This is a genomic window from Bacillus sp. EA-CB0995, assembly GCF_055814245.1.
In genome coordinates, this window is record NZ_CP169269.1 from 3,593,138 (window position 1) to 3,708,480 (window position 115,343).

At 37.2% G+C, this 115,343-nt stretch carries 99 protein-coding genes, 18 pseudogenes and 3 other annotated features (2 of these 120 running past the window's edge); of the genes and pseudogenes, 53 read left to right on the plus strand and 64 right to left on the minus strand.

What is annotated here, in order from left to right:
• Positions 1-1,261, minus strand: the 5' portion of a protein-coding gene (gene trpE / locus ACEWFJ_RS18520; protein WP_473689474.1) for an anthranilate synthase component I. It extends 158 nt beyond the left edge of the window; only the first 1,261 of its 1,419 coding nucleotides appear in the window; its start codon is at positions 1,259-1,261; its stop codon lies off the left edge, out of view.
• A 51-nt stretch (positions 1,262-1,312) separates the two neighbouring features.
• Positions 1,313-1,547: a binding site (T-box leader), on the minus strand.
• Between the two features lie 42 nt (positions 1,548-1,589).
• Positions 1,590-1,828, minus strand: a binding site (T-box leader).
• A gap of 302 nt (positions 1,829-2,130) precedes the next feature.
• Here trpE and putP point away from each other — a divergent pair.
• Entirely contained in the window at positions 2,131-3,594 is a 1,464-nt protein-coding gene (gene putP, locus ACEWFJ_RS18525) for a sodium/proline symporter PutP (RefSeq protein ID WP_473689475.1), read from the plus strand.
• Between the two features lie 172 nt (positions 3,595-3,766).
• Positions 3,767-4,144 carry an Ig-like domain-containing protein gene (locus ACEWFJ_RS18530; protein WP_473689476.1) on the plus strand — a complete coding sequence of 126 codons (378 nt, stop codon included), beginning with the start codon at positions 3,767-3,769 and terminating at the stop codon, positions 4,142-4,144.
• Between the two features lie 52 nt (positions 4,145-4,196).
• Here ACEWFJ_RS18530 and ACEWFJ_RS18535 read toward each other — a convergent pair whose 3' ends face one another.
• Positions 4,197-5,108: a DMT family transporter gene (locus tag ACEWFJ_RS18535; protein ID WP_098310750.1), complete on the minus strand. Its 912-nt coding sequence runs from the start codon at positions 5,106-5,108 to the stop codon at positions 4,197-4,199.
• Positions 5,109-5,247: 139 nt separating this feature from the next.
• Between ACEWFJ_RS18535 and ACEWFJ_RS18540 the strand changes: the two genes are divergently transcribed.
• From ACEWFJ_RS18540 to ACEWFJ_RS18555, 4 genes and pseudogenes are all read left to right on the plus strand, one after another.
• Positions 5,248-5,979 carry an alpha/beta hydrolase gene (locus ACEWFJ_RS18540; RefSeq protein ID WP_440603321.1) on the plus strand — a complete coding sequence of 244 codons (732 nt, stop codon included), beginning with the start codon at positions 5,248-5,250 and terminating at the stop codon, positions 5,977-5,979.
• A gap of 90 nt (positions 5,980-6,069) precedes the next feature.
• The gene (locus ACEWFJ_RS18545) at positions 6,070-6,585 is read left to right on the plus strand and encodes a YjcG family protein (protein ID WP_473689477.1); all 516 of its coding nucleotides are present in this window, start codon (positions 6,070-6,072) and stop codon (positions 6,583-6,585) included.
• A 4-nt stretch (positions 6,586-6,589) separates the two neighbouring features.
• Complete coding sequence (locus tag ACEWFJ_RS18550; RefSeq protein WP_473689478.1) at positions 6,590-7,012, plus strand: GNAT family N-acetyltransferase; 423 nt, start codon at positions 6,590-6,592, stop codon at positions 7,010-7,012.
• 505 nt (positions 7,013-7,517) lie between these two features.
• A pseudogene (locus tag ACEWFJ_RS18555) lies at positions 7,518-9,574 on the plus strand (ATP-dependent helicase).
• A 163-nt stretch (positions 9,575-9,737) separates the two neighbouring features.
• On the opposite strand, the gene ACEWFJ_RS18560 reads toward ACEWFJ_RS18555, so the two are convergent.
• Positions 9,738-9,935, minus strand: a complete 198-nt coding sequence (locus tag ACEWFJ_RS18560; RefSeq protein WP_473689479.1) for a cytochrome C oxidase subunit III — start codon at positions 9,933-9,935, stop codon at positions 9,738-9,740.
• A 73-nt stretch (positions 9,936-10,008) separates the two neighbouring features.
• Entirely contained in the window at positions 10,009-10,368 is a 360-nt protein-coding gene (locus ACEWFJ_RS18565) for a DUF1360 domain-containing protein (RefSeq protein ID WP_473689480.1), read from the minus strand.
• Positions 10,369-10,504: 136 nt separating this feature from the next.
• Here ACEWFJ_RS18565 and ACEWFJ_RS18570 point away from each other — a divergent pair, with 136 nt between their 5' ends.
• Positions 10,505-10,960 (plus strand): CotY/CotZ family spore coat protein, encoded by a 456-nt coding sequence (locus ACEWFJ_RS18570; protein WP_473689481.1) that lies wholly within the window; start codon positions 10,505-10,507, stop codon positions 10,958-10,960.
• Positions 10,961-11,013: 53 nt separating this feature from the next.
• On the opposite strand, the gene ACEWFJ_RS18575 is transcribed toward ACEWFJ_RS18570, so the two are convergent.
• The 5 genes from ACEWFJ_RS18575 to ACEWFJ_RS18595 all read right to left on the minus strand — a co-directional run bounded on the left by ACEWFJ_RS18575 (position 11,014) and on the right by ACEWFJ_RS18595 (position 17,378).
• On the minus strand, positions 11,014-12,123 hold the full coding sequence (locus tag ACEWFJ_RS18575) for a CotO family spore coat protein (protein ID WP_473689482.1): 1,110 nt from the start codon (positions 12,121-12,123) through the stop codon (positions 11,014-11,016).
• Between the two features lie 427 nt (positions 12,124-12,550).
• On the minus strand, positions 12,551-13,465 hold the full coding sequence (locus ACEWFJ_RS18580; protein WP_473689483.1) for an NAD-dependent epimerase/dehydratase family protein: 915 nt from the start codon (positions 13,463-13,465) through the stop codon (positions 12,551-12,553).
• Positions 13,466-14,099: 634 nt separating this feature from the next.
• Positions 14,100-14,657 carry a hypothetical protein gene (locus ACEWFJ_RS18585; RefSeq protein WP_473689484.1) on the minus strand — a complete coding sequence of 186 codons (558 nt, stop codon included), beginning with the start codon at positions 14,655-14,657 and terminating at the stop codon, positions 14,100-14,102.
• A gap of 335 nt (positions 14,658-14,992) precedes the next feature.
• Positions 14,993-15,754, minus strand: a complete 762-nt coding sequence (locus ACEWFJ_RS18590) for a hypothetical protein (protein ID WP_473689485.1) — start codon at positions 15,752-15,754, stop codon at positions 14,993-14,995.
• 862 nt (positions 15,755-16,616) lie between these two features.
• Entirely contained in the window at positions 16,617-17,378 is a 762-nt protein-coding gene (locus tag ACEWFJ_RS18595) for a sulfite exporter TauE/SafE family protein (RefSeq protein WP_473689486.1), read from the minus strand.
• An 85-nt stretch (positions 17,379-17,463) separates the two neighbouring features.
• On the opposite strand from ACEWFJ_RS18595, the gene sat reads away from it, so the two are divergent.
• From sat to ACEWFJ_RS18630, 7 genes and pseudogenes are all read left to right on the plus strand, one after another.
• Positions 17,464-18,609 carry a sulfate adenylyltransferase gene (sat, locus tag ACEWFJ_RS18600; RefSeq protein ID WP_473689487.1) on the plus strand — a complete coding sequence of 382 codons (1,146 nt, stop codon included), beginning with the start codon at positions 17,464-17,466 and terminating at the stop codon, positions 18,607-18,609.
• 26 nt (positions 18,610-18,635) lie between these two features.
• Positions 18,636-19,216 (plus strand): annotated as a pseudogene (gene cysC, locus ACEWFJ_RS18605) (adenylyl-sulfate kinase).
• Between the two features lie 106 nt (positions 19,217-19,322).
• On the plus strand, positions 19,323-20,003 hold the full coding sequence (locus tag ACEWFJ_RS18610; RefSeq protein ID WP_473689488.1) for a sulfotransferase: 681 nt from the start codon (positions 19,323-19,325) through the stop codon (positions 20,001-20,003).
• A gap of 436 nt (positions 20,004-20,439) precedes the next feature.
• A complete protein-coding gene (locus tag ACEWFJ_RS18615; protein ID WP_473689489.1) occupies positions 20,440-21,111 on the plus strand; it encodes a glycosyltransferase family 2 protein in 672 nt (223 codons plus the stop codon).
• Between the two features lie 47 nt (positions 21,112-21,158).
• Complete coding sequence (locus ACEWFJ_RS18620) at positions 21,159-21,437, plus strand: hypothetical protein (RefSeq protein WP_473689490.1); 279 nt, start codon at positions 21,159-21,161, stop codon at positions 21,435-21,437.
• A gap of 23 nt (positions 21,438-21,460) precedes the next feature.
• Positions 21,461-21,763, plus strand: coding sequence for a hypothetical protein (locus ACEWFJ_RS18625; protein ID WP_473689491.1), 303 nt, complete (start codon positions 21,461-21,463; stop codon positions 21,761-21,763).
• A 569-nt stretch (positions 21,764-22,332) separates the two neighbouring features.
• Positions 22,333-23,622, plus strand: coding sequence for a glycosyltransferase (locus ACEWFJ_RS18630; protein ID WP_473689492.1), 1,290 nt, complete (start codon positions 22,333-22,335; stop codon positions 23,620-23,622).
• Positions 23,623-23,747: 125 nt separating this feature from the next.
• Here ACEWFJ_RS18630 and ACEWFJ_RS18635 read toward each other — a convergent pair whose 3' ends face one another.
• The 5 genes and pseudogenes from ACEWFJ_RS18635 to ACEWFJ_RS18655 form a co-directional block, all read right to left on the minus strand.
• Positions 23,748-24,401 (minus strand): hypothetical protein, encoded by a 654-nt coding sequence (locus ACEWFJ_RS18635; RefSeq protein ID WP_473689493.1) that lies wholly within the window; start codon positions 24,399-24,401, stop codon positions 23,748-23,750.
• 554 nt (positions 24,402-24,955) lie between these two features.
• Entirely contained in the window at positions 24,956-25,231 is a 276-nt protein-coding gene (locus ACEWFJ_RS18640) for a hypothetical protein (RefSeq protein WP_473692588.1), read from the minus strand.
• Between the two features lie 124 nt (positions 25,232-25,355).
• A complete protein-coding gene (gene fabI / locus ACEWFJ_RS18645; protein WP_429708407.1) occupies positions 25,356-26,132 on the minus strand; it encodes an enoyl-ACP reductase FabI in 777 nt (258 codons plus the stop codon).
• A gap of 110 nt (positions 26,133-26,242) precedes the next feature.
• Positions 26,243-26,335, minus strand: a pseudogene (locus ACEWFJ_RS18650) (dTDP-4-dehydrorhamnose reductase); the annotation flags it as partial.
• Between the two features lies 1 nt (position 26,336).
• A pseudogene (locus tag ACEWFJ_RS18655) lies at positions 26,337-26,750 on the minus strand (GDP-mannose 4,6-dehydratase); the annotation flags it as partial.
• Between the two features lie 416 nt (positions 26,751-27,166).
• On the opposite strand from ACEWFJ_RS18655, the gene ACEWFJ_RS18660 reads away from it, so the two are divergent.
• Entirely contained in the window at positions 27,167-28,327 is a 1,161-nt protein-coding gene (locus tag ACEWFJ_RS18660) for an FtsW/RodA/SpoVE family cell cycle protein (protein WP_473689494.1), read from the plus strand.
• Between the two features lie 76 nt (positions 28,328-28,403).
• Positions 28,404-29,144, plus strand: a complete 741-nt coding sequence (prpE, locus tag ACEWFJ_RS18665; RefSeq protein ID WP_473689495.1) for a bis(5'-nucleosyl)-tetraphosphatase PrpE — start codon at positions 28,404-28,406, stop codon at positions 29,142-29,144.
• A 15-nt stretch (positions 29,145-29,159) separates the two neighbouring features.
• Here the strand turns inward: prpE and ACEWFJ_RS18670 are convergent, their stop codons facing one another.
• From ACEWFJ_RS18670 to ACEWFJ_RS18685, 4 genes and pseudogenes are all read right to left on the minus strand, one after another.
• Positions 29,160-30,050 (minus strand): RluA family pseudouridine synthase, encoded by an 891-nt coding sequence (locus ACEWFJ_RS18670; RefSeq protein ID WP_473689496.1) that lies wholly within the window; start codon positions 30,048-30,050, stop codon positions 29,160-29,162.
• A gap of 121 nt (positions 30,051-30,171) precedes the next feature.
• Positions 30,172-30,969, minus strand: a complete 798-nt coding sequence (locus ACEWFJ_RS18675; protein WP_473689497.1) for an NAD kinase — start codon at positions 30,967-30,969, stop codon at positions 30,172-30,174.
• A gap of 21 nt (positions 30,970-30,990) precedes the next feature.
• The gene (gene yjbM / locus ACEWFJ_RS18680; RefSeq protein WP_429708393.1) at positions 30,991-31,626 is read right to left on the minus strand and encodes a GTP diphosphokinase; all 636 of its coding nucleotides are present in this window, start codon (positions 31,624-31,626) and stop codon (positions 30,991-30,993) included.
• Between the two features lie 172 nt (positions 31,627-31,798).
• Positions 31,799-32,169, minus strand: a pseudogene (locus ACEWFJ_RS18685) (UPF0738 family protein).
• A gap of 143 nt (positions 32,170-32,312) precedes the next feature.
• Here ACEWFJ_RS18685 and ACEWFJ_RS18690 point away from each other — a divergent pair.
• The 3 genes from ACEWFJ_RS18690 to ACEWFJ_RS18700 all read left to right on the plus strand — a co-directional run bounded on the left by ACEWFJ_RS18690 (position 32,313) and on the right by ACEWFJ_RS18700 (position 34,420).
• Positions 32,313-32,891: a CYTH domain-containing protein gene (locus tag ACEWFJ_RS18690; protein WP_429708392.1), complete on the plus strand. Its 579-nt coding sequence runs from the start codon at positions 32,313-32,315 to the stop codon at positions 32,889-32,891.
• Positions 32,892-33,131: 240 nt separating this feature from the next.
• A complete protein-coding gene (locus ACEWFJ_RS18695; protein WP_429708390.1) occupies positions 33,132-33,527 on the plus strand; it encodes a globin domain-containing protein in 396 nt (131 codons plus the stop codon).
• On the plus strand, positions 33,527-34,420 hold the full coding sequence (locus tag ACEWFJ_RS18700; protein WP_429708388.1) for a ClpXP adapter SpxH family protein: 894 nt from the start codon (positions 33,527-33,529) through the stop codon (positions 34,418-34,420). The genes ACEWFJ_RS18695 and ACEWFJ_RS18700 overlap by 1 nt, the downstream gene beginning before the upstream one ends.
• A 585-nt stretch (positions 34,421-35,005) precedes the next feature.
• On the opposite strand, the gene pepF is transcribed toward ACEWFJ_RS18700, so the two are convergent.
• From pepF to mecA, 4 genes and pseudogenes are all read right to left on the minus strand, one after another.
• Complete coding sequence (pepF, locus tag ACEWFJ_RS18705) at positions 35,006-36,805, minus strand: oligoendopeptidase F (protein WP_473689498.1); 1,800 nt, start codon at positions 36,803-36,805, stop codon at positions 35,006-35,008.
• A 72-nt stretch (positions 36,806-36,877) separates the two neighbouring features.
• Positions 36,878-38,118 (minus strand): annotated as a pseudogene (locus ACEWFJ_RS18710) (competence protein CoiA).
• A gap of 88 nt (positions 38,119-38,206) precedes the next feature.
• Positions 38,207-39,750 (minus strand): annotated as a pseudogene (gene cls / locus ACEWFJ_RS18715) (cardiolipin synthase).
• A gap of 75 nt (positions 39,751-39,825) precedes the next feature.
• The gene (gene mecA / locus ACEWFJ_RS18720) at positions 39,826-40,497 is read right to left on the minus strand and encodes an adaptor protein MecA (protein WP_473689499.1); all 672 of its coding nucleotides are present in this window, start codon (positions 40,495-40,497) and stop codon (positions 39,826-39,828) included.
• A gap of 444 nt (positions 40,498-40,941) precedes the next feature.
• On the opposite strand from mecA, the gene ACEWFJ_RS18725 reads away from it, so the two are divergent.
• Positions 40,942-41,610 carry a TerC family protein gene (locus tag ACEWFJ_RS18725; protein WP_473689500.1) on the plus strand — a complete coding sequence of 223 codons (669 nt, stop codon included), beginning with the start codon at positions 40,942-40,944 and terminating at the stop codon, positions 41,608-41,610.
• A 293-nt stretch (positions 41,611-41,903) separates the two neighbouring features.
• The gene (locus tag ACEWFJ_RS18730) at positions 41,904-42,326 is read left to right on the plus strand and encodes a GNAT family N-acetyltransferase (protein WP_473689501.1); all 423 of its coding nucleotides are present in this window, start codon (positions 41,904-41,906) and stop codon (positions 42,324-42,326) included.
• Between the two features lie 135 nt (positions 42,327-42,461).
• On the opposite strand, the gene spx is transcribed toward ACEWFJ_RS18730, so the two are convergent.
• From spx to ACEWFJ_RS18755, 5 genes and pseudogenes are all read right to left on the minus strand, one after another.
• The gene (gene spx, locus ACEWFJ_RS18735; protein WP_473689502.1) at positions 42,462-42,857 is read right to left on the minus strand and encodes a transcriptional regulator Spx; all 396 of its coding nucleotides are present in this window, start codon (positions 42,855-42,857) and stop codon (positions 42,462-42,464) included.
• A gap of 486 nt (positions 42,858-43,343) precedes the next feature.
• On the minus strand, positions 43,344-44,819 hold the full coding sequence (locus ACEWFJ_RS18740; protein ID WP_473692590.1) for an aminotransferase class I/II-fold pyridoxal phosphate-dependent enzyme: 1,476 nt from the start codon (positions 44,817-44,819) through the stop codon (positions 43,344-43,346).
• A gap of 414 nt (positions 44,820-45,233) precedes the next feature.
• Positions 45,234-46,666, minus strand: a pseudogene (gene pdxR, locus ACEWFJ_RS18745) (MocR-like pyridoxine biosynthesis transcription factor PdxR).
• A gap of 239 nt (positions 46,667-46,905) precedes the next feature.
• Entirely contained in the window at positions 46,906-47,349 is a 444-nt protein-coding gene (locus ACEWFJ_RS18750; protein WP_473689503.1) for a YfmQ family protein, read from the minus strand.
• A 341-nt stretch (positions 47,350-47,690) separates the two neighbouring features.
• On the minus strand, positions 47,691-47,885 hold the full coding sequence (locus ACEWFJ_RS18755) for a hypothetical protein (protein ID WP_098306192.1): 195 nt from the start codon (positions 47,883-47,885) through the stop codon (positions 47,691-47,693).
• A gap of 441 nt (positions 47,886-48,326) precedes the next feature.
• On the opposite strand from ACEWFJ_RS18755, the gene ACEWFJ_RS18760 reads away from it, so the two are divergent.
• A complete protein-coding gene (locus ACEWFJ_RS18760) occupies positions 48,327-48,530 on the plus strand; it encodes a hypothetical protein (RefSeq protein WP_098306190.1) in 204 nt (67 codons plus the stop codon).
• Between the two features lie 138 nt (positions 48,531-48,668).
• Here the strand turns inward: ACEWFJ_RS18760 and ACEWFJ_RS18765 are convergent.
• The 7 genes and pseudogenes from ACEWFJ_RS18765 to ACEWFJ_RS18795 form a co-directional block, all read right to left on the minus strand.
• Positions 48,669-50,308 (minus strand): annotated as a pseudogene (locus ACEWFJ_RS18765) (peptide ABC transporter substrate-binding protein).
• Between the two features lie 342 nt (positions 50,309-50,650).
• Positions 50,651-51,586: an ABC transporter ATP-binding protein gene (locus ACEWFJ_RS18770; protein WP_473689504.1), complete on the minus strand. Its 936-nt coding sequence runs from the start codon at positions 51,584-51,586 to the stop codon at positions 50,651-50,653.
• The gene (locus ACEWFJ_RS18775; protein WP_473689505.1) at positions 51,579-52,622 is read right to left on the minus strand and encodes an ABC transporter ATP-binding protein; all 1,044 of its coding nucleotides are present in this window, start codon (positions 52,620-52,622) and stop codon (positions 51,579-51,581) included. Before ACEWFJ_RS18775 ends, ACEWFJ_RS18770 begins: the two co-directional genes overlap by 8 nt.
• Positions 52,623-52,642: 20 nt before the next feature.
• Entirely contained in the window at positions 52,643-53,659 is a 1,017-nt protein-coding gene (opp3C, locus tag ACEWFJ_RS18780; RefSeq protein ID WP_098306182.1) for an oligopeptide ABC transporter permease, read from the minus strand.
• Positions 53,656-54,585 (minus strand): oligopeptide ABC transporter permease, encoded by a 930-nt coding sequence (gene opp3b / locus ACEWFJ_RS18785; RefSeq protein ID WP_473689506.1) that lies wholly within the window; start codon positions 54,583-54,585, stop codon positions 53,656-53,658. Before opp3b ends, opp3C begins: the two co-directional genes overlap by 4 nt.
• A gap of 315 nt (positions 54,586-54,900) precedes the next feature.
• Positions 54,901-55,044 carry a hypothetical protein gene (locus ACEWFJ_RS18790; RefSeq protein WP_473689507.1) on the minus strand — a complete coding sequence of 48 codons (144 nt, stop codon included), beginning with the start codon at positions 55,042-55,044 and terminating at the stop codon, positions 54,901-54,903.
• A gap of 55 nt (positions 55,045-55,099) precedes the next feature.
• Positions 55,100-55,301, minus strand: a pseudogene (locus tag ACEWFJ_RS18795) (hypothetical protein).
• 122 nt (positions 55,302-55,423) lie between these two features.
• Here ACEWFJ_RS18795 and ACEWFJ_RS18800 point away from each other — a divergent pair.
• Positions 55,424-55,801, plus strand: coding sequence for a DUF3899 domain-containing protein (locus ACEWFJ_RS18800; protein ID WP_473689508.1), 378 nt, complete (start codon positions 55,424-55,426; stop codon positions 55,799-55,801).
• A gap of 58 nt (positions 55,802-55,859) precedes the next feature.
• Positions 55,860-56,074 (plus strand) — a binding site (T-box leader).
• Between the two features lie 128 nt (positions 56,075-56,202).
• Complete coding sequence (trpS, locus tag ACEWFJ_RS18805) at positions 56,203-57,192, plus strand: tryptophan--tRNA ligase (RefSeq protein ID WP_473689509.1); 990 nt, start codon at positions 56,203-56,205, stop codon at positions 57,190-57,192.
• Positions 57,193-57,602: 410 nt separating this feature from the next.
• Here trpS and ACEWFJ_RS18810 read toward each other — a convergent pair whose 3' ends face one another.
• The 5 genes from ACEWFJ_RS18810 to ACEWFJ_RS18830 form a co-directional block, all read right to left on the minus strand.
• The gene (locus ACEWFJ_RS18810) at positions 57,603-58,349 is read right to left on the minus strand and encodes a YjbA family protein (protein WP_098306176.1); all 747 of its coding nucleotides are present in this window, start codon (positions 58,347-58,349) and stop codon (positions 57,603-57,605) included.
• Positions 58,350-58,754: 405 nt separating this feature from the next.
• Positions 58,755-59,543, minus strand: a complete 789-nt coding sequence (locus tag ACEWFJ_RS18815) for a DUF2268 domain-containing putative Zn-dependent protease (protein ID WP_473689510.1) — start codon at positions 59,541-59,543, stop codon at positions 58,755-58,757.
• A gap of 85 nt (positions 59,544-59,628) precedes the next feature.
• Entirely contained in the window at positions 59,629-60,870 is a 1,242-nt protein-coding gene (fabF, locus tag ACEWFJ_RS18820) for a beta-ketoacyl-ACP synthase II (RefSeq protein ID WP_473689511.1), read from the minus strand.
• 24 nt (positions 60,871-60,894) lie between these two features.
• On the minus strand, positions 60,895-61,827 hold the full coding sequence (locus ACEWFJ_RS18825) for a beta-ketoacyl-ACP synthase III (protein ID WP_473689512.1): 933 nt from the start codon (positions 61,825-61,827) through the stop codon (positions 60,895-60,897).
• 80 nt (positions 61,828-61,907) lie between these two features.
• Positions 61,908-62,780: a TetR/AcrR family transcriptional regulator gene (locus ACEWFJ_RS18830; RefSeq protein WP_473689513.1), complete on the minus strand. Its 873-nt coding sequence runs from the start codon at positions 62,778-62,780 to the stop codon at positions 61,908-61,910.
• A gap of 275 nt (positions 62,781-63,055) precedes the next feature.
• On the opposite strand from ACEWFJ_RS18830, the gene ACEWFJ_RS18835 reads away from it, so the two are divergent.
• Positions 63,056-66,184 (plus strand): efflux RND transporter permease subunit, encoded by a 3,129-nt coding sequence (locus ACEWFJ_RS18835; RefSeq protein WP_473689514.1) that lies wholly within the window; start codon positions 63,056-63,058, stop codon positions 66,182-66,184.
• Between the two features lie 239 nt (positions 66,185-66,423).
• Here ACEWFJ_RS18835 and ACEWFJ_RS18840 read toward each other — a convergent pair whose 3' ends face one another.
• The 3 genes and pseudogenes from ACEWFJ_RS18840 to ACEWFJ_RS18850 form a co-directional block, all read right to left on the minus strand.
• Positions 66,424-66,603: a ComZ family protein gene (locus ACEWFJ_RS18840; protein WP_098306163.1), complete on the minus strand. Its 180-nt coding sequence runs from the start codon at positions 66,601-66,603 to the stop codon at positions 66,424-66,426.
• A gap of 40 nt (positions 66,604-66,643) precedes the next feature.
• Positions 66,644-67,504, minus strand: coding sequence for an NAD-dependent epimerase/dehydratase family protein (locus ACEWFJ_RS18845; protein ID WP_473689515.1), 861 nt, complete (start codon positions 67,502-67,504; stop codon positions 66,644-66,646).
• A gap of 48 nt (positions 67,505-67,552) precedes the next feature.
• Positions 67,553-68,283: pseudogene (locus ACEWFJ_RS18850) on the minus strand (alpha/beta hydrolase).
• A 155-nt stretch (positions 68,284-68,438) separates the two neighbouring features.
• Here ACEWFJ_RS18850 and ACEWFJ_RS18855 point away from each other — a divergent pair.
• Entirely contained in the window at positions 68,439-68,624 is a 186-nt protein-coding gene (locus ACEWFJ_RS18855) for a YjzD family protein (RefSeq protein WP_098306157.1), read from the plus strand.
• A 34-nt stretch (positions 68,625-68,658) separates the two neighbouring features.
• Here the strand turns inward: ACEWFJ_RS18855 and clpB are convergent, their stop codons facing one another.
• Complete coding sequence (gene clpB / locus ACEWFJ_RS18860) at positions 68,659-71,265, minus strand: ATP-dependent chaperone ClpB (protein WP_473689516.1); 2,607 nt, start codon at positions 71,263-71,265, stop codon at positions 68,659-68,661.
• A gap of 158 nt (positions 71,266-71,423) precedes the next feature.
• Entirely contained in the window at positions 71,424-71,603 is a 180-nt protein-coding gene (locus ACEWFJ_RS18865; RefSeq protein WP_035437288.1) for a YjzC family protein, read from the minus strand.
• 398 nt (positions 71,604-72,001) lie between these two features.
• On the opposite strand from ACEWFJ_RS18865, the gene ACEWFJ_RS18870 reads away from it, so the two are divergent.
• The 3 genes from ACEWFJ_RS18870 to ACEWFJ_RS18880 all read left to right on the plus strand — a co-directional run bounded on the left by ACEWFJ_RS18870 (position 72,002) and on the right by ACEWFJ_RS18880 (position 73,247).
• Complete coding sequence (locus ACEWFJ_RS18870; RefSeq protein WP_473689517.1) at positions 72,002-72,811, plus strand: Cof-type HAD-IIB family hydrolase; 810 nt, start codon at positions 72,002-72,004, stop codon at positions 72,809-72,811.
• Between the two features lie 98 nt (positions 72,812-72,909).
• On the plus strand, positions 72,910-73,050 hold the full coding sequence (locus tag ACEWFJ_RS18875) for a hypothetical protein (RefSeq protein WP_020059838.1): 141 nt from the start codon (positions 72,910-72,912) through the stop codon (positions 73,048-73,050).
• Positions 73,050-73,247: a DUF3813 domain-containing protein gene (locus tag ACEWFJ_RS18880; protein ID WP_473689518.1), complete on the plus strand. Its 198-nt coding sequence runs from the start codon at positions 73,050-73,052 to the stop codon at positions 73,245-73,247. Before ACEWFJ_RS18875 ends, ACEWFJ_RS18880 begins: the two co-directional genes overlap by 1 nt.
• Before the next feature lie 214 nt (positions 73,248-73,461).
• On the opposite strand, the pseudogene ACEWFJ_RS18885 reads toward ACEWFJ_RS18880, so the two are convergent.
• A pseudogene (locus tag ACEWFJ_RS18885) lies at positions 73,462-74,318 on the minus strand (YitT family protein).
• A gap of 98 nt (positions 74,319-74,416) precedes the next feature.
• Here ACEWFJ_RS18885 and ACEWFJ_RS18890 point away from each other — a divergent pair.
• Together ACEWFJ_RS18890 and prsA are read left to right on the plus strand one after the other, a co-directional pair.
• Positions 74,417-74,548, plus strand: a complete 132-nt coding sequence (locus ACEWFJ_RS18890; protein WP_098306147.1) for a DUF3941 domain-containing protein — start codon at positions 74,417-74,419, stop codon at positions 74,546-74,548.
• Positions 74,549-74,771: 223 nt separating this feature from the next.
• A pseudogene (gene prsA, locus ACEWFJ_RS18895) lies at positions 74,772-75,622 on the plus strand (peptidylprolyl isomerase PrsA).
• Positions 75,623-75,662: 40 nt separating this feature from the next.
• Here prsA and ACEWFJ_RS18900 read toward each other — a convergent pair.
• On the minus strand, positions 75,663-76,517 hold the full coding sequence (locus tag ACEWFJ_RS18900) for a CvfB family protein (protein ID WP_473689519.1): 855 nt from the start codon (positions 76,515-76,517) through the stop codon (positions 75,663-75,665).
• Between the two features lie 258 nt (positions 76,518-76,775).
• Here ACEWFJ_RS18900 and ACEWFJ_RS18905 point away from each other — a divergent pair, with 258 nt between their 5' ends.
• On the plus strand, positions 76,776-77,267 hold the full coding sequence (locus tag ACEWFJ_RS18905) for a YajQ family cyclic di-GMP-binding protein (RefSeq protein WP_473689520.1): 492 nt from the start codon (positions 76,776-76,778) through the stop codon (positions 77,265-77,267).
• A 19-nt stretch (positions 77,268-77,286) separates the two neighbouring features.
• Here the strand turns inward: ACEWFJ_RS18905 and ACEWFJ_RS18910 are convergent, their stop codons facing one another.
• A complete protein-coding gene (locus ACEWFJ_RS18910) occupies positions 77,287-78,582 on the minus strand; it encodes an alpha-amylase family glycosyl hydrolase (protein ID WP_473692593.1) in 1,296 nt (431 codons plus the stop codon).
• A 332-nt stretch (positions 78,583-78,914) separates the two neighbouring features.
• On the opposite strand from ACEWFJ_RS18910, the gene ACEWFJ_RS18915 reads away from it, so the two are divergent.
• The 6 genes and pseudogenes from ACEWFJ_RS18915 (at position 78,915) to ACEWFJ_RS18940 (ending at position 84,386) form a co-directional block, all read left to right on the plus strand.
• Entirely contained in the window at positions 78,915-80,201 is a 1,287-nt protein-coding gene (locus ACEWFJ_RS18915) for an ammonium transporter (RefSeq protein WP_473689521.1), read from the plus strand.
• A 431-nt stretch (positions 80,202-80,632) separates the two neighbouring features.
• On the plus strand, positions 80,633-80,872 hold the full coding sequence (locus ACEWFJ_RS18920; protein WP_473689522.1) for a DUF3947 family protein: 240 nt from the start codon (positions 80,633-80,635) through the stop codon (positions 80,870-80,872).
• Between the two features lie 196 nt (positions 80,873-81,068).
• Complete coding sequence (locus ACEWFJ_RS18925) at positions 81,069-81,326, plus strand: DUF3947 family protein (protein WP_473689523.1); 258 nt, start codon at positions 81,069-81,071, stop codon at positions 81,324-81,326.
• A 555-nt stretch (positions 81,327-81,881) separates the two neighbouring features.
• Complete coding sequence (locus ACEWFJ_RS18930; RefSeq protein WP_473689524.1) at positions 81,882-82,832, plus strand: metal ABC transporter substrate-binding protein; 951 nt, start codon at positions 81,882-81,884, stop codon at positions 82,830-82,832.
• Between the two features lie 77 nt (positions 82,833-82,909).
• Positions 82,910-83,616 (plus strand): annotated as a pseudogene (locus ACEWFJ_RS18935) (metal ABC transporter ATP-binding protein).
• The gene (locus ACEWFJ_RS18940; protein ID WP_473689525.1) at positions 83,562-84,386 is read left to right on the plus strand and encodes a metal ABC transporter permease; all 825 of its coding nucleotides are present in this window, start codon (positions 83,562-83,564) and stop codon (positions 84,384-84,386) included. Before ACEWFJ_RS18935 ends, ACEWFJ_RS18940 begins: the two are co-directional and overlap by 55 nt.
• Before the next feature lie 116 nt (positions 84,387-84,502).
• Here ACEWFJ_RS18940 and asnB read toward each other — a convergent pair.
• Positions 84,503-86,349, minus strand: a pseudogene (gene asnB / locus ACEWFJ_RS18945) (asparagine synthase (glutamine-hydrolyzing)).
• Between the two features lie 141 nt (positions 86,350-86,490).
• Between asnB and ACEWFJ_RS18950 the strand changes: the two are divergent.
• Entirely contained in the window at positions 86,491-87,042 is a 552-nt protein-coding gene (locus tag ACEWFJ_RS18950; protein WP_098306124.1) for a DUF2777 domain-containing protein, read from the plus strand.
• A 208-nt stretch (positions 87,043-87,250) separates the two neighbouring features.
• On the opposite strand, the gene ACEWFJ_RS18955 is transcribed toward ACEWFJ_RS18950, so the two are convergent.
• Positions 87,251-87,604 (minus strand): YisL family protein, encoded by a 354-nt coding sequence (locus tag ACEWFJ_RS18955; RefSeq protein WP_253628915.1) that lies wholly within the window; start codon positions 87,602-87,604, stop codon positions 87,251-87,253.
• A 151-nt stretch (positions 87,605-87,755) separates the two neighbouring features.
• Between ACEWFJ_RS18955 and ACEWFJ_RS18960 the strand changes: the two genes are divergently transcribed.
• Positions 87,756-88,946, plus strand: coding sequence for an ornithine--oxo-acid transaminase (locus ACEWFJ_RS18960; RefSeq protein ID WP_429717242.1), 1,191 nt, complete (start codon positions 87,756-87,758; stop codon positions 88,944-88,946).
• A gap of 40 nt (positions 88,947-88,986) precedes the next feature.
• On the opposite strand, the gene ACEWFJ_RS18965 is transcribed toward ACEWFJ_RS18960, so the two are convergent.
• Positions 88,987-89,478 (minus strand): HXXEE domain-containing protein, encoded by a 492-nt coding sequence (locus ACEWFJ_RS18965; protein WP_473689526.1) that lies wholly within the window; start codon positions 89,476-89,478, stop codon positions 88,987-88,989.
• Complete coding sequence (locus tag ACEWFJ_RS18970; RefSeq protein WP_253628912.1) at positions 89,468-90,367, minus strand: fumarylacetoacetate hydrolase family protein; 900 nt, start codon at positions 90,365-90,367, stop codon at positions 89,468-89,470. Before ACEWFJ_RS18970 ends, ACEWFJ_RS18965 begins: the two co-directional genes overlap by 11 nt.
• 241 nt (positions 90,368-90,608) lie before the next feature.
• On the opposite strand from ACEWFJ_RS18970, the pseudogene ACEWFJ_RS18975 reads away from it, so the two are divergent.
• The 12 genes and pseudogenes from ACEWFJ_RS18975 to ACEWFJ_RS19030 all read left to right on the plus strand — a co-directional run bounded on the left by ACEWFJ_RS18975 (position 90,609) and on the right by ACEWFJ_RS19030 (position 96,283).
• A pseudogene (locus ACEWFJ_RS18975) lies at positions 90,609-90,787 on the plus strand (aspartyl-phosphate phosphatase Spo0E family protein).
• 138 nt (positions 90,788-90,925) lie between these two features.
• The gene (locus tag ACEWFJ_RS18980) at positions 90,926-91,147 is read left to right on the plus strand and encodes a spore germination protein (RefSeq protein WP_429720569.1); all 222 of its coding nucleotides are present in this window, start codon (positions 90,926-90,928) and stop codon (positions 91,145-91,147) included.
• Between the two features lie 14 nt (positions 91,148-91,161).
• A complete protein-coding gene (locus ACEWFJ_RS18985; protein WP_473689527.1) occupies positions 91,162-91,368 on the plus strand; it encodes a spore germination protein GerPB in 207 nt (68 codons plus the stop codon).
• Positions 91,369-91,429: 61 nt separating this feature from the next.
• On the plus strand, positions 91,430-92,044 hold the full coding sequence (gene gerPC / locus ACEWFJ_RS18990) for a spore germination protein GerPC (protein ID WP_473689528.1): 615 nt from the start codon (positions 91,430-91,432) through the stop codon (positions 92,042-92,044).
• Positions 92,045-92,050: 6 nt separating this feature from the next.
• A complete protein-coding gene (locus tag ACEWFJ_RS18995; RefSeq protein WP_429708296.1) occupies positions 92,051-92,245 on the plus strand; it encodes a spore gernimation protein GerPD in 195 nt (64 codons plus the stop codon).
• Between the two features lie 12 nt (positions 92,246-92,257).
• Positions 92,258-92,641 (plus strand): spore germination protein GerPE, encoded by a 384-nt coding sequence (locus tag ACEWFJ_RS19000; protein WP_473689529.1) that lies wholly within the window; start codon positions 92,258-92,260, stop codon positions 92,639-92,641.
• Between the two features lie 41 nt (positions 92,642-92,682).
• Positions 92,683-92,898, plus strand: coding sequence for a spore germination protein GerPF (gene gerPF, locus ACEWFJ_RS19005; RefSeq protein WP_090915729.1), 216 nt, complete (start codon positions 92,683-92,685; stop codon positions 92,896-92,898).
• Positions 92,899-93,310: 412 nt separating this feature from the next.
• On the plus strand, positions 93,311-93,853 hold the full coding sequence (locus ACEWFJ_RS19010) for a helix-turn-helix domain-containing protein (protein ID WP_473689530.1): 543 nt from the start codon (positions 93,311-93,313) through the stop codon (positions 93,851-93,853).
• A 13-nt stretch (positions 93,854-93,866) separates the two neighbouring features.
• On the plus strand, positions 93,867-94,088 hold the full coding sequence (locus ACEWFJ_RS19015; RefSeq protein WP_440603363.1) for a PLD nuclease N-terminal domain-containing protein: 222 nt from the start codon (positions 93,867-93,869) through the stop codon (positions 94,086-94,088).
• Position 94,089: 1 nt separating this feature from the next.
• Complete coding sequence (locus tag ACEWFJ_RS19020; protein ID WP_473689531.1) at positions 94,090-94,989, plus strand: ABC transporter ATP-binding protein; 900 nt, start codon at positions 94,090-94,092, stop codon at positions 94,987-94,989.
• A 2-nt stretch (positions 94,990-94,991) separates the two neighbouring features.
• Positions 94,992-95,777 (plus strand): ABC transporter permease, encoded by a 786-nt coding sequence (locus tag ACEWFJ_RS19025; RefSeq protein WP_473689532.1) that lies wholly within the window; start codon positions 94,992-94,994, stop codon positions 95,775-95,777.
• Between the two features lie 149 nt (positions 95,778-95,926).
• Positions 95,927-96,283, plus strand: coding sequence for a hypothetical protein (locus tag ACEWFJ_RS19030; RefSeq protein WP_473689533.1), 357 nt, complete (start codon positions 95,927-95,929; stop codon positions 96,281-96,283).
• 240 nt (positions 96,284-96,523) lie between these two features.
• Here ACEWFJ_RS19030 and addA read toward each other — a convergent pair whose 3' ends face one another.
• The 12 genes and pseudogenes from addA to ACEWFJ_RS19090 form a co-directional block, all read right to left on the minus strand.
• On the minus strand, positions 96,524-100,243 hold the full coding sequence (gene addA / locus ACEWFJ_RS19035) for a helicase-exonuclease AddAB subunit AddA (RefSeq protein WP_473689534.1): 3,720 nt from the start codon (positions 100,241-100,243) through the stop codon (positions 96,524-96,526).
• The gene (gene addB / locus ACEWFJ_RS19040; protein WP_473689535.1) at positions 100,240-103,749 is read right to left on the minus strand and encodes a helicase-exonuclease AddAB subunit AddB; all 3,510 of its coding nucleotides are present in this window, start codon (positions 103,747-103,749) and stop codon (positions 100,240-100,242) included. Before addB ends, addA begins: the two co-directional genes overlap by 4 nt.
• A gap of 76 nt (positions 103,750-103,825) precedes the next feature.
• A complete protein-coding gene (gene lepB, locus ACEWFJ_RS19045; RefSeq protein WP_473689536.1) occupies positions 103,826-104,398 on the minus strand; it encodes a signal peptidase I in 573 nt (190 codons plus the stop codon).
• A 43-nt stretch (positions 104,399-104,441) separates the two neighbouring features.
• The gene (locus tag ACEWFJ_RS19050; RefSeq protein WP_473689537.1) at positions 104,442-105,041 is read right to left on the minus strand and encodes a TVP38/TMEM64 family protein; all 600 of its coding nucleotides are present in this window, start codon (positions 105,039-105,041) and stop codon (positions 104,442-104,444) included.
• A gap of 306 nt (positions 105,042-105,347) precedes the next feature.
• Positions 105,348-105,548, minus strand: coding sequence for a cold-shock protein (locus ACEWFJ_RS19055; RefSeq protein WP_020059863.1), 201 nt, complete (start codon positions 105,546-105,548; stop codon positions 105,348-105,350).
• A 258-nt stretch (positions 105,549-105,806) separates the two neighbouring features.
• Entirely contained in the window at positions 105,807-106,385 is a 579-nt protein-coding gene (locus ACEWFJ_RS19060; RefSeq protein ID WP_429708277.1) for a competence protein ComK, read from the minus strand.
• 470 nt (positions 106,386-106,855) lie between these two features.
• A complete protein-coding gene (gene aceA / locus ACEWFJ_RS19065; RefSeq protein WP_440603371.1) occupies positions 106,856-108,133 on the minus strand; it encodes an isocitrate lyase in 1,278 nt (425 codons plus the stop codon).
• Between the two features lie 72 nt (positions 108,134-108,205).
• Positions 108,206-109,794: pseudogene (gene aceB, locus ACEWFJ_RS19070) on the minus strand (malate synthase A).
• A 595-nt stretch (positions 109,795-110,389) separates the two neighbouring features.
• A pseudogene (locus ACEWFJ_RS19075) lies at positions 110,390-111,241 on the minus strand (anti-sigma factor domain-containing protein); the annotation flags it as partial.
• Complete coding sequence (sigI, locus tag ACEWFJ_RS19080; protein WP_473689538.1) at positions 111,234-111,956, minus strand: RNA polymerase sigma factor SigI; 723 nt, start codon at positions 111,954-111,956, stop codon at positions 111,234-111,236. The pseudogene ACEWFJ_RS19075 and the gene sigI, both read right to left, overlap by 8 nt.
• Before the next feature lie 77 nt (positions 111,957-112,033).
• A complete protein-coding gene (locus ACEWFJ_RS19085) occupies positions 112,034-113,215 on the minus strand; it encodes a DUF5667 domain-containing protein (protein WP_473689539.1) in 1,182 nt (393 codons plus the stop codon).
• Between the two features lie 148 nt (positions 113,216-113,363).
• Positions 113,364-113,849 carry a DUF1648 domain-containing protein gene (locus ACEWFJ_RS19090; RefSeq protein WP_473689540.1) on the minus strand — a complete coding sequence of 162 codons (486 nt, stop codon included), beginning with the start codon at positions 113,847-113,849 and terminating at the stop codon, positions 113,364-113,366.
• A 208-nt stretch (positions 113,850-114,057) separates the two neighbouring features.
• On the opposite strand from ACEWFJ_RS19090, the gene ACEWFJ_RS19095 reads away from it, so the two are divergent.
• Positions 114,058-114,273, plus strand: a complete 216-nt coding sequence (locus ACEWFJ_RS19095) for a spore germination protein (RefSeq protein WP_098306072.1) — start codon at positions 114,058-114,060, stop codon at positions 114,271-114,273.
• A 162-nt stretch (positions 114,274-114,435) separates the two neighbouring features.
• Here the strand turns inward: ACEWFJ_RS19095 and ACEWFJ_RS19100 are convergent, their stop codons facing one another.
• Positions 114,436-115,343, minus strand: partial view of a M48 family metallopeptidase gene (locus ACEWFJ_RS19100; RefSeq protein ID WP_473689541.1) — the 3' portion only. Its footprint extends 349 nt past the window's final position; 908 of the gene's 1,257 nt are visible here — the last part of the coding sequence; the start codon falls outside the window, past its right edge; its stop codon occupies positions 114,436-114,438.

Consider the following 115,343-nt stretch of genomic DNA (forward strand, 5'->3'; position numbering starts at 1 on the left):
CCGAGAAAGAAATATAGCCAACTGCTCCGGCATACACATTTCGTTTTTCTGTTTCTAATTCATTAATAATTTCCATTGCCCTAATTTTTGGAGCTCCCGATACAGTTCCTGCCGGCAAACAATACGCTAACGCATCAAAGCAGTTCATATTTTTTCGCAATGTTCCGGAAACTTCAGATACAATATGCATCACATGTGAATATTTCTCGATTTTCATATATTTATCTAATTGAACTGAACCAACCTCACTCACCCGTCCAATATCATTACGTCCTAAATCGACCAGCATCATATGCTCCGCTCGCTCCTTCTCGTTTGCAAGCAACTCTTTCGCTATCTTTTCATCCTCTTCTTTCGTTTTTCCGCGTGGCCTTGTTCCTGCAATTGGATTCGTCATAACCTTTTCATCTCGTACAGAAAGTAAGCTTTCCGGTGAAGAACCGAGTACAACATAATCTTGAAAATCAATATAAAACATATAGGGAGATGGATTCGCGGTGCGAAGCCGACGATATAACGCAAATGGATTTCCTACAAAATCACTTTGCAAACGCTGCGATAACACAACTTGAAAAATATCCCCTGCCCGAATATGTTCCTTTGCCTGTTCAACCATTTCGTAAAACCTTTCTTCTGTTACAGAAGATGTAAATGTTAAAGAAGCATACAGCTCTTTCACATGTTCCTCTGATTCATGTAACAATTCCTGTTTATATACTTGCAGCTGCTCGTAAACTTCTTCATACGAGTCCATATCATCGCCTTGATACACATATACAAACGATAGCTTTTGTCGTAGATGATCATACACAACAAACATACGATAAAGTAGCACATGCACTTCTGGAATATTTAATGGGTCAGACAACATTTCTCCAATATCTTCATATTGCCGAATGACATCATAACCAATATAACCAACTGCTCCTCCGCAAAACGGAAATGGGCTTTCAACTTTATTTGGTGCAAGTATTCTTTCCAGTTCCTTTAATACGTTTCCGTTTCCCTTTTCAGTCACACCATTTATCGTAATCTCTACTTCCTTGCCAATACTTTTAATTTCTCCGTAAGGATTACACCCTAAATAAGAATAACGTCCTTTATCTTGATGAAGCTGCGAGCTTTCGAGTAAAAATTTTTTCTCACCTTTCATACGGCGATATAAAGCAATCGGTGTCAAACTATCGCCTTCTTCCTCTTGAATAACAAGAAAGGTTTTCCCTTGTTGTTTTCGCATCATAAATTGTTCTTTCGTTATCATGACTGTCACCTCTCTATTCAAAATAAAAAAGTCCCCTGCATATGGAAATATGCAGAGGACGATAAATTTACCGCGGTACCACCTCTTGTTGGATGCAAAGCATCCCGCTTTTTCAGGTACAATATTATACCCAATCCTTGTAACGGCGGAACCCGGGTTGCCTACTTATAGTTCAGCATACCTCTCGTAAGCCCATTCCGTACTTGGCACCGCACCGGGCTCTCACCTACCCCCGGCTCTCTGGAACGTCTCCAATGTACGTACTCTTCTTACTCATCGATTTATCATATTCATTTTTTTCTATACAAAAAGGGAGTACTCATCCTATAAAAAGGACGGGTACTCCCGTGGTGCCACCTTAATTCGTTACAAAAGTAACGCACTTTTCCGTATCGAAATACAATACGTGTCTCTTGTAACGATGAGATCTTTTCGCCAAAGCCTACTTCTTTCGTTTCGGTTTGGAAGCTCCGAAGCCCATTCCATATTACTTTCATACTGATTCGCACCAACCATCAGCTCTCTGCCATGTCCGTAATATGTACTCTTCTTCATCAACGCTTACGTTTTTAAATTTGAACTCATTATATGCTTTTCTTTTTTTAGAAGTCAACACTTTCTGAAAAAAATTTTTATCTATACTTTAAATATTATATTGACAAAACATATCATCTTTATGTAAAAATAATAAATACTCTATAAAAACAGCTGTTTATAGTCAGAATATTTTATATTAAAATAATAAAATCCCACCAGAAAACACTTACATTTCTGAAAATTCTTATTTGCGTGTGGATTTTTACACATAATCATGTTAGATTATAATTATGCAATACATCAAAAGATACTACTTAGGGAAGGGGACTAACATGAATACACAGATTTTAATTTCAATTTCGATCTATATGATCGGGATGTTAGTAATTGGCTACATTGCCTACAAACGAACATCAAACTTAACAGATTATATGCTTGGCGGGCGTACATTAGGTCCCGCAGTAACAGCACTAAGCGCTGGCGCTGCTGATATGAGCGGCTGGCTATTAATGGGGTTACCCGGTGCTATGTTTGCAACAGGTCTAAGCAGCAGTTGGATTGCGGTCGGCTTAACACTCGGTGCATATGCAAACTGGCTATACGTCGCTCCTCGCTTACGTACCTACTCTGAACTGGCAAACAACTCAATTACAATTCCAGAATTTTTAGAACATCGCTTCCATGATAAATCTCATATGCTACGCCTTGTTTCCGGACTTGTTATTATGATTTTCTTTACATTTTATGTAGCTTCGGGATTAGTATCAGGTGCTGTTCTATTTCGTAATACATTTGGAATGGACTATCATATGGGACTTTTCATTGTTGCCGCTGTTGTTGTAGCTTATACGTTATTTGGCGGGTTCTTAGCTGTAAGTTGGACAGACTTCGTGCAAGGGATTATTATGGTTGTCGCACTCGTTTTAGTTCCAATTGTAACAATTATGCATGTAAATGGTCTTGGACCAGCATTTCAAACAATTCAATCTATTGATCCAAACTTATTAAATATTTTTAAAGGTACTTCTGTACTCGGCATTATTTCCTTATTCGCTTGGGGTCTTGGTTATGTTGGACAACCTCATATTATCGTTCGCTTTATGGCGATTTCATCTGTAAACGAATTAAAAACTGCTCGCCGCATCGGCATGAGCTGGATGATTTTCTCTATCGTCGGCGCTATGTTTACTGGACTAATCGGGATTGCTTATTATTCTGACATGGGCTTAAAATTAGCAGATCCAGAAACGATTTTCATTGAACTTGGAAATATTTTATTCCACCCACTTATTACTGGTTTCTTACTAGCTGCTATTTTAGCAGCAATCATGAGTACAATTTCTTCACAGCTTCTTGTTACATCAAGTGCTGTAACAGAAGATATATACCGTACATTTTTCCGCCGCTCTGCAACGGACCGCGAACTTGTTTTTGTAGGACGTATGGCTGTTCTAGCAATTGCTTTAATTGCAAGTGGATTTGCATTTAAACAAAATGACACAATTTTAGCACTTGTTGGTTACGCTTGGGCAGGTTTTGGTTCTTCATTTGGACCAGTTATTTTATTAAGCCTATACTGGAAGCGAATGACAAAATGGGGCGCTCTTGCTGGCATGATTGCCGGGGCAACAACTGTTATTACGTGGACACAATTTCAATTTTTAAAAGATATGTTATATGAAATGATTCCTGGTTTCGCTGCTAGCTTACTTGCTATTATCGTTGTAAGCTTGTTAACAAAGCCAGCAGAACACGTTCAAAAAGACTTTGAAGAATTTGAAAAAATAGCTTCTTAATCTCAGAAAAAACAATCCCCGCCTCTATTATATAGAAGCAGGGATTATTTTTTCTCGCTTACATACTGAATTTTCTGTAAATTAACAAATTCTTTATATTATCTTAAATTAATCCTAACATTTTTTATGTATAGTATAACCAAAGACATTATACAGAAGGGAGACCGCTCACATGCTATCATCATTTCGCCTACAAAAACACTTTACAACTTCTTCATATGCTAAAACACAACCAGATACACCTCATATTAAAATTGTTCCTTCTGTTGTGCCGGTCATCGGCGTACAACTACACAAAGCTAAATTAAAGCTAAAAGCTGGACAACGTGCAGAACTTACAGCAGCTGTCCTTCCTTCTCTAGCAAGTAACCAAGAGCTAATTTGGACGAGCAATAGTCCTGATATTGTAGAAATTAACGCTACAAGGCATAAAGCAATCGTAACAGGAAAACAAGCTGGACGAGCTGTTATTATTGTCACAACTGCAGAAGGAAAATTCCGTGACCTATGTATCGTCCACGTCCAACCGTATATAACAAAACCAAAATAAAGTGAAACTTCCAATAACGGGAGTTTCACTTCTGTTCAATGCACGATAATAACTACGTCTTTTGCGTATATACTGCACCTTCTACTTGCTCTTTATATACGCTTTTTTGCTGTTGCAGTAAAAATATAGATACACCGCATAATACAAGCAGACTTCCTGCCACTTGCATTACATTTAATTTTTCACCTAGTAAAAAGAAAGCAAGAATTGTTGCACCAACAGGCTCCCCTAAAATACTCATAGATATTGTCGTCGCATTCACATAATTTAATAGCCAGTTATGAATCATTTGAGATACAGTTGGTACAGTTGCAAGTAAGAAAAATACAGTCCAGTCCCATGATGAATAACCTGTAAATGGAATTTGTAGCATCATGTTATAGGCACTTAAAAATAAAGCTGCAAATGTAAAGACAGTAAAACTATATATCCAGTGGGACACTTTTTTCACTGTTGTTTGCCCAATAAATAAATATCCAACTACTGCAATCACACTTAAAAATGATAGTATATCACCTAAGATTGCTTCCCTACTCAGTCCTAAGTCTCCCCATCCAATACACCCTACACCAATAATTGCAATTCCCATTGTCGCAAGTGCAGCGAGTGTTGTTCTTTCTTTAAATAAGAAAAAACCTCCCACAAGAGATACGAGCGGCTGCAGTGCTAAAATGATCGTAGAACTTGCAACTGTTGTAAATTTTAACGATGCAAACCATAGAAGAAAATGTAATGCTAAAAAGAAACCAGATCCAATTAAAAATCCCCAGTCCTTTTTCTGAATTCTCGTAAATTCCTCTCTTCTCTTCCAAACAATAGGAAACATAATAAGCACAACAATCCATAAACGATACATACTTAAAACAGAAGATGGTGCTGTAGACATTTTTACAAAAATAGCCGCAAATGAAATCGTAATAATCGAAATCGCTAACGGCAGTGCAATTGATTTTGGTTGCTTCATATGTCATCTCCTTATCTATCCAAAATTCTCACTTCATTATAGCCCTTTCTTCTATTACTGAATACTAATTTTTTAGATTCTTCTCATTCTTATGCTAAAATAAAATTGTATTAACTTTTGACTTAGGGGAGATTACACAATGACACAAACAATAGGGAAAATTGAAGAACTTACATTTTACAGTAAATCATTGCAAGAAGAAATTTCGCTTCTCGTTTATTTACCAGCAAACTTCACGCCGCTTCATAAGCACACCATTGTAATTGCACAAGATGGAAGAGATTATTTTCAGCTAGGTAAAGCACATCGCGTGATAGAATCACTTCGTGAAACAGAGGAAATTGATCGAACTATTATTGTCGGTATCCCATATAAAGATGTACACGACCGAAAAGAAAAATATCATCCAAACGGATCACAAAATGACATGTACATTCGCTTTTTAGCTCACGAACTTGTTCCATATTTAGATGAGAAGTATCCAACGTATCAAATGGGGAAAGGCCGCGTTTTAATTGGAGATTCTTTAGGCGGTACAGTTTCATTTATGACAGCTCTTATGTATCCGCATACATTCGGTAAAGTGATTATGCAATCACCATTCGTTAATGAATCTGTGTTAGAACGTGCCAAAACATTTACTCAGCCACAAACGTTAGATTTATACCATATTATCGGTACAGAAGAAACAAATGTAAAAACAACAGATGGCAATATTTCTGATTTTGTAGCACCAAACCGAGAATTGCATAATCTTCTCATAGAAAAGGGATTTACAACCTATTACGAAGAGTTCAATGGTAATCATACGTGGAAATATTGGCAAAAAAACTTGCCACATGCATTTTCTCATATGCTATCAATGAAATAATACACAGTATTTTTCAGAATCATCTGATATAATAAGGGAGAGTTTTTTCACAAAAACATTTTACGTTCAGACAAGGGGAGGAATTTAGAGATGAAACTAGGTATTGTAATTTTTCCATCAAAAATGATTCAAGATAAAGCAAATGGTCTGCGTAAGCGTTACGATCCACATTATGCATTAGTTCCACCACACATTACATTAAAGGCACCTTTTGAAGTAGCCGATGAACAGCTAGGCGCTATTGTAAAGGAGCTGCATACAATTGCAAGCAAAGCCAACACGTTTACACTACATGTTGGAAAAGTGAGCTCGTTTGCACCTGTAAATAATGTCATTTACTTTAAAGTGGAAAAAACACCAGAATTAACATTTCTAAATGAAGAAATGCATAGCAGTATATTCACACAAGATCGCGAATATGCTTTTGTGCCACACCTTACAATTGGACAACAATTATCAGATGCTGAACATGCTGATGTTTTAGGTCGCCTAAAAATGAAAGATTTCTATTATGAACAACCAATTGACCGTTTCCATTTAGTATATCAATTAGAAAATGAGACATGGACAGTATATGAAACGTTCCATTTAGGGAAGGAGCAGTAATAAGTTGCAAGCAAAATTCGTACAAAATGAAGAAGAGCTAAAAGATGCCTTCTCTGTTCGCAAACAAGTATTTGTGGACGAGCAAAATGTTTCGTCTGAAGAAGAATACGATGAATATGAAGATGTCGCAAAACATGTTGTTTTATACGATGAAGGTGTTCCAGTTGGTGCTGGGCGTTTTCGTATCGTTGACGGCATAGGAAAAGTGGAACGTATTTGTGTCCTATCCTCTCATCGCCAAAAAGGGGCCGGGAAAATCATTATGAATGCGTTAGAAACTCTTGCGAAAGAAGAAGCTCTTCCAAAACTAAAACTTCATGCTCAAACACATGCTGAGCCGTTTTATAATAAGCTTGGATATGAAACAATTTCTGATGTGTTTATGGAAGCTGACATTCCGCATGTTGTAATGATAAAAAAACTATAAAAGAAGCGCTAATTAGCGCTTCTTTTTATAATTTCTACAATCATCTTGCGTTTTACGCACGCTCTCATCACATATGACTTTTCAACATATAAGTCGCTGCTATGCAGAAAACAAATGACCTACACTTGTTTTACCGTTGCACGGGGCAGGAAAAGAGGCTGACCACTTCTATGCCTGGTCAGATTCTCTCGCTCCCCTAACAAAAAAAGGTCTTTTATTTCGGTTTTTCAACATGTAAGTCACGGCTACGCCAAACAAAAAGTAACCTGCACTCGTTTTCTCTCTTTGTTTTACCACCGCACGGGGCAGGAAAAGGCCCTGACCGCTTCTATGCACGGCCAGATCCTCTCACCCATCTAAAAAGAAAGGGGTTTTTATGTCGTTTTTTCAATTTGTATTTATATAATCCAAATTCAACCACATAACTGTCTCACTTTTTTACATTGCCATTTCCTCTATCTTCCGATAAAGTTATAAGTTGATGCTACTTATTGAAGGTGAAATTATGACTAAGGAAAATTTTTCGCAAAAATCATTAACACATTCGAATATACCTCGCGCAACTTATCATATTCCGAAAACATCTACCGACTTAATTCATCAAAAAGATGCGGATGTTACCTATTTTCGCGCTCTTGAAAAACAAGGAATACATTTAAATGAAAAACAATTAGAAGCTGTACGCCAGACGGAAGGACCCGTTCTTACATTAGCTGGTGCCGGCAGCGGAAAAACGTCTGTCTTGACAACACGCGTTGGCTATTTAGTCAACGTAAAAGGCATTCACCCGCGTAACATTTTATTGCTTACGTTTACCCAAAAAGCTGCAGAAGAAATCCGAAGCCGCGTAGCAACATTACCTGGTATGACACCCGCAGCGAGCCAATATCTTGTTGCCGGAACATTCCACTCTGTTTTCTTAAAATTACTTCGCAGCCAAGGATACAACCAACAAATTTTAGCAAACGAAAAGCATAAACAAATTATCGTAAAGAAAATTTTAAAAGAACTTCGTTTAAAAGATGACTATGATGCAGAAAGTATGCTAGCAATGATTTCACTTGAAAAAAATAAATTAAATAGACCGAAAGATGTACAAGCAAAAACACCTGTTGAACGTGAATTTCAAGAAGTATATCAACGCTATGAAGACGTAAAGCAAAGTCATCGCTATCTAGATTTTGATGATATTTTACTTGAAACGTTTTATTTGCTAGAAAACAATGCCGCATTATTAACACAACTGCAAGGTCGCTTTCAATATATTGAAGTGGATGAATTTCAAGATACATCGTACGCCCAGTATGAAATTGTGAAACTATTAGCAGCACCGCAAAACAACTTATTTATCGCAGGGGACGATGATCAAGCGATCTACGGTTGGCGCGGAGCTAGTCATCAAATTATCCTTTCTTTCCCAAAGGAATTTGATGATACAACCATTATTACTTTAAATACAAACTATCGCTCCAATCCATACATAGTTGGACTTGGTAATGAAGTCATTAAGCTGAATCAAGAACGATTTAACAAAGAATTGTACACCGTTCACGAAGAAGGAATACAGCCATTTTATTCAAGGCCAGCAACAACATTAGATGAAGCGAATCAAATTTTACAACTTATTCAAGATAAAGTGGCAAGTGGTGAGCGAAACTATTCAGACTTTTGCTTACTGTACCGAACGCATTCTGTAAGCCGTTCCTTACTCGATCAGCTTACGATTCATAAAATTCCGTTTGTCAAATACGGGGCAAGCCAATCGTTTTATGAACACTCGCTCATTAAACCTGTATTAGATCAGTTACGGTTAGCCTTTGAACCGTTTCGCTTAGAATCACTCGCAAGCATTTTGCCAACGATGTATATTGGACGTGATGAATGTATATCATTTATTGAACGAGAACAATGGAAATACGGTGAAGGTCGCTTTCCTTCCCTTTTACATTTTCTTTTACTTAATCCAAATTTAAAGCCGTTCCAAGTAAAAAAATTAATGATCGTATTGATTTTCTAAAATTTATTAAAGAGCTCGAACCGAAAAAAGCATTAAAAGAAATCATTAAAGGAAAAGGACAATACTTAGACTATCTGCAAAGCAATGACCGCTCTTCCTTTACGATGCAAAAAGAAATACAAGAAGAAATGCTTGAAGAACTCATTGAATCTGCAAATCGCTTTTCAGATATTCCAGCGTATTTAGAATTTGTAAACACAGCTATTCAAAATCAAAAAGAAATGGAAACATTAAAAACACGAGCGCAGCAAGATGCTGTATCGCTTATGTCTATTCATAACGCCAAAGGTCTTGAATTTCCATGTGTTTTCTTACTCGGTGCAAGCGATGGGATATTACCGCATTCTTCCTCTTTAAAAGACGCAAACGATCGCGTCACTGATACTTCAGAAGCATTAGAGGAAGAACGACGCTTAGCATACGTTGCTATTACGCGCGCAAAAGAAGAATTGTACATTTCTTCTCCGCAATTTTTTAGAGGGAAGAAACTTGATGTTTCTAGGTTTTTATTTTTGACAAGGGATAATCTACAAAAAACAAAATAACAAATGAAATGATTTCTGCCTGCAACGCTACTACGCGAAACTTTCTGAAATACAATCATCCTGCAAAACAAAAAATACCTTGGTTTTCCTTACAAAGAGGATAAAACAAGGTATTTTTTATTTTACTTTTCATAAAATAAAACTTCCAGCAGTGGGCGTTTTTTCATCCCCTAAACCTCTTTTGATTGTTACTGATATTTCTTTTTATTTCCGCCGCAGTTACAACCGTTTTTTTCACATATCCTTGTTGTTCTAGTTGTTGCTGCTGTTGCTGTTGTCCTTGTTGCTGTTCTTGCTGCTGTTGCTGTTGCTGCTGCTGCATTTGATACCAATATTGATTTGGGTCATAATACTTTGCCATGGCAAACATCTCCTCTATTTTTTAACGCTCTCTTTATTATATGAACAACCCTTCTGCTTCGTTCCTTCATTTCTCAATTCCCCATCCATCGAATCACAATCGTCTCAATAATTGCTGCAACCCCAGCAACTGCTAACAACAAAATAATTGGCTCTGCTACTTTAGGAATCCATTCATAACCCAAAAGCAATAGAGCGCTCATCCATATTCCTGTACACCAATAGCAACTTAACAATTCACCAAAAAATTTACGTAAGCCCGTTTCTCTTATTTTCATATACGTTGAAACCGTACCATCCTCCTCTGTAATCTGTATTTCTTCAATAAAAGGCGCACGTATAAAAGACGTAATCTTATCATAGACCAAAAGGTGTGTTAACCGAAATACTGCAAATGAGAAAATAAAAAACATAAGCCAACTTTCAAAAAGCAAGTTCCTCATCCCCTTTTCTTTTCATCTAAATACAGGCTTATCCTTTGAAAAAAACAACTTAAGAGCAGTAACAGATTTACCCCGCATTCAATATTCTAATAGTGTAAATCAAAACTTATGATAAGGAGTGAAAAGAATGGGTAACAATGATGACAAAAAGGTTATAAACATCAATTGCGTATGTGATGTTGTAAACTTCATCAATGAATTACAAGATTGCGCAACAAGCACATGCCCGACAGGATGCGATGTTCCATTCCTTGGTGCACATCAAGGCTCTAGACTCGCAAATACTCGCCCATTTGTCTTATTTAATAGCGGAGGAGAACCATTCAAAGTATTTGTTGGTTCTGGTAGCATTAAAAAATGCTATTCGTACATTTACCGTGTAGAAAGTGTAGACGACTGCACTGCAGTATTACGTGCATTAGAAGTACACAGTCCAGATCAAAAAGATTGTGAAGAGCCAGTTTGTGCCTTCTTAAACAATCCCAACGCTACACTACAGGCAACAAATTCTGTTGTAACTGTTGATTTAAATTGTTTCTGTGCAATTCAATGCCTACGTGACGCACACGTTTCAGGCGTATAATATGTAAACCCAAAAACTATTGAGGTGGTAGGATTCCTACCACCTTTCGTACATTATAGCCCCATCATGCGAATGGATACGACATCTTCTATATTTAGGATGAAATTCCCAATTCGGTTCGATGCTACTATTTGCAGCACCCCATTTTCATAAGAAGCAATAACCCCTACATAAGAAGCTTTCTCTGTTTTCACCATACATTTCACACTTGGTATATAATGTGGTCGATTTAATAAGAAATAAATTTTCTCTTCATTATTCATATCTTTAAACGATTTATTCTGCCATGTACTACTTGAAGATTCTACAAATTGTTCATCATTTTGTTTTGGTTGATTCTCTTCCGCTACATTCGCGTACGTGTTATGTTGTTCAACGACATCTATCTCCGGTTCATCCGTTTGCACGTTATATTGTTCAACAACATCTATCTCCGGTTCATCCGTTTGCATGTTTTGTGGATCAACGACATCTATCTCCAGTTCATTCGTTTGCATGTTTTGTGGATCAACGACATCTATCTCCGGTACGTCCGTTTGCACGTTGTGTGGATCAACGACATCTATCTCCGGTTCATTCGTTTGCACGTTGTGTGGATCAACGACATCTATCTCCGGTTCATTCGTTTGCACGTTATATTGATCAACGGCATCTATCTCCGGTTCATCCGTTTGCACGTTATATTGATCAACGGCATCTATCTCCGGTTCATCCGTTTGCACGTTATATTGATCAACGGCATCTATCTCCGGTTCATCCGTTTGCACGTTTTGTTGTTCAACGACATCTATCTCCGGTTCATCCGTTTGCACGTTTTGTTGTTCAACGACATCTATCTCCGGTTCATCCGTTTGCATGTTTTGTGGATCAACGACATCTATCTCCGGTTCATCCGTTTGCATGTTTTGTTGTTCAACAACATCTATCTCCGGTTCATCCGTTTGCATGTTTTGTGGATCAGCTACGTTTACCTCCTCTACAATATGGTGAGTCTGCTCCCTATTTTCAACATGATCTATTTCGTTTTCCTGTGTTTCAGCCGTTTGTTCTGTCTGTTTCACAATCACACTCCGCTGCACATGGCGCTGAAGTTTATATAAATCCAAACGATGAGTATATAATAACGGTTGATTTTTCCCTTCCTTTATTTGTTTATCTGCCATCCCCAATCCCCCTCTTTACTGAAACGTACGTTATTACAGTTATATTCATACAAGGCGGAGAAGTTTCATTAAAAATCTATTCTTTATCTATCTACATAAGGCACATTCCCTATTTTTTATAAAGTGAAACCTCCATCAGTGGGGGGTTCTTCATCCCCCACTGATGGTTAGTTGAACCAATCGGGCGCATGCAAGCAGTTATCCCCCTTATCTTCCTTGCTTCTCTCTGAATCTTGAGGTGGGGGTCTTACTGCCCGCGAATAGCGGGATAAACAAGAGGATTAAAAACTAAGAAAATCCCTAAAGTACATATGTGGTTCTTATTGAAAATAATCCATATAATATGGAAAAACACACGAAAGAGAAGCTTAATCTATTTACGATATAAGCTTCTCTTTCTATATTTAGTGTATTGCATGCAATCGCTTTATTTTTTACGGAAGAAGGAAATCGTCTCTTCCAATCCTTGAAGTAATGAAAACTTTGGATTCCAATTTAAGTATTTTCTAGCTTTATTATTTAATAGATAGCTATGAACAATATCCCCTGGTCTTTCCTCTTTGTATATTCTTTTATTTTCTATTTTCATTAAGCTATAGATTATATCCAGCAGTTCATTGACTGAAGTTTGTTGATTCGAGCTAATATTACATATTTGATTGTCAGCATTCCTAAGAGCCAAAAAGTTAGCATATGCTACATCTTTAACAAAAATAAAATCTCTTGTTTGATTTCCGTCACCATATATAATTGGACTATCATTCTTCAATAAACGGTCAATAAAAACGGAAATAACACCAGCTTCTCCATTTGTATCTTGTCTTGCACCATACACATTGGAATATCTAAGAATTGTGTACTTTAAACCCGAAAGTTTTGCAAATAATTGAATATATGTTTCACTGGTCAATTTCGATAAACCATAAAATGATACAGGATTACGCTCATGATTCTCATCAATAGGCAAATATTTAGGATTACCGTATACAGCAGCAGTTGATGCGTGGATAATTTTTTTCACGTTATACTTTATACAAGATTGTAGAATATTTACAGTCGCCATGATATTTTCATTACAATCGTAAAGTGGCTGTTTTACAGATTCCTGCACAGACACCTGTGCCGCTTGATGTATTACAAAGTCTGGTTTTTCTATCATAAAAATTTTATCAATATCAGGATCTCGTACATCAAAATGATAAAAAGCAACTCCCGCTGGAATATTATACTTATGACCGGTAGCTAAATTGTCAATAACTACTGTCTCTATATTGTTTTCCAATAAGGATTCAACAATATGTGAACCAATAAAGCCTGCCCCGCCTGTGACTAAAACTTTCAAATATTTACCCCCCAAAAAAACTATATTTCCTTACATATAAGACAAGTAAAAATCTCTGTTTTTTTAATTAATGAAGTTATCATTTCTATACAATCAATATTGTTACAATTTATGTAAACTTTTGCTGCAGTATGCTCTATAGTTCATTAATATCGGCTTAAAGCAGCTAGCTAACAAACAATAATACTTTCGTTTTCCTGTGTTTCAGCCGTTTGTTCTATCTATTTCACAATCACACTTTTCTGCATATGAAGCTGAAGTTTATATAAAGTGAAACTTCCATCAGTGGGGATTTTCTTCATCCCCTACTGATGGAAAGTTCTCACCAATCGGGCTTTTACGGGCAGTTATCCCCCACCTATCTTCTTCGCTTCTCTCTAAATCTTGAGGTGGGGGTCTTACTGCCCGCGAATAGCGGGATAAATCCGAATGATGACTGTATAATAACGGTTGATTTTTTCCTTCTTTTATTTGTTTACCTACAAATTTAATAGCCTTATCCAAAAGTCATAGATGTCATATCGCCTTGTCCATGATGGTGCATGAACTAGCAATCAAAGATTTGTTCTGTCTTTGCACAAAAAAGACCTCAAGAATCATAAAGAGTCGAAAGGTCTATACGTTGAAATATCGCTCACTTAGAGAGACTAGTCAAAAAATGAGTTTGGTTTACAAGGTGAGATTGGATGACAAGGTGAGATTGGATGACAATCGTCGCAATCATTCTTTCTAATACACACCTTGACGATGTCTTTTTCAGTGATTTTCCAGAACACATCGACAGTTCCTTGTCCTCCCGGTCCCGGGCGTGTTCCGAAATTTTGTGGTCTTGGTGTACCTTCACATAAAACGGCAAATCCACAAACTTCGAAATGGTCTCCTTCGTTTGCATCATCACGGTCAATGATACATTGGAATGCTCTTTCATCACAAATTTCTTTCGTACATTGATTTCCTTGATCATCCACAGCTGTGAACGTAATTTTTTCGCTAATGTGCCGCAAATGATTACTTTTTCAGGGCAAACATCTTCAACAACAGGTGCTTGCGTGAAAAACACCTTAGTTGTAACGCCATCCGCAGCTAGTGCCGGTGGAACGAGCTGTGTTTTAAATTCAACGGCTACTTGACAGCAAGTTTGCGGGTTTGGAATTGGACATACAGTTGTCGTTGTTATTGGGCCTCCAGTCATTTTACTCCTCCTTATATTGCGAATATAAAACTAGGGAAGCAGGAAAAAATAAGTATGATAATAATCTACTGTCCTGAAATCCTAAAATACAATATGTGAAACCAGGCAATTCGGTATAGGTAGTTGCTGAGAATCGGCTGTAAAAAGAAACAATATGCATTCGCCTATCGATTTAATGGTCTTATCCGAAAGTCATAGATGTCTATCCCGTCTTGTTTATGATGGTGCCTAAACCAGCAATCAAAGCTTTGTTCTGTCTTTGCATATAAAAAAGACCTCAAGAATCATAAAGAATCGAGAGGTCTCTGCGTTTTCGTATTGCTTACTTAAAGAGACTAGTCAGAAAATGAAGTTGGAGGACACTCTGGGGTCGGAGTACAAACGTTGCAATTATTCTTTCTAATACACACCTTGACGATGTCTTTTTCAGTGATTTTCCAGAACACATCGACAGTTCCTTGTCCTCCCGGTCCCGGGCGTGTTCCGAAATTTTGTGGTCTTGGTGTACCTTCACATAAAACGGCAAATCCACAAACTTCGAAATGGTCTCCTTCGTTTGCATCATCACGGTCAATGATACATTGGAATGCTCTTTCGTCACAAATGACTTTCTCACATTGGTTTCCTTGATCATCCACAGCTATGAACGTAATTTTTTTCGCTAATGTGCCGCAAATGATTACTTTTTCAGGGCAAACATCTTCAACAACAGGCGGTTGTGTGAAAAATACCTCAGTCATTACCCCTGCTTGAGCCAATGCAGGCGGAACGAGCTGTGTTTTAAATTCAACATCTTCTTGACAGCAAGTTTGCGGGTTTGGAATCGGACATACAGTTGTCGTTGATGTTGTTGATGTTGTTGATGTTGTCGTTGTAGTGGAAGTAGTTGTCGATGTTGTTGTTGATGTTGTTGTTGATGTTGTCGATGTTGTCGTTGATGTTGTTGTTGATGTTGTCGATGTTGTCGTTGATGTTGTTGATGTTGTTGTTGATGTTGTCGATGTTGTCGTTGATGTTGTTGTAGTTGTCGATGTTGTTGATGTTGTTGTTGTTGTTGTTGCACCTCCAAATGAGCCTATTCCACAGCAACTAGTCACGTCATCACAACCCGTAATATCTTGGAAATGTAATAAGACAGCCGTGAATTGTGACTCCGTAAACGGAGTCCCAGAACAGATAGTAAACGTACGAGAATCACCCGCGGCAATTTTATCGGTTGTGAACTGGTGTATAATATCGGCATCAATACCAGCACAACCCGGGCAATTCCCCCTGTTAGTGTTATAGGGGTTATTGGGGCACCATCAACAGCTACTAGTGTAAATGGACCGGCATTATTCACAACTAAACAGAAAGAACCAATGCTCCCTATACTATTGGCATCATTGGTTATGGTAACATCTACGCAACTGGAAAATGGCGCAGGTGGGCTCGCTAGAAGCACTACCGTAACGGTCGCCTCTAAAGGTGAGCATGGGCATCCCAGAGAGCCCGTAACAAACGCAGTTGTTGTCATATAACTTTTACACTCCTATTCAATAAAATTTCGAAAAAAAGAAAACGAGCCGAAATTTACTGTATTTTCTTATTTTCAAAAATATAGTATGTCTTTAGGCTTACAAAAGCTTGGATACATTCATCATTTGTATGTAAATATTCTATTAATCTCCTTTATTATCAAAAAGCAGAACCGTTTTAAGTTGCCTTCAGAATAAAATTAATCCTCCACATCTCCATAGACGGAAAGTTTAATCATTCTTGTCATCGGATGTTGTTTAAAACAGTAAACACCATCCTGGGATTCCGATCTCCTGTATAGCTAATGTGACACCTAAATAGATTATAAAATGTGATCGATGTACAGCTGAATCATATAGAAAGGCTGTTTTATTGACTTTATAATAAAAAAAGCCAATGTTCCTTGAGGAAATCGGCCTTTTCGACAGAGAGTGTTCCACTCTAAAAAACAAGTTTCATTCCACTAATAAAAATGATTACAATCATGACAATACGTATATATTTCGACGGCATCTTTGTTGTAAGTTTACTGCCAATGATCGCTCCTGGAATGGATCCGCATAGAAGATTGCCCACTAATAAATAATCGATGTGTCCAAATCCTGCCATCAAGAGGCCTGAAATAGAAGTAAGTAAAAAAGCATGAGTGACATCTGTACCAACTAATTCGGAAGATTTCATATTATAAACATATAAGATAAACAATGCAAAAAGGCTTCCTGATCCAACCGAAGTGATTCCTACGATGGCTCCGATGATGACTCCCGCCAGGATGGTCAAATGCCGTTTTTCTTCTAATGGCTTTTCTTTCCAACGGTTAACTGAATGACGACCAAAAGTCATTTGAATCAATGTAATGATGGAAACAATCATTAGAATAGAACCAAGCAAGAGCATCACAAACTCTTTATTATAGTAGTCAGCTAAAAACAAATAAAATACTATATTAGCCGTAACAGCAGATGGTATACTCCCGATGGCTAAATATTTCACCAATTGAAAATGAACCGTTTTTTGCCTTATATGTTGGATGGCTCCAACCATTTTTGTAATTGAATTATAGGCAAAGTCCGTGCCGATAGCGATCGTTGGATGAATGCCCATAAAAATCAATAACGGGGTAAGTAAAGAGGCTCCACCGACTCCTGTCATTCCAACTAGCCATCCGACCAGCAATCCAATAAACACAAATTCAATACTCACTTCCTATTCACCTCAAATGTCTAATCATTTTTTTTGAAGCATCATACTCTATAAAGATAATCGATTTTAACTACTAATAGAGGTGATGTTTAACAATGGCAATATCCCCCACGGCGGTCAATTAATCAATCGTTTTAATCCCGATTTGAATGTAGATGATATCAAGCAGCAAATCGAAATAGATGAGTTTACTCTTGCAAATCTAGAATGTATAGCTATTGGCGCATTTAGTCCTCTTCAAGGTTTCATGGGGAAAGCGGACTATGAAAACGTACTTTATCATATGCGTTTGCAGAACGGTTTGGTTTGGACGCTGCCTATTACATTATCGATTTCCACTGAGGAAGCACAGTCCATCCATCATGGTTCCAAGGTGAAACTTGTTCATAACCACGACGTTTATGGAGTTATTGAAATTGAAGAAATATATGCAGCGGATCAAAAAATAGAGGCTGAATACGTTTATGGAACAACTGATCACAACCATCCCGGAGTGGCAAAGCTTTATGAACATTCAGGGATTTATGTAGGCGGTAAGATTACGATGATGAAACGTCCAAAAAGAAAAGTGGCTGAAAAGTATGATTTGGATCCGATAGATACTAGAGCAGAGTTTGATAGACGAGGATGGAGAAAAGTGGTTGGTTTTCAGACACGCAACCCTATTCATCGCGCTCATGAATATATTCAAAAATCAGCTCTTGAAACGGTCGATGGCCTTTTGATTCATCCATTGGTCGGTGAGACGAAAAAAGATGATATCCCGCAACATATTCGAATGAACAGTTATGAAGTGTTAATCGAGCATTATTATCCTGAAAAATATACGATGTTAGCCGCTTTTCCGGCCCCCATGCGTTATGCAGGACCCCGAGAAGCCATTTTCCATGCGCTTGTAAGAAAGAATTACGGCTGCACACATTTTATTGTCGGCCGTGATCATGCTGGGGTCGGAAATTACTATGGTACTTATGATTCTCAATTCATTTTTAACCGTTTTAAAGAAGAGGAATTACAAATCGTTCCGCTCTTTTTTGAACACAGTTTTTATTGTAAAAAATGTCATGCGATGGCGTCTTTAAAGACATGCCCTCATGATGAAACGGATCGATTCATTTTGTCCGGAACAAAGGTGAGAGAAATGTTAAGAAACGGGGAAAGACCTCCGATGGAATTCAGCCGTCCCGAAGTGATTGATACTTTAATAAAAGGACTAAGTTTGGAGGAATAACACGTGGATAAACAAAAAAAGAGAATATCATTTGGCACCAAACGGTCATAACAAAAGAAGACCGTCAGAAATTACACGGCCAAAAAAGTTGTGTCATATGGTTTACAGGATTATCAGGTTCGGGCAAGTCAACCTTAGCGAATAAAGTGGAAGAAAGGCTTCATTCTCTTGGGATTTCTACTTATTTATTAGATGGAGATAATATGAGACACGGTTTAAACAAAGATTTAGGCTTTCGTGAGGAAGATCGAAAAGAAAATATAAGACGCATCGGTGAAGTAGCGAAGCTATTTGTTGATAGTGGAATCATTGTCCTTTCCGCTTTTATTTCTCCATATACAGAAGACCGTCAAAAAGTAAGAGATCTTTTAGAAGAAGAAGAGTTTATTGAAATATATACAAAATGTTCGTTAGAGGTTTGTGAGACACGAGACCCAAAGGGCTTATATAAAAAAGCAAGAAATGGTGAGATTGCCGATTTTACTGGTATCTCCTCCCCTATGAAGCACCAGTTTCTCCTGAAATAACGGTCAATACTGAGAGCATGACAATAGATCGTTGTACGGATCAAATCATTAGCTATTTGCTGGATAAAGGGTATATTTAATAGTTCAACTTTTGCACAATGAAATAATATGTTCCATATAATTGTAAAGGAGCATACGATACCGGGGATTTTATTCAAAAATTAACAAATTAGAGGTGAGAGATAAATGGATATCATTATTTCATCAGCAACCCATCGTTCAGGTTCAACGCTTTTACAACGTATTTTTAACGTTAGGAAAAAAACTTTGATATGGGGAGAACAGGATGGTCTATTAACAAACTTTTATAATATTCACCGCAACCTGAAACACTATTCAGAAAATTTAAAACAACAGCGTTTAAACTATTTTAATAATAACGAAGATCCTAATCATTGGATTGCGTGCATGAACCCTGAGATGGAATTTGTCGACAAAGCCGTTATTAATTCTATAAAAGTATTGTTTGATTCTTTATATGAACAGTATCGCGGAGAACATGACATCATTGGTTTTAAAGAAGTAAGATATGGTGAAAATGAATTAACCTTGTTTAGAAATTGTTATCCGGATACTGAAATCATTTTGCTCGTTCGAAATCCAATTGATGTATGGAAAAGTATGCTGGGAGCAGGTTTAGGAAACAATGTTGCTAATTTTACAAAAAAGTGGAATAAACATGCCTCCTATTATCTTCAATTACCCAAGATTGACTCTAAATCCCATTTGATTAAATATGAAAATATTGTAAATAAAGATCAAACGACCATTGAAACAATCTCTAAATTTGGAAAGATTTCCTCAGAAGAAATTGATACCGTCATATCAAAAAAATCTGGAGTACTCCCAGAGAAGTTTCTAATGTAGAAAAGCAAATTATCCTAAAAGAGTGTGGAGCAATAATGAAACAGTACGGTTATCTTTAGGGTCTTGGAATCACACTCATTTTTTGAGAGAAATGCAGAAAGGAAAGCAACAGATTAAGGCTTAGAAGAACGACATTACAGCTATTGTAAAAATGTTTAAAAAAGGGGCTCGTGTCAGTTAATTAATCGGAATGGTGTTTGAGTGTAACACGGCTCGAAACCAGTTAAATGCAAGGGGTTTTAGGACCTCCTTTTTTAGTGTACCTATAGTCGAATAATTAGTTATTCGACTTAAAGGAGATTTTAGCGAAACAATTGTCCAAACCCTTCCATAGAATCTTCATATATTAGCAGCAAGGAGATTTAATAAAATGAAATGCCCCTCTCCTTATTGGAATGTTGCATTTAATTATAGACAGAAAGGAGGTCATATATTCTTGAAGGATGTATCGGTCATTATACCCATTAGTTTGAACGATCAATCAAGGGAACATGCTTTTCAGTGGGTTAAACAATTTTATGAAACTATGTTTCCTGAAGTGGAATTGTGTATTGGTATATGTAATGAAAAACCGTTTTCAAAAGCAAAAGCAATAAATAAGGCTGTGGAAAAATCGAAAGGAGATATCCTTGTCATTGCTGATGCAGATATATTTTACGATCCCTCACTTTTGGAGCAATCTATTAAACACCTAGAAACACATGCCTGGGTTATTCCCTTTCGAAAGGTATTAAATATTTCACAAAAAAGTACTCAAGAGCTGCTTAAAACCAAACCGCAATGGCCTCTTCCTATTAATATCGAAACTAAATTACGGCCATATGCGGCTATGGGAGGGGTGAATATTGTACCACGCAAACATTTTGAAACTGTATGTGGTTTTGATGAAAGGTTTGTCGGATGGGGTGGAGAAGACGACGCATTTGCAGCATCACTAAATCAATTGTGTGGGTATGTGAAAAGGATGGATGCTACACTCTATCATTTGTGGCATCAACGCAATAACATGGGTAATTACGCAGCAAACCGGGAATTACTAAAAGCATATCGTTCCGGAAAAGAATCCATTATGAAGGAAATCGAAAAAAGACGGGGAAAGATATTTTGATACCATAAATTTCTGTCAATAATTCATTTATAAAAAGGTGAAGTTACATGCAAAAAAGAAAATTTTTAATTTTAGGACATCCACGAAGTGGTACCGGATTTACGGCAAAGCTATTTCAGCGATTTGGATATGATATTGGGCATGAACGTATGGGAAAAGATGGAATTAGCAGCTGGATGTTTGCAGCTGATGGTTATCCAGTGTTTGGAGATCGAACTCTTAATCGAAAAGATTACACCTTTGACTATATTATCATGAATCTAAGACATCCACTTGATATAATAAGTAGTACTTATTATACAGAAAATACATTTAAAAAAGCTTAGCATACCGTAAAAGGCATATAAATTTGGATGGTCTAAATGAAGTAGAAGTGGCTGTAAAAAGTGTTCTTGATTGGTATAAAAAAATAGAACTGCAAAGACCTAATCTAAAAGTTTGCATCGATAAAAATCCAGAAGAAAAATTATTTTATTTTCTAAAACGATTTGAAAATAAAGAATCATTATTACCAGTTGAAAAAATAGAGAAGAAAGTAAATGCAAGAAATCACCCTGATCTATCGTTCTCCTTTATAAAAGAAAATTGTAATATGGATATCGTATTAGAGTTAGAGAATTTTTGTAATTTATACGAATACAAAATCACTTAATCTCTCGAACAATAAAAACAATAAAGATAAGGTTAGTAGAACAAAGTGATTATATCTCATAAACATAAATTCATCTTTTAAAAAACACAAAAACAGCCGGCACCTGCATCGAAATTTCATTGTCAAGATATTGCGGTGATAAAGATATCATTACTTCGGTAAGTCCTGCTGATGAGAAAATTAGGGCTAAATTGGGAAAACAACCACAAAATTATCAATTGCAGCTTTTTTTATCAAACTGAATAATAATGTTAACTAATCATTCAATTTGATTAAAAAATTCCTCCTGTAAACTTCTTATATATCCATCTAGAAAATTTGATGGCTAATTTAAGATGCCTGGATAGCCGTTTGCGAACTTGTTTCCATTAAATAGAGACATGTCGAGTTATTAAGTGGGACTTATATAGTTAGGTTGTTTGCAGACCTTTTCTTATCCATGTATCTTAAACGCTAAACGCTTCTGACAGTAAGAACAAGGATTAAACGAGAGTATAATTTTGTTAAACGTTCATATAAATTCTAAGGTAGATATTTTTAACAACGGGTTCGTAAAGGAGGCTTGACGAATGAAAGTTGCGCTTCTAACAATGTTTAATGGTTTAGATAGTACGTACTCATTAGTAAATGTTGTAGCGGAACAAATAAGGATGTTGTTGGATGATGATAAACAGCCGATCATGCTTGTAAGTGAAAATTGTCCGCTTGATGCGAGGCACGGAATTTTCTTGGATGAACGGATTGAATGGAGAAAAGTGGTCAATCATCTCAACGGCAATCAAATACATTGGAGAGACTATACACAGGCCAGTGGAAAAGTACATGATACTTTTTATCAGGAAGTGGATGTGATTGCGGATGATTTGGTAACAAAATTATCTGATGTAGATGCATGTATTATGCATGATATTCATTATCAAGGTTGGCATTTACTCCACAATGTGGCGGTGAGAAAAGCACAAGAAAAGCTACCGCATGTCAAATTTATCGCTTTTACACATTCTGCTCCTGTGAATCGTCCCTCAAATCCTAAATGGCCGTTTTCAGCAAGGTTTACACCTATGCCTAATACTTTATATGTCTATCCTACCCAATCAGGAATTTCTGCGCTCTCCAAACAGTACAACGCTCCGGAAGGGAACTGCCGAGCAGTCAATAACAGCCTTGATTTGTTAAATTACATGAGCGATGAAGTCAAGTTGCTCGGACAAGAAGTTGACCTCATGTCCCCTGATATACTTGTTATTTATCCGGGAAGACTGACACCTGGAAAGAAATTTGAAAAAGTCGCATCGTTATGCGGGGCCATTAAGAAAAACTGCGAAAAAACGGTGAAAGTCATATTTTGCGATTTTCCAAGCGCGGATATTGGGACTAAACAATATAAAGCTTTAATTAAGGCACAGGGAATGTCATTCGGTTTAGAACAAAATGATATGTTTTTTACTTCAGATATAGAAGCTTTTAAAAATGGATTCCCTAGAAAGGGTGTTTTAGAATTATTTTCCCTTTCTAATCTTTTTATATGTCCTTCTTTTTCTGAGTCGTTTGGATTAACCGTGTTAGAAGCGGCAAGTAAAGGTAATTTCATTGTATTGAATGAAAGAGTTCCTGCTTTGGAGGAAGTTGGAAAAGTATTGAATTCTTACTTTATGAAGTGGGATGCAAGAAATTTTGGGTATAATACCGCCGAAACATACCACCCTTCCGAGGAAGCATATTTGAAAGAACATACAGAAATTATTATCAATCTAATGCGTGAAAATCGCGTAATCCACGCGAAAACAATGGCAAGACAACGTTATAGTCCTCAGTGGATATGGTTTAATCAACTAAAACCTATGCTGCAGCCCTTTTAGGTGTTAATCTTTCGCTGTTACACCTCGGCGTTTAGTTGCTGATTCTACCCCGTAAAGCAAAATAAAACCCCCATCAGTCGAATACTGATGGGGGTTTCTGTCAATAGTTGGTTTATCTTACTTTTTCAATACATTCTTACTTTTTCAATACATACCTTAACAATATCTTTTTCTACAAACTTAAAGGCGACTGAATGATCCTGTCCGCCAAAATTCGCTTCATGCGCAAAAACCTCGCACAAAATACCCTGTTGGATAATACGGAATTGATCCCCTTCCTTGATGACATCCTGTTGAGTAATACCGCATGGATCATCCCCTTCCTTGATATCATTTTGTTCAATCAGACATTGAAATGGGACATCGTCTTTAATTACATGGTTCTTAACCTCGCAACCATCTATTACTGCTGTATAGGTTATGGTTTTATGAATCACACCGCAAATAACAACCACTTCCGGACATACCTTTTCAATGTTAGCTACTACCGTTTTAGTGGCTCTGGCAGTTCCCCTTTTTGCAGGAGGCACCAGTTGCGTCTTATGCTCCACGATAATTTTACAACATAATTCTTTCCGAGGAATACGGGGTGAAAACGCACAAATACAATGACAACTTAATGTTCTAATAGCTCCATTACAATCTTTCCCTGTAATACACCCATCCTCAGGATCAAATTTTATAAAAGTCAGGGTGATCATTCTAGAGGCTCCCCTTAATAAAAAATCAACCTCAATTCCTGGTTTTAAGTTACATAATTGATTACACAAACCATTCATTTCGAGCACCTCCTTCACTTAAACTTCGGTACTATATTACTCTATGTCATTATCATTGTTGTTGTATGGGCATGCAAATAGGCGGATAAGCCTTGATATAACTAAGTGGATCCGCCCATCATTTCTGTAATTGTGTTGACGACTTGTGATGACTTTTTTAATCTTATTGTTTGTATGTTTTAAGGTATGTTAAAGAATCTCAATGGGTTACTGTAACGCTATAGTCGATTTTCACAGTGCCGGAATTGAGAATATTCTTATTAAATTCGCGGAGCAGGAAATACTCTATAACTTTATCTTTAAAAATATAGCATTTGAATTCATAATTTTAATCATTGGATAAAGTGAAACTTCCATCAGTGAGGGTTTTCTTCATCCCCCACTAATGGTTAGTTGAACCAATCGGACTTTTATGGGCAGTTATCCCCCACCTATGTTCTTCGTTTCTCTCTGAATCTTGAGGTGGGGGTCTTACTGCCCGCAAATAGCGGGATAAGTGATAATCTAACACTTTCCTCCCTACTCTTATTCTCGATGCCAATCGTTATCATTGCCTAGTTTGGTCCTGCTAATGAAAAACTGTAACAGAAGTATACCGTATAACCGATATGAAGGTGCTCTGTATGATATCGAGAACGCCGTAGTACTCCTCTGTTAGAATACAAATTAGCCAATGGAACCAGCATCGCTGCACTGGTACCATTCCTATTGTCTAATCCCATTCCTTTTGCTACATTAGTAATATTTATATTCAACTGATTACACAACTTTGCTAGTTCATTAATATAAGAGATTTTCAAATTCAAAAACGAGTTCGCTTCATATTTAATCGACTCTACTGCTCTTGGTGTCGTTTCCTTTAAACTTTACATTTAAAAAGCCCTCCTGAATCGTATTTTTTACAATTCAAGAGGGCTTTTTATTTTATAAATATAGTTAATTTATCTTTTCGTACTAACCTAAAATATGATATCCAGAATCCACATGAACATTCTCACCAGTAATACCGCTTGCTAGGTCACTGAATAAGAATAACGCTGTATTTCCTACTTCTTCTTGCGTTACGTTACGACGAAGTGGTGCGCGTTCTTCAATTTGTTTTAAAATGCTATTGAAATCGCCAACACCTTTTGCTGATAATGTGCGAATTGGTCCTGCAGATACTGAGTTGACACGGATATTATGCTTTCCTAAATCGTTCGCTAAATATTTTACGCTCGCGTCTAATGATGCTTTTGCAACACCCATTACGTTGTAGTTCGATACAACACGCTCGCCGCCTAGATATGTTAACGTTACGATACTTCCACCTTCTGTCATCACTTCTTTCGCAGCTCTTGCTACAGCTGTTAATGAGAATGAGCTAATATTTTGAGCTAACAAGAAGCCATTACGAGATGTATCAACAAACTCACCTTTTAAATCATCACGTTCTGCGAATGCAATGCAATGAGCCAGTCCATGAATAACTCCAACCTCTTCCTTAATCATTTGGAAGCAGCTTGCAATATCTTCATCGCTTGTTACATCACATGGTAATACAAGTGATTTTTGTCCTTCTAATGATTCCGCTAAATCACGTACATTTTTTTCTAAACGTTCACCTGCGTAAGTGAAGATTAAGTTTGCTCCTGCATTATGTAATGAACGCGCGATTCCCCAAGCGATGCTTCGTTGGTTTGCAACGCCCATTACGACAATATTTTTTCCTTTTACATTGAGAAGATTCATGTATTTATCCTCCTATATCCATAAATTATAGTTGTTATTAGAACCTGGTACTATTTTTATATTAACATAAAATACTCTAAAGGCAAACAAAAATCACTAGCCCAAATTCACTAGTGATTCTTTGTTTCGCTAAAGAAGCGTTCTAATCCTTCTTCCCAAGATGGCATCTGTGAGAAATCATTTAATTTTAACATTTTATGCTTTAAATTTCCCTACTTCTCCTAATGAGCCATACACTTCATCTGTTGAGACTTGCACCATTTTTATATGAGGGTATTTTTTGACTAGCTCTAATAACGTTACCGTTCCAATTATATTCGTATCATAGAAAGGAATAGGATTTTCAATGCTACGATCAACATGTGATTCCGCTGCAAAGTTAACAATGGCATCTACCTTATACTTCTGAACAACATATTCTAAAAGTTCACGATTTTGAATCGTGCCTTTTAGAAAAACATAGCGAGGGTCTTGCTCAACAGAACGTAAATTTTCAAGATTACCACTATATGTTAACGCGTCATAATTAATAACATGGTAATTTTCGTATGCTTTCAATATATAATGAACAAAATTACTACCAATGAATCCAGCTCCGCCTGTTACTAATATATTCATAGACAACTCTCCTACTAAAAAACAATCTTTACACTCAATAAGCAATGGCAGTAACCGATATTTTTTGACAAAATAGGTTCTTTTACCGGCCATGGAATGTTCAAATCGTTATCCCCCCACTGATGGAAGCCCGCCCAATCGGGCTTTTACAGGCAGTTATCCCCCACTGATGGTTAACCAATCGGTTTTTTACGGGCAGTTATCCCCCACCTATCTTCTTCACTTTTCTCTTAATCTTGAGGTGGGGGTCTTAATGCCCACGAATAGCGGGATAAAAATTTTATGTTATAACAGTCCACACATCTGACATTCCCAACCTAAATCTAAACAACATATTTGCAAACAACAAAAAATCGGCTAAGATGGTAATAGTGTCTTTTTTAATAACAATGAGTCATAGAAAGGAATACAGTACGGTGAAAGATAAAAATTCTCGATATCAAATAGATTACGTCTTAATAATGATTGTACTTGCAATCGCTATAGTAAGTTGCTTTGCCATCGCCAGTGCACAGCCATCCTTGCCACCAAATTTACAAAAAGTTAATTTCGTTGCGCAGCAAATCAAATGGTATATAATTGGGATTATTGCAGTTGTTGCAGTTATGATTGTCGACTTCGATCGCTATAAACAAATTTGTTGGTATTTATACGGATTCGCAATGGTTCTTCTTCTTGGACTTGAGTTTCATTTTCCGGGCGCGGTAACAATTAAAGGGGCAACAGCTTGGTACGCAATTCCAGGTATTGGTAATTTCCAACCCTCAGAAATCATGAAACTCTTTTTAATTCTTGTAGTTGGACGCATTATCGTAGACCATAATGAAAAATATACGATTCGAACGTCACGAGAAGATCTACTCTTACTTGGAAAAATATTTGCAGCGAGTTTACCACCATTACTGTTAATCGCAAAAGAACCAGATTTGGGGAATACAATGGTAATTTCAGCAATGCTTGCAGCCATGATTTTAGTATCCGGTATACGTTGGCGCTTTATTTTCGGTTTAGCTGGCATTGTCGCTGCAGTTGCTGCACTACTCGTTTATATTTACTTTGCACACACAGCATTTTTTAAAGCACATATTTTAAAAGAGTATCAGCTAGATCGTTTCTACGGCTGGTTAGCACCTTATGAATACCCAACACAGGGTTATCAATTAACTCAAGCCCTTTTAGCTACCGGATCAGGCGAGTTATACGGAAAAGGTTGGGACGGTGCAGAAGTATACTTCCCTGAACCTCATACCGATTTTATTTTTACAAATATTGCTGAGAAATTCGGATTTTTAGGAGGAAGCGTCGTTATTTCACTCTACTTCCTACTCATTTATCGCATGATTCATATTGCGTTAGAAAGCAATGATCCATACGGAAGTTATATATGTGCGGGAACCGTCGGGATGTTTACATTCCAAGTGTTCCAAAATATTGGCATGACAATCGGGCTACTTCCTATTACCGGGATTACATTACCACTTTTAAGTTACGGCGGTAGTTCCTTGCTCACCTATATGATTGCGATTGGCTTCATTCTGAATGTACAGTCACGAACAAAGAAATTTATGTTTGATTAAACCATATCCTAGTGGATATGGTTTTTTTCTTGCCTTTGTAGCGGTATACTAATCAAAAAAGAGTAGGTGATCCAATATGAAGTATGATGTTATCGGAGATATTCATGGCTGTTTAGAGGAGTTTCAATCATTAACAAAACAACTTGGTTATAAATGGGATAGCGGGTTACCTGTTCATCCACAAAAACGGCAACTTGCTTTCGTCGGTGATATTACAGACCGTGGTCCTCATTCTCTTCGCATGATTGAAATTGTGTGGGACCTTGTCCTGCATAAAAAAGAAGCATATTATGCCCCCGGTAATCATTGTAATAAATTATATCGTTACTTCCTTGGGCGCAAAGTGCAAGTGGCGCACGGCCTAGAAACAACCGTTGCAGAATACGAAGCATTAAGTACACGTGAGCAAAAAATCATACAGAAAAAGTTTATTGATCTTTACGAACAGTCGCCTCTCTATCACGTACTGGATAACGGAAAACTCGTTGTTTGTCACGCTGGTATTCGCCAAGATTATATCGGGAGAAGTGATAAAAAAGTCCAAACTTTCGTCTTGTACGGTGATATTACAGGCGAAAAGCACCCTGACGGTTCTCCTGTCCGCCGTGACTGGGCGAAACATTATACTGGAGATGCTTGGATTGTATACGGACATACACCTGTACAAGAACCTCGATTCGTCAATCATACTGTGAATATCGATACTGGATCAGTATTTGGCGGAAAATTAACAGGACTTCGTTATCCGGAAATGGAAACGGTGTCCGTTCCTTCTTCAATGCCGTTTGTACCGGAGAAATTTCGTTCTATTGACTAAAAAAAGCTGATGGAATCATGATTCCATCAGCTTTCTCATATCTTCCGGCAACTCCGCATGAAATGTAAGCTGCTTTTCTAATACAGGATGATAAAATGTTAAATTTGTACTATGTAATGCTTGTCTCTTTATTTCATCCGTTTTCCCACCATACAAATCATCACCAAGTAACGCATGGCCGAGATGCGCCATATGTACTCTAATTTGATGCGTCCGTCCTGTTTCTAATTGAAGTGCCACATGCGTCTTATCTTTCAATCTCTTTTGCACATCGAAGTGAGTAACTGCTCGCTGCCCATCTTCACGGACCATGCGCTCAATAATACTATCATCTTTTCGTGCAATGGGAGCATCAATTGTTCCGCTGTCTTCTACTATCGTTCCATGAACAATCGCTTCATATGTTCTTTGCACTTGTTTTTGTTGATGTTGCTTGGATAACAAGTGATGGATAAAACGATTTTTTGCAATTAACATTAAACCAGATGTATCCCGGTCGAGCCTTGTTACAATATGTACTGTACTTGCAAGATTTTGCTGATCATAATAATGCAAAAGAGCATTAGCTACACTCCCGCTCGGATGCTCTCTTGATGGAATTGTTGACATATACGGCCGCTTATTAATAACAAGAACAGAATCGTCTTCATACACAATCGAAAGTGGGATATCCTCGCTTAGCATTCCTTCACTTCTTTGCTCAGGTGGGAAGCATACTGCTAACTTCTCTCCCTCTTGCAAAACATGACGTACATTTACAGAATGTCCGTTCACTTCAATCGCTCCGCCATGAAACTTTATATCTGTTAACGCTGCTTTAGAAATACCTTTCGCCTTCAAAAACTCTCGAATAAGCATTCCATCATCTGTTTCTGTTATACACCAAGTTAAAGTAAACCTTCTCAACTGCATAACTCTATTCTATTCCTCTCTACCAGTGTTCTTTAAGTGTTCCCAATGTATCCTGAGCCCGATTGGCTCAACTAACTAGCAACGGGAAAAACGTCCGCTGCTAGTTAGTTGAGCTTTACTGATCTGCCACAAAGGAATCACGCACTCGTTTCCAAAATGGAAATGGACGAAACCGCACAAATCGAACCCTTTGATTTGCCACCCGGTATTGAATCGATTTAACATCTTGATGATCCATCGTCAAATGATCAATTGTAATTTGCAAGTTCATTCCAGTAGCTGGTTTTAACACACACGTATGATGCTTCGGTAATACGAGCGGAGATCCAACTGTACGAAAAACTCGATTATTAATAGACGCCATTTCTGTAATTTGAATGGCTTCCAAAGATGGATGAATAATCGCTCCGCCCAGTGCTTTATTATACGCGGTACTCCCAGAAGGTGTTGAAATACAAAGGCCGTCACCGCGAAATGTTTCAAAGTATTCACCGCGAATTTCTACATCCATAACAAGCGTTCCTTCATTGCTTTTTACCGTCGCTTCATTTAGCGCTAAAAATTGTGATTCTTTACTTCCATTCATGTAACGAATAATGACCTCTAATAATGGATATTCAACAACTTGAAAAGGCGTTTTTGCAATCGCAATGACAAGCTTCTCAACTTCTGTTGGTAACCAATCTGCATAAAATCCTAAATGCCCGGTATGCACACCGACAAATGCTGTTTTGTCTAACCGATTCTGATAGCGATGAAACGCATGCAGCAGTGTTCCATCTCCTCCAACAGAAATTACAATATCTGGCTCTATTTCATCCATTGTAAATTCAAAATTGCGTAAGTACTCTGTCATCGTACTTGTAAGCTCATTTGATGATTGATCTCCCTTTGACATAATTGCAAATTTCATCGCCCAACACCCTTTAGATTATTATTCTGTTTCTTTCGCCTCTTGCTTGCGCGAAAAAATCTTTTGTGCTTCTTTGATTTCAAGACGAATCGAAGACATTTCTTCGTCTAATAGATAAGCTGCTTCAGCTGCGCGCTGCAAACGCACTTTAATATCTTCTGGAAAGCGCCCACGATATTTATAATTTAAAGAATGCTCGATTGTTGCCCAAAAATTCATTGCTAACGTTCGAATTTGAATTTCAACTAACACTTTTTTCTCCCCACGAATCGTTTGCACAGGATAACTAATGACAACGTGATAGGAACGATAGCCACTTTCCTTCTTTTGCGTCACATAATCGCGTTCTTCCACAATTTCAAAATCGTTACGTTTTCGTAAAAATTCTACAACTGGCTTAATATCATCAACAAATTGACACATCATGCGAAGCCCAGCAATATCTTGCATTTCTTCCTGCAAACGATCGAGTGGAATAGTACGTTTTGCTGCTTTATCAATAATACTTGCAACGGATTTGACTCTACCTGTTACAAACTCAATGGGCGAATGTTCAGCCAACATTTCAAACTGAGAACGCATTCCTTTTAATTTTACTTTCAACTCTCCTACAGCTTGATGATAGGGAGCTAAAAATTCTTCCCAATTTCGATCCAATGTAACCACCACCAAAACAAATCAGTTTCTTCTATCCCGCTCTAATGGGCAGTAAAATCCCAATCTCAAGATTCTAAGAAATCGCAGAAGATGGAAGACAACTGCCCGTATGAGCCCGATTGGTTCAACTAACCGTCAGTACGATAATGCCTCCACTGACAGAAGTTTCACTTTACAGAAACACTTTTTCTACTGCATTTACGAGTTCCTCACCGTAATTCGCATTTCCTTCAATATTTTCAATTAAATATTCCAATTCTTCTTTCATTTGTTCTAACTCGATTTCAACGTCATGAATACGAACAAACATTGTTTCATCGTTCTTCATTGCATTTTTTAAATCTTCCCAGCACGTATGCGGGATACTCACGTAAATAAAAGAGGTTTCATTCTCTAAAATATATAAAAATGATAAATTGTCTGAATCTACAAGTACGTGACTACGTGCCTTTAAACCATCTACACGTAGCTCTGTATTTTCCGCACAAAAAATAAGAGCATCTTCTCTTTTTCTACGCTCTTAACTTGAATTTTATTTTGCATGCTTTAACTCCTCCATATCATACTTCCTGTCATAATCAACACTTTTATTGTAACATAACATACAACGAAACAAATAAAACATTGAATGAAATTTAGGAAAAAGCGATAATGAGTACCAGATATTTCACAAAAGGAGAGCGCATATGCAACAAGAAATTGAAATCGAATTTAAAAACATGGTCACAAAAGAGGAATTCCATTCTTTATGTCAGGCATTTGCTATTACAACATTCGCAAAACAAGTAAATCACTATTTCGAAACGCCTACATTTTCATTAAAAAATGCTGGCTCTGCACTTCGTATTCGTTGTAAAAATAATACTTATACACTAACACTAAAACAACCGGCAGAGGTTGGATTATTAGAGACGCATCAAAGCTTAACAGAAGAAGAAGCTAAAATAATGATTGAAACAAATAAGTTAATCAAGGGAGCTGTTTCCAAGCAATTAGAAACCCTACAAATTCCTGTTTCTTCATTACAATACATGGGAAGCTTAACAACAGAGCGAGCAGAAACAACATTTGATGGCGGTACCCTCGTATTCGATCATAGTTTTTATTACGAACATGATGATTATGAACTTGAATACGAAGTAAGCGATGAACAGGCTGGACAAGCAGCATTTGCTTCTTTATTAAAAGAACATAATATTCCTATCAGACATACAAAAAACAAAGTGCAACGCTTTTTTCTTGCCAAGGGCCAAAAAGAACAATAAACTAGCAAAGGGTTGATTAAGAGCTATTTATTTGCTCTTCGTGACAATCCGTTGCTACAATAAAGTCAAACCTCCATCAGTGGACGCTTTGTCCCACTGATGGTTAGTTGAACCATTCGGGCACAGTTCGCAGTTAGCCCCTATCTCCTTTGAATGATTTCTCATGAAATTGAGGTGGAGATCTTACTGCCTACAAGTAGCGGGATAGATATACATTTGATGGAAAAAGGAGTTACAAGGATGAACAAGCAACCAACGACACCATTTGAAGCAATTGGCGGTGAACAAGGCATTGCAAAATTAGTCGATACATTTTATTCCTATGTCAGTAAACACCCTGACTTATCTCCCATCTTCCCAGACGATTTAACAGAAACTGCTAGGAAGCAAAAACAATTTTTAACACAATATTTAGGAGGACCAAACCTTTATACAGAAGAACATGGTCACCCAATGTTACGTGCTCGTCATCTGCCGTTCGAAATTACACCGAAACGCGCAAAAGCTTGGCTCTCGTGTATGGAGCAAGCGATGGATGATACCGATGTACACGGACCGATTCGTGATTTTGTATTTGAACGTTTGACGTTAACGGCGCAGCACATGGTCAATACTCCCGAAACAGGTGAAGCTTAATGGAAAAACAGGAAGCAAAACATATTGCATCAATCTCGCCTTCCAAATGTGAGCCTAAGTCTGTAGAAGCATATTTATTTATTGATCCACTTTGCAAAGATTGTTGGGACATCGAGCCATTGATGATTAAACTATGGCTCGAATATGGAAAATATTTTTCACTCCGTCACATTGTTACCGGTAAGGTAGAAGGGGCCATCTCCCCATCACACAAATGGAATAAACCTGCTAATATTCGATTTGTGTGGGAAAAAACAACAAGTTTACACGGATTTTCTTGCGACGGAAAAGTATATACGCATGGGGCTTCATCAACTCCGTATATAACTTCACTTGCCATAAAGGCGGCAGAATTACAAGGTCGAAAAGCAGGTTCGAAATTTTTACGAAAACTTCAAGAATCCATTTTGCTTGAAAATATATCAAAGCCAGATATAGATATGCTGCTTATATGCGCGAAACAAAGCGGAATTGATATTGAAGAATTTAAACAGGATTTACATTCTGTCAGTGCCGCAAAAGCATTTCAATGTGATTTGAAATTTACAAATGAAATGCACATTACAGAAATCCCTTCTCTTGTTTTCTTTCATGCTAATTCTAATGAAGAAGGAATTAAAATTGCTGGTATTTATTCTTACGATGTGTATGTACAAGTATTAAAAGAAATTGTAAAAGAAGAAATTGAACCACAACCACTTCCTTCTTTAGAAGTATTACTAGAGCAAGTTCAGTTTATGTCAACAAAAGAAATTGCCTTTATTTATAATTACTCTCAAACTGAAATAGAACGAGAAATGAAAAAATTGCTACTGAAAAGAAAAGTACGCATGGTTGATACAAAACGAGAGCGTTATTGGAAATGGATTACAAAAGAAAACGACCTGGTGTAAAACACCAGGTCGTTTTCTTTACGGCTTATAAAAATATTAAAGGGGATGGGAGAAATTTCACGTTCAAACAAAGGGGTATATGTTTGTATGTGAATTCGTTCACGTTTATTATATTACAAGATTCGACGTCAGATGACAACCCTTTTTGTCGAATTTCACATTTTTGTCACATTCTAAACGTTTTCATTTCGGAATATAGTATATAAAGAGTATTTGTCCCGCTATTCACGGGCAGTAAGACCTCCATCTCAAGATTGTGAGGAACTCGAAGAAGATAGGTGGGGGATAACCGCTGGCATGCGCCCGATTGGTTCAACTAACCATCAGTGGGGAAAAAACCCACTGATGGAAGTTTCACTTTATAGGAGGGTTTCCATTGAAAAAATCCCATTTTTTATTATTTATTTGTATCGTTTTCCTCTTCTTTTGTTTATACGTCCTATCATTGTTACAAGTATTCCCACTAATTTTATCACTTCCCCTTTTATTTGGAGCAATCGTATTGGCTGTATCATACCTCAATAACCAAAAGCGATTTAAAGGATTTTAAACAAAAACGAGAGTCATACGACTCTCGTTTTTCCTCTACTTCTCTTCAAATAGAAGTGCTTCTAATTCATTTAATTTCTCTTCAAATACTTGCATTGCTTCTTTTACAGGCTCTGATGACGTCATATCAACACCAGCTTTTTTCAATACTTCAATCGGATAGTCAGAGCTTCCCGCTTTCAAGAACTCATTAATGTAACGTTCTACTGCTGGCTGACCTTCTTCTAAAATTTGTTTTGATAGGGCAGTTGCTGCACTAAAGCCTGTTGCATATTGATATACATAATAATTGTAATAGAAATGCGGAATACGAGACCACTCTAAACCAATTTCTTTATCGATGACTAAACTATCACCGAAATACTTTTTATTTAGCTCATAGTAAATTTCCGTTAACATATCTGGTGTTACTGCATGACCTTCTTGCACTTTTTGATGAATAACGTGTTCAAACTCAGCAAACATTGTTTGACGGAATACTGTACCTCGGAAACCTTCTAAATAATGATTTAATAAGTATAGACGCTTCTTCTTATCATCTGTCGTTTTTAATAAATAATCATTTAGAAGTGCTTCATTACATGTAGACGCTACCTCCGCAACGAAAATTGAATAATCACCGTACACATAAGGCTGCGTTTTTCTTGTATAGTAACTATGCACAGAATGACCAAATTCGTGAGCAAGCGTAAATAAATTATTTACATTATCATGCCAGTTCATTAAAACGTATGGATTTGTTCCATAAGCACCAGATGAATAAGCACCGCTTCGCTTCCCTTTATTTTCATATACATCTACCCAGCGATTTTCGTAAGCTTCTTTTAAAATATCAACATACTCTTCCCCAAGTACATTTAATGATTGTAATAACATATCTTGCGCTTCTTTATATGTTACGTTCATTTTCACTTCCGGTACGAGCGGTGTATATAAATCGTACATGTGCAATTCTTCTAATCCAAGTGCTCGTTTACGGATATCGATGTAACGATGTAATAAATGTAAGTTTTCATTTACTGTTTCCACAAGCTGATCATAAACAGACTCAGGAATATTATTATTGCTCAGTGCAGCTTGGCGAGCAGAATCATACTTACGAACATTCCCATAAAAATTATTTCGTTTAATTGCACCATTTAATGTGCTTGCAAATGTATTCTTATATTTCCCATACGTTTCATATACAGTATGAAAGGCATCATGGCGAACACGAGGATCATCACTTTCTAAAAATTGAATGTAGCGGCCATGAGTCACTTCTACCTCTTCTCCATTTTCATCTTGAATAGATGGAAACTTCAAGTCGGCGTTATTTAATATACCAAATGTATTACTAGATGCGCCCATAACTTCAGAAGCCTGAGCTAATAACGCTTCTTCTGCTTCTGATAATACGTGAGGACGCTGACGTGTAATTTCCTCTAATGCATGCTCATATACTTTTAACTCTTTATTTTCTTGTAAAAATGAGCGCAATGTCTCTTCTGAAATCGTTAAAATTTCCGGCACAATGTACGCCATACTACTTGATACTTGTGAATATAAGCTTGTTGCACGGTCATTTAACGCTTGATAAGATGAATTTGTTGTATCTTGGTCGTAGCGCATATGTGCGTATGTATACAATTTACCAAGACGCATCGATACTTCATCTTCATACTGCAACGTTTCTAACAACGCATTTGCCGATTCTCCAAGCTTCCCTTTAAATTCTGTAAGTTTTGGTAGTAACTCTTTCACCGCTTGAAATTCCGTTTCCCACTCTGCATCCGTTTGGAAAATATCTTCTAAGCGCCACGTGTTTTCTACTTCAACTTCACTACGTGCTGGCAATGCTCTTACTTTTTTTGTTCAGCCATGTGTAAACCCTCCTTATTCATATCTCCTAGTACAATTCGATTCTTCTTATACAATTCCTTCTGGGTACTTTTTTATTATATCCGTTTTCTCTTGACTCATGTTATACTTTGCTTCCACAAGCATAAGGGCCTCTGCTAAAAATAAGCGATCAAACTTCTGTATCTCTTTTTCTGTTTTTGGCACAAAAAAACATCGTACTTTTCGATATTTGTAAACATCAACTTGCTCAATCTTTCCAATCAAACATAAAAACTGCATATATTCTCTCACTGCCTGTTGCCAAAATGCTTGCGGAAAATACGGTAGTAACCGTCTATGAATCGCTCTATGCCTCTCAACATAATGAAAAATGGTATGCAACGAAAAATATTCTCCTACCGTAAATTTGCCTAGTAGCTCAATTAAAATGTAAGCTTGCCATATGAAAGAATGAGTACGAAATGCTAGGAGCGATGGTAAAGGGACACCAATTTCAGCAGGAAAACAAGATGGGGATATATGATGATGATAAAGAAGCTCTAAAAAGGAGCGCTCACTTCGCTTCCACATATGAATACCATTTGCACGGAGGCGCTGTTTTTTATTCATCCACTCTTTTTCTAAACATTGGATTGATATAGGTGATGTTGTAAGAAGAGTTGTTAATGTAGTCGTATGAAGCGGAAAATAAATTGCATGTGAAAAAACGATAGACGAGGAAAAAGGTAAAAGAAGATTGCATTTAAAAAAGCTTTTGCATCAGGACAAAAATAAAGGAGATAAGGGTTTGAATGATACTGCACACAGCAGGAATGAAAAGAAGAAAGCGACATCCAATATGTTGCATGACGTTTTAACTGATTTCCTCCCAAGATCCATAATATTTGAATCCCTTCTTTCCAATACCCTTCCGTTCGTTTTAACAGCTGCTCTGCTGATAAAGTTGCACATTGATATTCAATAGCGATTTGTCGATTACCAATTGTTACAAACAAATCAGGTCGCTGCTGAATCGTGGCCAAATAATGCTCGATTTTGATAGAACAAACTTGTGACTGAAGCCATCTGTATAACTGTTCTTTTCCCCGTAAGTGATACGCCGATTCATTTTCAAGCTCGATTTTACAGTTATGTGATTTTTTATGAGCGAAATGCCATTGTTTTTGTTTTCCCAGTTTTAGCTGTACTTCTAAGTGACAAATGGGGCAGAAAAAGTGCTCGTTCTTCCGTAACATAGTGAGCTGTTTTTCCTTCCATCCATGAAGAAGATGAATTTCTTCCCCATTTTCTCTCTTTGCAACAAACATCAAATCACTTCCTTTCTTCCGTATGGACTATTCTACAATGACGAGCGAATTCCTGCTGTAATGAAAAAAGACTCATTTCCATGAGTCTTTAGAGTAAAGGAGACAATAACCGATATGTCGATTCCACAATCCGCATCACAAGGTGGCGGTTCTTAAAGCGATCAACATAAATTTCATTTGATACCTGCAAATCTTCTTCAAAGTCTGCCACAAGCTTGCGAATACTGTTTGTATCATATAAAAAGGCATTCACCTCAAAATTCAAATGAAAACTTCTCATATCCATATTTGCTGTTCCAATTGATGCCAAATCAGAATCAACAATCACAACCTTGCTGTGTAAAAAACCTTTTTCATATTCATATATTTTTACGCCTGCCTCTAATAATTCTGGAAAATAAGAACGAGACGCATAAAATACAGTCCTCTTATCCGGTTTGCTCGGCATTAACAAGCGAACATCAATACCTGCTAAGGCCGCTACTTTTAATGCTGATAAAATATCATCATCTGGAATAAAATATGGCGTCGCAATCCAAATTGATTTCCTTGCTGAAGCAATCATCGCAAAATATAAATGCTTAATCGTTTCCCATTTACTATCAGGTCCGCCCGCAACGAGCTGCACGCCCCCTGTCCATCTCCCTCTACGATATCGACCTGTACATAGTCTGATGTTAATACCGCTTCACCTGTCATGTAAAACCAATCTTGTAAAAAGATAAGTTGCAAACTTTGTACCGCTTCACCTCGTAAATATAGATGAGTATCTCGCCAAAATCCAAAATATTTATTTTCTCCTAAATATTCATCTCCAATGTTTAAACCGCCAACGAAGCCTTCATTTCCATCAATGACAATAATTTTCCGGTGATTTCGATAGTTAATTTTGTCATTTAAAATGGGAAAGCGGACAGGAAAAAACGGTACCATCTCAACACCTGCATTATTTAACTCCTCAATATATGTTTTTGACAGTTTAAAACTCCCTACTGCATCGTATAAAAATCGAACTGCCACGCCTTCTTTTGCTTTTTGGATGAGAATGTCTTTAATTTTTGTACCAATTTTATCATCACGTACAATGTAATATTCCATATGAATATGATGCTTGGCCTTTTTCAATCCATCTAAAATTGTTTGAAATGTCTCTTCCCCATTTGTTAATACTTTCGTTTCCGTATGAAAAGAAATATTTAATGCCCCAAGACGATCTGCTAGCCGAAACAATAATTCTTGATGTTCATGTTTTTTCAATATACGGTCATGATAATACTCATGCCCTTTATACTGTAAAAACGCCTGCTCGTCTAAAAGCGCCTTCTTTTGAAACATTCGTTTTCTCCGAAAATTTTGTCCAAATAGAAGATATGCAAAAAAACCTACTACCGGAAAAATCCCAAGCACAATTAACCAAGTTAATGTTTTCGAGGGATTACGATTTTCTAAAAAAATCACAGATCCAATTAGAAATGCTGATATCGTAAATAGTGTACTTAAAATTCCCAAAAATGAAATATCTTTAATCCCAATTACATCTGAATAAAATGTTACATCAATAAATAGACGTAACGAAATAAACACAACGAATAAACCAATCAAAAAGAAAAATAGCTTCAATATATTTTTCATATCCGCCCCCCTTACATACAATCCCTTTTAGTATATCCACATTTAAAAAGCCGATTTCAGTGTAAAGAAATCGGCCTACATTCCAGGAGAAAAATGATTACGAATTGTTTCAAGTGCATTTTCAGAAACAATTTGCTTTCCGTATTCATGAACGCGATGAATCGTTAAAGCGGATTCTTCTCCATATTCTAATATTACACTTAAAATACGGTCAATCTCCTCTTCATCGTGCACTACCTCATCAAATTCGACATATAGATAATAGCGGTCTTCAAATGAATATAATTCATCTTTTATCTCTTCAAATATAAGTCGATGACTTAATGAAATAACATGCTCAAAATCGTCGAATTTAATTAAAAAACCGAATATACCATCTTCATTAAAAATCGCTCCGGTTTCTTCTTCTATTTCCTGTTCAAATAACGATTCAATTCGCTCATCAAGGGGAATATCGATAATTTTATCGAGGCCAATTGGTAATTCTAATTTTTGTCCGTCTTTCGAAAGCTGCGCTTTCGTCACAAGTACTTCAATTCCTTTTTCAAGTGCTTGAACTTGAATCCAAAGCGGTCCATCAATAAAAAAGTCGTCATGGTCACGCACTTCATCCATCATTTCCCAAAATAGTTGTTCACTTTTATCGCGGTTATACCAAATCTCTTCACGGTTAAATCCACGGTCTTCTATATCAATGTACGAGATATAAAATTTCATCGTATGATCATTAACTCTTTCAATATCCAAAATGTACCTCTCCCTTCCTATTTGGAATGGTTATGAAGGGATTCCCCAATCATATTACAAAAAAAGTTAGAATCTTGTACTCTCATTTTATGATAAGATGCTCCAGAATGGAAATAAAATCACCATATTTTTAAAAAAAACAGTCATTTACCTAATTTTTTATTTGATAAAGTACGCTCCTTGACGAAATAATGACTCCTCCATATTTCAAGAAAGGCATTGGACATGTTATTCATGTAAATGATTGTCCTATATTCTTTTTTCCTGCATATGATGTAAACGAAACAAACTAAAAAAGACATTTCTTCTTCTCTAATTTACAATACATTTACCGTTCATATTAATCACAATCCTTTTCTTACATAATGATTCTAACTAAAACAAATCTGATTCTAATAGGCAGTGTTTCTGTCTATTAGGACAGAACAAACGGAGGCAAACTGAATGGATTTAGACTTTCTCTCATCCATCCTTATAATCGTTGGTATCGACATTGTACTAGGTGGTGACAACGCGATTGTCATCGCACTCGCAAGTCGCAATTTACCAGAAACAGAGCGAAATAAAGCGATTGTTTTAGGAACTGGTTTAGCCATCGTACTACGTATCTTCCTCACAGTACTTGCCGTTTATTTGCTTAACATTCCATTTTTACAATTAACTGGCGGGATTTTACTTACTCTCATCGCAATCAATCTGCTCACAGATAACAATCATGATCTTTCTAGTATTAAGGCAAAGACAACCTTATTTCAAGCCGTACGAACAATCGTTTTCGCAGACCTTGTTATGGGATTCGATAATGTACTTGCAATCGCCGGGGCTGCACATGGAAATATTGCATTAGTTGTTATCGGATTACTCATTTCTATTCCTATTATCATTTGGGGAAGTAAACTCATTTTATTATGCATGGAAAGATTTCCTCTTCTCGTTTATATTGGTGCTGCTATCTTAGCTTACACAGCGGGTAATATGGTAGCACATGAAAAATTTTTCACATCATTTTTCGAGAAGAATCCATTTTTCACAGCAAGTATTCCCGTTCTCTTCACGATTGCAGTATTACTCGTTGGAATTCTTGTAAACCAAGTAAAGCTGCGAAATACATGAAGTTCAACTACTCAGACGCCGGGTGTCCTGTTATAAAAATGTTTTTGACTGAGCATCGTTGGTCTAATTAGATTTCCCTATTCTTATTTTTCTACTTTAGTAAAATAAAGATTTAGACTGATGACTCAGTTTCTTTCATGAAGAAAATTTTTATTAAAATAAAGTATTAGACTAAATAGTAAATATACGATTTTTATATGGGCAATAAGGACCATTCTGAGAAAGCATACTTCATAAAATCGTTATGTATACATTTTTGCATAAAGATTTTAAAAAAGAAAAAGGGAATTTTCATGCAAATAATCCGACAATGGAACCAAGAAGATAGTAATTACATTAGACAGAAGGTTATAGAATATAATACTTCACAACTACCAGATGAAGTAAAATCTCCTTCTGAGAATGTAAGCCTTGTGGTAAGAGACGAAGAAGGAAACATAATAGGTGGTATAACAGGAACCATCTTTTGGCGTCACATGCATATTGATTATCTATGGGTAGATAATCAATTACGCCATAAAGGATACGGAACTAAGTTACTACATAAAATGGAAGAGGTTGCAAAAGAGAAGAAATGTAGACTTATTATACTTGATACTTTCAGTTTCCAAGCTCCTAAATTTTACAAAAAACATGGCTATAAAGAATTTGGTCTCATTGAGGATTACCCAAAAGGATTCCGCCAACATTTTTTAGAAAAAAGACTGGAAGCATAACTTTCGATAACAAGAATTATGTAAATGTTATCTCCTTTTAGCAAAATACGACATGTTTTATTCGTACAAAAAAAGGAGCTAATGGCCCACATTCCGCTAAAGCAGAATTGGGAATCAGCTCCTTTTCATATTATATTAATTTACAAGACGTTGCGCTTCGCGTAATTGAAATGTTCTCACTGTACGTGGTAAAAAGCGGCGAATTTCATCTTCGTTATAACCAACTTGTAGGCGTTTTTCATCAATCATAATAGGACGACGAAGAATACCTGGGTAATCACGAATAAGCTTATATAAATCTTGAAGAGGTAAAGATTCTAAATTAATATTCAATTCCTGAAACACTTTGGAACGAGTTGAAATAATTTCATCTGTTCCACTTTCTGTCATACGTAAAATCTCTTTAATTTCCTCAATCGATAATGGATCAGAGAAAATATTACGTTCTGTATAAGGAATATGGTTTTCCTCTAACCATAATTTCGCTTTTCTACAAGACGTACAACTTGGAGAACTATATAGTATTACCATACATTACTCACTCTCCTTAAAAAAGTACACATTCTGTACTATTTCACATTTTCATAATTATGTTCAAACAAATTTTGTATCGCTTATGACTACTTGTCTAAAAATAAGGAATTTCAAAACTTGCAAGCGAACCTTTCTAAAAAAACAATTACTTTAAATAAGTAACTTCTATAATCATTATACAATAGAACAAGAAAGAAATATACAGTAAATTTTCTTCATAATATACATAAAAGTTATGTATCCGATGTGTATTTTGTAAGAAAAATATGTGTATTCAACTGATAGGAACATTTGTTCTTATTTATTTTATCAAACTACATTCCTTCTGTCTACATACATATTTACATAGGCACTATACTTGAATTTCACATTCTAAAAAACAAAAAGACGTCTTAGCACTTGACTAGGACGCCTTCAACCTGCATTGACTTTATTAAAAATCCCCTTGTGTAACTATTATAGCTAGGACAATGCCGCTCACACTTATTTTATAGGACGATGTTCTTTTATGACACGTAACGATTTCATCTCATAATCCTCAGCACCTTGTACAGGAAGACCTGCTTCTTTATTCTTTCTTGTATATATAAGGTTTTCTTCCGTAATAATCTCGCCAGGAATGAAAATAGGGATGCCTGGTGGATACACCATGACAAATTCAGCGATGATTCTTCCAACCGATTCTTCAAATGGGATCATTTCCGTTTCGGCATAAAAGGCATCACGCGGTGTTAACGCCAGCACCGGGATGTCCGGCAATAACACAGAAGTATTTATATTGAGATCAGCCTGATCTTGAAATGTGGCCGACAGTTCTTTCAAGGCATGTATAAGTTTTGCTAGGTCCTCATCGGTATCACCAGGTGTAATGATACAAAGAATGTTATATAGGTCAGAAAGCTCGACTTCAATATTAAATTTTTCACGGAGCCATTTTTCTACATCGTACCCAGTAATGCCAAGCTCTTTTACCGAAATCAAAAGTTTTGTTGGATCCATAGCAACCGCAGCGTTCGTTCCTAAAATTTCACGACCAGCGCAGTACAAATAGTCAATTTCATTAATTTCGGCACGTGTTTGCTCTGCTAAACGAATCGTACGTTCCAATAAAGCTTGTCCCTCAGTCGCTAATCGTTTTCTTGCCACATCCAAAGAAGCAAGCAAGATATAAGAAGTGGATGTCGTCGTTAACATACTTAAAATCGTTTGTACATGCTTCGGTGAGACACGACTTCCTTGCACATTTAAAATGGAACTTTGCGTCAGTGAACTTCCTAATTTATGCACACTTGTCGCTGCCATATCAGCACCTGCTTGCATAGCAGAAAGAGGCAGCTCATCGTGAAAATGAATGTGAGCCCCATGTGCTTCGTCTACTAAAACCGGAATATCACGTTCATGAGCGATGTCCACAATTTTTTTCAAATCGCCAGAGATCCCAAAATAGGTAGGATTAATCACAAGCACAGCTTTGGCATCTGGATACTGTACTAACGCTTTTTCTACGGATTCAGGTGTAATACCGTGTGAAATACCGAGATTCGGATCAACCTCCGGATGGATGAAAATAGGTATTGCACCTGAGAAGATAATCCCGCTCATAATGGATTTGTGTACATTGCGCGGTACAAGAATTTTATCACCAGGTCCGCAAACACTCATCACCATTGTCATAATCACACCGCTCGTCCCTTGAACAGAAAAGAAGGTATGATCAGCACCAAATGCTGTAGCTGCCAGATCTTGCGCTTGTTTGATGATTCCTTTTGGCTGATGTAAATCATCTAAGGGAGCGATGTTGATTAAATCTATCGCAAGTGCGTTTTCACCAATAAACTCTCTAAATTCAGGATCCATACCTTTTCCTTTTTTATGACCAGGAATATGGAATTGAATTGGTTCTTTTTCTGCATGTTCTACAAGTGCAGTAAACAATGGCGTGTTAGATTGAGAACACATTTTTAGCATCCACCTCTTCATTTATCTAATTTCCCTTTGTTTCCCCATCCATTTTAGAGACTTGAATGGAGAATCACCGGTTTATCCCGCACTAACGGGCAGTAAGACCCCCACTGATGGAAGTTTCACTTTATATTCAGTCTGTATTATGCAAATTAAGATTAGTTTTCCCGTACATAAAGTAGTTAACGTTTTTTATTTTTATCTAAAATAAAAATGATTCATGAACTTTACATGAATCATTTCTATTTATCCCGCTATTCGCGGGCAGTAAGATCCCCCACTTTATTACTTTTTCCACCCAAGTTTGTGCCCCGCACATTCCACAGTAACAATTTGAATAATGATAAAACATATGTGATGCAACCATTTCGGTATACAGCATTCTCCGTGCTTTACTTTTTATATACATAATTATCGAATGTTGTTTACTGTCTCCGCGAATCTTTTAATACCTTCACGAATGAGGTTTGTGTCTCCTCTTCCAAAAGTAAAACGCACATACCCTTTTTCCGAACCAAAAATACTCCCTGGAACAAAGACTATACCCTTTCGTATAGATTCTTCCAATAAATGATATTCATTAATTGAATTCGGTATCTTACACCATAAATGGATGCCACCTTCTGGAACAAGAAATTCAACTTGTTTACCTAAAAATTTATCAAGACTTAAGGTCATTTGATCCCTTCTCTGCTTGAGTTGTTTTCGAAGCATACAAATATGAGCATTAAAATATTCCGATCTCAAAAATTGATTTGCCACCCATTGAGGGAATACACTATGTCCAAAATCCACTTGCTGCTTCCCATCCGCCAGACGTTGAATTACTTGTGAAGGTCCAATAATCCATCCAATTCGTAATCCTGATGCTACAATTTTCGATAATGAACTAACATATAAAACATTTCCATTATAATCCATAGATTTTAAGGTTGGATTTACTTTTCCATTGAAAGAAGTTAAGCTGTAGGGATCATCTTCTACAATAGGTATACCAAAATCGGACGACAATTCTAGAATCTTTTTACGACGTGCCAATGAAAGAACACTTCCTGTAGGATTATGATGATCGGGATTTAAAAATATCATTCGCAATCTATGTTTTTTGTGTAAATCTATAATATCATCCGGATTAATGCCATGTTGATCCATAGGTAAATGAAATGTTTTTAACCCAGCAGATTGGAATAATGGAAGGGAAAAACAATAAGATGGATCTTCAATAGCAACAGCATCCCCCGGCTTAAGCAAGCATTGAACAATAAGATGAAGTGCTTGTTGAGCACCTGACGTAATAAGAATGGAAGAAGGATCAGCATCTATATTTTTATAGTTATCAACATGCCAAGAAATTGTTTCCCTCAATATCTCATTGCCTTGTGGATGATCATAACCTAAATGTCCTGTAAATGTTTGCTCTGAGAGAATGGTACGAAATTGATCGGTTGGAAACAAATCCGGTGACAATTCTCCACCAGCTAAATTAATTAAATCCGTCTTTTGAGTTTCCGTACGAATTCGCTGAACTAGTGGCAAATTTGGGAGAAATGAGCCATCCTCTACATATCGGCCCCAGTTCGGGATGCGTTTATGCGATATTCCCCATATATCTGTACTTACACGCGTTCCGCTTCCTTTTTTCGCTCTACTACCCCGAGCGACTGCAGCTCCTGATATGCAGATACTATCGTACTGCGATTAACTTGCAACTCTTTTGCTAAAGTACGTTCCGAAGGTAACATACTATTTGGTGAAAATTCTCCCGAAGAAATCCCATATTCAATATAGTCTGCAATTTGTTTGTAGACAGGCTTCTTATTCGCACGATCGGGTTTCCATTCCATTTCGTTTCATCCTTATCATCATTTCTTTATTTATAAATTTAATGACATGAATAATTAAAATAAATTTAAAAATACTACCCTTCTTATAATAAACAAACATCTCAAAAAAATAACCATCCACTTCTATAGTATTTTAATCATCCACTTATCTAAAACAATTCCATATATTAATAAAAAAAGGATTCCCTATAGTTTAGGAATCCTTTTCTTTCTATTTTAGATGGGAGCTTTGCAAATGCTTATAGCGCTCCAGCTGTCGTTTCATTCATCTCCCCTGTTACTAGCACAGAATGTTTTTGAAGGCTATTGGAACGCAGACTATACGCAACTACTTTCTTCTTGTACTGTTTGACTACATCAACGTGATCGTCGTAACTATACACAGAAAACCTAACGTCATTTTTGCCTCTTTTAGTATCAATGATTAATGGTGTCCCACTGCTATTTGGAGGAAAATAATATTTCTCTAAAAATAACGCTTCGTTAAAATGATTAATAACTTGAATTTTGTCTTCACCTTCCAAGCATTTTCCGTCGATGGTTACGGTGACATTCGCATCATTAAGTTTTGGATGCAATTCAAATTTTTGGGCAACCGATTCCACAACAGAGGTTGGAAGACTCGTCACTATTAATTTAATAGAAAACATAAGAATCAACGAAAGTATAAACCAGGTCGTCATATTTTATCATCTCCGTTACGCTCTAAAATAATATTTTTTGATTTCGATTTTTCTATTGATTGCACTCTTGAATCATATCTTCGACAACGGCTAATCTGAGATTGTATTTAATAATTAAGATTACCTGCGAAACCACCGTCAAAATATAAAGTGAAACTTCCATCAGTAGGGATTTTTTCATCCCCCACTGATGGTTAGTTGAACCAATCGGGCGCATGCCAGCAGTTATCTCCCACCTATCTTCTTCGATTTTCTCTGAATCTTGAGGTGGGTCTTACTGCCCGTTAATGCGGAATAAAGGAATTCGCTAACCTTTATCCCGCTAATCGCGAGCAGTAAGACTACAAGATGACAATCGCATACCATGTAACTCCTATGAGAAGACTTAAAAGAAGTACGATATAAATAACAGACAAATTAGTCACATTCTGCTTCGTAGAGTTACCATAATTCTCCTCCGTATTTCTTGCAACTAATACAGTACCAAGGAGTGATCCAATTATAATAATAATGACTAATAAAAATGCAAATTTCATTGGTTTTCACCTCTCTAAAATCAGTCTATTTAAACAGAAAACCTAATAAATAGATTTCCGAAAAATTTTACATTTTCTAGATGAGGACATTTGTCTATACTAAGGGATCATTCCCTAGTAACTATATATAAAAGACACATTCTATGCTTAAGAACATAACCAATATACTTAAAGATACTACCTTTCTCTTCTATAATAAGAGATATTTTCCCGAAAAGGTCCATCCAATTTAACATCATTTTGCTCATCCACTTTACGAATAAAAAGTATTATGATTCTAAGCAATTGCTATCAGTAAAAAATAAAGTGAAACTTCCATCAGTGGAAGTCTTACTGCCCGTTAATGCGGGATAAAAACATGTATATCTTTTCAGACAATTCTTTCTTTTCTATCTTTTTTCACATACAATACATATATACATATACAAAGGAGGCTTATATATGGGGGCATTTTTTCTTGATTTCGCAATCGTTGCAGCATTAGTCATTGGGATTACCGCAACAGTCGGAATTATCACAAATGGGATTGGAGAAAAATTGTTTGGCGGTAAAGACAAAATGAAATTCGTAGATAAATCCTCTGAAGTGCAAGCTGGTTGGAATAAAGTTGGCGGTAAAGGTATTTATAAAAAACATACGTACTAAAAAATGAAGCAGGATTGGAATCCTGCTTCATTTTTATGCTTATTATTTTATTCTAAACTAACAAGTTTAAAGCTCTCGTTAATTCAACTAATAATCCGTAAAGAATGACGAGGCAACCTCTAGGATCAAAAATTCATTTTACTTACTTACAGAAGCCCACTTAAAGCTTAACTCTGGACCATATTTATTGATGTAAATATCCTGTATTGTTTCACGCTGTAAATACGCTCTTCCACGTTGGTATATCGGTGCAATAACTGCATCGTCGAATAACATTTTCTCTGCACTCAATAAATTGTTCCAACGACCTTGTAAGTCTGAACTATCTTGTTTACCTTTTGTAATAATTTCATCATACTTAGGATTTGAGTAACCCATTTTATTCTGTGCACCGTTTGTCACAAACATATCAAGGAATGTCATTGCATCTGGGTAATCTGGTCCCCAACCGCTAAATGAGATGTCATAATCACCGCTGCTCTCTAATTTTAACAATTGCGCAAAAGGTTGTGTTTTAATATTCACTTTTAAGCCTGGTAAATTCTTTTCTAATTCACCTTTTAAATACTCACTTGTTTTCTTTGCAAATTCTGTATCAGAGTTTAATAACGATAATTCAATTGTATCTTTTCCAAGTTCTTTTTTACCAGCTTCCCAATACTTCTTCGCTTCTTTCGCATCAGCTTTTACAAGGTTTCCATTCTCTTTGCGGAAATCTTTTCCGTTTGGCCCCTTAACAAAGTCAGCTGGAATTAAACCGTATGCTCCTTTTGAGCCGTTATTCAATAGTGTGTTTACCATTGATTCGCGCTCAAAGCCCATGGAAATTGCTTTACGAATATTTTTATTCGCTAAAGCTGGATTTTTTCATTTAAACGTAAGAAATATACTGTTGGATCGCTTGTCGTTTTAAAATCGCTACCTTTTTTATATTTATCTACAAATTCTGCCGATAAATAAACACGGTCAACTGCGTTTGTTTCATATAAATTTACCGCTGTTGCTGTATCTTTTACGATATTATAGTTGATTTCCTCTAATTTGACTGTTTTATTATCCCAATAAGATGGGTTTTTCTTTAACTGGAAGCTTTGCTCATGCTTCCATTCACTTAATACAAATGGTCCATTATACAATGTTGTATTTGCTTCCAATCCGTGCTTCGTTCCTTGTTCTTTCACATATTTCTCATTAAGAGGATAGAACAACGGATATACTGTTAAATCTACAAAATATGGAACTGGATTGTCTAGTTCTACTTCTAATGTATAATTATCAACTGCTTTTACACCTAATTGTTCTGGCGGCAATTGTTTCATATTGATTTTCTCTGCATTCTTCACATCAAACATTATGTAAGCAGATTTTGCAGTTGTATCTGGATTTACTGCTCGCTGCCAAGAATACACAAAATCTTTTGCGGTTACTGGGTCACCATTTGACCATTTTGCATCTTTACGTAATTTAAACGTATATTTCTTTCCATCTGCTGATTTTTCATACGACTCAGCAACACCTGGAACTAATTTATTATCTTTTCCAAGACGATATAACCCTTCCATTGTATTGTTCATTACATTTGAAGATGTTCCATCTGTTGTTAATGTTGTATCCATCGTTGGAAGCTCAGCTGTTTCAACCAGGTTAATCACCTGTTTTGCACTACTTGTGTCCCCTTTTGCTTTCGCTTGCGAGTCTTCTTTTGTATATCCGCAAGCTCCTAGAATCATACTTACTGTTACTGTTGATGCAAGTAGCATCGGCACCTTTTTCTTCATGTATTATACCCTCCCCCAAAATGTTAGCCCTTTCACTAAAAAGTTAAAAAAGTAAATAAGTTCTAACAATTCATATTATACACATAAATAAGTTATTTGTATATTCATTTTACTATCTTATTAAAATTTTCTGTTAATACTAAATGTTCTGTAATCGTTTTATACGTCTGCTTTATTTGACCTTTAATTATTTTTTAATTTATTTAAATTATTAGAATATAATTATTCTGTTTTTATAGTATATGGTTTTTGTTCAATGATAAAAAAAGAACGAATGATTTACATATTCGTTCTTCTAAGAATTTAAAAAAACGAGCACATTTTTCATGTGCTCGTTTTCTCTTATTGATAAATTTCTTTATATTTCTTATATTCAGCTTCTGAGCAAAGAATAAAATGCCCCGGGCGAACTTCTCGCATCTTTGGCTCTTCATTACCATATTGATGCTGAGATGGATCATACACGATACGTTTACGATTGCGCTCATAATCTGGATCTGGAAGTGGAATTGCAGATAATAGTGATTTTGTATACGGATGAATTGGATGCTCATATAACTCTTCACTCGTTGCCAGCTCCACAATTTTCCCGTGATACATAACACCGATGCGATCACTAATATATTTTACCATTGATAAATCATGCGCAATGAATAAAAATGTTAGCCCTTTTTCTTTTTGCAATTTTTTCAATAAGTTAACTACCTGTGCTTGAATCGACACGTCAAGCGCTGAAATTGGCTCATCCGCGATAATAAAATCCGGTTCTACTGCTAGCGCTCTCGCAATTCCAATACGTTGACGTTGTCCGCCAGAGAATTCATGAGGGAAACGACTTGCATGCTCACGGTTTAGACCAACTGTTTCAAGCAACTCGTACACACGCTTCATACGATCCTCTTTGTTCTTTGCAAGACCGTGAATATCAATACCTTCTGCGATAATGTCTCCAACGCTCAAACGTGGGTTTAATGATGCATACGGATCTTGGAAAATCATTTGCATTTTACGGTTAAATTTCTTTAATTCAGCACGGGATTTTTTACCATGCACATTTTCACCATTAAATAATACTTCACCTGCTGTTGCATCATATAAACGAATGATTGTTCTTCCTGTTGTTGATTTACCAGAACCAGACTCTCCTACAAGTCCGAATGTTTCTCCGCGGTAAATATCAAACGTAACATCATCAACTGCTTTTACAACTCCACCGCTCACATTAAAATGTTGCTTTACATTTTTTACTTCAATCAATTTCTCACGATTATTAGTCATGCTGTTCACCCGCTTTCATTTGTCGAATACGTCTTTGGACAATTTCAGGCGGCTCCACATTCGGAGCTTGTTCATGAAGTAGCCACGTTGCTGCATAATGTGTATCACTTACCTTAAATAAAGGTGGGTCCATTTCAAAATCAATCTTTAACGCCTGTGGATTACGCGCTGCAAACGCATCACCTTTTGGCGGTTTTAATAAGTCTGGCGGCGTTCCTGGAATTGCATACAATTCCTCTTCCTCACCATCTAAACTTGGCATAGAAGCTAATAATCCCCATGTATACGGATGTTTTGGGTTATAGAAAATCTCATCAACTGTTCCAATTTCTACAACTTTCCCCGCATACATAACAGCCACGCGATCCGCCACATTCGCAACAACACCTAAGTCATGCGTAATAAAGATGATAGCTGCTTCTGTTTTTTGCTGAATATCTTTCATTAATTCTAAAATTTGCGCTTGAATTGTTACGTCAAGTGCAGTCGTCGGCTCATCGGCAATTAGTAATTTTGGGTTACAAGCAAGCGCCATTGCGATAACAACACGTTGTCTCATACCACCTGAAAATTGGTGTGGATATTGTTTTAAGCGCGCTTCCGGATTTGGAATTCCAACAAGATCAAGGAGCTCTAACGCCACTTTGCGAGCGTCTGCTTTACTCATTCCTTGATGCTTAACGAGACCTTCCATAATTTGGTTTCCGATTGTCATCGTTGGATTCAATGATGTCATTGGATCTTGGAAAATCATCGCAATTTCTTTTCCGCGAATTTGCTGCATTTCTTTTTCTGTTAACTTCGTTAAATCACGACCATCAAAAATAATTTCTCCTTTTTTAATACGCCCTGGTGGCTTTGGAATTAAGTCCATCAACGCTTTAGATGTAACGGATTTACCGGAACCAGACTCCCCTACAATCGCTAACGTTTCTCCTTTTTTCAAGTCAAAAGTAACTCCGCGCACCGCTTGTACTTCACCAGCATGTGTGTCAAAAGAAACATGTAAATCTTTTACTTCTAATAATGTTTTCATCATTCGCTCTCCTTTCTTCCTTATTTACGCATTTTCGGATCTAACGCGTCGCGTAAACCGTCTGCTACTAAGTTAAATGCTAAAATTAACATACTAATTACGGCCGCTGGAATAAACATCATATGCGGATATGTTTGAATTGACTTGTACCCATCACTTACTAGAGAACCTAATGATGCTAACGGTGGCTGAATTCCAAGACCAATGAAACTTAAGAAAGCTTCTCCAAACACTGCACTTGGAATTGTGAACATTGTCATAACAATGATAGAACCCATTAAGTTTGGCACTAAATGTTTGACAATTAATTGTGTATTTGTTGCTCCAAGTGTGCGTGATGCTAATACATACTCTTGATTTTTCATTTTCAATACTTGTCCACGAACAACACGTGACATTCCAATCCATCCTGTAAGAGCCATTGCAAATGTAATCGATAAAATACCAGGATCCATTATAATTACCATTAAAATTACGATAATTAAGTACGGAATACCATTTAATATTTCAACAAAACGTTGCATTAAATTATCAACGCGGCCCCCGTAGAATGCGGAAATACCACCATATGCAACCCCGATAACTAAATCAATTGCCGCTGCTAATAATGCGATATATAAAGATACTCGTGTTCCTTCCCACGTTCTTGTCCAAATGTCGCGGCCAAGATCATCTGTACCAAACCAGAAATACTCTTTAATATCTCGTTTTTCATATTGGTCTACACCGTATTGATCCACACCATCAAACGGCAGCCAATGAATATTCTCTAACACCGGTATTCTCGGCGGCATTTTCGCACGGTTTAAATCTTGATCTTTATAAGAATACTTACTCATCATCGGGCCAAAAATCGCTAATAACGCAATTATAAGGAGAATAACCATTCCAAAGACTGCACCTTTATGTTGAAACAGACGTCTTCTTACATCCTCCCAAAATTTTATACTCGGACGGGCAATAACTTCATTATCAGTATTGCTGCGATTTGCTGGCTGAAATAAATCTGGAGATATTTTTTGGATATCTTTCATTATTTTTTCCCTCCCGCTAAACGAATACGAGGATCAACTATACCGTATAGTATATCGACAATAAATATAACAAAAATGAAAACTGCACTATAGAAAAGGGTTGTACCCATAATAACTGTGTAGTCGTTCAATGTTATAGACTTAACGAACTGTTCCCCTAAACCTGGTATAGCAAATACTTGCTCAATAACAAGTGTTCCTGTCATCAAGTTAGCAACCATTGGACCTAAAATTGTAATAATCGGAATAAGAGCATTTCGTAACGCATGTTTTACAATAATTACACCTTTACTAAGCCCTTTTGCTTTTGCTGTTAAAATATAATCAGCCTGCATAACCTCAATTAATTCTGTACGTGCAAAACGAGCAATTGTAGCTGTTACGCCTACAGATAACGCAATCGTCGGTAGAATTGTGTATTCAAACCCTTTCCAAAATGCTACCGGCAGCCATCCTGCTTGTACTGCTACATAATATTGTAATAATGCTGCAAAAACGAATCCTGGTACAGACATTCCGAGTACCGAAATGAATGTCGCCCCGTAATCAGCCCATGTATTCGTACGAAGAGCTGCAACAATACCTAGTAATAATCCCATAAAAGTTCCTAAAACAATCGCTTGCAAACCTAATTGTGCTGATGGACCAATACGACTAACAACCATATCTGTTACTGGACGGTTATCATACTGGAAGGACACCCCTAAATCTCCTTGAACTAAATTCTTCATGTAGTGCACATATTGTACTGGTAGAGGATCATTTAAACCATACTCTTCTAAAATGATTTCCCTTTGTGCTGGCGATAACTTCTCTTGGTTTTTAAGCGGAGAACCCGGCAATAATTTCATTAAAAAGAATGTTAATGTTGTGATTAAAAATAATGTAATAATCATGTACGCGAAACGTTGCAATGTATAACGTCCCATAACTAGCACCTCCCCATTTTCTCAAAAGCAATAAGATAGTTTAAAATATTCTTACTATTATTGATTTAAAATAAGAGCATATGCCCATCATAGGCGTATACCCGTTGTAACCGATGGAGTAAAGTATATTATTGTTGGACAGAAGCCCACTTGTAAAAAAACTTGCCGCCATAATTACGTTTAACAACATCTTTTACAGCACTTTTTTGCATATATGATGTCCCCTTTTGGAACACAGGAGCAATAACTGCATCCTCTTGAATTAAAACTTTCTCAAGTTCATTCCAACTCGGTATAACTCTTCCATTGTATCGTTTAACACGTTAGAAGATTCAGAATATTATAACTAAATAAATCCATTGTCGGAATTTCAGATACTTCTGTTAAATTTAACTCTTGCTTCCCATTGTTATTACTTGTTGCTTTCCCTTCGCTTGCTTTTTCTCTTTTTATCCGCAAGCTCCTAGCATGCTAACTATTAATGTCGATGCAAGGAATAATAGCAGCTTCTTCTTCATGTTGTATTGCCTCCCCTAAGTGCACCCCCTATGCCCTCACTATGTAAAAATGCAGAATTGAAAGAATAATCTCCAAGTTTCTACAATTTTCATTATACATATAATAAGGCGATTGTGAATATAGTTTTTTATTTTTTTGTTAAAATTTTTAAACTAAAATGTTTTTTTTGTATCTTTTGTAAAGATAGAACTTAACATTGTAGTTATCTAATTGCAACAAAATACGAAATTATGTATATTTTTCTAAAAATTCTTTATAGTACTCATTATAACTTTTATAGTATAATAATTCTAGTAATTTTTTTGTGGAGGTGAAGCATTTGAATACGCTTTTTTCACGTATTAGTATATTAACAGGCATCACAATCACGATTTCTTGTGCATGTGCTTTTATCCTTTCTACTTCCTTTTTGTTGAATTTTGTCAATATTATGTTTTATATCGCCTTAATCTTTATTATTATCGGAGGATTTCTATTTTTATTTCAGCGTGGTTTTTTCAATGTAACAATGTATTCTTTTAAGAAATTAGGTCGATCAAATAAAAAAGTTGAATCTTTAATTGAAGGCGAAGAAAAGCGTGATCCGAAAGAAATATTGTACCGCACATATTCTTTTGCATGGACATATCCTATCGTTATTACCGGTATCATATTAGGAGCACTTTCAACAATCATTAGCTTCACTGTTCTTATATAGTTTGCAAACCAATCATTGTGTGTTATAATAGTGCGAAAATATTTACTTACAAATTTATATGCATGCGATGAGAAAGAAGAGTACATATTGAAGCAATTTCAGAGAGCTTGTGGTCGGTGAAAACAAGTAATTGTACAGTATGGAATGGGCTTTTGAGCACCAAACCGAAACGCTTTAGGAGTAGGCTTTGGCGTTACATCCAACGTTACAATGGATAAAGAGATTTTGCTTAGCAAAATAATTAGGTGGTACCGCGGTCCATTCGTCCCTATTTTTAGGGATGAATGGGCTTTTTTGTATTCAAAAGCGAAAGCGGCTCGTTCAGAATTACAAGGCGCTAGAACTCTAGGCCGAAATATTGAAAGATGAAAACTATACAACTTTTTAAGGAGGACATACATATGTCAGTTATTTTTTCAGGCATTCAGCCAAGCGGAACAATTACACTTGGTAACTATTTAGGAGCAATGAAGCAGTTTACAGAACTGCAAAATGAACATGATTGCTATTTCTGCATTGTAAACCAACATGCAATTACTGTACCGCAAGACCCAGTACAGCTTCGCAAAAATATTCGCAGTCTAGCAGCATTATACTTAGCATGCGGCATCGATCCTGAGAAATCTACATTATTTGTACAATCAGAAGTTCCGGCACACGGTCAACTTGGATGGATTATGCAATGTACTGCGTACGTAGGTGAATTAGAACGTATGACACAATATAAAGATAAGTCACAAGGAAGAGAATCTGTTCCGGCAGCTTTATTAACATACCCACCATTAATGGCAGCAGACATTTTACTATACAATACAGAAATTGTTCCAGTTGGGGATGACCAAAAACAACATATTGAGTTAACACGCGATTTAGCAGAGCGTTTTAACAATCGTTATCGCGAAGTGTTTACAATTCCAGAAATTCGCATTCCAAAAGTAGGCGCACGCGTTATGTCATTAACAGAACCTACGAAAAAAATGAGCAAATCAGATCCAAATCCAAAATCTATGATTAGCTTACTTGACGATCCAAAAACAATTGAAAAGAAAATTAAAAGTGCTGTAACAGATTCAGACGGCATCGTAAAATTCGATAAAGAAAATAAACCAGGTATTTCAAACTTATTAACTATCTATTCTTCTTTCTCAGGTAAAACAGTGGAAGAGTTAGAAGCAAAGTATGAAGGAAAAGGATACGGCGACTTCAAAGGCGACTTAGCACAAGTTGTTGTAGAAGCAATCCGTCCAATTCAAGACAAATATAATGAACTCATTAATTCTCCTGAATTAGATGAAATCCTTGATCAAGGTGCTGAAAAAGCAAACCGCGTCGCAATGAAACAACTTCGCAAAGTCGAAAATGCAATGGGATTAAGCAGAAAACGAAGATAAGGAAGAAAAGCGAAAGCGGCTTATTCAGAATCGTAGGACGTTGGAGCCCACGACCGAGAAGTGTTCTTTACTTCGACCGAGGGGGCGAAACGACCCGAGATTCTAGCCGCTGGAGCTAGACATCTAGAAAAGCGGAAGCGACTCGACTACTCGCATGCTGAATATTATCGAGAAGTCTTTATCCCGCAGTAACGGGCAGTAAAGGCTGGAGAAGAGCAGGGAAGAAAACTGCCCGTAAATGCGGGATTGGTGAGAGCTTTCCATCAGTGAGAAAAGCATCACTGATGGAAGTTTCACTTTATATTCTGTCGAAGCGCCGATATATCGTGAATAACGCCGATATCTTTGTGAACACACAAAAAAGGGAATGATCCGAAAAAGCACCTTACGTGCCTTTTGGATCATTCCCTTTAATTTACCTTTTGCTCATTTTCCATTTCCCACAGCTTTTCAAAGAACGGTTGTCCTCTCACAAGTCGTTCACAAAGCTGTTCATGTTTATCTGACCAGCCATACTTTGCTTCTTCATATAAACGGTTCCATACTTCTTCAAATGTCAGATGTTGCACAGATGGATATGCTGCTGGATCCCATTCTGTATACCAATAGCGAATCTCCGCTGGGTTCTTCGTTGTATGTAGTTGATCTAGCGTCATAAAGAGCAGTTGTTTTAATTGTCTTTCTTTCCGTGTTAGCCCATTCATCATATGCGGAGAAGGTGATAAAATATGATGTTCCTTTTGTGATGCCTCCACTTCAAAATCATATGTTTCTGCCTGTACGTTTTCTACCATTTCATACACCATTTGCTCTTGTCTTGGAATCAGTCGACTTTTGCGTATTGGAATATTGTATCCAATTGTATCAATTGCAATAATTCCTTTTCCATCTGATACAACAAAACAATACTCTTGCTGCAGTCGTTCATGGTTTTTTCGAATATACGCCTTATGATGTACGTCTTCCAATAGTTTTGGCGGAAGCTCTAGCAATTCGTTCTCGATGTAATGATATAATGCGGAATCTACTTTTAATAATGGTACTTGATCTAACAATTCGATCGTATCATCCTTCCGCCATTCATAGAAATGACAGACGTTATACCCGTTTTCTTCACCTTCAAACCAATTTACCCATACATCATGCAGATATAACATTGCTTTCCCCTCACTTCACAACTGTTTGTAGCTCTCATTATGGTCATCTTTCGTAAAATTTATTCCAATGGAGGAAATATATTCTTATTATTAATTTCTTCATTGTCTTTCATCTTTCATCCTCATAAGGTAAAACTTTCATCGGTAAATATCTTCCCCGCTAATAATGAGTAAAAAAGGTAATACCATGCCATCTATCTTCTTTATTTTCTTTAAATCTTAAGATGGATACTTACTACCTATTGATACGTGATGAAGTGAAACTTCCATCAGTGGGGTTTTACGGGCAGTTGTCCCCCACCTATCTTCCTCGCTTCTCTCTAAATCTTGAGGTGGGGGTCTTACTGCCCGTTAATGCGGGATAAAATAAAAAAACTTAGCGACAGCTAAGTTCATACATCATTCTTATGATTCAAAAGAAACTGCCTCTTTTAAAATGGTTTTAGCATCCATTTCTAGTAAAGCATTTGTATTATATTTCTTATGCCCTACACAATCCTTTACGATATGAAATCCTACAGCATACCCAAGCATTTTCGGATAGAGCCTCCATCCATTTAACAACACATCATGCTCCCTTGTACCTCGCTTCACATCACACCTATCTAGTATATACCGATGCCAAAACATAATTGCTTCTTCTTTGCCATAATAAGACACCCAAGGAGCATGGTAAGAATCTCCATACCTTTCGTACACAGCTTGTTCTGCTAATCCTTCCATAACCATCGTATCCAAAATAGTATACTGTTCTTCTATCACCTTACTTTCATGGATACGACATATGTGGTGATATTCATGAGTAAGTAATGCCTTTAACTCAGCAATCGAATTTTGTGAACTTACAAATAAAAATAAAGCATTTCGCATTGCTAATCCTGTTTTTCCATTATATTCTCGCTGAACCGTCCGATTATACGGATCAGATAATAAAATAAATACCGGTATATCAGGTCCTTTCAACCATTTCCGCAATTCTTTGTACTCTACTGCCAATTGCTCCCATACTCGTTCTTTTTGCAATATGTCAATTTCTTTCTCTCCATCTACTACTGGGCGAAACATTCCCTTTGAAACAAGAAATCGATACAAAGGTTCTTTTTCGAGCGGAATATATTTTGTTAACTTCTCACAAATTTTTTCTGGTTTCCAGTAATGCTCGCGCATCAATTCTGCCGTTCGAAACACTCCCATCTCTCTCCCCCTTTGTTTCATACATATGCAGCTATGGGGAAGAAAGCAAAAAAAGTGCAGATTTTCATCTGCACTTTTTTCTTTTTTATTTATATGCTTTAAATACTAATGCTGCGTTATGACCACCGAAACCTAATGAGTTACTTAATACAGCACGTACCTCTTGTTGTCTTGCTTTATTTGGTACACAATCTAAGTCACACTCTGGATCTGGTGTTTCATAGTTAATTGTTGGCGGAACAATACCATCTGTAATTGTTTTAACAGATATAATCGCTTCTACCGCACCAGCTGCACCTAGTAAATGTCCTGTCATTGATTTTGTTGAGCTTACTGCTACTTTATATGCATGTTCGCCAAACACTTCTTTAATTGCCATTGTTTCATACTTTTCATTCGCTTCTGTACTCGTACCGTGCGCATTAATATAATCGATATCTTCCGGCTGAAGACCTGCATCTGCTAACGCTTGACGCATCGCACGTACACCGCCTTCACCGCCAGGAGCGGGCATTGTAATATGGAATGCATCACCTGTTGCACCATAACCAGCGATTTCTGCGTAAATATGAGCACCGCGTGCTAGTGCATGCTCTAACTCTTCCAAGATAATGATACCAGCACCTTCGCCCATAACAAAACCGCTGCGATTTTTATCAAACGGACGGCAAGCCGTTGCCGGATCTTCATTAAATGTTAATGCTTTAGCAGAACTAAACCCTGCAAATGCTATATTTGTTAATGGTGCTTCTGCTCCGCCCGTAATCATTGCATCCGCATCACCGCGCTGAATTACTTTAAATGCATCACCGATTGAATTGGCTCCTGATGCACATGCTGTTACTGAACAAGTATTGATTCCTTTAGCTCCTGTAGCAATCGACACTTGACCAGCTGCCATATCGGGAATCATCATCGGTACGAAAAATGGACTTACGCGACGTGCACCCTTTTCCATATATACTTTAAATTGTTCTTCGTATGTTTCCATACCGCCAATTCCAGATCCAACCCATACTCCGATACGCGGAGCATTCTCTTCTGTGATTTCTAATTTCGCATCTTCTACAGCCATTTTTGCAGCTGCAACAGCATATTGTGTAAAGCGGTCCATACGACGCGCTTCTTTCTTATCGATATATTTCTCGACTTCAAAGTCGTTAACTTCCGCTGCTACTTTTGCCGGAAATTGCTCTGCATCTAAGCGTGTAATACGTCCAATTCCAGATACACCTTGCTTAATGTTGTTCCATGCAGTTTCTACATCATTTCCTACAGGAGTAACTGCTCCTAATCCTGTAATTACAACACGCTTTTTTCCATACAAAATACACTCCTTTTCTCTCAGTCCTTATTTACCCCAACGAAGAGCAACCGCTCCCCAGGTTAATCCGCCGCCAAAGCCAACTAATATGATAAGATCACCATCTTGAATGCGTCCATTTTGTAATTCTTCTACCATAGCAATTGGAATCGAAGAAGCTGACGTATTCCCAAACTTAGAAATTGTTGTACTCATCTTCTCCTGAGGTAAATTTAATCGCTCTCTCGCCGATTCCATAATACGAATATTTGCTTGGTGAGGCACTAAAAAGTCCACATCTTCTTTCGTAAGGTTTGCTTTTTCTAAAACACGAAGGCAAGAATCACCAAGTTGACGAACAGCAAATTTAAAGACTTCTCTGCCATTCATCATAACATATTCATCACGATAAAGGTGTTTACCACCACTTCCATCCGCTCCTAATTCAAATGAAAGAATACCTTTTCCTTCTGAAACAGCTCCCATAACGACAGCACCTGCTCCATCACCAAATAAAACTGCCGTATTTCGGTCATTCCAATCTACAATTTTAGATAATTTATCGCTACCAATTACTAATATATTTTTATAAGTTCCAGTTTGAATAAATTGTTGCGCTGTAATCATTCCGTACATAAAACCAGCACAAGCTGCACCTAAATCCATAGCTGCTGCATGCTTCGCTCCAATTTGTTCTTGAACTACACAAGCAACCGCCGGAAACGAACGATCCGCCGTTACTGTTGCAACTAAAATAAGATCAATTTCTTCCCCGTTCATCCCTGCATTTTCGAGTGCTTTTTTTGCAGCTTCCACAGCCATATGTGAAGTATCTATTGTATCATCGGCAATTCGTCTTTCTTCAATTCCCGTTCTTGTACGAATCCACTCATCAGATGTATCCATCACTTTCTCTAAGTCGTGATTTGTGACAACCTTTTCCGGCACATATCTCCCGATCCCTAAAATGCCTACATTCACATTACAACCCTCCATTTTATATCAATTCTTATGACTTGGTACTAATTTTAAATGATAAACTCCCTTTTGTCTATATAATATTAATTTGATATTTTATAATATGCTGCAATCCTTTCGTGGAAATCACGCAATTCTGGATACGACTTTAAGTTAGACAACATGCCTTGAATAACTGGAACTCGCGGATGCTTCATTTTCATTTCTGACTCTAGCACATCTAGTGTAACCAGTAATTCATCATTTCCTAATTGGTCTACTAGCGTACGTTTTAACGTAATAATTTCATTTACAAATGATTCTTCCATATGTCCGTTCATTACATTCCCATCGCACAAAAAGTGATTGAGTTCTCGTTCTAAAATAACCGGTTTTTCATTTGAACGTTGTAACCCCGCTACAATATCATCCATTCTTTTTAATATAAATCTCACCATATATGCTATATCTACATTTACCACATTAAAGATAACCGACTCCAAATACCCATGCGATATCCCTTCTAGCATAATAATTACATCAATAAGATAAGGAGCAATCTCTTCCCCATAAATAGCAAGTAAACCATCTCGGTGAAAAGCATGTGATTCTAATCTCATTCTCGTCATAAATGTTTCTACTTCTTTATTAAAAGGAATCGCATTTTCCCTCATACACATAATAATGAATTCTCTTTTTTGTTGTAATTCGTAAAACTGACAATGTAATTGTTTTTCAAATTTCTCACGTGGAGGTAATGATTCTTTTTCAATACCCCTCATTTTATTTTGAATCCGATCGTAGTAATATTCCAACGTTGCCAATACTAAAGTGTCTTTCGATTTAAAATGTAAATAAAATGCGCCTTTGGAAATACCGCATTCTGTTGCAATTTCTTGAATAGACGTCGCACTAACACCCTTCATTGCAAATAATTTAATTGCTGTTTCAATAATTAACCGTTCTTTTTCCTTCATCTTTTTCTCTCCTAAAAAAACACTCTTATTCGCATTATGACTCATCGGTCAAAAATTGCAAGTATTTCTCAACATTTTATCCCTCTATTAGCAGGAAATAAGACCCTCACCTCAAGACTCAGAGAAGATAAAGAAGATAGATAAGGGATGAAGAAGCCTCCGTTGCTGGAAGTTTCACTTTGCATCAGTCCTTTCAGTTGACCGTTGACCGATCAGTCAGTTATACTTTGTTCGTTATGACCAATTAGTCAGTTTTGATAAAAAGGAGTGTACAGATGAAGAAGATTATTAACTTTTCGTTAAATAACAAGTTCGCAGTCTGGTTATTAACGATCATTATTACGATTGCAGGAATCTATTCTGGTCTTCGCATGAAGCTAGAAACAATCCCGGATATTACCACACCACTTGTAACAGTAACAACTGTTTATCCTGGTGCTACTCCAGCTGAAGTAGCAGAAAAGATTTCGAAACCAATCGAACAACGACTGCAAAACTTAAATGGGGTAAACGTTGTAAGTTCCTCTTCTTTTCAAAACGCATCTTCTATTCAAGTAGAATATAATTTTGATAAAAATATGGAAAAAGCAGAGACAGAAATTAAAGATGCACTCGCTGACTTACCTTTACCAGAAGGCGTAAAAGAACCGAAAGTTTCTCGCCTTAGCATCAACGCTTTTCCTGTTATGTCATTAAGTGTGACAAGTAAGAATGAGTCTCTTGCACAGCTGACAAAACGAGTGGAAAAAGATATTGTTCCAGGCTTAGAAGGACTAGACGGCGTTGCATCTGTTCAAATTTCAGGTCAACAAGTTGAAGAAGTACAGCTTGTCTTCAACGAAGAGAAAATGAAAGAATTAGGGCTAAGCGAAGATACAGTTAAGAACATGATTAAAGGTTCTAATGTTTCTATGCCGCTAGGACTGTATACATTTAAAGATAAAGAAAAATCAGTTGTTGTAGATGGCAACATTACAACATTAAGCGCTTTAAAAGAAATGAAAATCCCGCTTATCCCTTCTACAAACCAAGGAAGTTCACAGGGGCCAACTCAGACGCAGCAGCCTAATATGAATTCCGCTGCAATGGGACAAGGATTAGCAATTCCAACTGTAGAATTGCAAGATATTGCCGACATTAAACAAGTTGGGAAAGCAGAGTCCATCTCGCGTACAAACGGAAAAGATGCAATCAGCCTTCAAATTGTAAAAGCTGCTGATGCGAATACCGTTGACGTTGTAAATGCTGTAAAAGATAAAGCACATGACTTCGAAAAGAAATTTGATGACATCGAAATCATTTCAACATTTGACCAAGGTGCACCAATTGAAAAATCAGTAAGCACAATGTTAAGTAAAGCTATTTTTGGTGCTATTTTCGCTGTTATTATCATCATGTTGTTCTTACGTAACATTCGAACAACGCTTATTTCCGTTGTTTCAATTCCACTTTCTTTATTAATTGCAATTTTACTATTAAAAGAAATGGATATTACATTAAATGTTATGACGCTTGGGGCAATGACCGTCGCTATCGGCCGCGTTGTTGACGATTCAATCGTTGTTATTGAAAATATTTACCGGCGCATGGCTTTATCCAACGAAAAATTAAAAGGAAAAGACTTAATTCGCGAGGCAACGAAAGAAATGTTCGTTCCGATTATGTCATCTACAATCGTAACCATCGCGGTCTTCTTACCGCTTGGTCTTGTTAAAGGAATGATCGGTGAACTATTCTTACCGTTTGCTTTGACAATTGTTTTCGCCTTATTAGCTTCTCTTCTTGTAGCTATTACAATCGTTCCGATGATGGCGCATTCTTTATTTAAAAAAGAAAGTACCAAAGAAAAACAGCAACATACTCACGAAGAGCGACCAAGTAAACTTGCTAATGGATATAAACGCCTTCTAGAATGGGTATTAAACCATAAAATTATTACATCTAGCATCGCGGTTTTATTATTAGTGGGAAGCATTGCTCTTATCCCAATTGTAGGCGTAAGTTTCTTACCATCTGAAGAAGAAAAAACAGTAATTACATCTTATAATCCAGCACCTGGACAAACATTACAAGATGTCGAAAGCGTTGCAACAAAAGCAGAAGATTACTTTAAGAACAAGAAAGATGTAAAAACGATTCAATTCTCACTTGGCGGAGAAAACCCGATGAGTCCAGGTAACTCAAACCAAGCATTATTCTTTGTTCAATATAAAAACGATACAAAGAACTTTGAGAAGGAAAAAGAAAAAGTTGTTAAAGACCTGCAAAAGATGACAGACAAGGGAGAATGGAAAAATCAAGACTTCTCATCTAGCGGAAGCAGTAATGAAATTAAGTTATATGTATACGGCGACAGCTTACAAGAGATTGAACCTGTCGTAAAAGACATTCAAAATATCATGAAAAAAGATAAAACGTTAAAAGATATCGACTCTAGCCTTGCAAAAACATACGATGAATACACATTAGTCGCAGATCAAGAGAAATTAAGTAAGCTTGGACTAACTGCTGCACAGGTAGGCATGGGACTTTCCGGCTCTCACGAACGCCCTGTCTTAACAACAGTAAAAGAAGATAACAAAGAGATGAACGTGTATGTTGAGGTTAAAAAACAAAATTACGAAAACATCGATGATTTAACAAATCGAAAAATCCAAACACCGCTTGGCACAGAAGTGGCTGTAAAAGATGTTATGACCGTAAAAGAAGGTGAAACATCTAATACAATAACAAGACGTGATGGCCGCGTATATGCAGAAGTAACTGCAAAACCAACAACAGATGATGTAGCAAAAACTTCTAGAAACATTCAAGAAGAAGTAAATAAGATGGACTTACCATCTGGCATCGATGTTTCGATGGGCGGTGTATCTAAAGATATTCAAGAGTCCTTTACACAACTTGGCTTAGCCATGTTAGCTGCGATTGCGATTGTATACTTCGTTCTTGTTGTAACATTCGGCGGGGCACTAGCACCATTAGCGATTTTATTCTCCCTTCCATTTACAATAATCGGTGCCGTTGTTGCCTTATTAATTTCCGGTGAAACATTAAGCGTCTCTTCAATGATTGGTGCCCTCATGTTAATCGGTATCGTTGTCACAAACGCTATCGTACTCATTGATCGTGTCATTCATAAGGAACGCGAAGGGTTTACAACACGCGAAGCATTACTAGAAGCTGGTGCAACAAGATTACGCCCAATCTTAATGACAGCTATCGCAACGATTGGTGCCTTACTTCCACTTGCACTAGGCTTTGAAGGAAGCGGCCTTATTTCCAAAGGTCTTGGCGTAACAGTAATCGGGGGATTAACAAGTTCTACGCTATTAACGTTATTAATTGTACCGATTGTATATGAAGTATTAAGCAAGTTGAAACGAAAAAATAAAGTGGCTGAATAAAAAGCGAGACCTTTCCATCAAGACGGAAAGGTCTCTTTTACATATTCATTTTTCGACCGGTAAGTCACTTCTATGAGAATACAACATGACCGCTACTTGCTTTCTCCTTTTGTTTTAAGCCTTGCATGTGGCAGGAAAAGGCCCTGACCGTTTCTATGCATGGCCAGATGCTCTTGCCCACCTAAAAAGAAGGCGGTTTTTATGTTGGTTTTTCAATTGGTATTTATATAGAAGTTATATTACTCTCCTGCGTCCGCTTTCCCAAGCTCGTACGCTTCACTCATAACCTTCATTAATAATTCCAATACAGGCTGTGCTTTTGCCATATCCAATGCAATACCGTTATCATCTAAAATTGCCTTTGCTTCCGGCAAATGTTTCATTGCGATTTGTAAAAACTGCATGTTTTTTTCGTTCATATTTTCTCATCCTTTCAACATCAAAGCTTTCTTCTCTAGTTTACCATGTGTTGCTGTCCTCATATAACTCCTTATATTGTTTTATATGAGAAATTTGACGTTGTAATCCGTCTTCTAATGCCATCTGATTTATAACAATCTTCTCTGTTTCCTCACCGTTTGGGCACTCTTTATGATGTATTTGAATTTCACCTGTTTCCTGTAATAGTTCAATGCCCTTTTGCCACTGATTTTCTTCCCCGCTGCAAAGAGAGTATATTTTGATCCCCGTCCTTTTTCCACTAAATTCATATAAACATCTAGCAACATCTTCAACATACAATAGGTCATATGCACATTCTTCTACGGGAACAGAAATAGTCTGTTGCTTTATCTGCGAAAGAATTACATGCTGGTATGTCATAAACAACGGTTGCCACGGTCCATATACTGTCGGGACACGTAGTATGCAATAATCTGCACCACCCTTTTTTACTTCTCTCTCAATTTTTGAAAAAAGCATACTATTTTCCTCATTGCTGCAAGCCTGATTCGATTCTATAGAAGATAAAACGATTAATTTTGTTTCTTTTCTTCTGCAAAAACTCTCAAATCGCTTTACATATTGCAATATAGTACGTTCGTTTCGAAAATCCTTTTGCTGATTTGGCTCACATAAGCAAAAATACGCAGCATTAATATCCGCTTCCTCCAACATTGCCCATCCTTCATCACCCCGCAACGAAAAATACGTAAATAATGCATTACGGCCAATTAAACATAATTTTTCTTCATTCATCTTGGACATACTGTTCATATTATCAAAATCAAATGCATATACTTCAACTTCTTCTTCAAGAAACTTCTGCACAAGATGATAGCCTATAAATGTTAACGCCCCAACAACAATTACTCGTTTCATTTTCTCTCCCTCCTCAAATGCACGAAAAGCTCCTTATGTATAGGAGCTTTATAAATCTTCATACCACTTAAAAAACTGACACGCATTTTGTGCTACTTTATATTTTATATCTTGTAGATGAAAGGATAATAAAGTTGGGCAATTCTCTTGCAAACGTTTCTTTTCATATTCCCTAAGCAACTGTTTTCGTTCTTTTTTTCTTGAATAGAGACAAATATTTTTACCGGAACAGATGATACTAAATACGGAAATGCTTTCTTTTCAATTTTCTGTTCTAGATCTGATTCTGTCGCATCATATGCTTGCATCAATTCACGAATTAACCGCTTATAAAAAAATTTGTGCTCTTTTTCAAGTTCAACATGTGCCGGTAAGTGAATACATGGATTAAACATGAGAACAGATCGAACACACTCTGGATATTGTTTCATCATTTGCAGGGCAACAAGCGCTCCCATTCCTTCTGCTATTATATGAACCTTTTCGTTCAAAATCTCCTTCTTCATGACAACATGATACAATCGCTTCGCCAAACGAACTGCCTGTTCATTCCCCCAATGTCTCCCAAATAAATTAGAAGAAAAAATCGTATAACCTTCCTTTCGCAATTCATTTAACAAGTGTAACCGACCTGCATGCTGAAGCCATAAACTTGTACCATTCTCAATAAAATAATTGTAATCACCTAGCAGTAATATACCGAATCCATTCGGCTTTTCCGGCAAGTGAATCACACATGGCTCTTGTTCTAAAAAGAAAAAACGTTCCTTAATACTCATACCTCTCCCGCCTTATATAACAACATCAAACTTACTCTTTTATAATGTATGATGCTAATAGCAATTTGCTTTTCAAAAACATCAAATATTTTTTTATATTCTTTTTAGAGTTATGTTACAATAAAAATAAATTGAACGAATAGAGGTGTGAAAAGATGCGTGTAATTTGGGCCTTTATCTGGTCGTTCCTGCTTGTGCAAATGATGAGCTACGTACTAAGCTCTATGACGCCAGGCGTTACATACGATTTCCAACAAGCGTCTATTTTTTCTGTAATTCTTACTGTACTTATAGTCGCACTGGGAGCATTAATCCCAAACGAGCCTGCACAGCAGCATTAATAAAAAAGAGTCCGGGAATGATCCGGACTCTTTTTTATTCAACTTCTACAACTAGCTCGTTATTTAATACATCAATTAATACATGACTATGATCTGTAATTGTACCTGCAATGAGTTCACGCGCTAGCTTCGTTTCAACTTGACGCTGTACGTAGCGCTTTAACGGACGTGCACCGTACATTGGATCGAATCCCGATTCTACAACAAACTCTTTTGCTGCATTTGTTAATTCAACCGTAATATGACGGTCTGCTAAACGGTTTTGCAACTCTTTCACAATTTTATCGACAATACCTTTTATCTCATTTGTTGTGAGTGGTTTAAATAAAATAATTTCATCCACGCGATTTAAAAATTCCGGACGGAAATGACCGCGAAGTTGTTTCATCACAAGATCTCTTGCTTCATCTTGAATAGAACCATCTTCTCCCAATCCTTCTAGTAAATATTGTGATCCGATATTGGACGTCATAATAATTACTGTATTTTTAAAATCAACTGTACGTCCTTGCGAGTCTGTAATACGCCCATCATCTAACATTTGCAGTAAAATATTAAACACTTCCGGATGCGCTTTTTCAATTTCATCTAATAAAATAACCGAATATGGTTTACGGCGTACAGCTTCTGTTAATTGTCCGCCCTCTTCATACCCGACATATCCAGGAGGCGCTCCGATTAAACGTGATACTGCATGTTTTTCCATATACTCCGACATATCGATTCGAATGATTTGTTCTTCGCTATCAAATAATGACTGTGCCAGTGTTTTCGCAAGTTCTGTTTTCCCAACACCTGTAGGTCCTAAGAAAATGAATGAACCAATCGGACGATTTGGATCTTTAATACCAGCACGGGCACGTAACACCGCGTCTGCCACAAGACCGACCGCTTCTTCTTGTCCGATAACACGCTCTGATAAAATTTGCTCTAAACGAAGCAGTTTTTCACGTTCTCCTTCCACGAGCTTTGCAACCGGAATACCAGTCCAACGCGATACGATATTTGCAATTTCTTCTTCACTTACTTCTTCACGAAGAAGACGGTTATCTTCCCGCTTATTGGCATTTGCTTCTTCCGCTGCTTTTAGCTCTTTTTCTAGAGCTGGAATTTTGCCGTGACGAAGCTCTGCCGCCTTATTTAAATCGTAATTCCCTTCCGCTTCTTCTAACTCACGGCGCAAACGCTCCAGACTTTCACGTAAATCCCGTACTTTATGAATTTCTTCCTTCTCTTTTTGCCACTGCGCTCTCATTCCACTCGCTTTTTCTTGTAAATCGGATAACTCACGCTGCAATGTTTGCAGACGCTCCTGACTTCCGCGGTCCGTTTCTTTACTAAGCGCAGCTTCTTCAATTTCTAACTGCATAATACGACGTGTTATTTCGTCCAGTTCTGTTGGTAATGAGTCAATTTCTGTACGAATCGTTGCACATGCTTCATCAACTAAATCAATCGCTTTATCCGGCAAAAAGCGATCGGAAATATAACGATCTGATAACATCGCTGCGGCTACAAGAGCACGATCATGAATATTAACACTGTGATAAATTTCAAAACGTTCTTTTAAACCGCGCAAAATAGAAATCGTATCTTCAACCGTTGGCTCTTCTGCTAATACTTGCTGGAAACGACGTTCTAATGCCGGATCTTTCTCAATATATTTCCGATATTCATCAAGTGTCGTCGCTCCGATGCAATGCAGCTCCCCGCGCGCTAACATTGGTTTTAACATATTCCCGGCATCCATTGCTCCCTCTGTTTTCCCAGCCCCCACAATGGTATGAAGCTCGTCGATAAATAATAAAATCTTTCCTTCACTTTTTTTAATTTCATTTAAGACTGCCTGCAAACGCTCTTCAAATTCACCGCGGAATTTTGCACCCGCAACAAGCGCACTCATATCAAGCGCAAAAATAGTTTTATCCTTTAATCCTTCCGGTACATCTTTACGGACAATACGCTGTGCCAATCCCTCAACAATTGCTGTTTTCCCAACCCCAGGTTCACCAATTAATACAGGATTATTTTTCGTTTTACGCGATAAAATGCGAATAACGCGCCGAATTTCACTATCACGTCCAATAACCGGATCAAGTTTTCCTTGCCGTACTTCTGCTACTAAATCACGGCCATATTTTTGCAAAGCTTCATATGTTACTTCTGGATTTTGACTTGTCACTCTTTGATTCCCCCGAACTTCTGTTAATGCTTGTAATAACGCTTCTTTCGTAATACGAAGCGATGTAAACAACTGACGTATATCATTCGTTTTCTTTTCATCACAAAACGCAAGAAGAATATGTTCTACTGAAATATAATCATCTTGCAGATGCTTCGCTTCTTCTTCAGCTCTTACAAGCAGTTGCTGAAGTGCACTGGTAACATATACTTTCCCTGCTTCAATGCCGCCCCCTGTAACAGAAGGCTTTCGCTTTAACAAGCGCTCTGCCTCTTGCATAAGCTGATCTATATTTACATCCATCTTTTGAAAAATACGGATTGCTAATCCATCTTGCTGTTGAAGAAGCGCAACTAAAAGATGTACAGTATCAATTTCTTGATGATGATGCTTAGTAGCAATTGATTGTGCACTCATAATCGCTTCTTGAGTTTTTGTCGTCATTCGATTTAAGTCCATTACAGCCACAGCTCCTTTACACTTTGACTTTTTTTGACCTTTGATTTGATTATACGACAAATTACCTATTGTATTCAACGAAGATGACTTTATGACAAGCTTATTTTTTAAATCCATTTCGCCATAATAAATCCCGCAGCTTATAACTGCGGGATTTGTTATGGTCTTCTTTTATATGTCCATTGTCTGTTTTGATTTGTAACTCCTGGAAATTTATCTCCAGCAGAGAGCTTTACCATTTTTGGATCCTTAACCATACTTCCTGTTTCACCAATTTCAACATATATGCCGTCGTTTGGTGCTTTTTGACCTGCTCGGAATCGATGACTTTGTCCCATATCCATTCTCCTTCCATTCCATCATTACATCTTTAGTATGTCCCATTTTAGAAAACCTTTTCTGTTATGTTTAGGAAACCATGCTCATATAATGAAATTACACATTTTAGCAGGAGATACATCAGTATATGTAGAAACAAAAAAAACTGGCCATAACGACCAGTATCAAAGGAGAGTCAAACAACTTATTACGAGAAGATTACACTCTCATTATAAACACGATAATCTGTTCATTGTAACCCTTTTCACAAATTGTACAAAATGAAAGAAACATTATTCGAACTTTCAGAAAACAACTTGACTTTTCCATTTACCAGTGACAAATAGTGGACAGCACAAGAATATAGGAATTAAGATGAATATAATACACAAAACTTTTTATAAAAGGTGAGAGACGCATGAAAAAACAACATTTAATTGCATTAGATTTAGATGGTACTTTACTTACAGATCAAAAAATGATTTCAGCGCGTACAAAACAAACTATTGCAAGAGCAAAAGAACAAGGTCATATCGTTGTTATTTCAACCGGTCGTCCATTTCGTGCGAGTCATGCATATTATAAAGAACTTGGATTAAATACACCAATCGTCAATTTCAACGGTGCATACGTCCATCACCCACTTGATAGGAATTGGGGAACACATCACTCTCCGCTTGAACTTGCTACTGCGCAAGAAATCGTTCGCGCATGTATGGATTTTGGGGTAGAAAATATTTATGCGGAAGTGATTGATGATGTATATGTAAAACAAATTGATGCAGATAAAAAACATATTTTCGAATTTGGTTCACCTAAAATTTTCACAGGTGATTTACTCGACATTTTACAAGAACACCCAACTTGCTTATTAATCGATGCACACGAGTCAAAATCAAATTCTATCCGCCAGCATTTAACGGATATGCATGCAGAGGTAATCGATCACCGAAAATGGGGCGCTCCTTGGCCGATTATTGAAATTGTAAAAAGCGGGTTAAATAAAGCAATTGGCTTACAAAAAATTTCAAGTTTCTACAATATCCCAAAAGAACATATCATCGCATTTGGTGATGAAGATAACGATTTTGAAATGATTGAATTTGCCGGGCACGGAATTGCAATGGGGAACGCTATTCCAGAATTAAAATCATTAGCAAATCACGTGACATTATCAAACGAAGAAGACGGAATTGCTCTTTATTTAGAGGAGGTTCTTGGATTGTAAGGCGAAAATTCCCTGCTTATAGTATGACGCCAAGCGCACATACTATAGGAGACACAGTAAATGTGTCAATGTTTTTCTGCTAAAAGGGGGAATTACGAATGGGCAAAAAGAATAAGTCAAAACGTTTCGTACAACAAGGGGCAGATTCTGTTATGCAGCATGACGCAAGATTCCCATACCGTGGTACACTAGCTGAAGCAGAAAAAGAACGAAATAACTCTTCTCTTGGAGGGTTCTAATGGGTAACTTACTGTTCCAACAAGCACGAGATGCTGTTGCACAAGCTGTATCTTGTTCAAACCATAGCGAACAACAAGCATTTGTTGATAAAGCGAAAAATGCTTTACTGTCCGCTTATACCAATTCTTCTACTGCCGAAAGAGTACAATTACGCGAAATGCAAGATGAACTTCAAAGCATTTCAGCAACGGAGTAAAGTGAAACTTCCATAAGTGGGGGCTTTTCATCCCCACTTATGGAAAGCTCTCACCAATCGGGCTTTTATGGGCAGTTATCCCCCACCTATCTTCTTCGCTTTTCTCTGAATCTTTAGGTAGGGGGTTTACTGCCCGTTAATGCGGGATAAAACTTAACCGAGCAACTCTGACTAGATGAACGAATAAAAGAGGACCACATACGGTCCTCTTTTATTAATCTTTACGGAACAATCCAAACACCCCAACCGTTTGTATAACGTTTGTAAATGCACCTGGATCTACTTTTTTTATAACCCTTTCTAACTCATACAACTCGTAGCGAGTAATAACAATCATTAACATTTCTTTATTTTCATTCGTAAACGCACCTATCGCTGGAACAGTCGTAATCCCTCGAACCAATCGTTCATGAATTGCCTTTCGCACTTCCGCTCCATTTTTCGTTACAATAAACGCAGTAATTTTCACATGGCGTGTATGTATTGCATCAATAATACGTGAAGATACATATAATGTCACTAACGTATAAAGCGCCTTTTCCCAGCCATATAAATAGCCGGCCGCTATAATAATGAGCGCATTAAACAAGAAAAAATACGTTCCAACCGGCTTACCTTTTACTCTGGATAAAATCATCGCAATGATATCTAGACCGCCAGTTGAGGCTCCCCACTTCAAAGCAATTCCTACCCCTAACGCAGAAATGATTCCTCCAAAAATAGCATTTAAAATGATATCGCTAGAGATCGCTTTTACTGGCACTATTTCTAAAAATAGCGTCATAAATACAACGCTTAAAAAACTAAATACAGTAAATGACTTCCCTACTTTTTCCAAGCCAAAATAACAACCGGAATATTGAATAAGCCAAAAAGAAAGCCTGTCGAAATATGAATTGACATAAAATCTGCTAACACTTGCGAGAGTAATTGTGACAATCCAGCGAAACCGCTGGCATACACTTTCGCTGGTGTTAAAAATAAGTTCATTCCAATTGCATTCAACAAACCAGCAACGATAACAACAACTAACTTTTTCACAAGTTCACCATAGTTCAGTTTTAAGTCCATATCTCCTAGCCCACCTTTATATGAATTGCATTGTATACATAGTCTTAACGAAAACGGAAATGATAAACGTACAACTGTTATGAAGGGAGTTGAATCCTATGCCTCACACAAGCGACAACGACAAAAAAGCGCGTGATAACAACGCCAAACGCACACAAAAAAATGAAGAACAGCAAAAAAATATACAGCAAGGAAAACTTGCTTACTCCAAAAAGACTGATCATCTATAAAGTGAAACTTCCATCAGTAGGCAATTTTCTAACTGACAGTTAGCAGAACTAATTTAGTTCTTATAATTCAGTCTTAAACCCTCTGTTTCATTTAGATAATTCCTCCTCGTACATCAACGTTTTCGTTGATGTACTTTTTTATGCAAAAAACCATCTCAAATTCACATCATGTTCACTTCCGTTTTTTACAATAGTAATAACGATTTTTGGATGAGGTGTTTACATGAAACGAAGACAATTATTTATCGCTGCAGCGACGCTCGGCACATTAATGTTATCTGCATGCGAACCGAAAGATAGTTCTGATCCAATTGCAACTTCAAGTGCTGGTACGGTAACAAAAGGAGAATTCGATCAGGCGTTAAAAGAACGTTTCGGAAAAGATATGCTCTATGAAATGATGGCACAAGATATTATGATTAAAAAATACAAAGTATCCGATGAAGAAGTTGATAAAGAATTTAACAAAGTGAAAGATCAAGCAGGTGATAATTTCAAAACATTTCTTGAAAGTAATCGGATGAAAGACGAAGAAGACTTAAAAAACAAATTCGTTCTAGCTTAGCCATCGACAAAGCAGTCAAGCAAACTGTAACAGAAAAAGATATAAAAGCACGGTATAAACCAGACATTAGAGCTAGCCAGATTTTAGTAAATGATGAAGAAACGGCCAATAATATAAAAAGGCAACTGAACAGCGGAGCATCATTTGAGGAATTAGCAAAAAAATATTCCGAAGATACGGTTTCAAAAGACAACGGCGGAGATTTAGGTTACTTCGGCCCTGGAAAAATGGTACCCGAATTTGAAGAAGCTGCTTATAAATTAAATGTCGGTGAAATAAGTGAACCTGTAAAATCACCAAAGGGCTATCATATTATTAAATTAACAGATAAAAAAGAATTAAAGCCATACGATGAAGTAAAAGATTCCATTCGTAAAACGATTGAAGCAGAACGTATTCAAGATAATACGTGGCGCCAAAAAGTATTAACAGACGAATTAAAGAAAGCAAATATTAAAGTAAAAGATAGTGACTTAAAAGATACATTTACACATGCTTTACAATCATGAAAACAGCCGAACAAATTAGATTTGTTCGGCTGTTTACTTATTATTTTTTAAAGTACGTCCAACCTTCTTCTTGATAAACCTTTTCTTCTTTCATCAATTTACCAAGAGCACGTTTGAAGGCTGCTTTACTCATATTAAAGCGCTCTTGAATATCTTCCGGATAACTCTTATCCCAAAATGGCATTGCACCGCCGCGATTTTCCATATATTCATAAATAACCGCTGCATCATCTTCCATTCCTTCTTGTTTACGAGGAAGAAGTGAAATGTTAATCGTTCCATCTTCTTTTACATCAATAATACGGCCTGTTACACGCTCTCCAATACGCACTTGCTCTTTACGCTCAGAACAGTGCAAGAATGCACGAAAATGTTCATCCGTTAATACAAATGATCCTACTTGCAAAGAACGGTACACACGACCGTTTACATTTTTATTGCACATAGATGGCGTTGCTTCTACTACGATTTCTTGCATATCTGCATCTCTTGCCGGAAGCGCAATTAAACGGCCGCGATTTGTTAATTTTAATGTACAATACAATTCATCATCTTCTTGTGGCCATACTGGTGTATAAATCGGAAACTCATCAGCTGGAATTAATATATCTTTCGAAACACCGATATCAACAAACACCCCTAAACGAGGCTTCACTTCCACAACTTTTACCCAATTCCAATCATTTGTTGTAATAGCCGGTGTTTTCATCGTTGCTGATAAACGTTCTTGATGATCGTGATATAAAAACACATCAATCGTGTCGCCTTCTTCAATCTCTCCAGCTACCTCATTTTTATGTAAAAATACTTCATCTTCTTCGTAACCGACCATATACCCAATTTCTGTTTCACGTAAAACCGTTACCTGTTCAATCGCTCCTGGTTGTAGCTTCATATTTTTAATTCCCTTCTCTATATAAAATTTATCTTATTCTAACGGGTGGTATCCTTATTGTTTCTTAATGTAAAAACAGCTCATAAAACTAAATTAACATAATTGACTATCAATGGGGATACCCCCACTGATGGAAGTTTCACTTTATTTTTTTATCATTCCAAACAAAGTTTCATTATACACGTTTCTTCCTTTATTTGTCCAACTCGCCAAAATTAACTATAATAGGAGTTGGAGTTTAATTTGGAGGTGCTTACTATGGCAAAAGATAGTTCTTTTGATATCGTTTCAAAAGTAGAATTTCCAGAAGTAACAAACGCTATTAACATCGCGTTAAAAGAAATTCAAAATCGTTATGACTTTAAAGGAAGCAAAAGTGATATTAAATTAGAAAAAGAGGAAATCGTTTTAACTTCTGATGATGAGTATAAACTTGATCAAGTAAAAGACGTTCTTATTTCAAAATTAATTAAGCGTGAAGTTCCTATTAAAAACTTAGATTACGGAAAAGTCGAAGGTGCTTCTGGTGGTACAGTTCGTCAACGTGCAAAGTTGCAACAAGGCATTGACAAAGAAAACGCTAAAAAAATCAATAATATTATTAAAGACTTAAAATTAAAAGTAAAAACACAAGTGCAAGACGATCAAGTTCGCGTAACAGGTAAAAGCCGAGATGACTTACAAGCCGTTATCACAGCTGTGCGCGGTGCTGATTTATCAATCGATGTACAATTTATAAACTATCGTTAATTGCACATGAAAAAATCCTCTAATTAAGAGGATTTTTTCGTTTCTTCACTAATACAATAAAAATCATGAACAACAAATAAACGCAAACTAGTGCCAAAATAAACGACCAGTTCCACCCCGTTTTTTCTGCAAGCGCATATACGTTAGCCGTTTCTCTTTTCATTACAAGATAATATTCCCCGTTTTCTTCTCGTACCATATCATCTTCTAATAACCCGCGCAGCTCACGATTTTCTCCAACTTCACTTGCAGCAAGCGTCACCTTTTGCGTTTCTGTTGTATTATTAATAGCAATAAACGTTGTTTCATCTTTATACATGCGTTTTATAATACTCATGCCATCTTTATCATACAATAGTTCAAACGTTCCGTACCGAAGAGATGGTAATGTTTTTCGAAGTTCTCCTAATCTCTCTATATACTGCACAAACTTCTCATCCGTTTTAAAATCCATTAAACGACGATTATCCGGTGTCTTCCCTCCATCTAGTGCAATTTCAGTACCGTAGTATATAAACGGAACACCCGGTGATGTATATAAATAGGCAAGCGCTAATTTCAAACGGGTCGGTGGATAATATTTATTTTCTTTTGCGATTCTAACAAAACGCTCCGTTTGACTATTATCTACAAACGTCCCTTCCATACGATCGCCGTCCATTTTCGTCACATCATACAATGGCTTTACAGAAATATTCGGCTTTGCAAATACCTCAGTAATACGCTGCTGATAAGCCTGATTAAATCCTCCTTCACTTTGCATATCCTCTATTACAAAGAAATTTTGTTTCACACTCTGCACAGCTGCAATCACTTCATTCAAAAATGACCTCGTGACATTCTCATTATGTATCAAATGGTAACCGTCTATATCTGTTTCCTTAATCCATTGTTTAGCACCTTCAATAGTGCCCGTTTCATCTTCATTATCTACTACAAATTCAAGCATAACTTTCATCTCTCGCTTGTGTGCTTCTTGGACAAGTTGCTGCATGTCCTTCATCGTTCCAAAATGTTCATTCATTTTTGTTAAATCAGTAGGATGATAACCGTCATAACTACTACTTTCAGTAGGCGGTGACAACAAAATAGAAGTAAAGCCCATCCCTTTTATATAATCAAGTCGTTTTATAATCCCTTGTATATCTCCCCCTTGATATGCTTCTAAATTATTCGTATCAATCCCTTTATCATTTTTAGAATCACCATTATTAAAACGATCGATCATAATAGAATACACAATTTCATCTTGCCACTGACCCGTTTCCTTCGCTGACACATGAATCGGTAATTGAAATAAAAATAATAGACACATGAAACATAGAAAATACTTTCCAAAATCCCTCTTCACATTGCTTCCCCCAAATTATTTTTCTAATTATAAGAAAAGTATAACAATTTATCCTTATCTCGTATACTCATGCATTTCGATTACACAAAAGCAATATTTTTCCTTACCTAAAGTAAAACTTCCATCAGTGGGGATCTTACTGCCCGTTAATGCGGAATAAAAATTTATCATGTTACATTTCCTTACATAACAAATTAAATTTTCCGAAAAATCTGTTGATTTATTTTCAATTATTGAATATGATACTAAATATAACTTTCAATGTTAATTTTTATAACATTATAGGAGGGGAAAAGATGAATATGGAGGATACAGTATTTCTTTTTTTATCTACCGTGATGGTGATGATTATGACACCTGGGCTTGCTTTGTTTTACGGAGGAATGGTTCGCAGTAAAAACGTACTTAGTACAACGATGCACAGTTATAGTGCAATGGCCATCGTGTCCATTCAATGGATTTTTATCGGTTACTCTTTAGCATTCGGACCGGATTGGAATGGACTTATTGGTAATTTCGATTGGTTCGGCCTACAAAATGTTACTTTCACACCAAATGAAGCCTACAGCGCTACAATTCCACACAACTTATTCATGATGTTTCAACTCATGTTTGCAATTTTAACTCCCGCTTTAATTTCTGGTGCATTCGCAGAAAGAATGCGATTTTCCGCTTTTCTCATTTTCATCTTACTTTGGACGACACTTGTATACGATCCCGTTGCTCATTGGGTTTGGGGGCTAGGAGGATGGCTTCGAGAACTCGGAGCACTCGATTTTGCAGGAGGAAACGTTGTTCATATTACATCCGGCGTGGCAGGTCTTGTATTAGCCATTTTCCTCGGAAAACGTAAAGATGCCCACGACTCTTCACCCCATCACTTACCATTCACAATCTTAGGAGCAGGATTATTATGGTTTGGTTGGTTCGGCTTTAACGTCGGTAGCACATTAACATTAAATGACGTTGCACTCACAGCTTTTATTAATACAAATACAGCCGCTGCAGCTGCTGCACTTACATGGATGCTTACGGAATGGTTCTTCCAAACAAAACCAACTGTACTAGGTGCTGCTTGCGGAGCTATTTCTGGTCTCGTCGCGATTACACCAGCTTGTGGTTTTGTGACACCATTATCTGCCCTTATTATAGGTGCAATTGGCGGTGCACTTTGCTTTATGGCAGTCTATTTCTTAAAACATAAGCTCGGTTACGACGATGCACTTGATGCCTTCGGTTGCCACGGTATTGGCGGAACTTGGGGCGGCATTGCAACAGGAATATTCGCTACAAAATCCGTTAACAGTGCAGGGGCAGACGGATTATTTTACGGAAATGCAGCACTTCTATGGAAACAGCTGCTCGCAATCGGAGCAACCTATGCATTCACAGCCATAGCCACGTATGCAATTATTAAAGGAATTAGTTTATTCCTACCAGTTCGCGCACATGAACATGAAGAGAAAATGGGGCTCGATCTTTCCCTTCACGGAGAAAGAGCGTATGAACAATTCGAAACCCCTCTTATTGGAGATATTTTAGACGGCAAGTTAAAACAAAGTGTTTACAATTCTCCTAAATAGGTCGTGTTTAAACGAAATGACGAAAAGAGGATTTCATAACGAAATCCTCTTTCTTCTATGATTAGAGCTAGATAGAAAAAATTGACCCCTGCCCACTAAGATGAAAATAAACCTTTCGTACACCCACTATTACTGCACTTTTTCTAAAATTAATAAAAGATATATAACGATTAATATTTTTTTATATTAATAAATAAATGTGTTTTGCATTTGCAATAGATCCTAATCCATTTAGACTTTGAACAATGTTTTTTAAATTCTTCATTCATATACTTCTTCAATTTATAACATTCGAATTATTTGAAGTGGATTCATAAAATTATTCACTAGGTAATCTACCTAATTTAATTAAAGATATGCTCTTTCCCTAGATAGCGGTCATAACATGTAACAAGGAATCCAACTACTACGAAGGAGCGCTATGAATTATTATGATAAATCCATTCTTTAACAATGCAAGGCAAGCGGGCGTGGGTGCCGGCTCATATGCTGCCGCACAAGAGACACTTCATGCAATTCATCAAGTGATGACAGAAGATCCTCTTTTTGCACATGTCGTACACCATTATGCTATGCCCCATTATATTGTACATCACCCTGTTATCTTCCATCATGTTATGTATCCAGCTGCTCTCTCGACAATTCCCTTTGGCTCAATATATTATCTCTAAGGAAAGCTTTCGGTTTTCCTTTTTCTTTACATAAAGTGAAACTTCCATCAGTGGGGATCTTACTGCCAATTAATACGAGATAAAACTACTTAATAAGTAATCTACCTAATTTGATCAAAGATACGCTCTTTCCCTAGATATAGGGCATAACATGTAAATAGAATCCAACTACTATAAAGGAGCGCTATGAATTATTATGATAAATCCATTCTTTAACAATACAAGACAAGTAGGCGTGGGCGCAGGTGTGGGTGCAGGTGCTGTCACATTTAGTTCTGCCCAACAAACACTTCATGCAATTCATCAAACGATGGCAACAGATCCTCTTTTTACACATGTCGTATATCATTATGCTACGCCCCATTATATTGTACATCACCCTGTTATCTTCCATCATGTTATGTATCCAGCTGCTCTCTCGACAATTCCCTTTGGCTCAATATATTATCTCTAAGGAAAGCTTTCGGCTTTCCTTTTTCTTTACACAAATGAAGTGAAACTTCCATAAATGGTCTCCCAATGTTGGAAAGCTCTCACCAATCGGGCGCATGCCAGCAGTTATCCCCCACCTATCTTCTTCGCTTCTCTCTCAATCTGGAGGTGGAGGTCTTACCGCCCGTCAATACGGGATAAAAACTGACACAAAAGATATTTTATTTGTTCGTTAGTCAATTTCATCAGCCAGGCTGTCTCCTATAGTACGAGAATCCGTTCTTACAATTCGTACAATATTTTCAAAAGGCAGTGTCAACATAAAGTATGTACCTATGACTACATACTTGCTATAATCTAAATCAAAACGATTTCGTTTTAGACAAACAAGATCATCACTCCTGTGACCATGAATATCACAATGGCATTAAAACTATTACAATCCAGGATATTCCTCCACTATCTAGGAGACAATTTAAAAAGCGGTTAACCTAAGATGGTAGTATTCTTTTTGTAAATCGTAATTACTATTATTTATATTAAGTTTCATATTTGTATAAAGGAGAATGAGTACATCATGAAAAAATGGAAATTTGGTGCATTAGTAACTGCTTTAGCTCTTTCGACTGCTATTGCGGGCTGTTCTAAACAAGATGAGGCAAAGGGTACTACAAAACAAGACAAGTCGCTTAAGGTCGTAACAACATTTTACCCTATGTACGACTTTACTAAAAATGTGGTTGGATCCAATGGAACAGTAGATGTGTTAATCCCTGCTGGGACAGAACCACACGATTTTGAACCTACTCCAAAAGATATTGCTAAAATTGAAAATGCCGATGTGTTTGTATACAACAGTGACTCTATGGAAACATGGGTACCTAAAGTACTAAAAAGCCTTGATAATAAAAATATAAAAGTGGTAGATGCAAGTAAGGGTATTTCACTTATAGAAGGAACAACTGAGGATGAAAAAGATAAGCATACTAATAAGGAACAAGGACATCCGATGGATCCTCATGTATGGTTAGATCCAGTGTTAGCCCAAAAAGAAGTAGAAAATATTAAGCAAGCAGTTATAGAAGCAGATCCAACTCATAAACAAGATTATGAAAAAAACACAGATCAATTTACTGCAAAGCTAAAAGATTTGGATAACCAATTTAGAACAACTCTCGGTAATGCAAAACATAAAGAATTCGTGACGCAACATGCGGCATTTGGGTACTTAGCAAAAGAATATGGTCTTACTCAAATTCCAATTGCTGGTCTTTCTCCTGATCAGGAACCAAGTCCAGCCAAATTAGCGGAACTTCAAAAGTATGTAAAGGACAACAATATTAAGGTCATTTATTTTGAGGAAGTAACTTCTCCCAAAATAGCAAAAACCCTTGCGGATGAAACGGGAGCAAAAACAGTTGTATTAAGTCCAATTGAAGGAATTACAAAAGAAGAACAAGCCAAGGGAAGCGACTATATTAGCTATATGAAAAAGAACTTGGATGCACTAAAACAATCTATTATGTAATAGCAATAGTAGTGCGTTTTACAATCATGTAAAACGCACTTTTTCTCTACACCTAAAGAAAGGAAAAGGCGGATTTCATGAAAATCATATCTATGAATCAGGTTCAATTTAAGTATGGAAATGAAACCATTTTAGAAGATATTTCTCTCGATATAAATAGTGGTGAGTTTGTTACACTGACTGGGCCGAACGGAGCGGCAAAATCTACTCTGTTACGAATTATGCTAGGCTTATTAAAACCCTGGAGAGGAACCGTAAACATCAGTAAAAAAATGAACAAGGACAGAAACTTATCATTGGTTACGTCCCTCAACAAGTTTCTTCCTTTAATGTAGGATTTCCAAGTACCGTGTTAGAGCTTGTACAATCTGGTCGTTTTCCTCGTGGAAAATGGTTTCGTTCACTTTCTAAAGAAGATCATGAGCATGTTAAGCAAGCGCTACTTGGAGTCGATATGTGGAAATTTCGTAATAGCAAGATTGGAGAGTTATCAGGAGGACAAAAGCAACGCATTTGTATCGCTCGTGTCCTAGCTTCCGAACCAGACATTCTAGTTTTAGACGAACCCACTACCGGCATGGATTTTGAAAGTCGCAATCATTTTTATCAATTGATGAGACATCATGTCACAGAACATGGGCGAACAGTCATCATGGTTACACATGACTTGGATGATGTAAAACCGTATGCAGATCGAAACATTTATTTAGAAAGAAAGGAGAACACACAATGGAGATGCTTCACTTTGGGTTCATGCAGCGAGCATTTTGGGCAGGCGGATTAATTGCCCTCATAGCTCCCATATTAGGAATGTTTTTGATTTTAAGACGCCAGTCTTTAATGGCGGATACCCTTTCTCATATTTCGTTAGCTGGGGTAGCACTTGGTCTAACACTTCATTCCAATGTTAATGTAGTTACGATTATCGTTATTATTATTGGTGCATTAGGAATTGAATATATGAGAAATACCTATCGTACGTATTCAGAAGTATCCGTAGCTATCCTTATGGCAGCGGGATTATCCTTTGCTCTCGTCCTAATGAGTTTAAATCAGGGCGGTGTTTCAACTAGTGTAGAACAATATCTGTTTGGATCTATTATCACAATTAGCAAAGAACAGCTTCGTTTCTTAGTAGTAGTTTGTATCTTGGTGGGAATCTATTATCTAGTATTTCAACGCCCTCTGTACGTATTGACGTTCGATGAAGATACAGCCTTTACAAGCGGACTACCTACAAAATGGCTATCCTTGTCCTTTAGCGTATTAACAGGTCTAACCATTTCCGTTATGATGCCTATTATAGGTGCATTGCTTGTATCAGCGCTTATGATATTACCAGCTGCTATTGCGATGCGTATGGTAAAAGGATTCAAAGTAGCTATTTTATTTAGTATGGCAATAGGTGTCATTAGTATGTTTTTAGGACTCACTTCTTCATATAAATTAGGGACACCGCCTGGGGCAACTATTACACTTGTTCTTGTATTATTTTTAATTTGCGGCCTGTGCATCCAATGGGTTTGGAAATCTATTCGCTCTAATCGCGCATAAAGTGAAAGATATTACAATCTGTCACGTATTGTCTTAACAACAAAAGAAGCAGAGCAGCTTTCAAAATACGCTTATTAAAACTGAGGGTCATAGCTTACACGCTATGACCCTCAGTTTTATTCTTTAATATTTATATTGTACTCCTTAAACCAGACATGAATTTGCCCTAAATGAGCTAACAGCTGCGGCCCCGTCATCAATTGCCCGAACCACGGTGTTTGAAATGCACTGCCCCCTGATTCAATTAACCCATGCAGCTGCTCTTTATCAAATAATTCATGAAGAACGGATTGTTTATCCGTTAATAACTCTTGTAGCCATGAAGTAACTGCCTTCGTATAATACGGATTATGCGTTTTCGGATATGGGCTTTTCTTTCTATACAATACATCATCTGGCAATACACCTTCTAGTGCCTTGCGTAATAGACCTTTTTCGCGGTTTTTATACATTTTCATTTCCCAAGGAATATTCCACGCATATTCGACAAGACGATGATCAGCAAATGGCACACGTACTTCTAAGCTAGCGCCCATACTCATCCGATCTTTTCGATCAAGAAGGGTCGTCATAAACCAGATCATATTTAAATAAAATAATTGTCTTCTTTTTGCATCAAGCACGCTCTCCCCTTCTAAAGCGGGTGTTTCGCGCACTGATTCTTCATAACGATACTGTACATACTCTTGCAATTTGAGTTTTTTACGCCATTCTTTTTTAACAATTGTTCACGCGCTTCTGTTGATCTCATCCATGGAAACGCACTTGATTGTAAGTCATCTTCGCGGTAAAACCACGGATAACCACCAAAAATTTCATCGGCACATTCACCTGACAAACTTACGACAAAATCTTGTTTAATTTCTCGGCAAAACCACAACAGTGAGGAATCAATATCCGCCATTCCTGGCAAGTCACGAACAAGAACAGCTTCTGTTAAATGTTCCGCTAAACTTTCGTTAGAAATAACGCAACGATGATGAATGGTATTAAATGTATTTGTCATTAACGTAATAAACGGAGCGTCTGAATTCGGCTGAAACGCATTCGATTTAAAGTATTTTTCATTATCCTCATAATCAATTGAATACGTATGAAGCTTCCCTTTTTCTTCCCGTTCATATGCCATCGCTGCAAATGCAGTAATCGCACTAGAATCGACGCCTCCTGATAAAAATGTACATAACGGAACATCCGATACTAGCTGTCTTGTAATCGCATCTTGCAATAGAAAACGAACTTGTTCCACCGTTTCTTCAAAGCTATGTGTGTGCTCTTCACTCACGACATTCCAATAACGCCAAACTTTTAAACCGTCTTTTGAAAACGTAAGTGCATGACCCGGACGCAATTCTTCAATTCCAGCAAATATACCATGCCCAGGAGTTCGGGAAGGCCCCAATCCAAGTACTTCCGCTAACCCTTCCGTCGTAACCTCCGTCTTGATATCTCGATGAGCTAAAATAGCTTTTAATTCTGAGCCAAATAACAACCTTCCCGCATCACATTTGTAAAATAATGGTTTAACCCCTAATCGATCGCGCGCAATAAAAATTTTTTCTTCTTCCTCATCCCATACAGCAAATGCATAAATGCCATTCAAATGCTCAACACACTGTTCTTTCCACTCTATATAGGCTGTTAATAATACTTCTGTATCTGAATGCCCTTGAAACGTATAGCCTCTTTTCCATAGTTCTTTTCGAATATCTTCTGTATTATATAACTCTCCATTATAGGAAATTGTATAGCGTTCTTCTTTTTTCATCCGCGTCATCGGTTGTTTTCCGCCTTCTGGATCAACAACAATTAACCGTTTATGCCCAAATGCAACATGATTCCTAAGCCAAACATTCGTATCATCCGGTCCCCTCTTCGCGAGCGTTTCTGCCATCTTCGTTATTGTTTCTTTTTCTTCCAATAACACTTTTGTATAATCAACCCACCCTGTAATGCCACACATTGCTATCACCCTTTCTCATCTCATATCCGCAGTCTGTTTTTATTTTATGCCCAATTTCAATTCTATGTGCCTTGGTTATAAAGAAAGACCGAACTGTCTATAACAAGAATAGAAACTTCTATAAAAAAGGAGGGCACAGGAATGAAACAGCGTAAACATATTTTGTATAGCCAACCGCGTGCTCATACAATCGGAAATGTTGAATATATAAACGAGGAATGGATATTTTTCGATGAAGAAAGCGATGAAGCTTCTTTATTAGAAGATATGATTGAAGATGGATTTGAAGTTTTATATAACAATAATTGGTTACCTGCTCGTTTTTATGAACATAATACTTTGCAAGTAGCAGATGAACATCATCCGTTGCAAAACGGCGAAACAATTCGGATTCGAAAAAAGTTAATGACAAGCTATCATGAGTGGATAGAAGAACTTCCAGATTCCTCATTTTCACTCGTAACCGAAACATTACAATCGTTAGGCTACTCTTTATATGACTGTATATATTCTCATAATTCTCTATCCTTCCAACCAAAAGACCAGCCATGCGAAGGAGTTAATTTTCTTTTATTTGATAATGAAGAAATGATTTGCTCCCTTCATCACCATTATGTTCGCTATTCTACACAAAATAAGGATATATTTAAAATTACAAAAGCAGATGGCGATGAATTGCATATTAACAATTAAAAATAAAGTGAAACTCCCTTCAGTGAGGGGTTTCCACTGAAGGTTTGTTGAACCAATCGGGCTTTTACGGGCAGTTATCCCCCACCTGGCTTCTTCGCTTTTCTCTCAATCTTAAGGTGGGGGTCTTACTGCCCGTTAATGCGGATAAAAACGAGGATGTCTCAAAAGTAATTAAATACTTACTTTTGAAAACATCCTCATTTTTGTATTAAGCAAATGGAGAAAACCCTAATGGTAATCGTAAACCAAGATATAACACAACTAACAACACAATAACAAATTGAATCCAAAACGCTCTTGTTAATTTCTGCTTGCTTGCTTTCACAAGAATCATTTCCATCGCAGCAATTACCCAAATACCACCGAGCATTTTCATCCCATATAACATAGGCATCCAGTGGACGTCTTTGTAAATTAATAATCCTGATACAATGATCAAAATATACAGCAAACGAACCACCATGTGCATTGGTTTTGCTTGCTTTCCACTCTTATACATCGAATATGTTACAAAAAACAAAATAATCCCGAGCGACCATGCAGTAATATGCATATGTATCATATAAATCTCTCCTCCTCTTTTGCACATTTTTTCACTTTATATGATACCACGTCTATTTCTTTTCAGGAAACATTTAGCTTTTTTCACGTTTAAATGCTATAATATTTAGAGTATTTACAAACTTCTTGTAAAAGCAAAAGGGGGAACTAGCATGATTCAAACAAAAGACATTATCGAATTAACAGAAACTTACGGAGCAAATAACTATCATCCACTACCGATTGTAATTGCGCAAGCAGAGGGTGTTTGGGTAGAAGACCCAGAAGGCAACCGTTATATGGACATGCTTAGTGCATATTCTGCTGTAAACCAAGGTCATCGCCATCCAAAAATTATTCAAGCGCTTATCGACCAAGCACAACGTGTAACATTAACATCACGTGCATTCCACAGCGATCAATTAGGTCCTTGGTATGAAAAAGTAGCGAAATTAACTAATAAAGAAATGGTACTACCAATGAATACAGGTGCTGAAGCTGTTGAAACCGCTATCAAAACAGCAAGACGCTGGGCATACGATGTGAAAAAAGTAGAAGAAAACAAAGCAGAGATCATTGTATGTGTTGATAACTTCCATGGCCGTACAATGGGCGCAGTATCCATGTCATCCAACGAAGAATATAAACGTGGATTCGGGCCAATGCTTCCAGGTATTGTTGTTATTCCTTACGGCGACATCGAAGCATTAAAAGGAGCAATCACACCAAATACAGCTGCATTTATTTTAGAGCCAATCCAAGGCGAAGCTGGTATTAACATTCCACCAGCAGGCTACTTACAAGAAGCATACAATGTATGTAAAGAAGAAAATGTATTATTTGTTGCAGATGAAATTCAAACAGGCTTAGGCCGTACTGGGAAATTATTTGCATGCGATTGGGACAATGTTATTCCTGATATGTATATCCTTGGAAAAGCATTAGGCGGCGGTGTATTCCCAATTTCTTGCGTTGCTGCAAGCCGCGAAATTTTAGGTGTATTTGAGCCAGGTTCTCACGGTTCTACGTTTGGTGGTAACCCACTAGCTTGTGCGGTTTCTCTTGCTTCTCTAGACGTACTAGTAGAAGAAAATTTAACAGAACGCTCTTTACAATTAGGAGAAAAGCTGTTAAATCAATTACGTGAAATTGACAATCCAATGATCACAGAAGTACGCGGAAGAGGTTTGTTTATCGGAATCGAGTTAAATGAATCAGCACGTCCTTACTGTGAACAATTAAAAGCAGCTGGCTTACTATGTAAAGAAACACATGAAAATGTAATCCGCATCGCTCCGCCTCTTGTAATTTCTGAAGACGATTTACAATGGGCGTTCGAAAAAATTAAAGCGGTATTGTCTTAATAAAAAAGAAGGTTGTCTCTTAGGAGACAACCTTCTTTTATTATGCAATAATCCTAACTATATACAACAGACCAGCTATAACAGGAAACATTAGTAATATACCGATGATACATGATATCCACACATGCTTCCATTTCCACCAACCAACTACATTTCCTCTCCAAAACAAAAACAATGAAAAAGGAATTATTAAAAAGAAAGCTGTACCAAGCCCAGGCACATATTCTCTCTTCAAGATTGCCCCCACAAGATGAATAATCCCATTCATAAAAATCATTGACTGTGTGAACAGTACAGCATATAACGTCATCTGCGTCAAAAACATATTGTGTATAAACACAATCAAACATACAAAAACAGTTAATATAAGTAATGCTATTAAAAAATGCTTCTGTTGTAATGCATTCTCTTCCATCTGAATGGGCTGTAAATACTTTATTTCTGGAAAAAAATAATACTCTTCTGCATTATGCAAAGCGAAAAAAATAGGAATGATCCAGAAATAAGAAGAGCGCGGTATATTATTTGACATTATTACGGAGCGTTCCAACATGTTCAACCGTTATAACAACTTCATCACCAGCATGTAAAAAACGAGGTGGTTTAAATCCCTTTCCAACTCCCGCTGGTGTTCCAGTCGCAATAATATCTCCTGGCTCTAACGTCATTCCTTTACTTACAATTGATATAATTTCTTCAATTGAAAACATCATGTTTGCCGTTGTAGAAGATTGACGTACTTCTCCGTTCACCTTCGTTTCAATATGAAGCGCATTCGGATTAGCAATCATTGAGCGATGCACAATAGCTGGTCCCATTGGACAAAACGTGTCAAAGCTTTTTCCAAGAAAAAATTGCTTATGCTTCTTTTGGATATCCCGAGCTGTAACATCATTTATAACCGTATAACCAAACACATGATTAAGAGCTTTTTCTTTCGAGATTTCCTTTCCACGCTTTCCAATCACAATGGCGAGCTCTCCTTCATAATCAAGTTCACTCGTAGCATGCGGATGACTATAAATTTTATCACCATCACCAATTACAGTTGTTGGTGCCTTTGTAAAAATAATGATATTTTCTGGAACTGCTTCCGCTCCGTCCATTTCGATTGCATGCTCACGATAATTTTTTCCAACACAAAGAATATTTTTTCTTGGCCTTGGAATAGGAGCCAATAACTTAACTTCCGATAATGGATAATAAGCATCTTTGCAATTTTCTTTCGCCCATTCGACAATCTCAATTACTTTTGTAATAAAGGGTTCCCCCTGGTCGATACACTCTAGCATTGTAATGGGAATCGTAACTTTTTCTCCTTTTTTCCTCTGTGCTTCTCTTACATGCAACACTGTTTGTGATGTCTCATCTACAACACCAACAAACACTTTTTCATCTGCTTTTACTGTCACAAACCGCATATTTCCACACCCCATCTTCAAAATCATACTGTAATTGTATTCGTACCTACTAATGAAAATCCTCCTAAAAATATTTTTAATTTACAATATTCTTTCTATTTTTTATGCAATTAAAATGCTTTTTTGCCAAAATATGTAGAATACCTTCTTCTTTTAGCGAATGTGTTTCTTTTTTATGGAAAGTTTGTATAATATGTACTAAAGATACTCTTAAAATCTATAAGGAGACGGAGCCGATTCTATGTTTGAGCAAGCAATTGAAAAAAACGAGAAAAAATGAAATACTTAGCCAAACGTTATGGAATGACATCTCAAAAAACGGTTAGTTGTAGTCAAGAGCTGGACAGGCTCTTAAATGTTATATTACTCATACAAATAGATGATGTGTCAACTCAAAATATAGACGTGCACTCCTACTGAGTGTACGTCTTTTATTTTTAAAATAACAGACACATATTTACACAAACGCCCATACAATAATAAAGTAAAACTCCTATCATAGAAACTCGTATTAAAAAGGGACAGATACAAAAATTTTGAACATGAAAGGTGTTTTCTATGCCTGCAATGGTTGGACATGTTAATATCGTTAATATCGGATCGAGCGGTGTATTTCATATTGGAGATGTATTTGCCATTCGTCCCATTAGTTATTCTCGTGCATTTGCAGGAGCGGGTTCTTTTAATGTTGGAGAAAGTGTATCAATATACAATTACGAAAACACAACAAATGTAAATGATAATGATGTAATCGATCAGCCAGTCACTGCTACTTATTAAAGGGGGAATAAAAATTGAAACTGTATGTACATCAAAGTATTATTATTAATAATATACGAATAAATAACCTTACAACTTCAGCCGTCTTTCAAATTGGAAGTGCAGGGAGTATTAAAACATTGTCAAAGTTTTCTAATACAGGCGGATTTACACAACCAACTCCGCCACTAACAGCTCCGGGACAAATTATTTCAATTTCCCCTCCTCCTAGTTCTTCTTAACGTACCAATATCATAGACATATACCAATACACCCTCCAGATTGAAAAGGAGGCTTCTAGCAGTGAGTCAAGATCTATATACTTATTTACAGCAACTACAACAATTCATTCAAAAACAACAGGAAAAAATAAATGCTTTAGAAACACAACTAGCGCAGCTGACAGAGCAAGTAGAAGAACTGAAACAGCGACCATCCTCTTCAATTGGGAAAGTCGAATACAAGTTCGATCAGCTAAAAGTCGAAAATTTGAATGGTACATTAAATATCGGTTTAAATCCATTTACGAGCAAAGGAGAAATAATTGAAGACTTTAATGTTGAAACTGAAACATTAAAGGTAAACCCTGAAACCCAAGTAAATCCCGATTTTTATCAAGATATCATTCAAGAAGTGCACCGCTATTTAGACGAAGAAGCGTATAGTCGCATTCTTCATTTCGAACAGGAAGAACGAACACCTCTCGATGATATGTACCGTCAAATGATGATCGATGATATAAAACAACAAATGGAACACCGTCTTCCATACTATTTATCTCAAGTACAGCCACATCCAGAAATTACATCTAATCCACAATATATGAAAGATGTCATTATTCGAGCAATGAAACAAGATATTGATAAGGCATTTCTTACCTTTATTCAGCATATACCGCGTAACTTCCGAAAGGAGTAAATGCATATGAATTTTACTGTTATTAATCACGAAATCAAAGTGGGAACAATTAAATCGCTTGGGATATCTTCGTCTGCTTTATTCTTAGTCGGCGATGCAAGCCTCATTATTTCATCTTCTATTTTAGATACACCATTTGAATCTGTTACAGGAGGTCCGTTTGTACCACTCGTAACTGCTGTACCTACCACTCCTCGATAAGGAGGACTCGTTATGCGACATATTTCTGTTGTCCATCAGCTCTCTGTCATCACACTAGGACTTGATGCCATTGCTCAAATTGGCGATACAAATCATGCGGAATTAAAAAGCAGAGCAATTGTCGTTCAGCGCGAAATTCCTTACTTTTTGGCTCAAGAAGGAAATTGGGAAGTATACGAAATATTTGTTGATGACGAAATCACGATTCCAACTCGCATAAACGAAGTAAACATGACTGTCATTAATGAAAATCCCTTTATTGAAGTAGGCTGCATTGACATTCAAAGTATGTTAAGCGCTGGTTGCCTTCACATTGGATCTATTGATTATGTATTTTCAAACTCACGCATTTTACAAATTCGCCATTTTGTTACAGAAGAACCTTTTAGCAAATAAATCATATAGTATCGTAAAAGCAAAATGAAGTAGGTGAAAATATGCCGTCCGTTGTTGGGAACTTAGTCGTTCAAAATAGTAACGGCTCTTTCAACTTAGGGGATTTCTATAATGTGTCTCCAAAAGAAAATACGAAAGCTTATAATGGATCCGGTTCATCAAATGTTGCTTTTGTCCTTAATACATTTAACGGCGTAAGCGGTACAAATACATTTGATTCAGATGTAGCTGATCAAGATCAAATCGGAACAGCATAATGTAAAACTTCCTTCAGTGAGGGGTTTCCACTGAAGGTTAGTTGAACCAATCGGGCTTTTACGGGCAGTTATCCCCCACCTCCCCTCTTGGCTTTTCTCTCAATCTTGAGGTGGGGGGCTTACTGTCCGCGAATAGCGGGATAAAATGAAACCTCCATCAGTGGAGGTTTTCTTCATCCCCACTGATGGAAAGTCCGTCCAATCGGGTCCATGCCAGCAGTTATCTCCCACCTCCCCTCTTCGCTTCTCTCTGAACCTTGAGGTGGGGTCCTACTGCCTGCGAATAGCGGGATTGTTGATTGACCATAAAGTCATTTCTTTCGGAATATATCTCCTTAACTGTGTGTAATTTCAAAAAAATAAAATATTATTATCATTTTATAAAATGATAATAATTGGGGAGAACAATACAATGACAAAAAAAGCTGATTTACTTCTTCATCCTATTCGAATACGGATTATACAACAATTACTACTAGGTAAACCACTAACGATTGCACAACTTTTAGATGCACTCGGCGATGTTCCTCAAGCTACTTTATATCGTCATATGAACCTTTTAATTGCGGCAAATTTTATTGAGATCATTAATACGAAAAAAGTGAAAGGAACGGAAGAACGAGTATTTGCGGTCAAAAAAGAGAACTTACAGGTTCCCGAAAAAGAAGTCGAAACGACTCCACAGGAAGACCATATTCGCCATTTTTCAGTATTCCACGGTAATTTGCTTCAGTTAGTGACATCTTATCTGACAGAGACTCCCCCAAAACAGTATAAAGAAGATGGATTCGCTTATTGGTATACACCTATTCATCTGACGGATGAAGAATTTCAGGAACTCGTCCAGTCTATTAATACGTCTATTGAAAAAGTAATAAATAACAAATCGACACCTGAACGAACCACTCGAATTTTTGCAGGCATGTTTATTCCGCAAAAGTCACAAAAAGAATAAGGAGGAATCGCCAATGCATTATGGTTATGAAATTGGGATAGAGGAACTTTGGAATTGGTTGCCACTGCTTCTTCCCCTCCTAATTTTACAATTCATTTTAATTTCTGTAGCATTATGGGATTTGTTAAAAAGGGATTTTAGCAATGAATACAAATGGCTTTGGGTCGCAATTATTGTTTTTGTTAGTATTTTCGGTCCGATTTTATATTTTACCGTAGGAAGGAGAGGACGATAATATGGGCATAATCCAGGTGAACCACCTTCAAAAAAATTACGGGAATCATGAAGTCATTAAAGACATTGATTTTCAGATCGATTACGGCGAATGTGTCGCTCTCCTTGGTCCAAACGGAGCTGGTAAAACAACGATTATCAAAATGCTTTTAGATATAACAAAACCTACAAGTGGTCAAATTCTATTCCAAGGGGAGCGTCATGACCAAATGCGTCAGTTTATTGGATACTTGCCGCAACATCCCACTTTCTATCCGTGGATGACAGGAAAGGAATTGCTTGAATTCATGGGTGGACTTTCAGGTATAGATAAGGAAAGTTTAAAACAACGAATGCACGAATTACTAGACTTAGTGGGACTGAGTATGGAAAAGGATAAGCAGATTGGAACCTATTCGGGAGGAATGAAGCAAAGGTTGGGCATCGCCCAGGCACTCATCCATCAACCTAAGTTACTGATTATGGATGAACCAGTTTCCGCGCTGGATCCACTTGGACGAAGAGATATGTTGGAATTGCTTAAAGTGATTAAACAGAAATCGACCATTCTTTTTTCCACTCATATCCTGCACGATGCGGAAGAACTTTGCGATAAGATACTTATCTTAAACCAAGGTAAATTGCTTTTCAACAGCTCTATTAATCAAATAATCAAGCAAAATCAACAACCTGTTTTTATTATTCAAGCACCTCGAGTTAGCGAGTGGGCTCCACAACTTGAAAACGAAGATATCGTTGAATCCATTGTACAAACAGGCAGTTCCGCAAAAGTGCGTGTTAAAAACATTGAACAGGGTAGAATCTGGCTATTAGACAATATTAATCGTTTACAACTGCCAGTTCAAAAGTTCGAACTAGTACAGGAAAGTCTAGAAGAAATCTTTTTAAGGATGGTGAAGTAAACATGAACCACTTATCTGTCCTATTAAACAAAGAATGGCTTGAAGCTAGAAGAAGTTATAAGTTACTGTGGTTTCCTATCGTATTTATGCTTTTAGGAATCATTCAGCCTCTTTCATCCTATTATTTACCTCAAATTTTGCAGGTTGCTGGTGGATTGCCTGAAGGTATGGATATTACATTACCCAAGTTTACTGCAGAAGAAGTGTTGGCTTCAACCTTAACCAATCAATTTGACCAATTGGGCTTAATGGTTCTCGTAATTGGTATGATGAGTATCGTTGTATCGGATAAAAACAGCGGAATGCTGACGTTTATTTTGACACGCAACACAACACTAGGCGAGTATTTGCTGAGCAAGTGGATTGGGCAGGCTGCTATTGTCGCAGGGGCAGTTACAACTGGAATGATCATGGCAATATTTTACACATTCTATTTGTATAACTCTGTACCATTAGCTAGAGTCGCAGCAGGGCTTGGCGTTTATTACATTTGGTGCCTGTTTATGTTAACACTAACATTAATGATGGGTGTTTTACTATCTAGATCCTCGGCAGTTGCTGTGTTATCAATCTTTGTTCTGATCCTTTTGAAAGCCGTAACCGCATTTGGATCTGGATTTCAAATTTTAAATCCCGCGCATTTGACGAATCATGCAGTCAACATCATGATGACCAGTAATGCTTTACCTCACCTTTTACCAACATTAGCTGTAACGTTATTACTCATAGTATTCTTCCTGTTTTTATCAAAATTCTATTTATCCCGAAAAGAGTTGCCTTCTATGTAACTAAATATATATAACAGTAACCTTGATGGAGCGTACGTACGAAGAGAGATTAAAAGGTAATAAAGTGAAACTTCCATCAGTGGGGGTCTTACTGCCCGCGAATAGCGGGATAAATGAATCATGACATTGTAAAGAGGAGTAAATAAAAGATGAGTGTTCAAATTGTATTAGATGATAGTGATTTAATATTGAATATTTCAGGATGGACAGCGGTTACTACTTTGAGAAAGATGATAAACATTCCTTACACTTCGGTCGAAGAAGTACAAGTGGGAAATTTCAAGTTTCCCTGGACAGCTATTAGAAAAACAGGCATTGCTACATTTGGTTATAAAGCTGGGCTTTTCATTATTGATGAAAAGAAATATTTCTTATCCTATCATGACACCAATAAAGTAATCATCCTTAGTTTGAAAGAATATGAGTTTGACAAAATAGTAATTCAAAGCGAAGCTCCAGAACAACTAGCAAACACTATTTTGATGCGTTGCTCTTCACATAAATAATACTCTTAGAGGGCTTCATGATCCAGATGTTTGGTCTATCACGAGCAATCCCGCTGATCATTCGCAGGATTGCATAGATTGTAACAGTCGTTGATAATCCATTGGTGAATAACTTTATTGTCACTTTACAGGGATAACAAAAAAACGGAGGAAATCCCCTCCGTTTTTTCGTTCTTTGTCCAATCAAACTTTAATCAAGTCCATACTTATCTACTTGCGACACACTTATTGAATTTCACCTTATTTTACTTGCAATACGTGACTGCCATCAAAGAAATATAAATATGTTTCTTTTACTGGTTGATGCAAACTTTTCTCAAGTGCTTTACGATAAAGTTCCAGCTGTATTTTGTAGCGTTCTTCTAATGTTGATTTCGCTTGTTCAAATCCACCTGGGAACCTGCCTTCAATTGTATCTGTTTTAAAATCAATTAAAACGATGCCATCCTCTTCTTCAATCATACAATCAATAACACCTTGAACAAGGATCGATTCATCTTGCTCATCTTTCCAATCTTGGTATGCTTCCTCTGCTGATAACATCATCGTAAACGGCACTTCGCGCTCTACATGTTTTGCAGCTAGCATCCGTTTCCCTAATTCTGCTTCAAAAAATGCAACAATCTTTTCTGGTGCTATTTCTTCTGCTTGTTCAAATGTTAAGAGCTCTTTATTTACCATTTCAGCAATTTGTTCTTGAATAGCTTCAATTGTTATTGCTTTTGCTAAGTTTACATGCTGCATAACAGTATGAACAGCCGTCCCGCGCTCTGCATACGTCAGCCCTTTTTTCTCCATGAAACGCGGACGTGTTTCAATCGGTGCACGAACTCGTTTTATAAACGTTGTATCACTGCCTTCTTCCACTTGATAGTTTCGTTTAATTTCCGTAACAGATTGCTTTGCTCGGTGCGTTGCTGCATCTTGGAATCCATATTGCCATGTTAATCTTTCATACACTTCGTCTTTTTGTTCACTGCACACAGAAACTGACTTTTGTTCTCGAAGCGCTTCTAATAGCTCTTGCTTTTCTTCTTTTACTGGCTCCGGTGCTTGCAATCCCGCTCCGTCAATTGCTTCTACTTTCCAGTTCGCATCATACTCATATATATCAGTTGAAATATTTCCTTGTCCCATTTCAAAAAGCATATCACTATCTTTATGTCTGCATAATGACGGTGCAATCCAATCTAAATAACAAGTTGCTCCGGCACGTACATAATCCGGCAATAACCAGTTTGTATGATCACGTGAATCTAACCATTTTTGTATTTCTTTACCTTTTACTGTACCAATTAAAATGAGCTTTTCTTTCGCACGTGTTAAAGCTACATATAAGACGCGCATTTCCTCCGCAATAAGCTCCATTTTCAACTTCCGCTTAATCGCTAACTGTGATAATGTCGTATATTTAATACGCTTCTTCGGATCAATAAACTGCGAGCCAAATCCGAAATCTTTATGCAGCAAGAAACGCTTCATTAAATCTTGTGTGTTAAAACGTCGTCCAAGCCCTGCGACAAATACAACAGGAAACTCCAGCCCCTTACTTTTATGAATTGTCATGATACGAACAACATCCTCTTGTTCTCCGAGAGCACGCGCTGTCCCCATATCATCACCGCGTTCTAATATTCGTTCAATAAAACGCAAGAAGCGGAATAAACCGCGAAATGAAGTCGCTTCATATTGGCGAGCACGATCATATAACACGCGAAGGTTTGCTTGACGCTGTTTACCAGCAGGAAGACCGCCCACAAAGTCATAATAGCCCGTTTCCCGGTACACCTTCCAAATTAAATCAGAGAGCGACTGCTGACGCGCAAATTCACGCCACTCTTGTAAATGCTCGTAAAACCATGATAGTTTCTCATGCAATTCTTTCTCTTCCTCTAACGGTGCCCCTTGCAAGAATGAGCGCATCACTTCATAAAAGGAGCCCTTTTTCCCGTGAGTACGCAGCATCGCCAAATCTTCGTCTGTTAATCCAACAATTGGCGAACGAAGCACAGCTGCTAACGGAATATCTTGCGCTGGATTATCAATGACGCGAAATAGGTTCATCATAATATTCACTTCTGTCGCTTCAAAATAGCCAGTCGAAAGCTCTGCATAAACCGGAATTCCTTGTTGTTTTAATTCTTCCATAATTTGCGGCGCCCATGGCATGGAGCGCAGTAAAATAACAAAATCACGGTAAGTAACTGGGCGCATACCATTTGTTTTACGATCATACACTTCATAACCAGAATCGACCATTGTCTTTATTCTTTGCGCAATGAGGCGTGCTTCTAATTGTGCTTTTTCTAATCCCACGCCTTCCTCTTCATCCACTGCTGCGCTACTATCAGACTGATGAATAAATAACAGCTCTGCTGATGTATCTGCTCCGTCTGGATAACTTGCTCCAAGTTTCAACTCAGCGTCTTCATCATAATCAATTTCCCCGACAGCCTCGCCCATAATTTGTTTAAAAATAAAATTTGTCCCTGCTAGTACTTCATGACGGCTGCGGAAGTTTTTTGCTAAATCAATTTTCATGCCGCCATCTATACCTTCAGATGTAAAGCGTCTATACTTCCCTAAAAACAGTCCTGGTTCTGCTAAACGAAAACGATATATGGACTGTTTTACATCGCCCACCATAAATAAATTTCCGTCTTGCTCAGAGTCTTTTGTTACTAGTTTAATAATGGATTCTTGTACAAAGTTTGTATCTTGATATTCATCGACAAGCACTTCTGTAAATTTATTACGATATTGCCACGCAACTGGTGATGGGCAAATATCTCCTTCGCTCGAACGTTCACTTAAAATTTGCAAGCAAAAATGCTCTAAATCTGTAAAATCAACCATCCCTTTATCACGCTTAATTACTTGAAACTGTTCGGTAAATATTTTCACGAGATCAACAAGCTTTTGCAGTACGGGATGCATATCTTGAAAATCACGTAAAAAGCTTTCTGGACTGCGGCTAAATAATTCTTCGTGCAATTTCTTTACTACATCCTTCGCTTTATTACGTAAAGAATCAACTTGTTCCACAATCGCTTCATTATAATCACTCTTTTTAATGCGCTTTAACGTTTGCCAAGCAGCCGTTTGCATCGCTTCGTATGTGCCTGTCCAAGATTCATTCGCTGCCCCGGACAAGTTCTGAAGTAACAGGAGATCAGCTTGCAGCGTTTCAACGCGCGGTGCTGGTCCATCTGGTAACATCGCAAGTTCGATTGCTTTTTCTACATATTGTTTTGCCGTTTGAAGCTGAACCTTTACATCTTCCAATAAATACAAGGCATATATAAGATTTTCAATTGTTTTTCCTTCTACGTCATATGCTTCAACCAAGTCATCAAGCCAACCGTTTGGATCTGGATGTGCTCTAGATTCTGTATGGAGTGCTAAAATCATGCGCTGCAGGTCATCATCACTACGGTCGCTCGTATAACGGTCGACAAGTTCAAAAAACAATTCATTCTGTTGCATGCCGTACTCTGCTTCTAATATGTCATCCAGTACTTCTTCTTTTAATAGTTCATTTTCCGTCTCATTCGCAATGCGAAAACGCGGATCAATATCGAGCATATAATAATACGTACGAATCACTTGTAAACAGAAAGAATGGATTGTCGAAATAGATGCCCGGTTAAGCAGACTTAACTGTTTTCGAATATGCGGTGAGGCTGGATCATCAATTAATACTTTTTCTAACGCTTCACCAATTCGATTTTTCATCTCTTGCGCCGCTGCATTTGTAAACGTCACAACAAGTAAACGATCGACATCAACTGGATTGTCCTCCCGAATCATTTTACGAATAATGCGTTCAACAAGTACCGCTGTTTTTCCCGACCCAGCTGCAGCTGCTACTAAAATATCACGTCCATCAGCAACGATTGCCTTCCACTGATCATCGGTCCACTGACTTCCTTCTGGTTTTGCTGGCCAAGTTTGTGTCATGACTGGGTCTCCTCTCTCATTTTCTCTAACGCTTCACTATCTTTCATATCTTGTAACGCTCTGTATTTATTATCTTCTAACGACTCATCGAATTGACAAACAGAGCGGAAATTACAAAACGTACATGCCGTTTTATTCCCCATTTTATACGGTGCAATATCGATTACACCTTCTGTAATATCTGTCCCGATATTTTCAAATGTACGATGTACGTATTGTTGCAGTACATTAAATTCTTGTTCACTTGCGATATCAGAACGTGCGCTAAAGCTGCCATCTTTTTTGAGGCCCGCTGAAATAATATTAGAGCTTCCTGTCGTTAACGTGTTATCCATTAACCGAACAACATCAGCATCTCCAAGGACAAGTCCTTTCATTTTAAATTTCTTTAAAATCTCTTGTTCAATTTCAATCTCTGAAACGTCACCTTTCATTTCAACGATTGGGTTATGAATATGGAAATAAAGGACTCCCGCAGGATTTGCAGTTCCACCTTGTTTCATCCATTTACTTGCGTTTGTTGTAACAACATCTAAATACGTCAGCATCTGCAGGGCTAAACCGTAATATACTTCTGTTAAATCTAATTTTTTAGCGCTTGATTTATAATCAATAATACGTAAAAACGTTCCGGTTTCATCTTCCGCTTTATCAACGCGGTCAATTCGCCCGACTACTTCCATTTTCACACCATTTGATAGTTCAAAATTCATAGCTGGCAATGAATTTGTTCCGCCCATACCAAATCCTACTTCTAAATCAACAGGTACAAATCCGCTCGACTTCGCATGCTCTCTTAAGACAAGTGAAGTACGGAAAATGATTTGCTGCAATTTATGTTTTAAATAATGATGACGGTTCGAGCTTAATAAAATTTGACGCTGCAAAAGCGGTGCTAATTCTTCAATGACTGTGACAGAAAGATATTCACACTCTTTTACTGTTAAATCGGCCCAAGTACGTTTTTCTTTCAATAGCTTATCAGCAATTTTTTTCAAAGCTGCATGGAACAGTTCGCCGATATCTGGTGCATCTAATTTGAAAATATCACGTTCTTTCAAAGATAATCCATGCTGCGCAAAATGTGCATACGCACAGCGATTAAAGAGTTCCATGCGTGATACGCTGCCTCTAATTTTGTCACCATATAACTCTTGGCTTACAGCATTACTTAATTTACGTGCCCGGTTTCGATAAAATAAACTTGATAACACACGGCTGCTCTTCTGCTTCCATTCTGGCGACGTGACATAAAAATTGTATACATCCCACCAAAAGGAAAGATTCCCTTCAAAACCGTATCGTTTCCAGTCTTGCAGTTGCTGCGTTAAATACGAAAGTGTCACTTCTGGCGTTGCAACATATGAAATTTGCTCACGAGATGACAGATCATTTACATCATTCGTTAAAAATATTCCGCCTGCTGAAGGAAACATTCTTTTAATCTTCTTTATGAAGCTAGATGCTAGTAACGTTTTCCCTTCTTCATCTGCTAGTGGACAAGAAATATATAACTTCTCTGATGCTCTAGTAACCGCTTGATAAATGACAAATTGCTCATCTAATAACTTTTGCCGCGCTGTTGGTGCAAGTTCTATTCCCGCTGAAACAAGTACTTCTCGTTCTTCGTCAGATAACACACCGTCATCTGATGGCGCCGCTGGAATGACCCCTTCATTTGCCCCAATCACAAATGCTGCCCGAATGTTAGAAAGACGAGAACGATCAATATTTGCAATTAAAATTTGATCTAAAGACGGCGGAATATTAGCAAACTGGAGTGACTCTAACCCTGTCGTCATAACATTTACAAACATAGAAAGAGACATTTTCTCTTCTCCAAGCATTTCAACGCACGTATCCAACAGCGTAATCACTTGTTCCCATACTTGATCATGATCATTCGCAAATAAGAAGTTCCCTTCTTCTTCTGCTCGCAAACGTAAATCTTCTAATTTTTTCGGAACGTCTAGCTCTTCTAAAAATAAATAGACCGCTTCACACATACTCATCGTTGTTGTTGCTCGCTTTAATCGCTTTTGCAAGCGAATAATAGGTGTGCGAACAATCTCACGAAGGCGGTTAATCTTTTCTTCCATTTCTCGTTCGCTGTCTGTTTGACCACCATGTACACCATCTAATGAGCGGTAACGACGATATGTCCACGGTTCTTCCGAAGTCCACCGTTTCCCTTGTACCCCATACGCTAAACAGTAATTTTCAAATTCATCCATTTCATCACGTATTCGCGCTTTATTCACATCTAACGGGTACAACAGTTCGGTTTTCGCGCAGCGAAATACCGCATCGTAACGCCAATTCCCACTAATGACTTCTAAGGCTGAGCGAATTAACTCAATTAATGGATGATGAAGCATCGGACGTTTTTCATCAATAAAGAATGGTATATTATAATCAACGAACAACGTCTTAATCATATCGTAATAGCTTTCACCATTGCGAAGAAGAACAGCTATATCGCGATAACGATAGCCTTCTTCTGCTACTAACCTACGAATTTCGCGCGCAACACCTTCCACCTCAGCCCGCAAATTAGCCGCAGAATATAGTGTAATCTGTGATTCTCCTTGAAATTCTGCATACGGACGAGAATCATAATGCGCATCTAAATGCGCAAGTGCTCTTGAAATAAAGCGCGGTTGTTCTCTCATTATAATTGTATCTTCAATAATGATTTTCTCTTCCCTTGCTACTTGCTTCACTTTTTCATATGTTATAAGCGTCTGGTAAAACAAATCTAGCTCATTCACCTTGCTTGATAGCGTTTGTTCATCGAGCGTTAATGCAATTGTTATTTTTGCCCCGCATCTTAATAGTTGCCTTACAATTTCTAACTCTTGTGGTGAAAATGTATGAAATCCATCAATATAAATGATGCTATCTTTCACATACTCTGAAAGTGGAAGTTTTTCAAATAAAAGCTGCATGTAATCTTCAGAGTCTAAATATTTTCCAATTAACGCTCGTTCAAAATCATCATATAGAAGCTGCAAATCATACATTTTATTTGCTAACAATTTCTGTTCATTTCCACTGCTATGAGCATCTAACTCTTGCCACATCGCATACACATTTGACGGCGTTAAATTGTAGCGTTTAAATTCAGCAATCATACTGCCAAGTTGTTCAAAAAATCCATTTTGCTCCGCTGCTTTTTGGAAGACATATAATTCTTCTTTACGCGCCTCTACAATTTTACGAAGCAACATATGCACGCCAGATTCATCAATATGAAGGCGACTTGCTCCGCCCACTTCCTGTAATACCTTCCACGCTAAACGAGAAAAACTAAACACTTGCGCACGAATGGAGCCGCTCACGTTTCCATTAATTAATGCTTGCTGCGTTTGGAACGTCATCTGCTCTGGCACAAGATATAAAATCGTTTCACCTTTTGGACGATGCTGGAGCTCTTGTTGTACTTCTTGCAAACACATTGTACTCTTTCCACTTCCAGCTCTTCCTATAATAAATCGAAGTGACATGTAAACCCGCCTTTCTGTAAGTGAACCTCTATCAATCAGGATATATCCGAAAAAGAAGGTAATTCGAAATTTCGAATTACCCTTTAGAGAAATTTGTTTGTACTTCATTGATTGGCCAATAGCGCAAATCAACTTTTCCAACAACTTGTTCTATTTTTACAAATCCGAAGTGACGACTATCCCAACTTCCTAAACGATTATCTCCTATTACAAACATAAATCCCTGCGGAACAACCTGTTCTCCCGTTAACTCTTCTAGAGTAAAATCACCTGTTAGCTGTCGTCCATGAATTTGTTTTTTATATGCATCTAAATATGGTTCTTCAATAAATTTTCCGTTAATATATAGTTTATCATGTTTGTATGAAATTTGGTCCCCTGGCAGACCGATAATTCGCTTCACATAATCTTCCTGTTTATTTGCATGAAAGACAACAACATCAAAACGGTTTAACTCATCAAACCGATAACCAACTTTGTTCACAACCAGCATGTTACCATCTTGAAGTGTAGGCATCATCGATTTTCCTTCCACAACATACGTTGTAAAGAAAAAAGTGCGAAAAAATACAGCTAATAAAACACCTATAAAAATGGTTCTCATCCACTCTACGCTTTCTTTTTCCACTTTCGCTTCATCACGCCACATCCCTTTCTCTTTTCTATAACAGGGGTGCGCTCACTTACGAGGTCTAATCTCTGCTCAGTTCAAGCTTTACTTCAACTTTCTTTCCGACATACCATAAAATAAAAATGACACCGAGTACAATAACTGTTTTTACTGGGTTATGCATAAAAGAAGCAAGATCATGCCCAACGTAACTTAGCACGAAAACCATCACAAGCTTACCGAGAGAGAGAGCTAAAACAAATTGCCGTTTACTAATACGCGATAATCCTGCTACAACATTAATAAGTGCTGATGGTGTAAACGGAAAACAAAATAAAAGAAAGATTGGTGCAAATCCTTTTCGCTCAATCCATGTCATCGCACTGCGTACTTGTGGATGCTTATTTACAAAAGCGAAAAAACGACTTCTGCCAAAACGACGAATGATAAAAAATACAAGCAATGCTCCTATACATGTTCCGAGCCATGAATAGAAAAAGCCAAGCCATAATCCAAAAGCAACCGCATTTGCCATAACAAATAAAAAGAGCGGCAAAGCTGGAATAAACGCTTCAATCATCGGAAGACCCATTCCAATTAACGGGCCAAACGCCTGGTAGCTTTCTAATACATGTTTCAAATTTTCTATTGTGAAATACTCTTTGATTGTTTGAAAATCCATTCTACTCTGTACCCCTTTACCTTGCTCTAACGGGCAGTAACATTTTTTCTGAATGAGGAGGATATTTCGTGTAAGAGCCCGATTGGTGCAAACTTTCCATCAATGAGAAAAACATTTCTCAATAGAAGTTTCATTTTTACCTTTTCCTGTTATTACTTTACCATTATTGGACAATAAGGGGAAATAACATATATGACAACTAGATATATATTTATTAGTGTTCCATATTTTTAAGAGAAAATCCTGTTTCAAATAACAAAAAAAGGATGGCATTTGCCATCCTTTTTCACACTATGATCTATAAGATTATAGTTTTACAACGTTTTTAGCTTGAGGTCCACGGTTACCATCTTCTACTTCAAAGCTAACTTTTTCGCCTTCTTCTAAAGATTTGAAACCTTCAGTTGTGATAGCAGAGAAATGTACGAATACATCATTTTCGCCTGGAACTTCGATGAAACCGAAACCTTTTTCATTGTTAAACCATTTTACTTGACCTGTTTTCATAATAACTTCCTCCTAGAAAATAAATATAATTTGTAGTTTTCACAACATAAAAAAAGAATCCACACATTATCAAATGCGAAACAGAACACATACATAATTTCCTCGCTAGTTTCACAGCATTTGATAATATATGGATTGCTTGATTTAAGTATTCAACTGTACATTAACTATATCATACTGAAGAAAAAATGTAAAACATAATTTGCGAGAATAAGAAAAAGGAGGAATCTACCTTCCTTTTTCTTATTCCATATATAATCAATCTTCTTTTTTTAAAAGATACATCTTCTCATATGCTGGTTTTAGCTCTAAAATCTCATTTTGATTAACAATTAAAAATTTTGGCGCTGTTTGTTTTCTTTTTCGATCTTCAAATTCTGCACGCAGCTGTGCAGTTCTGTTTCTTTGATTTTCAAAGCTGTTTTTAGATACTTCTAGTTTAATTGTCTGACCATTTATGAATTCAATGAGAATATTTCCATGCGGAAGTTTTGTCACACTTTCAATATGAAAATGAGATAACCAGGCACATTCTTTGCGAGAGTAAGAAAACGTGGGGAAAAAATAAATATGATCTGTAGGACTGATTGCAATCGGTGCTTTATGCGTAAAACCTGTGTATTCTTTCGTTCCGTCTTTCCGCCCGCCAAAACTAGCTCCATATTGACGACAACTTTGCTCCACAATCTCAAGTGGTTTTTGATACACAAAAAACTCATCGCTTTCTTCAATTACACGCGTCACAATTCGTTTATCTTTCAAAACAATTGGAAGTAGTGCAATCGTTTTTGAATTAATAATGTACTGTGATGTGTATTTTTCAGCTTCACTACTCATCTTTTTCTCTCCTTTTTCATTTTTAGATAATTTTTATGTAATTATCTACATGGATAATTGTACCATTTCATTTTGGGAATACTCGTCATTTTCATTTTTTTTACAATTTCTTATTATTAAATTAAAATTTCCTTTTATATACCTTTATAAATACTAAATTTAAATAGCATAATCTTCCTGTATAAAATAACATTTTGTTATACGAAACTTTATATTCTGACATTTCGAAATATTTGTAACGATAAAAAAAGCCAGCTCGAAAGCTGACTCTTTCTTATCACGCTATTCGCGGGCAGTAAGCCCCACTGATGGAAGTTTCACTTTATCCCGCATTAACGGGCAGTAAGACCCCCACCTCAAGATTGAGAAAAAAGCGAAGAAGATAGGTGGGAGATAACTGCCCGTAAAAGCCCGATTGGTTCAACTAACCTTCAGTGGAAACCCCTCACTGAAGGAAGTTTCACTTTATATTATCGCGTAAACTGCTCTTCCTCTGTAGAGCCTTTCAATGCGGTTGTTGACGAAGTTCCGCCCGTGATCACTTGTGCTACTTCATCAAAGTACCCTGTACCAACTTCGCGTTGATGACGCGTTGCAGAGTAACCGTGCTGCTCTGCTGCAAATTCAGCTTGCTGCAGTTCTGAGTAGGCAGCCATACCACGCTCTTTGTAACCGCGCGCTAGTTCAAACATGCCGTAGTTTAAGGAATGGAAACCAGCAAGTGTTACAAATTGGAATTTATATCCATAAGATGCGATTTCCTTTTGGAAGTTTGCAATTGTTTTATCATCTAATTTTTTCTTCCAGTTAAAGGACGGTGAACAGTTGTAAGCTAATAGTTTACCAGGAAATTTTTCATGAATTGCTTCTGCAAAGCGCTTTGCATCTTCTAAATTCGGCTCGGATGTTTCACACCATACAAGATCTGCATACGGTGCATATGCTAAGCCGCGCGCAATCGCTTGGTCAAGTCCAGCTTTCGTACGGAAGAATCCTTCCGGTGTTCTTTCCCCTGTAATAAACGACTTATCAACAGGATCAATATCACTTGTAATTAGATCAGCTGCATCTGCATCCGTTCTTGCGATAATGAGCGTTGGTACTCCCATTACATCAGCCGCAAGACGTGCTGATACTAAATTGCGCACTGCTGTTTGCGTTGGTAGTAATACTTTTCCACCTAGATGACCACATTTCTTTTCAGAAGAAAGCTGATCTTCAAAGTGAACACCAGCCGATCCTGCTTCAATCATTCCTTTCATGAGTTCAAATACATTAAGCTGTCCGCCAAAGCCAGCTTCTGCATCGGCAACAATTGGTACAAAGTAATCAATATCACCACTGCCCTCCATATGCTGAATTTGATCAGCACGCTGCAGCGTTTGATTAATACGCTTTACAACTGCCGGCACACTATTCGCTGGATACAAGCTTTGGTCTGGATACATTTGTCCTGCTAAATTTGCATCTGCTGCTACTTGCCAGCCGCTTAAATAAATTGCTTGCAAACCTGCCTTTACTTGCTGCATTGCTTGATTCCCCGTTAATGCTCCTAATGCATGAATATAATCTTCACTATGAAGAGAATTCCAAAGCTTTTCCGCGCCGCGGCGTGCTAACGTATATTCAATATCAATCGATCCGCGCAAACGAATCACATCTTCTGCAGAATATGGACGTGTAACCCCTTTCCAGCGTTTATCAATCTCCCAACTCTCTTGTAACTGTTGTACTCTTTCATTTACCATTTCTTCCATCCCCTTTTCTTCATTTATCCCGCTATTTGCGGGCAGTAAGACTCCACTGATGGAGACTTCACTTTATAAAATTTCATACCCCGGTAACGTTAAAAACGGCACAAATTCATCATTCATAACAAGAGTAGTAAATAGTTTCGTAGCTTCTATAAATCGTTCTTTTTCAAAACGATCGCTGCCAATCTCCTGCTCTATTTTTATTAACTCTTCTGCTTTGAACTGTTCTACTAATGCAAATGTAATCTTTCGTCCATCTTCTAATTTGCCTTCCTCATGACGAATCCATTGCCACACTTGCGCACGTGAAATTTCTGCAGTTGCTGCATCTTCCATTAAGTTATAAATTGGTGCTGCTCCTCTGCCACTTAACCATGATGCAATATATTGAATCCCCACGCTAATATTTGTACGAAGGCCAGCTTCTGTAATCGTTCCCATTGGAACTTCTAATAAGTCTTGTTCGTTTATACTAATTTCTTCTCGTTTTCGATATATTTGATTTGGTGTTTTCATAATGCGATCAAATACTTCCATCGCTACAGGTACAAGTCCCGGATGGGCAATCCAAGTCCCATCATGTCCATCACACGCCTCACGCTCTTTATCAGCGCGCACTTTCTCAAATGCTGCTTCATTCGCTGCCGAATCGTTCTTAATTGGAATTTGTGCCGCCATCCCACCAATTGCCGGTGCATTGCGGCGATGGCACGTTTGAATAACGCGCAAGCAATAAGCGCGCATAAAAGGAACACTCATTGTTACCTGCGCCCGGTCCGGAAGTAGAAACTGTTTATGATTGCGGAAAGTTTTTAAGAAGCTAAAAATATAATCCCAACGTCCGCAATTTAACCCTGCTGAATGATCACGAAGCTCATATAAAATTTCATCCATCTCAAATGAAGCATGAATCGTTTCTAAAAGTGCGGTTGCTTTAATCGTTCCATTTGGAATACCAATGTATTTTTGTGCAAATACGAACACATCATTCCATAGTCTTGCTTCTAAATAACTCTCCATTTTCGGTAAGTAAAAGTATGGACCGCTTCCTTTTTGATTAACTCTTTTGCATTATGAAAAAAGAACAATCCAAAATCTAATAAGCTTCCTGATATTTCTTCACCGTCTACTAACAAATGCTTTTCTTGTAAATGCCAACCACGCGGACGCACCATTAATACAGCTGTTTGTTTATTAAGACGATACTCTTTTCCGTTTGGATTGTTATATGAAATCGTTCCCTTAACTGCATCTCGTAAATTTATTTGTCCTTCAATCGAATTCTGCCATGTCGGTGCATTAGAATCTTCAAAATCTGCCATAAATACATGTGCTCCTGAATTCAAAGCATTTATAACCATCTTGCGATCAACCGGCCCTGTAATTTCTACGCGGCGGTCTTGTAAATCATCCGGAAGCGGCGCAATGGTCCAATCATCCGCTCGTACATGTGCAGTTTCCTCTAAAAAATGCAGCAACTCTCCTGTATCAATTCTCTTTTGTTTTTCTATTCGTTTCTGTAGTAATTCTTTACGGCGCTCGTTAAAATTCTTATGCAGCTCTTTTAAAAACGAGAGTGCTTCTGGTGTCAAAATCTCCAAATACGCCGGTAATATTTCTCCAACGAGTGTGACCCGTGAAGTTTGTGTCGACATATTAGCATCTCCTTCTCTTTAAACTGTTTTATAACAGATTTAATTTTATGTTTATATTATATAACAAAAAATCAGAAAAGGAAGAATTTTTTTGAATATTTTAACAATATTCAAAAATTGGTTTATCCATACTTATTACATAAATTTAAAAACGAAATATATAGTTATTACAATCGCAATAACCGAGTTAAGTTGAGGCATATTCAGGTCTAAATTACGCAAAAGTAGCTGCAGATGAAAACTCCAACCTTAAACTAGGCTACGCCCCGTACGTTTTGAAGATGAAGTTTCATTTCCAATTTTTACATAAAGCGAAACTTCCATCAGTAGGGGTCTTACCGCCCGCAAATAGCGGGATAAAAAAAGCATAAGGTGTACAACACCCTATGCTTTTTAAATACTCTATAGATTTTTCTTTCCCCTCATGTTTTGGAGCAGGGACTTATTTGTCTTCTTTTTTATGCTCTTTGTCTTCTTGTTTCTGTTCTTTTTTATACTCTTTATCTTCTTGTTTCTGTTCTTTTTTATACTCTTTATTTTCTTGTTTCTGTTCTTTATATTCTTGTTTCTGTTCTTTTTTATACTCTTGATCTTTGTTTTCTTCTTGATGCCCATTATTTCTTTTTGGTTGCTGGGGCTGCTGTTCCTGGGATTGCTTTTGTTCGTTTTGCCCTTGCTCCTCGTATTTTTCTTCCTTTACAGAAGACGAATTCGATGATGCATCCGGTGGTGACTCTGGTTGCGATTGTACCTCTGGAGGCTGTTGCTCCTGATTAGACGGCGGCGGAGCAACCGATTTCTTCTTCTCATTCTCTTGCTTTATATAAACACCTGTGCCGACTCCTGCTTTCTCGGCATTCTCGCGCACTTGCATAGTACTGTCTTGATATACGACTGCAACATGTTTTGTCTCATACTCTTTCTTTAACTCTTGCATAGCCTTTTGCAACTGCGGTTCTAGCGACTTTTCCTTTGCAACAGATGTTAACATAACTTGCTTGTCATTCGTTAAGTATCCATCCTCTTGGCTTTGCTTTACAATGGTATGCACTACATCCTGCAAAGGTTGATTTTTCCATCGTTTCATTTCTTTTAAAATGCGCTTTCCATCATCATTACAAGCTCGCAATTCTATAACACGAAGATCCTTTGTTACACTCGCCTCTAAACTTGGATTAATGTCAACAGAGACATAAGCGAGTGCTTTTTCTTCCGGTTGGTTGTAGAAAAACAGAAACACACATAGAAAACAAGCAACAAGCAGCGATGCAGGTTTTAAGAAAGAAGGGATTGAAAAACGCGGTACTCTTTGTTCTTGTTCGTTAAACGAGACTTCCTCTCCAATCATATAAGAGTGCGATTTTCTTTTAAACGTGATAAACTCTCCGCCTGGCGTTAAAACAACCACGCGATGTTTTTTAATATCCATCACAATCCCTTTATTCATCATTCTTCCCCCCTCTTATATAATCAAGAATATATGTATAATTGTTTGTAAAGATAATACACATTGCAATAATGTATTTCCTATGTCGCTCCAACGTTTTCCGACTTGCCCTAACACGCGGTTCAATTTGTTTAAGCGGTAACTTTTTCTTTCGGAACAACTCTTCTATCATTTTCTCTTCTTTTATAATAATCTTTGCAATTTCTATTAAGTGCTCACGCGTATCACGATGCTTTGGAGATTCCTTAGCAAGCTCTACAAATGTGATTTTAAATTCGTCTAGTACACTTTGAAAATGAAGAATTTCCTCCTTACGGTTACTGTTTTCCATCTCTTTCATATACTCCGTAAGCGATGCCTGCATCTCTACCATTTCCTCTTGCTGGTCTTCTTTTAAAAAGACGAGATTATGCCTAGACTCCTTGCGTATATAGTCAATTACATCTCTTTTTATAAGAAGCTCAGCAAACGCAAGAAAAGATTTTCCTTTTTTATATGAATATTGTTCAATTGCTTGATTAAACGCAAACAGCCCAATGCTATATTCATCATCCTGCTCCGTAATATATCGGCGGCAGACAGACGATATTGATTTTCGAATAAAAGGCCGATACTGTGCGATAAAAACTTCCTTATCTCCTACGTTGTTTTGTATGTCAAATACTATATCTTCTATGGCCGGTTTTTTTATGATTTTCATCATTAAACTCAACACTAGTAATCCCCCTCTCCCCCTTTTTGCTTCAAATAGCAAAATGGTCACTAAAGAAGTGACCATTATACCACATTTTCTTACTGCTTATCTTCTTGCTTGTCGTGACCAACTTTTTTACCGTTGTCTTGATGATCATCGTTTCCTTGATGATTATTGTTTCCTTGATGATCTTCGTTTTCTGTTTGACCCTTTTGGTTTGATTGCTCATGCTTCTCATGGGAAACAGCCGTTTTATGTGCTGGTTGTGCTGGTTGTGCTGGTTGTGCTGGCTGTGCCGGTTGTGCTGCATGCGCTGCGTGCGCTGGCTGTGCTGCATGCGCTGGCTGTGCCGGTTGTGCTGGTTGTGCTGGTTGTGCCGGTTGCGCTGCTTGTTCTGGTTGTGCTGCTTGTTCTGGTTGTGCCGGTTGTTCTGGTTGTGCCGGTTGTTCTGGCTGTGCCGGTTGTTCTGGAGTTACTTCTGTATTTTGATCTGTTTTTTTGCTTTCTTTTGCAATAGCATTAGCTTGTTTTTCTTGTTCTTTCTCTATTTTAGCTGCAATCTTTGAAAAACTCTTCTCTATATTTTTGGCAATTGCAGCTTTTGCTTTCGGATTTTTCACTTTATCAAGCACTTTTGCTAATGCTTCGATGTTGTTTCCGATATGTACTTTTACTTTCGCTGCTTCTTTTTCTTCTTTGCTAACAGGCTTTTCTGTCTTTGTTTTCTCTTCACCAGCAGGCTTTTCTGTTTCTACTTTCTCTTCGCCAGCAGGCTTTTCTGTTTCTACTTTCTCTTCACCAGCAGGCTTTTCTGTTTCTGCTTTCTCTTCACCAGCAGGCTTTTCTGTTTCTGCTTTCTCTTCGCCAGCAGGCTTTTCTGTTTCTGCTTTCTCTTCACCAGCAGGCTTTTCTGTTTCTGCTTTCTCTTCACCTGAAAGCTTATCTGCTTTTTCTAAGTCCTCTGCCGCTTTTTCTAATGTATCTTGTGTAAGATCATCTTTTCCTTTTTCGTTTAGTACACTCGCCTCAGCAATTCGTTCCGCAGCTTGCTCAGACAATAGCTTCGCCTTCTCTAAATCGTTTGACGCAAGAGCCATTTTAATATCTTCCACCGTCGTTTTCACGAAATAAAAGAAGTCGCCTTGTACTAAAGATGGTTTTTCTGTTTCCGTTGTTTTTACTGCGTCTGTGTTTTCGCTAGCATACGCTGCTGTTCCCATTAGAAACGGACTGCATGCCATCATAGTTACCATAGTTCCTTTTAATAGTACCTTTTTCATATTATTTATTCCTCCATTTGCTTTCTTCACTATACATATTCGGAGGGAATGAAAATTTTATAGGGGTCAAAAAAATATTTTTTTATAAAAATAAAAAGCTGACATTTCGTCAACTTCTTCATAGATTCATATTTAAAGGGTAATTTTTTCATATCATCCGTAAACTTCTAGCTATATAAAATATGATTGTACTAAATAATATAATGAGAAATATAACAAACGAAATAGTAGAAAATCCAACTTCTCTTTGCATTGCAATTTGCGCATTTTCCCAAGTACTATATACGCCAAATATAATAATTTCAAACTGTAACCATCCTAATAATGTGCGCGAGTGAATGTATAATTGTTGTTTTTGTTCTTCTGTAACATGGGAAGGATAGTTAAATAACTGAGGAAAACGGCTTAAAACATGAAATAATACATATAATCCTAAACCAACAATTGGATGAATAAAAATATTCCCTTTTCCACCAAATCCGTCCGCTTCTCCATTTAATCCAAAATGAGTTGGAATCCTATGCGGTAAAGACGGCCAAATGAATCCAATATATATAAGCATCACAACTATTCCAATAAGTGACAAACCATCTAACCCTCTTTCAAGATTTGTTTTCGGAGCAATCTTTTTCATTTCTATCCCCCTTGCTGCATATTTTTATTTTACTATATTTTCCACAAACAAAAAAAGAATGTCCTATCATTATACTTATTTTTATGAACAAACTTTTTTTCAAAATGAACAGCATACAATAAAGTGAAACTTCCCTCAGTGGTTTTTTCATCCCCCACTGATGGAAAGCCCGTCCAATCAGGATAAAAATAAAAAAGAGGTGGAGAGCATGCCTGCAATTGTTGACAGCATTATCATTTCAAAATGTAATGGGAATGTAAATTTAGGTGACAAATACAATGTAAATCCTCAATTCCGAATTAAAGAACACCTTGGTTCTGGATCATCAAATGCAGCAAAAACACTAAAAATTTTTAATGGGGTTAGTACCGCAAATGTATTTGACTCTGATCTAAGTGATCAAGATATAACATTCACACTGTAAATTAGCGATTTAAACTGTAACAAGAAAAGAACAAGTAGATTCTAGTCTTTATAATAGACATCTACTTGTTCTTTTCGAATTTTGGTCTTAATAAAGTGAAACTTCCCTCAGTGGGGCTTACTGCCCGCGAATAGCGGGATAAACAATTGCTGTTCTTAATGATTATTTCCTCTTATACTCCTCAAACGTATGAATTCTCTCAAAAATTGGCGGATGCGTATACAAGAAAAATTTCACCAAAGCCGGCGGATTCACCTGACTTAAACTCGTCTTTGATAAATATTGAAATGTTTTGACCCCTGACTGATTATCCTTCGTCATGTCTAATGCATATTGATCGGCCGCTCTCTCTTCAATGCGCGATACGTAATTTGTTGCAGGACTTACCGCAAAGGAAAGCATAGAAGATACAAGGAAAAATAGTGGTAAAACTGAGAAACTAGCTATCTTAGAAATATGCAGCGTATCTCCCCACTTACGAATACACGCTTGAATAATGCGGTTAATAAGGTACATGCCAACGAAAGTTAAGACAATATAACTTCCAACGCCCCAATATATATGCTTCATCACGTAATGACCCATTTCATGTGCCATAATAAATAATATCTCTTTATCTTTTAACTGCTCGAGTGTTGTATCCCATAAAACGATGCGAGAATTCGAGCCGATCCCCGTTACATATGCATTTAACGCATTTGTTTTCTCTGACATATTCACTTCATACACATGCTCCGCTGGAATATTTGCTTTATCTGCTAATGTTAAAATCTTTTTCTCGAGCTCCTTATTATGCAACGTGGAAAAATGATTATATAGCGGATCAATAACTACCGGCTGAATAAACGTTAAAAAGATGGTGAATGGAACCGAGAGCGCCCAGCCATATAGCCACCAACGTTTTGGATATTTTTTAATAAGCCATAATAGCACAGACACCGTGAGAAACATAAGGAAAAAGTTGATCCAAAAATCAAGCACATGTTCCTTTATCCAATTTGCCGTTGATTGCGTAGAAATGCCGTAATCAACAGACACTTGATGACCAATCCATTGCAGTGGCAATGATA

Bases quoted from the DNA above. Each gene is read 5' to 3' on its own strand.
- ACEWFJ_RS18530 (WP_473689476.1), top strand. From the start codon at position 3,767: ATGCTATCATCATTTCGCCTACAAAAACACTTTACAACTTCTTCATAT.
- ACEWFJ_RS18545 (WP_473689477.1), top strand. From the start codon at position 6,070: ATGAAACTAGGTATTGTAATTTTTCCATCAAAAATGATTCAAGATAAA.
- clpB (WP_473689516.1), bottom strand. From the start codon at position 71,265: ATGGACTTAAATCGAATGACGACAAAAACTCAAGAAGCGATTATGAGT.
- ACEWFJ_RS18690 (WP_429708392.1), top strand. From the start codon at position 32,313: ATGCAACAAGAAATTGAAATCGAATTTAAAAACATGGTCACAAAAGAG.
- ACEWFJ_RS19085 (WP_473689539.1), bottom strand. From the start codon at position 113,215: ATGAAAAAGGTACTATTAAAAGGAACTATGGTAACTATGATGGCATGC.
- ACEWFJ_RS19050 (WP_473689537.1), bottom strand. From the start codon at position 105,041: ATGGATTTTCAAACAATCAAAGAGTATTTCACAATAGAAAATTTGAAA.
- ACEWFJ_RS19015 (WP_440603363.1), top strand. From the start codon at position 93,867: ATGCATTATGGTTATGAAATTGGGATAGAGGAACTTTGGAATTGGTTG.
- fabI (WP_429708407.1), bottom strand. From the start codon at position 26,132: ATGAATCTTCTCAATGTAAAAGGAAAAAATATTGTCGTAATGGGCGTT.
- sat (WP_473689487.1), top strand. From the start codon at position 17,464: ATGTTTAACAATGGCAATATCCCCCACGGCGGTCAATTAATCAATCGT.
- ACEWFJ_RS18725 (WP_473689500.1), top strand. From the start codon at position 40,942: ATGGATTTAGACTTTCTCTCATCCATCCTTATAATCGTTGGTATCGAC.
- ACEWFJ_RS18635 (WP_473689493.1), bottom strand. From the start codon at position 24,401: ATGAATGGTTTGTGTAATCAATTATGTAACTTAAAACCAGGAATTGAG.
- ACEWFJ_RS18965 (WP_473689526.1), bottom strand. From the start codon at position 89,478: ATGTCAAATAATATACCGCGCTCTTCTTATTTCTGGATCATTCCTATT.
- ACEWFJ_RS18540 (WP_440603321.1), top strand. From the start codon at position 5,248: ATGACACAAACAATAGGGAAAATTGAAGAACTTACATTTTACAGTAAA.
- addA (WP_473689534.1), bottom strand. From the start codon at position 100,243: ATGACACAAACTTGGCCAGCAAAACCAGAAGGAAGTCAGTGGACCGAT.
- ACEWFJ_RS19025 (WP_473689532.1), top strand. From the start codon at position 94,992: ATGAACCACTTATCTGTCCTATTAAACAAAGAATGGCTTGAAGCTAGA.
- ACEWFJ_RS18880 (WP_473689518.1), top strand. From the start codon at position 73,050: ATGGGTAACTTACTGTTCCAACAAGCACGAGATGCTGTTGCACAAGCT.
- ACEWFJ_RS18910 (WP_473692593.1), bottom strand. From the start codon at position 78,582: ATGTGTCTATTATTTTTATTTCAATTACCGATTCATGTGTCAGCGAAG.
- ACEWFJ_RS19010 (WP_473689530.1), top strand. From the start codon at position 93,311: ATGACAAAAAAAGCTGATTTACTTCTTCATCCTATTCGAATACGGATT.
- ACEWFJ_RS19095 (WP_098306072.1), top strand. From the start codon at position 114,058: ATGCCTGCAATTGTTGACAGCATTATCATTTCAAAATGTAATGGGAAT.
- ACEWFJ_RS18890 (WP_098306147.1), top strand. From the start codon at position 74,417: ATGCCTCACACAAGCGACAACGACAAAAAAGCGCGTGATAACAACGCC.
- ACEWFJ_RS18815 (WP_473689510.1), bottom strand. From the start codon at position 59,543: ATGGGAGTGTTTCGAACGGCAGAATTGATGCGCGAGCATTACTGGAAA.
- ACEWFJ_RS18630 (WP_473689492.1), top strand. From the start codon at position 22,333: ATGAAAGTTGCGCTTCTAACAATGTTTAATGGTTTAGATAGTACGTAC.
- ACEWFJ_RS18675 (WP_473689497.1), bottom strand. From the start codon at position 30,969: ATGAAATTTGCAATTATGTCAAAGGGAGATCAATCATCAAATGAGCTT.
- ACEWFJ_RS18575 (WP_473689482.1), bottom strand. From the start codon at position 12,123: ATGGCAGATAAACAAATAAAGGAAGGGAAAAATCAACCGTTATTATAT.
- ACEWFJ_RS19055 (WP_020059863.1), bottom strand. From the start codon at position 105,548: ATGAAAACAGGTCAAGTAAAATGGTTTAACAATGAAAAAGGTTTCGGT.
- ACEWFJ_RS18755 (WP_098306192.1), bottom strand. From the start codon at position 47,885: ATGAAATTTGCATTTTTATTAGTCATTATTATTATAATTGGATCACTC.
- opp3b (WP_473689506.1), bottom strand. From the start codon at position 54,585: ATGGGACGTTATACATTGCAACGTTTCGCGTACATGATTATTACATTA.
- gerPF (WP_090915729.1), top strand. From the start codon at position 92,683: ATGCCGTCCGTTGTTGGGAACTTAGTCGTTCAAAATAGTAACGGCTCT.
- ACEWFJ_RS18865 (WP_035437288.1), bottom strand. From the start codon at position 71,603: ATGGGACAAAGTCATCGATTCCGAGCAGGTCAAAAAGCACCAAACGAC.
- trpS (WP_473689509.1), top strand. From the start codon at position 56,203: ATGTCAGTTATTTTTTCAGGCATTCAGCCAAGCGGAACAATTACACTT.
- ACEWFJ_RS18955 (WP_253628915.1), bottom strand. From the start codon at position 87,604: ATGATACATATGCATATTACTGCATGGTCGCTCGGGATTATTTTGTTT.
- ACEWFJ_RS18770 (WP_473689504.1), bottom strand. From the start codon at position 51,586: ATGACTAATAATCGTGAGAAATTGATTGAAGTAAAAAATGTAAAGCAA.
- ACEWFJ_RS18585 (WP_473689484.1), bottom strand. From the start codon at position 14,657: ATGACTGGAGGCCCAATAACAACGACAACTGTATGTCCAATTCCAAAC.
- ACEWFJ_RS19060 (WP_429708277.1), bottom strand. From the start codon at position 106,385: ATGAGTAGTGAAGCTGAAAAATACACATCACAGTACATTATTAATTCA.
- ACEWFJ_RS18610 (WP_473689488.1), top strand. From the start codon at position 19,323: ATGGATATCATTATTTCATCAGCAACCCATCGTTCAGGTTCAACGCTT.
- ACEWFJ_RS19090 (WP_473689540.1), bottom strand. From the start codon at position 113,849: ATGAAAAAGATTGCTCCGAAAACAAATCTTGAAAGAGGGTTAGATGGT.
- ACEWFJ_RS18915 (WP_473689521.1), top strand. From the start codon at position 78,915: ATGAATATGGAGGATACAGTATTTCTTTTTTTATCTACCGTGATGGTG.
- ACEWFJ_RS18760 (WP_098306190.1), top strand. From the start codon at position 48,327: ATGGGGGCATTTTTTCTTGATTTCGCAATCGTTGCAGCATTAGTCATT.
- ACEWFJ_RS18855 (WP_098306157.1), top strand. From the start codon at position 68,439: ATGCGTGTAATTTGGGCCTTTATCTGGTCGTTCCTGCTTGTGCAAATG.
- ACEWFJ_RS18995 (WP_429708296.1), top strand. From the start codon at position 92,051: ATGAATTTTACTGTTATTAATCACGAAATCAAAGTGGGAACAATTAAA.
- ACEWFJ_RS18925 (WP_473689523.1), top strand. From the start codon at position 81,069: ATGATAAATCCATTCTTTAACAATACAAGACAAGTAGGCGTGGGCGCA.
- ACEWFJ_RS18620 (WP_473689490.1), top strand. From the start codon at position 21,159: ATGCAAAAAAGAAAATTTTTAATTTTAGGACATCCACGAAGTGGTACC.
- ACEWFJ_RS18750 (WP_473689503.1), bottom strand. From the start codon at position 47,349: ATGACGACCTGGTTTATACTTTCGTTGATTCTTATGTTTTCTATTAAA.
- ACEWFJ_RS18700 (WP_429708388.1), top strand. From the start codon at position 33,527: ATGGAAAAACAGGAAGCAAAACATATTGCATCAATCTCGCCTTCCAAA.
- ACEWFJ_RS18560 (WP_473689479.1), bottom strand. From the start codon at position 9,935: ATGGCAAAGTATTATGACCCAAATCAATATTGGTATCAAATGCAGCAG.
- addB (WP_473689535.1), bottom strand. From the start codon at position 103,749: ATGTCACTTCGATTTATTATAGGAAGAGCTGGAAGTGGAAAGAGTACA.
- ACEWFJ_RS18970 (WP_253628912.1), bottom strand. From the start codon at position 90,367: ATGCGGTTTGTGACAGTAAAAGCAGATGAAAAAGTGTTTGTTGGTGTT.
- ACEWFJ_RS18980 (WP_429720569.1), top strand. From the start codon at position 90,926: ATGCCTGCAATGGTTGGACATGTTAATATCGTTAATATCGGATCGAGC.
- ACEWFJ_RS18695 (WP_429708390.1), top strand. From the start codon at position 33,132: ATGAACAAGCAACCAACGACACCATTTGAAGCAATTGGCGGTGAACAA.
- ACEWFJ_RS19000 (WP_473689529.1), top strand. From the start codon at position 92,258: ATGCGACATATTTCTGTTGTCCATCAGCTCTCTGTCATCACACTAGGA.
- ACEWFJ_RS18900 (WP_473689519.1), bottom strand. From the start codon at position 76,517: ATGAAGCTACAACCAGGAGCGATTGAACAGGTAACGGTTTTACGTGAA.
- ACEWFJ_RS18730 (WP_473689501.1), top strand. From the start codon at position 41,904: ATGCAAATAATCCGACAATGGAACCAAGAAGATAGTAATTACATTAGA.
- prpE (WP_473689495.1), top strand. From the start codon at position 28,404: ATGAAGTATGATGTTATCGGAGATATTCATGGCTGTTTAGAGGAGTTT.
- ACEWFJ_RS18960 (WP_429717242.1), top strand. From the start codon at position 87,756: ATGATTCAAACAAAAGACATTATCGAATTAACAGAAACTTACGGAGCA.
- ACEWFJ_RS18775 (WP_473689505.1), bottom strand. From the start codon at position 52,622: ATGAAAACATTATTAGAAGTAAAAGATTTACATGTTTCTTTTGACACA.
- ACEWFJ_RS18920 (WP_473689522.1), top strand. From the start codon at position 80,633: ATGATAAATCCATTCTTTAACAATGCAAGGCAAGCGGGCGTGGGTGCC.
- ACEWFJ_RS18810 (WP_098306176.1), bottom strand. From the start codon at position 58,349: ATGTTATATCTGCATGATGTATGGGTAAATTGGTTTGAAGGTGAAGAA.
- ACEWFJ_RS18845 (WP_473689515.1), bottom strand. From the start codon at position 67,504: ATGAAACGAGTAATTGTTGTTGGGGCGTTAACATTTATAGGCTATCAT.
- ACEWFJ_RS18835 (WP_473689514.1), top strand. From the start codon at position 63,056: ATGAAGAAGATTATTAACTTTTCGTTAAATAACAAGTTCGCAGTCTGG.
- ACEWFJ_RS18930 (WP_473689524.1), top strand. From the start codon at position 81,882: ATGAAAAAATGGAAATTTGGTGCATTAGTAACTGCTTTAGCTCTTTCG.
- ACEWFJ_RS18570 (WP_473689481.1), top strand. From the start codon at position 10,505: ATGGGTAACAATGATGACAAAAAGGTTATAAACATCAATTGCGTATGT.
- ACEWFJ_RS18740 (WP_473692590.1), bottom strand. From the start codon at position 44,819: ATGTGTTCTCAATCTAACACGCCATTGTTTACTGCACTTGTAGAACAT.
- lepB (WP_473689536.1), bottom strand. From the start codon at position 104,398: ATGTGGCGTGATGAAGCGAAAGTGGAAAAAGAAAGCGTAGAGTGGATG.
- aceA (WP_440603371.1), bottom strand. From the start codon at position 108,133: ATGGTAAATGAAAGAGTACAACAGTTACAAGAGAGTTGGGAGATTGAT.
- ACEWFJ_RS18940 (WP_473689525.1), top strand. From the start codon at position 83,562: ATGGAGATGCTTCACTTTGGGTTCATGCAGCGAGCATTTTGGGCAGGC.
- ACEWFJ_RS18535 (WP_098310750.1), bottom strand. From the start codon at position 5,108: ATGAAGCAACCAAAATCAATTGCACTGCCGTTAGCGATTTCGATTATT.
- ACEWFJ_RS18870 (WP_473689517.1), top strand. From the start codon at position 72,002: ATGAAAAAACAACATTTAATTGCATTAGATTTAGATGGTACTTTACTT.
- ACEWFJ_RS18840 (WP_098306163.1), bottom strand. From the start codon at position 66,603: ATGAACGAAAAAAACATGCAGTTTTTACAAATCGCAATGAAACATTTG.
- ACEWFJ_RS18875 (WP_020059838.1), top strand. From the start codon at position 72,910: ATGGGCAAAAAGAATAAGTCAAAACGTTTCGTACAACAAGGGGCAGAT.
- ACEWFJ_RS18950 (WP_098306124.1), top strand. From the start codon at position 86,491: ATGAAACAGCGTAAACATATTTTGTATAGCCAACCGCGTGCTCATACA.
- putP (WP_473689475.1), top strand. From the start codon at position 2,131: ATGAATACACAGATTTTAATTTCAATTTCGATCTATATGATCGGGATG.
- ACEWFJ_RS18830 (WP_473689513.1), bottom strand. From the start codon at position 62,780: ATGAAGGAAAAAGAACGGTTAATTATTGAAACAGCAATTAAATTATTT.
- ACEWFJ_RS18905 (WP_473689520.1), top strand. From the start codon at position 76,776: ATGGCAAAAGATAGTTCTTTTGATATCGTTTCAAAAGTAGAATTTCCA.
- ACEWFJ_RS19020 (WP_473689531.1), top strand. From the start codon at position 94,090: ATGGGCATAATCCAGGTGAACCACCTTCAAAAAAATTACGGGAATCAT.
- ACEWFJ_RS19030 (WP_473689533.1), top strand. From the start codon at position 95,927: ATGAGTGTTCAAATTGTATTAGATGATAGTGATTTAATATTGAATATT.
- spx (WP_473689502.1), bottom strand. From the start codon at position 42,857: ATGGTAATACTATATAGTTCTCCAAGTTGTACGTCTTGTAGAAAAGCG.